Here is a 115343-nt window from a genome sequence, read left to right as displayed (position 1 = left end):
GGATGAGGAGCTCGACGTCCAGGGCGGCGTAGACCAGCCAGGACTCCGGCAGGGGCCGGATCGACCAGTCCGCGGCGGCGTGGTCCTTGGCCAGGCGCAGCCCCAGGGTCTCCTCGACCACCGCCCCCAGGCCGACGTGCTCACGACCCAGCAGGCGGGCGGCGAGCTCGGTGTCGAACAGGCGGCGCGGAGCCAGGCCGCGTTCGGCCAGGCAGGGCAGGTCCTGGTCCGCGGCGTGGAGGATCCACTCAGGCTCCTCCAGGACCTTGGCCAGGGGGTGCAGGTCCCCGGCGCCGAGAGGATCCACCAGGACCGTCCCGGTGCCCTCACGGCGCAGCTGGATGAGGTAGGCGTCCTGGCCGTAGCGGAAGCCCGAGGCCCGCTCGGCGTCCACGGCCACCGGACCGTGGCCGGCGGCCAGGTCCTGGCAGGCAGCACGCAGCGCCGTGGGGGAGTCCGTGACCGGTGGCAGGTCCTCGGCGGGCCTGAGGTAGGGGCGGGTGCGCTCGACGGGGATGGGGTGGGCTGTCGTCCCGGGGACCGGTGCGGGCGCCGGGACAGGGCTCACCGCAGGACCCCCATGAGGTCGGTGACCGGGGCGAGGAAGGAGGTGGACGTCGTCGTCTCGAGCGGTGCCAGGGTCAGGGGCTGGGCGAGCTGGGGCTCGTGCCCGCTGGCCAGGTGGATGAGCTCGTACCAGGCCTGCAGGTGGGGGGCCAGGTCGGGGGTGCGCGGGGACCAGGAGGCGCGCACCTCGATGTGCGTACAGGCGTCGGACAGGGACAGCCCCCCGAAGGTCTCCGACAGCGCCCGGGTGACGGTGCCCACCAGCGAGTGGTAGCCCGCACCGGTGTCGTCCAGGGAGTCGGTCAGCCAGGACCAGGCGACCGCCCCCAGGAAGGGGTCCGTGCCGCTCTCGTCGTCGATCTGGGCACGCACCTCCACCACGAGCCGGAAGTCCCCGTCCCAGGCGGGCTGGCCGTCGGGGTCGTGCAGCACCACGAGCCGACCGGAGGCCAGGGGGACGGAGGGCGTGGTCTCCTCCGTGCTCGCGCTCAGCGCCGCCGCCCAGGGGGCCAGCCGGGGGGCCGGCACCTCCTCAAGGACCAGGCCACGGGGCCGCGGGGCGTCGCGCAGGCTGAGGAGGGCCACCTCAAAACGCTCGGGGATGCTCTCTGAGCCCCGGTTATCCGCTGTGCTTGTCACGCCTCCACCGTACTGAGCACGGGACCCGCGGCGGGGTTCCCACGCCGGGGAGGGGTGTGGTACGCAGCGCCCTGCCCGCCGCCGGCTACCGCTGGCCAGCGGTCCTGCCCGCCACAGGGCCCGCGCGGGCCCGGCGGCGGGCAGGGCTGACCAGGGCCGGCCGCCGGGGGACCGGGCGGGTCCGGGGCTGGCGTCTAGCGGGTGGCGACCAGGGTCTGGCCGGGTGCCAGGGTCCCCGGCGCCCCCTGGGCGACGGGCAGCCAGGACAGGAGGACCTGGCGGGCGGCGGGGGCGGGGCGGGTGGCACCCGAGAGGTTGGCCACCACCACCACGTCCTCGTAGGTGACCGTGATCACGTCCAGGGCGTCCTCTACCCAGGGCCACTGCTGACGCCGCCCCCAGCCCAGGCGGCGGCGCAGGGACACCAGGCTGCGGTACCAGGCCAGGACGCGGGCGTGGTCAGAGGATCCCGTCGTGGAGGAAGACCCGCCCGTAGGCCTTGGTGAAGGCCCCCGGGGCGGCGAAGTCCTCGTAGTAGCCCTGCCTCTCCCCGGTCAGGCGCACGTGCAGGGCGTGGTGGACGTCGTCGGCCCACTGGGCGTCCATCCCCAGGCTCGGCACAGCGGCCGGGGCGGGGGCGTCGGTGGGGGTGATGACGCCGACGTCGTTGAGGTCGGACTCGGCCACCAGCCCCAGGGGCCGCCCCAGCTCGGCGCCCAGGGCGTGGACGGCGTCGGCCATCTCGGCCAGCACGTGGCGGGGGGAGTCGTCGTGGATGGCGTGGATGGCGTCCAGGCGCAGGGCGTCGACGTGGAAGTCCCGCAGCCAGCGCAGCGCGGAGTCAATGACGAAGGCCCGCACCTGGTCGCTGCCGGCCTGGTCGTAGTTGACGGCCTGGCCCCAGGGGGTGCGGTGGGCGTCGGTGAAGTAGGGGCCGAAGGCCCCCAGGTGGTTCCTGGCGGGTCCCAGGTGGTTGTAGACCACGTCCAGGCACACCCCGAGCCCGTGGGCGTGGGCGGCGTCCACCAGGCGAGCCAGCGCCTGCGGGCCGCCGTAGGCCTCGTGGACGGCCCACAGGTCCACCCCGTCGTAGCCCCAGCCGGCCCGGCCGGGGAAGCCCGCCAGGGGCATGAGCTCGACCATGTCCACCCCCAGCTCGGCCAGGTAGGGCAGGCGCTCGATGACGCCGTCGAGCGTGCCGGCGGGGGTGAAGGTGCCCACGTGGAGCTCGTAGACGACGCTTCCCACCAGCTCCCGGCCCGCCCAGCTGGAGTCGGTCCACAGGGTCCTGTCCCAGGCGGTGGTGTCGACCACCTGGGAGGGGCCGTCCACGCCCTCGGGCTGGAGGGCGCTGCGCGGGTCGGGCAGGGCCGGGCCGTGGTCGGGGCGCAGCAGGTAGCGGGTCCCGTCGTCCAGGTCGTAGGGGGCCACCCACCAGCCCGGGTGCGTGGGCGAGGCGAGCATGTCCACCTCCTGGGTGGTCTCCTGCCCGATCACCACCAGCCCCACCCGTCTGGCCGACGGCGCCCAGACGGGCACGCGGGGCCCCACCGGGAGCGCCGGGCTGGGGGCGGGGCCATCGCTCCCCCCGGCGTGGCGCTATTGGCACCGGGCGCAGTGCTGGCGGCACCCGGCGTGTCCCCGGGCGGTCACGACCGCCCCTTTGGACGGTCCCCGGGGCGCTCACGCACCAGGACGGCGACGGCGGCGTCCCCCACCACCGTGGCCAGCGGCTGGGACCCGCCCGCCACGCGGGTGGTGCCCAGGACGCTGGACCAGGTCCCCTCGGGCAGGACCACGGTGGCGTCGCGCCAGCCGCCCAGCCGCTCCAGGCGTCGGGGCAGCCGGGTGACAATGACCACCACCTCCGCCTGGCCGTCCACGGTCCGGGCGAAGGAGAAGGCGTGTGCCGTGGTGGAGGGCACCACCTGGTAGCCCGATCGGGGCCCCACGAAGGCCTCGGGACGCTCCCGGCGCAGGCGCGCCAGGCGGGCGGTGAGCCGCAGCTTGGCCTCGTCCAGGTCCTCCGGGGCGGCCCCGGAGTCCAGGCGCGCCAGGCGCTCGGCGAGCACCGTGTGGTCCACGGCCCGGCGGTTGTCGGGGTCCACCAGGCTGGTGCGGGTCACCTCGCTGCCCTGGTAGATGTCAGTGACCCCCAGCCAGGTCAGGGCCAGGGCCTTGGAGGCCAGGACGGTGGTGCGCACCGCGCGGGCGGTCAGGGAGGCGAAGGCGTCCATCTGCCTGGCGACCTCGGGGTCGGTCAGCAGGTGGGCCGCGTAGGCGCTCAGGGCCTCCTCCCGGGCGCTGGCCGGCTCCGCCCACGTGGTCCAGATCTTCTGCTCCCGGGCGGCCTTGACCAGGTAGGCGCTCAGGCGCTGGGGGGTCATGGGGTCCGCGGAGGCGGGCGCCCAGGTGCCCCACAGGGTCTGCCACAGCAGGTTCTCGGTGCGCCCGTCCAGGTCCACGGGACGCTGCGCGGCCGTCAGGGCCCGCAGGCGGTGGACCAGGTCGCTCCACTCGGTGGGGTAGGAGGCCAGCACGTTCAGGCGCGCGCGCACGTCCTCCCCCGCTTGGTGTCGTGCGTGGTGGAGGTCACCATGGTGTCGGGCCAGGAGACCTGGGTGCGGCGGGCCCAGGCGTGGGCGTCGTCGGGCGGCAGGGAGAAGCCAGCCGGGTTGCCGCCCACCTCGGTCAGGCTGGTCAGGTGCGTCCAGCGGTAGAAGGCGGTGTCCTCCACGCCCTTGGCGGTCACGGCGCCGCAGACCTGCTGGAAGCGCACCACCGCCTCGGCCCGCCTCGGGGAGTCGGCCAGCCCCTCGGATCCCACCGGCTCACCCAGGAAGAGGGCCACCACCAGGTCGAGGGTCTCGCCCTGGTCCGCGTCCAGGGCCCGGCGGGCCGCCTCGGCGTCGGCCCGCAGGTGGGCAGCCGCCTCGGGGGAGGGGGGCGTGCCCGGGACCACGTAGGCGCGGTAGCGGTCGGCGGCCACGAGGAGCTCGACGACGCAGTCGCGCAGGTCGCGCAGGGTGTGGTCGCGCAGGCGCACGTCGGCCTGCGTGAGCTGGCCCAGGATGCGGGCCAGGCAGTCCACCTCGGCCGACAGGGAGCCGTCAATGACCTCCCGCTTGGCCTGCTCCACCACCCGGGGGTAGTCCGCGGGGGCGTCCCCGGCGACCTCCTGCATGAGGGCACCGAGCTGGGCGGCCCCCGCCGGGTCCACCTGGAGCTGGTCGATCCTCCAGGCGGCGTCGTAGCCGGTGGTCCCCGCCACGGGCCAGTCGTCGGGCAGGGACTCGTCGGGGGCGAGGATCTTCTCGGCGACCACCCAGGCGCCGTCGGTGGCCTGGCTCAGGTGCGTCAGGTAGCCGCGGGGGTCGGCCAGGCCGTCGGGGTGGTCCACGCGCAGGGCGTCCACCACGCCCTCCTGCACCAGGATCCTGATGAGCCCGTGCGTGCCGGCGAAGACCTCCGGGTGCTCCACCCGTATCGCGGCCAGGGTGCCCACGTCGAAGAAGCGCCGGTAGTTGGTCTCCTTGTCACCGACCTTCCAGTAGGCCAGGCGGTAGTGCTGGCGGTCCACCAGCACGTGCAGGGGCAGGGACTCCGTGCCCGGGGCCACGGGGAAGGCGTGGTCGTGGTAGCGCAGGACCCACTGCTTACCGCGCCCGGGCTCGGTGGGCACCACCATCCTGGTCAGGGTGAGCTCCTCGTCGGCCAGGACCGAGCCGATGCGCCTGGCCAGGACCGGCATGAGGACGGGCTCGTTGCGCGGGACGTCGAACCAGTCGGCGTAGGGGGAGTCGGGCCCGTCACGCAGGAAGGACCACAGGGGCAGGTTGAACCAGCCGGGCGTGGGCACCGCCATGTGGTTGGGGACGATGTCCACCACCACGCCCATACCGGCCTCGTGGGCGGCCTCGGCCAGGGCCTGGAGCCCCTCGAAACCGCCCATGACGGGGCTGATGCGCCGGTGGTCCACGACGTCGTAGCCGTGCGTGGAGCCCGGCGCCGCGGCCAGGACGGGGGAGAGGTACAGGTCGGTGACCCCCAGGTCGCCCAGGTAGGGGATGAGCTCACGGGCCTGGGCGAAGGTGAGGTCCCCTCCCAGCTGGAGGCGGTAGGTGGTCACCGGCGTACGGTGCCCCTCCCGGGGGACGTGCCCCGACCAGGGGGCGTACCCCCCCAGGGCCTGGGACTGGCGGGCCCTCCCCGGGGCGCTCACTGCTCCTCCTGGCTGTGCAGGAACAGCAGGGAGCGGCCCTCCACCACCACCGTGTCCCCGCTCCGGAGGACCTGGCGCGGGTCGGCCTCACAGGGCGCGGTGTCCAGCGCCACCGCCCAGGAGGAGGGCATGGAGGCGGAGGGGATGGTGAACTCGATGTCCTCGGCGGCGGCGTTGATCAGCACCAGGAAGGAGTCGTCCACAATGCGCTCCCCGCGCGGGCCGGGCTCGGCGATGGCGTCACCGTTGAGGAAGACCGTCATGGCGCGGGCGTACCACATGGTCCAGTCCTCCTCGATCATGCGCTCGCCGGTGGGACGCAGCCACTCGATCTCGCCCAGGTCGGACTCCCCGCCGTGGCCGGCCTCGCCGCTGAAGAAGCGCCGCCGTCGCAGCACCGGGTGGTCGCGGCGCAGCCGGATCATGGTGCGGGTGAAGTCCAGGAGCTCCTGCTGCCACTCCTCCAGGTCCCAGTGGACCCAGGAGATCTCGTTGTCCTGGCAGTAGACGTTGTTGTTGCCGCCCTGGGTGCGCCCCAGCTCGTCACCGTGGGCGATCATGGGCACGCCCTGGCTGAACAGGATCGTGGCCAGGAAGTTGCGGATCTGGCGGTGGCGCAGGGTCAGGACGTCGGGGTCCTCGGTGGGGCCCTCCGCCCCGCAGTTCCAGGAGCGGTTGTTGGACTCCCCGTCCGCGCCGCCCTCCTTGTTGGCCTCGTTGTGCTTGTTGTCGTAGGACACCAGGTCGGCCATGGTGAAGCCGTCGTGGGCGGTGACGAAGTTGATGCTGGCCACCGGGGTACGGCCCGAGTACTGGTAGAGGTCGGAGGAGCCGGTGATACGGGAGGCGAACTCGCCCAGCGTCGAGGGCTCGCCGCGCCAGAAGTCCCGCACGGTGTCGCGGTACTTGCCGTTCCACTCGCTCCACAGGGCGGGGAAGCCGCCCACGTTGTAGCCGCCGTCGCCCACGTCCCAGGGCTCGGCAATGAGCTTGAGACGGCTGAGGACGGGGTCCTGGTGGATAATGTCGAAGAAGGCGCTGAGCTTGTCCACCTCGTGGAACTGGCGGGCCAGGGTGGAGGCCAGGTCGAAGCGGAAGCCGTCCACGTGCATCTCCGTGGCCCAGTAGCGCAGGGAGTCCATAATGAGCTGGAGGACCGCCGGGGAGCGCATGAGCAGGGAGTTGCCCGTGCCCGTGGTGTCGAAGTAGTGGGCCTGGTCCCCGTCCACGAGCCGGTAGTAGGAGGCGTTGTCAATGCCGCGGAAGGACAGGGTGGGGCCCATGTGGTTGCCCTCGGCGGTGTGGTTGTAGACCACGTCGAGGATGACCTCGATGCCCGCCTCGTGGAAGGCCTTGACCATGGACTTGAACTCCTGGACCTGCTGACCGTCCTGCCCGTAGGCGGCGTAGCGGTTCTGGGGGGCGAAGTAGCCGATGGTGTTGTAGCCCCAGTAGTTGGACAGGTCCTTGTCCTGCAGGTAGGCGTCGTTGACGAACTGGTGGACCGGCATGAGCTCGATGGCGGTGACGCCCAGGTCGGTCAGGTGCTGGATGACGGCGGGGTGGACCAGTCCCGCGTAGGTCCCCCGCAGCTCGGCGGGGACCTGGGGGTGGAGCATGGTCAGCCCCCGCACGTGGGCCTCGTAGATGACCGTCTCGTGGTAGGGGTGGCGCGGCGGCCGGTCGTGGCCCCAGTCGAAGAAGGGGCTGATGACCACGCTGCGGGGCATGTAGGGGGCGGAGTCCTCGGTGTTGCGGGTCCCGGGGTTGAGCACGTCGTAGGAGTACAGGGCGGGGGAGGGCTCCACCTGCCCGGAGATGGCCTTGGCGTAGGGGTCCAGGAGGAGCTTGGAGGGGTCGCAGCGGTGGCCGTGGTTGGGGTCGTAGGGGCCGGTGACCCGGTAGCCGTAGTGCTGCCCGGGGTGGACCGTGGGTAGGTAGGCGTGCCACACGTCCCCGTCCACCTCGGTCAGGGGGACGCGGGTCTCGGTGCCGTCCTCGTCGAAGAGGCACAGGTCCACGCCGGTGGCGACGGCGGAGTAGAGGGCGAAGTTCGTGCCCGCGCCGTCGTAGGTGGCCCCCAGGGGGTAGGAGTGCCCCGGCCAGGTCTGGGGGCGGGCCGGCTCGGGGGCGGGCGCCGGCTCGGTGACCTCCACGACGGCCTCAGGTGCCGGCTCAGGCTCCTCGGGCGCTGGCTCAGACTTTGAGGGCTCTGTGGGCTCCTCGGGCTCCGAGGGCTCTGCGGGGGCCGGCTCAGGCTCCGTAGGCGCTGGCTCGGGCTCTGTGGGGGCCGGCTCGGGCTCTGCGGGGGCCGGCTCGGGGGCGGGGACCTGGGGTGTCGTGGGCTGGGAGGATTCAGCCGTGGGCGCACAGGGCGGCTCAAGGGACGCCTGCTCGGTCTGGGCCGCCTGCTCGGTCTGGGCGGTCTCGTCCTCAGGCTCGGGGGCGTCCGGGGAGCTGGCCGCCTGCTCGGGCTCCGCGGGCACCTGCTCGGTCGGCTCGGCCTGGGCGGTCTCGGGCTCGGGGGCGGGCCCTGTCTTGGGTGCCGGCTCGGGGACGGCCTGGGGATCCTGGGTCGGTGCGGCCTCGTCCTCAGGGGCCGGAGCCGGTTCGGGGGCGGGCTGCGCGGCGGGGGACTCGGGCGCCGTGGGCGCCTGTGCGGGGGGTGCGGGTACTGGCGCCGGCGGCTTGGTGGTGGGGTCCGTGCTCGACGCTGCTGACTGGGAGGTCTCCATGCTCCAACTGTGCCATGACACACGGTCAACTTCCCGGAAAGACATGTGTATGAGCCAGGTCATAGTGTGGTTGTTTGCGGCTCGGGCGGGCGCTCTGCTACCTTTCTTCCCGCGCCGTCCTGGCAGCAGGGCTGCGTGGTAACGCGGATGTGGCTCAGTTGGTAGAGCATCACCTTGCCAAGGTGAGGGTCGCGGGTTCGAGTCCCGTCATCCGCTCGGGCGATTGGCGCAGCGGTAGCGCGCTTCCCTGACACGGAAGAGGTCACTGGTTCGATCCCAGTATCGCCCACCACCGGCCCCCGGGCCTTCCTGCTCCCGCTGCGCTGCTAGCTCCAGTACGCTGTCTCGGCGGGCGCCGTGGCCGCCACGCCCTGACCGCGTGCCGGTGGCAGGGCCGGGGCACGCCGCTGCTGCCACCTGACCACACCCTCCAGCACCAGCACCATGGCGAAGGTCCAGGCCAGGCCCAGGGACCACCCCGCCAGGACGTCGGTCATCCAGTGGTAGCCCAGGTAGACGCGGGACAGCCCCACCCCGGCCGCCACGAGGAGGGCGGTACCCAGGGCCACGGACTTGTACGCCTGGCAGGCCCCGGAGACCAGGACGAAGCCGGCCAGGACGCCCAGGAAGACCGTGGAGTTCAGTGAGTGCCCCGAGGGGAAGGAGAAGCTGGAGGCCGGCTTGCCCAGGAGCAGGGTGGTGCTGGGACGGCCGCGCTCCCAGGCGTCCTTGACCAGCACCGTGAGCGTGGAGGAGCCGATCATGGCCACCAGGAGCACCCCCGCGTGCTGCCGGTAGCCCCGCCAGGCCAGCAGGAGGGCCGTCAGGACCGTCAGGGCCGTCAGCCCCGGGGTGCTCGCCATGGTCGACAGGAAGGTGGCCACCGCGCTGACGGGGCGGGTGCGGGCGTGGACCGCCCAGCCGGTCACGGTCGGATCCAGGTTCGTCAGGCCCGTGCCCGTGACCACCCCCAGCGCCAGGACGCAGAAGACGATGACGGCCAGCGCCGCCCCGGTCAGCAGCGGCGCCCTGCCCGGCAGGGCGCCGGCGTGGTGGGCCAGCGTGTGGTGGCGCCTGGGTGACGCCCGGTGCTGCCAGGCCTCGTCAGGAACGGCGTCCTGAGGGGCGTGGACCGAGCCGGTAGGCGTCGTCGGGGCTGTCATGCCCGGCAGGCTAGGTGGTGAACCTCTCCCGCGCCTCCTCAGAGCCTGAGAGCTGTCTGTGAGCCTGGTGGACCGGTCCCCTCCCGGCCGGTCCCCTCCCGGTGGCGGGGTCATCCTCTGTCGGCCACGTAGGCGGGCAGCTCGCCCACGACCGGGGTGTCGCGCACGTGGAGCTCGGAGTAGACCGACCACAGCACGCTCACCAGCGGAACCGCCACGATCGCGCCCAGCAGCCCGGCCGAGAAGGTGCCCAGGGCCACCGCGACAATGACGACCACGGGGTGTATGGAGACCTGCTTGCCCATAATGAGGGGCTGGAGGATGTGGCCCTCGATCTGCCCGATCGCCGCCACGCCCACGCCCACCACGATCATGGTGACCACGCCCTTGGAGGCCAGGGCCACGATCATGGCGATGACCATGGCGCCGGGGGCGCCGATAATGGGGATGAACGCGCCGATAAAGACCAGCACGGCCAGGGGGGCGGCCAGGGGGATGCCCACGACCTGGAGGAATACCCCCGCCATGACGGCGTCGGTGAGGGCCACGATGACCGTGCCGCGGGCGTAGCCGGCGAACGTGTACCACCCGGCGCCCGCGGCGCGGTGGACCCTCTGACGGTAGCGGGCGGGCAGCTCGTTGAGGAACCAGCGCCACATCTTGCCCCCGGAGGCCAGGAAGAAGATAGTCACGAACAGCGCCAGGGCCAGGACCGTGAACACCTCCACCAGGGTGCCGGCGTTGGAGAGCACCTCGCCGGCCAGCGTGGGGGCGTTCTGCGTGACGTAGTCCTGGCCCTTGGTCATGAGGTCGTCGATCTCGCGCATGATCTCGGCCTGGGTGATGTGGACCGGCAGGGGGCCGTGCTCCAGGAAGTCCATAATGGTGTGGATGCCGTCGGTGAAGCGGACGGCCAGCGTGCTCCACTGGTTCGTCACCGAGGTCACCACGTAGGTCACCAGTCCCGCGACCACGCCCAGGGCCGTCAGCAGCGCCAGGAAGGTCGCCGGGAAGCGGGGCATGACCCGGGCGAAGAGGTTCACCAGCGGCTGGAGGATCGAGGTGATGATCAGGGCCAGGAACATGCCGATGAAGACCGGGACGACCTTGCTGGTCAGGAAGAAGACCAGGGAGATAATGATCCCGATCCCCAGCAGCAGCCAGGACCCCAGGCCCCCGCGCACCAGCCAGGAGGGCAGGGAGTCCATGGTCGTCGAGCGGGTGCGCACCACCGCGGGCAGGGTCGGGGCCGCGGGCGGCGCCACCTCGGCGGCGGGGGCAGGGGCGCGGGTCCCGGTCTCCTCCAGGCTCAGGCCCACCTCGCGGGCGTGCAGACGGGCCTGCTCGTTGCGCTCGATGGTGGCGTCCAGGACGTTGTGCCCCCGACGCCACAGGCGGGCCAGGTCCCCCAGCAGGCCCCTGGCGCGCCGTCGCGGCGGGGCGGCGCCCGGCGCGCGGTCGGCCCCGTGGGGCTGGGTAGGGCCGGAGGTGGTGGGGGTGTCCGACGCCGGGTCGGGGGAGCTAGTCGGCTCAGGCATGCGTGGTCCTTGCGGGTGGGTCGGGGACGGTCAGAGGCTCAGCCCGAGCAGGGTGGCGAGGTCGGCGGGGGAGGCGGCCAGCGCGGTGGCCCCGGCCAGCTCCTCGGCGTCCCCGTAGCCCCACAGGACGCCGATGCTGAGGATCCCCGCCTCACGGGCCCCCCGGACGTCGTGTCCGCGGTCACCCACGTGGACCACGTTCTGGCTGCGCACGCCGGCCAGGGCCAGGCGGGCCAGGGCGTCGCCGATGACCTCGGCCTTGCCGCCGTGCCTGTCGGCCGCGTCGGCCCCGGCGATGACGGTGAAGAAGGTGTCCAGGTCCCAGTGCCGGAGGATCTGCGCGGCCAGCACCTCGCGCTTGGATGTGGCCAGGGACACCGGGATCCCGGCCGTGGCCAGGGCCGCCAGCACCTCGGGCACGCCCGAGTACAGGGGCGCCTCGCACATGCGCTCGCGGTAGTGGCGCCGGTAGGTGGACACCGCCCCGGCGAGCTCCTGGCCGGTGAGCCCCGCGTTGGCCTGGAAGCCGTCCACCAGGGGCGGGCCGACGTAGGCCATGAGGTCCTGGCGGGAGGGGACCGGCAGGCCCAGCTCGCTCAGGGTGACCTCCAGGGCGTCCAGGATGACCGGGGCGGAGTCTGTGATCGTGCCGTCCAGGTCCAGGAGCACCGCGTCCGGCGGGCGGGGGATCGTGGTGGAGGGCTGTGGCATCGGAACCTCGCTGGTGGGCGGACAGGGCGCGGGCCAGGACACGGCCCACGCCCTTGAGAACGCCTCCCAGACTACTCGCGGCAGCTGGCGGCGACGCGCTAGGCTGGGCCCGTGAGTCTTCCCGCTCCGGGCCGCGCCGACGCCGCCCCGCACCTGCCCCGTTTCACCGCCCTGACCCCCGGCCGGGGCGGGCAGCCCCGTCTCCTGGTCGACGCCCCGGCCGGCCGGGCGGAGATCTACCTCCACGGCGCCCAGCTCACCAGCTGGGTCCCGCGTGCCGGCTCCGAGGTGCTCTTCACCTCCCGGCAGGCCGTGTACGACGGCGTGGCCAGCGTGCGCGGCGGCGTGCCCCTGTGCCTGCCCTGGTTCGGCCTCGGCCCCCGGGGCACGGACAGCCCCAAGCACGGCTGGGGGCGTCACGTCGACTGGGTCCTGCGCGAGGTCGAGCCCCATGGTGACGGCGTGGTCGCCCGCCTGGAGACCGAGCACGACGGCGTGGCCGCCCGCTACGAGGTCTGCGTGGGCGAGGCCCTCAGCCTGTCCCTGTCCCTGCGCGGCACGGGGGCCGAGCCCGTCCTGACCGAGATGGCGATCCACACCTACCTGCGCGTGGGGGACGTGACCGGGGTGGAGATCACAGGTCTGGAGGGGGCGCGCTACGAGGACGCCCTGGACGGGTTCGCCTGGCGCACCCAGGGCGACGGCCCGCTGACGGTCAACGGCCCGGTGGACCGGGTCTACCAGTGCCAGGGCCCGGTGGCGGTGAGCGACCCCGCGCTGGGGCGGCGCGTGGTCAGCCGGCCCCAGGGGGCGACCAACGTGGTGGTGTGGAACCCGTGGGCGGACCTGGCCCGCGACCTGGCGGACATGGCCGACGACGAGTTCGCCTCCATGGTCTGCGTGGAGACGGCCTCGGTACGCTCCCACGCGCGCACGCTGGCGCCCGGCGAGAGCTGGTCGGTGGGGGTGCGCTACACCGTCGAGCAGCTCTGACAACAGGTGTGACCTGTTGCACCCCGGCATGATTTGGTCCCACCGCCGGAGGGCGTGCTAACTTTCTCTGCGTCCCCGCCGGGGGTCCCCGGCGGACGGCTTCGTCATCAGGTCCGAGTGGCGGAATAGGTAGACGCGCTAGCTTGAGGTGCTAGTGCCTTATTAAACGGGCGTGGGGGTTCAAGTCCCCCCTCGGACACGGATCAGGGGTCCCGGGGCTTTGGCCTCGGGACCCCTGCGTGTACGCCCTGCCAGGGCCTCACTCCTTCTCCTGGGCGGCCCCGTCCCTCGGCTTGGTGGCCCCGTCCCCCGGCGCCTTTGGCGCGGCGCCCTCGGAGCGGGTCCGCGTGGCGTCCCGGTGGCGTCGGGCCCTCCTGGCGGCGGCCGGGTACCTGAGGCTGCGCTGGGGGAGCTCCTTGTCGCCGTCGGTCAGGAAGATCCCGATCCAGGCCGAGCGGGGGTCGGCGTCAATGAGGACGGCCTTGGCGAACAGGGTCAGGGGCACGGCCAGGACCGAGCCCAGGCCGCCGATGACAATGGTCCACAGCATGAGCGACAGGAACGTCGTGGTGGTGTTCAGGCCCACGGCGTCGCCGGTGAACTTGGGCTGGATGAGGCTCTGGATGACGAAGTTGAGCACGGAGTAGGCCACCACCACCCACACCGCGGTCCAGGGCCCGGAGTTCACCAGGCCCAGGACCGCGGGCGGGATGACGCCGATGACGAAGCCCAGGTTGGGGATGTAGTTGGTGATGAAGGAGAACACCCCCCAGGTCACCGCCATGGGCACGTCCAGGAGCATGAGGACGGTCGTGTCGAACACGGCCACGATGAGCCCGAAGATCGTGGAGACCGCCCAGTAGGAGCGCACCGCGGCGCTGAAGCGCGACAGGGAGTCGTACAGCCCGGGCTTGACCTGGGCCAGGGCCGCGGCCCGCGAGCTAATGGTCATGGTGTCGATGGTCAGGAAGAAGATGGACAGGAACAGCACCAGGAGCATTGAGCCCGTGTTGCTGACCTGCTCCAGGACCGACTGGGCGAGCGAGGCCACCTTGGAGGCGTCCACCACCTTGGAGAGCTGCTCGATCAGGGTCTCCTGGCTGACACCCATCGCCTCCAGGTGCTTCACCCCCTGGTCCCACAGGGACTGGAACTTGGCGGAGGAGTCGGGCAGGGCGTCCACGAACTGGGCGATCGCCACCCCCATGGCCACGAACAGGCTCAGGATGAACACCACGATCAGGGTCATTGTGGCGGTGGCTGCCAGGAGCTTGGGCACCTGGTGGCGCACCATCCAGGTGTGCAGGGGACGCACGGTAATGACCAGGGTCAGGGCGAAGAACGCCGGACCCACCATCGACCTGGCGAAGTAGACGCCCACGGCGGTGATACTCAGCGCAGCCAGGGTCAGGGCCAGGATCTCGCCCTCGGTGCGGTGATGATGTCGTGATGAGGAGGAGACGCTGGTCGTCGGGGTAGTCATGGGGTGATCCTTGCACGGATGGTGCCTGCGGGCCCAGACGACCGATCCGCCCCGGCCTGGCGCAGGTCGGGCGCGTGCCGGGGCGGGGGCGGGCCCGCGCCCGGGGTACCTCCGGCGGCGGGCCCGCTCCCGGGTGAGGTGGTGTCCTGTTCGTTATCACTAGCAGGCCGCCGGGTATAGGCTCCGGCCCATGCAGCCCTTTGAGATCACGGTCCCTGCCGCGCCCCGGGCCCCGGAGCTCCTCCTGAGCGTCCCCACGCACGCCGACGTGGACAGGATCGCCGAGATCTGCCAGGACCCGGCCATCCAGGAGTGGACCACCGTGCCCTCGCCCTACACGCGCGGCTCCGCGGTGTCCTTCGTGGAGCAGGTCGTGGCCCCGGGCTGGGAGAGCGGTGAGGAGCTCACCTGGGCGGTGCGCGAGCTGCCCGGGGGCTCCCGGGGCCAGGACGGGGTGCTGGTGGGCATGATCGGGATCTCTGCCCACCCGAGCGGTACGGGGGAGATCGGCTACTGGCTCGCGCCACGGGCCCGCGGGCGCGGCACCGTCACCCGGGCCGCCCGCGCGCTCATCGATGTGGTCCTCGAGGGGGGCGACGGCGCAGGGGCTCCCGGGGGCCCGCTCCCCCTCAGGGCGCTCCGGTGGCGTTGTGACATCCACGACGGTGTGCCCAACTGGGCCTCCTGGAGGGTGGCCTGGTCCCTCGGCTTCGTGCGCGAGGGGCGCGTGCGCCGCCTCCTGGCCAATGACGGCGCGTTGCACGACGGCTGGATCGGCACGCTCCTGCCGGACGACCCCCGCCAGCCGCGGGCGCCCTGGGACGGGCCGGTGGCGGGGCAGGACCCGCGTACCCCCCTGGTGCCCCACGACGGCGTCGGGCAGCGGGAGGGGGACGACCCCGAGGCCCTGGTACGCCGCTTCCACCACGTCTACGGCCTGCCCGTGCGCACCGACGGCCCCAGTCTGGAGCGTGAGAGCCTGCATATGCGCATGGGGCTGGTCGCCGAGGAGTTCGCCGAGCTGGTCGGCGCTGTCTACGGCGGGGCCGCCCGCGAGCAGGTCGAGTCCGGCTACCGGCGGGCCCTGGCCGCCGACGACGGTGCCCGGGACACGGTGGGAGCGGCCGACGCCCTGGCCGACCTGGTCTACGTCGTCTACGGCATGGCCCTGGAGACCGGTATCGACCTGGCCGCGGTCCTGGCCGAAGTGCAGCGCTCCAACATGTCCAAGCTCGGCGCCGACGGGCGTCCCGTCTACCGCCAGGACGGCAAGGTCCTCAAGGGGCCGGGCTACCTGCCGCCTGACGTCGCCGCCGTCCTGGCCCGCGGCGGCCTGGGTACCGCCACCGGCTGACGCCCGCCCCGCTCCCCGCCCGCTGACCTGCTCCCTGCCCGCCGGCTGGTCTCCGCCTGCCGGCCCGTACCCCGGGCGCCAGGCCGCGACCGCAGCGGGCGCGTAGCCGACGTCCACCCCGGCCCGTACCCCGGGCGCCGTGGCCCCCGGAGCCCGGCCCCGGACAGGCCGACCACTGGCTGCACGACCACGTTCTGTAGAGTTGCGGGCGTGTCCCAGACCCTCGTCAACCCCGCGCCTCCGCCTGCCCCGCAGGCCCCCGGGGCACGCCAGTGGGCCGCCCTGGCCGTCCTGACCCTGGCGGTCACCCTCCTGGCCATTGACTCCACCGTGCTGGCGCTGGCCATCCCCTCCCTGAGCGCCGACCTGGGCCCCACCGCCACCCAGCTGCTGTGGATCGGCGACGTCTACTCCTTCACCCTGGCCGGCCTGCTGGTGACCATGGGCAACCTCGCGGACCGCGTCGGGCGCCGGCGCCTCCTGCTCATTGGCACCACCGGCTTCGGGGTCTCCAGCGTCCTGGCCGCGCTCGCCCCCAGCGCCACGGCCCTCATTGCCGCCCGGGCCCTGCTCGGGATCAGCGGCGCGACGATCATGCCCTCCACCCTCTCCCTCATCCGCAACATCTTCCCCGGCCCCCGCCACCGCACCACCGCCATCGCCGTCTGGTCGGCGGGCAGCTCGGGCGGGACGGCCCTGGGTCCCCTGGTCGGGGGAGTGCTGCTGGAGCACTTCTGGTGGGGCAGCGTCTTCCTCATTAACGTGCCCGTCATGGCCGCCGTCGTGGTCACCGGCCTGTGGCTCCTGCCCGAGTCCCGCAACGACGACGGCGACCCGGTCGACGTGGTCTCCGCGGTGCTGTCCGTGGCCGCGATCGTCCCGGTGGTCTACGTCGTGAAGTCCTTCGCCCACGACGGTCCCACGCTCACCGCCGCGGTCGCCCTCGTGGCAGGGACCGTCGCGGGCAGGGCCTTCCTGCGCCGCCAGCGCCAGCTCACCACACCCCTGATCGACGTCGGGCTCTTCAGGCTCCCCGCCTTCACCTGGGCGGTGGTCGCCACCGTCATGGCGGTCTTCGCCCTGGCGGGACTGCTGTACTTCTTCTCCCAGTACCTCCAGCTGGTACGGGGCTACTCCACCCTCCAGGCCGGGCTCACCGAGCTGCCCACGTCCGTCTCCTCCATCGCGGTGGTGGCCGTGGTGGCCTGGCTGGTGCGGCGCCTCGGCCACGGGGGCGCCCTGGGCGGCGGGCTCGTGCTGTCGGCGGCCGGGCTGGTGGTCGTGGCCGTGGCGGAGTCCTGGGGCGGGATCGTCCTCATCTGCGTCGGACTGCTCATAATCGGCACGGGCGTGGGCCTGGCCTTCACGGTCTCCACCGGCGCGGTCCTGGGCTCCGTGCCCGCGAGCCGCGCCGGGGCGGCGTCGGCCATCTCCGAGACCGGGCTGGAGCTCGGGGTCGCCCTGGGGATCGCGGTCCTGGGGACGGTCCAGGACGTCGGCTACCGGCTTCTCCTCGGCGCCGTCCCAGGTGGTGTCCCCGGACCGGTCGCCGACGCGGCCCGTCAGTCACTGGCCACCCTGGCAGGAGCAGCGGACCCCTCTTACCCCGAGCAGGCGCAGCTGCTGGCCCAGGCGCGCACGGCCTTCACCCACGCCATGCAGGCCACCGCCCTCGTCGCCGCTGTCATCCTCCTGCTGGCAGGGTGCATGGCCGCCCGGCGCGTGCCGGCGGCCGGCGCCGAGACGGCCGGTCCGCCGGCCCGTACCCCGGGCGCCGCGGCGGGTCAGGGCGCTGAGGCGGCCGGCCCCGCTGGCAGGAGGTAGGTCCTCCTGCTGCCCCGGTGGCGTCGCAGGTCCGCAGGCCCGCCCCTGTCCGGCCGTGGCACCATGGGCCCATGACTGAGACGAGCCCGCTGCCGGACGCCGCCACCCCACCTGTCCTGCCCGAGGGAAGCCCCTTCGCCGCCCCCTGGGACCTGGACCTGGGGCTGCCGGACTTCACCGGGGTGCGCCACGAGGACATCGCCCCCGCCGTGCACGCGGGCATGGCCGCCCAGCGCGCGCAGTGGGAGGCGGTGGCCGCCGACCCCGCCCGGCCCACCCTGGCCAACACCGTCGAGCCCCTGGAGCGCTCCGGGGACCTGCTGGAGCGGGCCCTGACGGTCCTGTACTGCCTGACCTCTGCCACGTACTGCCCGGACCTGGACGCCCTGGAGGAGGAGCTCGCCCCAGCCCTGGCCGCCCACGCCGACGCCTACCGGCTGGACCAGCGGATCTACGCGCGCTTCAAGGCGCTGGACGAGGCCGTGGCCGCTGCGCGGCAGGCGGGTACCACCCCCGTGGACGCCGACGCCGCCCCCATCGGCCCCCAGGCCGCCCGCCTGGTGCACCTGGCCGTGGAGGAGTTCGAGCGCGGCGGCATCGCCCTGACCGGGGCGGACGCCGACCGCCTGCGCGAGCTCAACGCCGGCATTAGCCAGCTCATGAGCCGCTTCTCGGTGCTCGCCACCAGGGCCATGCACGCGGCGGGAACCGCGAACTTCACGGCCACCCCGGCGCTGGCCACCACCCGCCCCCACACCGCCCGCCTGGAGCTGCTGGCCCGTTCCACGAGCCGGGGCCTGGGCGGTGAGTACGACACCCGCGCCCTGGTCCTGGAGCTGGTCCGCCTACGTGCCCAGAGGGCCGCCCTGCTGGGCTTTGAGCACCACGCCGCCCTGGTGGCCGCCGGGTCCGCGGCCCGCACCACGCAGGCCGTGAGCACCATGCTGGGACGCCTGGCCCCGCCGGCCATGGCCAACGCCCGCCGTGACGCCGCCGTCCTGGCCGCGCGCATGGCCGCCGACCCGCTCACCCTGGCCGGGGAGGTCTTCGGCCCGGCCGACTGGCCCCTGTACGAGGCGGGGCTGCGCAGGGAGCAGTTCGGGGTGGACGACGCCACCCTGGCCCCCTACCTGGAGCTGTGGAACGTCGTCGAGAAGGGCGTCTTCTACGCCGCCAACCGTCTCTACGGCCTGACCTTCCACGAGAGGGCCGACCTGGCCGCCCACATGTACGACCCCAGCGTGCGGGTCTGGGAGGTGCGTGACGGTGCCGCGGCCGGTCCGGGGCAGGAGGCGCCGGTGCTGGGGCTGTTCGTCGGCGACTACTTCGCCCGTGAGGGCAAGTCCGGTGGCGCCTGGATGAACAGCCTGGTCAACCAGTCCCACCTGAGGGGGACCCGGCCAGTGGTCATCAACTGCGCCAACGTGCCGGTACCGCAGGAAGGCGGGCCGGCCCTCCTGACCTGGGACGAGGTCATTACCTGCTTCCACGAGTTCGGCCACGCCCTGCACGCCCTGCTGTCCGACACCTACTACCCCAGCGCCTCGGGGGCCAACGTGCCCAACGACGTGGTGGAGTTCCCCAGCCAGGTCAACGAGTCCTGGGCCCTGCACCCCCAGGTCCTGGCCAGCTACGCGGTGCACGTGGACACCGGTGAGCCCATGCCCGAGGAGCTCGCCACCCGCCTGCGCAGCCAGGGCAGCTTCGGACAGGGCTACGCCACCACCGAGTACCTGGGTGCGGCCCTCCTGGACCAGGCCTGGCACACCCTGGCCGCCGACCAGGTCCCCGACGACGTCGCCCAGGTGGAGGTCCTTGAGCGCCGGGCCCTGGAGGAGTCGGGCATCGAGGTGGACCTGGTGCCCCCGCGCTACCGCACCACCTACTTCTCCCACGTCTTCGCCGGGGGCTACGCCGCCGCCTACTACGCCTACATCTGGAGCGAGGTCATGGACGCCGACACCGTGGCCTGGTTCCGTGCCGACGGCCAGGGCGGGCGCGACGGCGACCTGGGCCTGAACCGGCAGGCCGGGGAGGCCTTCCGCCGTGAGTTCCTCTCCCGGGGCGACTCCCGGGACCCGCTGGTCTCCTACCGGGCCCTGACGGGACGCGACCCGGCTATTGAGCCGCTGCTGGCCCGCCGCGGCCTGGCCTGAGGCGCGGCGTCAGGGCCTGAGGCGTACCGGCTGCACCTCGGCACGACCATCCCGGGGCTGTACCGACCTCGGGGTGGGCGTGCCGAGGCAGTCCAGCCATTAGAGGGTGTCCTGCGTGCTGGAGCCGCCCAGGGGAGGCCTCCGGTGCGTAGGGTCCTGGGCTAAGCGCAAACAATGTTCTCAGCTGGTCCTGCGGGTCTCCTTGAAGGTGCCGGTCACGTCCTCGTCGAACTCCCAGGCGCACAGGTAGCGGTGGGTGTGGGAGGACTCCCAGGTCTCCCGGGTGGGGAAGACGGAGGAGACGCTGACGCCGTTCTTGTCGTAGTCCTTCATGGAGTACCCGGCGGCGGCCACCGTGCAGGTGTCCTGGGCGGTCTTGCTGGACGCGGTCTGGTCGTAGGTCCCGGACTCGTCCATCTCCCACGTCTTGAACACCTCCATGCGGTGAGGCTGGTCGCAGGGTACCTGGCTGGAGAAGGTCTCCGTGGTGGCCTCCGTCCAGCACGACCCCTCCTCGGCCTGGTAGAAGGCGTCAGGGTCCCCGCTCGCACCAGAGAGGTCCAGCATGGTCGGCGCGACGGGCATCGGGGGGCTGGTGGCGGTGGCCTGCCGGGTGGAGCACGAGGAGGTGCTGAGGCAGGCCGCGAGCACCAGGACCGAGACGAGCCGGAGGGCGACGCCTCCTGCGTCATTGCTGAGAAGGGCGGTCCTGGGTCGGGTGCTGGCGGTCGTCATGACAGGCTTTCTCTCAGGGGTTCACCCTTGGTGCTTGAAGGAGACAGAAGTCATTATAGGTGACATACGGAGACTCATCAAGAAATGAGGCTGTGCCAATAGGTAGGTTTCGGTCTTGTTAAAACAGGGTGAACAGGTTGTGTCATATTGGTTAGGGAGAGGTTATCGTCCTGTCAGGAACCATTGCCTGCTCCTGTTGGCCGGGGTAAGGCGGAGGCGCCCCCGCAGGGCATCGCCCTTGGCGGCCGACAGGAGGCGGCCCCGCGGGTGTGCTGCCGTGCGGGTGTGCGGCTCGTGCTGGTCGTGCGGGTGTGCGGCCCGCTCCCTGGCGTCCGACGTCGACCACCACGGCCCGCAGCCGTGCGGCCCCGCAGTAGCGGGCACGGAGCGCCCAGCTGGCGGGTCGTCCGCGTGTCAGTAGTGAGACTAAGGTCCCATTCTGGTGGTGTCTGGTAGGGGTGCGGCGTCGGACTAGCCTGGGGCCAGGACCGTCCCCGGCCCGTCGCAGTGCTGGGCCCGTGGCCACCCTGAGTCAGATCCCCACCACCCGAGAGGACAGCCATGGTTCGTGTCACCATCGTCGGCGGCGGCTACGGCGGCATTACCGTCGCCAAGGCCCTCGACCCCATTGCCGAGGTCACGCTCGTCGAGCAGAAGGACATGTTCGTCAACCACGCCGGGGCCCTGCGCGCCGCCGTCGACCGCGACTTCGCCGAGCGCATCTTCATCCCCTACGACAACCTCCTGGCCCGTGGCCGGGTGGTCCACGGCACCGTCCTGGGCGTCGAGGGGACCAGTGTCCAGGTCCCTGGCGTCGGCCGCCTGGAGGCCGACCAGCTCGTCCTGGCCACGGGCACCGCCTACCCCTTCCCGGCCAAGCACCTGGAGTCCTCGGCCGTGATCGCCAAGGCCCGTATTGAGCGCGCCCACGCCAACCTGGAGCACGCCGGGCGCGTCCTCATTGTGGGGGCCGGTGCCGTGGGCATTGAGCTCGCCGGGGAGATCACCTCCGCCTTCCCCCGTACCGAGGTGGTCCTCCTGGAGGCCTGTGAGCGCATCCTGCCCACCGGGGACTACGCCCCCGAGCTGCGTGACGCGATCGAGGCCCAGCTGGCCGAGCGCGGTGTGCAGGTCATAACCGGCGACCACCTGGCCTACCTGCCCCCGGTGGACGTGGGCGTCCTGTCGCCCTTCAGGGTCACCACCACCTCCGGGCGCCGCCTGGAGGCCGACGTGTGGTTCCGGGCCTACGGCTCGGCCGCGGCCACCGGCTACCTCGGTGAGGGCTACGACGAGATCCGCCACTACGACGGCACCATCCGCGTGGACGACCACCTGCGCGTGGTGGACCACCCCGGCGTCTGGGCCGTCGGCGACATTACGGACGTACGCGAGTCCAAGCGGGCCGACGCCGCCCGCGCCCACGCCGAGGTGGTGGCGGCCAATATCGCCCAGGTCGTCTCCGGGGCCGAGCCCACCCACACCTACACCCCCCGGCCCGAGCTGGTCGTCCTGCCCCTGGGCCCCGACGGCGGCGCCTCCCAGGTGCTGCGCGACGGCGTGCGCGTGGTGGTGGGCGCCGAGGAGACGACCCGTCTCAAGGGCCAGGACCTCTACCTGGGCTTCGTCAGGGAGCAGCTGGGGGCCGACAGGGTCTGAGCATCTGAGCATGGGCTCCGGCCCATCCGTTCCAATGAGCGCCGGTGCGTGCTGTCCTAGGCGGCGTTCCTCTACCCCGCGCTGCATCCGCGTGCGCGGCAGCGAGCCGCTGCGCACCGTGTGCACGTACCTCTCGCGCCTGGCGCGTGCGCGGCAGGCAGCCCCGCCCCGTGTCCCGGGGGCCCCGGCGGGCTGGCCGGTCCCGGGTGCGTGGCAGGTCACCAAAACCGGTAGGCTGTTACCCATGACGAACGACCCGCGGTCCGCGCTCAACCGACTCATTGCCGCCCTTGAGGCGCACCTGGACGCGGCCGTGACCGGGGACGACCGCTCCCCGGCCGTGGTCGCGGCTGAGAGCGCCCTCCAGGACGCCTTTATCGCCTACGACGACGTCCTGTTCACCGCCTATGGTATCGAACTTCCTTTCGACACCTTTGACGCTGATGAGGAGGACGACGACTACGACGACGATGACGACGACTATGACGAGGACGACGACTACGACGACGAGGACGGGGACTACGAGGAGGACGACGACTACGACGACGAGGATGATGGCGCCGAGGACGACGCCTCTCGTCGCTGAGGGCCGGGCCCCCAGGGCACTGCCGGTCCGCTCGCGGCGCGGCTGAGGATGGCCCGCAGGTAGCCGCCCCCTCGGCGTCCGCCACCACGGGTGGCGGGGCCTTGGCGCCCGACCGCCCCCCGGTGCGCCGCGCCTGACGTCGCGTCTCGGGCGCTGTCCCGCGGCCCCTCAGAGCGGCCCCTCAGAACCGCTCCGGGTAGCCCAGGGTCGGGGCGGTGATCTCGTTGAGGGCGTGACGGATCTGGACCGGCAGGGTGAGGTCCTCGACCGCCAGGGCGCCACGCAGCTGGGCGGGGGTGCGGGCCCCCAAGATGGTGGCCGACACCCCGGGGGCGTCACGTGCCCACGCCAGGGCCACCTCCACCGGCTTACGGTCCAGGCCCGCGGCCGCCGTCGCCACCGCCTCCACCACGCCCCGGGAGTCCTCGCCCAGGTAGGCGGAGACGTAGGAGCGCAGGTGGGGGGAGGCCGCACGGGAGTCCGGAGGTGTGGAGGCCCGGTACTTTCCGGTGAGTACCCCGCGCCCCAGCGGCGCGTAGCCGATCACCCCGAAGCCCAGGGTCTGGGCGGCCGGCACGAGCTCGCGCTCAATACCCCGGGTCAGCAGGGAGTGCTCGACCTCGACTGCGGCCATCCCCGGCCCCTGGAGGCCGTCCCGGAGCAGGTCGAAGGCGTGGACGCTGGCCCAGGCCGGGTGGTTGGACAGGCCCACGTAGCGGGTCCGCCCGGAGGCCACGGCCAGGCGCAGGGCGTGGGCGGTCTCCTCCAGGGGGGTCGTGCGGTCGGGCACCTGGACCAGCCAGAGGTCCAGGTGGTCCGTGCCCAGGCGGCTCAGGCTCGCGTCCAGCGTGTCCAGCAGGGTGCCTCGGGAGGCGTCGGCGGCGCTGGCCCGGGCCCCGGTGCGCCAGGTGCGGATACCGGCCTTGGAGATCAGGACCACGTCCTGGCGCTCCACGTGCTCGCGCAGGAGGGTCCCGATAGTGGTCTCCGACAGGCCCTCGCCGTAGGAGGCGGCCGTGTCCAGCAGGGTCCCCCCGGCGTCCAGGAAGACGTCGAGCTGGTCGGCAGCCTCCTGCTCGTCGGTGTCCCGCCCCCAGGTCATGGTCCCCAGCCCTATGGCGGACACCCGCAGCCCCGTGTGCCCAAGTCTCCTGTGCTCCATGATCCCACCGTAGAGGCTGGTCGCGGGCGTTGGGGCGCACCACGCGGGAGGCCGGCGCCGGCGCGGGCCCTAGCCGGGGGACCTCCCCGCGCCGTGGTCGGTCTCAGGCGTGCGCGGTCAGCAGGCGGGCGACGCCGTCGGCCGGGATCCGTGGTGGGGTGCCGCCAAAGAGCGGGCAGTGGGCCTGGAAGGCGCACCAGCCGCACAGGGGAGTGCGCCTGGGACGAAAGTCACCGGTGGATGCGCAGCGGGCGATCTCCGCCCACAGGCGCTCGACCCTCTCCTCGGTGGCCTGGAGCTCGCCCAGGCAGGGGTCGTGGGTCAGGGTGCGTCCGTCCCGGAGGTAGAGCAGCTGGAGGCGGGCTGGGGCGCGGCCACGCAGGCGCCACAGGACCAGCCCGTAGAAGCGCATCTGGAACAGCGCCTCGTCCTGGAAGCGCGGGGAGGGGGACTTGCCGGTCTTGTAGTCCACCACCCGCATGGCCCCGTCGGGGGCCACGTCCAGGCGGTCCACGAAGCCGCGCAGCAGGAGCCCGCTGCTGGTCTCGGTCTGGACGAGGAGCTCACGCTCGGCGGGGGCGAGCCGCCGGGGGTTCTCCATGCGGAAGTAGGTGCCAATGAGGGTACGGGCCTCCTCCAGCCAGGTCTCGACCTGCCCGGGATCCTTGAAGAGGCCCATGACCTCGGGGTTCTTGGCCTGGTGGGCATCCCACTGGCCGGGCAGCAGGTCCAGGGCGGCCTGGGGGCAGCGCTGCTCCGGGGGGAGGTCGTAGAGGCGTTCCAGGACGGCGTGGACCAGGGTGCCCTTGTGGGTGGCCAGGGAGCCGGGCTCGCTCAGGCCGTCCACGGTGCGCAGGCGGAAGAGCAGCGGGCACTGCATAAAGTCCTTGGCGCGCGAGGGGGACAGGGCGGAACGGCGCGGGCCCCTGCGCCGGTGGACCCCGCCGGGGCCCGTGGGGCGCGGGCGGTGGGTCGTCTCACCAGATGGCCCGGTGGTGCCGAGGGGTGCCGCAGGGGCGGCAGGCGGTCTGCCGGGTGCCCCGGACCCGCCCCGGGCGTCCAGATGGGGTGCGACGGCGGGTCGGCCACCGCCAGGGACGGAGCCGGTGGCGGCCTGCGGGGCGGGCGGGCGAGGATGAGGATCCATGCCCGGACGCTATCGCGTGGCACCGACACGTGTGGTGAGGTGGTCTTGGACGCCGTTGTCAGAGGCGCCACCATGATCTGAGAAACGCGCGGCCTTTTACCGTCCCGGTCGGGACCGCCCGTGCCCGGCGGGGTGGCCTGGACCCGCCCGCACCCGCTGCGCGGGCACGGACTTCTGACCTACTAGGCTCGGGCCCATGTCTTCTGTCTCCCCTGCGCGCAGCAGCGGCTGGGTCCTGGGGCGGATCGGCGGCACCCCTATCGTCGTGGCACCCACCTCAGCACTCCTGGGCCTCGTGCTCGCCGGGACCTGGTACCCGGTGGTCGACAGCGTCCTGGGTGACCTCGGTATCGCCACCGTCCTGGGCGTCGTCCTGGCGACGGTGGTCGGCGTCGCCCTGTCCGTGCTCCTCCACGAGCTCGCCCACGGCCTGACCGGGACGCTGCTGGGGCGCCGTCCCACACGCTACGAGCTCTACCTGTGGGGCGGCCGGACCAGTTTCGGGGCCGTGGGGCACTGGGCACCGTGGAAGGAGGTCCTGACCACGCTGGCCGGGCCGGCCACCAACGCCCTGCTCTGGCTGATGCTGGACCGGGTGTTCCTGCACCCCGTCGGTGCGGTCGGCTCCGAGACCCTCTTCGTGGTCGCCCTGGCCCTGGCCTGGGTGAACCTGGCCCTGGCCGTCTTCAATATCCTCCCCGCGCTCCCGCTCGACGGGGGGCACGCTCTTGCTGCCCTGGTCGCCCAGGTCACCGGACGGACGGCCCTGGGGCAGAAGGTCGCCGCCTGGGGAGGCGTCCTGGTCAGCGTGGGCGTCGTCTGGTACTGGATCCTGGAGCCCCTGCTCCTCAGAGGTGCCCGGCCCCAGGCCCTCAACCTCATGATCGTCGTCCTGGTCCTGTGGTCCATCCTGGGCTCCAGCTGGCGGGTGCTGGGCCTGGGGAGCGGCGCCCGGGCGGCAGCCAGGCTGGACCTGCGCCGCCTGTGCCGTCCCGTGGCGGTGGTCGCGGCCTCGGCCCCGGTAGCGGAGGTACGCCAGTGCCTCGCCTCGGGCATGGCGGTGGTCGTGGTGGTTGAGTCAGGACGCCTGCTGGGCACCATTGACGCCGCGGGCCTGGCGGAGACGGGGCTGGAGGACCCGGCCGGGGGAGGGGAGGCCCTGGCCTCCCAGATCTGCCGGGTGCTGCCCGCCGCGGCGGTGACGACGTCACTGGGCGGGGCCCAGGCCGCCCAGGCCCTCAGGGCGGCGCGCGCCGTCTCCCGCTGGCTGCTCCTGGTGGAGAACGGCAACCTGTGCGGGGCCGTCCCCACCGGGGCCCGCTGAGCTGGTGGCCCACCGCCCCGCTCGTGGTGGCCGCTCGCTGACGCCTCAGTCGGGGGTGCGTGACCCCGTCTCCAGGATCTACGTCTGCCCACGGCCATGCGGACAGGTGGCCTCAGCACACGAACCCTGGCTCCCTGCTCATCGCTGCCCGGAACCAGATTGTAGTGACCAGAACCACATACGGGGTCTTAGGAAAGGTTGCTCGTAATGGGGGGAGTCTCCGTGCCCGAGAAGAGCGCTTGTATTGTGGCGAGGGCGCGTGTACACTCGCCTGGCAGCGAGGCCGCCAACGCGGGCTCGCAGTTTGTTAAGTGTTGTTTGCGCCCTTTTCTGTGGGCATGTTTTCCGTCGCGTGTCGGCGGCTAACTGGTAATTAGGAAGGATCTTAAGATGACGACAGTCACTCGTCGAGTCAAGGAGGTCAAGCAGCCTCGCGGGGGGTACGTTAACCCGCGTACCATGGAGGTAACCTCCTTCGACGACGGCCAGCCCTCGCCACTTGATCACAGGGTTGAGAACATCTACTCCTCCCTGGTGGGGATGGCGGTAGACTACCTATCGCGCCTGGCCAACGGCTCGGAGCCGCGTGACGTCTTCAGGGTTCCGCTTCTAGGGGCTATTAACGTGGGTGCGGAGGCGTTCGCACAGGCCGGACGCAAGGTGGATGGCTTTGTCGCTGGCAAGGTGAACGCTTGGGCGGTAGCGTCAGCCTGCTGGCTCTCAGGGTTCGACGTCGCCTACCGGGCCGGGCCGATGTGGTACAGGCCGGACGCTGTTACGACGCCGGACAAGGTGACAACTGACCACATCCTGACCATGGTCGAGCGCTCTACCACCTTCTTCCGTCAGTACGGTCCGGTCGTCGCTGACGGGTTCACGTTCCCGGGAGGCTATACGGACCTGGTGACGGCCGGTGATGGGGACTTCCTCACAAGCGACACTATCTGGGATTTCAAAGTATCGGTCAAGGGGCCCACCAAGGACCATACGCTCCAGCTGCTCATGTACTGGCTCATGGGACTGCACTCGGGTGCCCCGGAGTTTGCGAGGGTTAAGAATCTGGGTGTCTTCAACCCCCGTTTGAACGCTGCGTACCGTATTGCGGTGTCTGAGATTCATGACGACGTGGTCCGTGAGGTTGAGAAAGACGTGATCGGGTACTAGATCAGGTTCCCCGGCGCCTGCGGCATCCCCTCACGGGTGCCGTCCATCTCCACCAGCGAGTCGGTCTCGGTGGGCTCCGGGGCCTCGTTGGTAGCCACCACGGGACCGTTGGCCACCGAGCTCGACGTCGTCACTGGCGTCCAGGGGCCCAATACGCGCGGCGGGTATGTAGGCGGTGCGCCCAGGGGCTGTACGTTCCCGTATCCGGGACGTTGTTCTGGCCGTGAATGTAGGCGGTGCGCCCGGGGGCTGTACCCGGTACGCGCGGTGGGCGAACGGGGCAGGGAGTCCAGGCCCTCCATGACCTGCCAGGGGCCCAGTACGCGCGGCGGGCACACGCCGGGCAGGCCGCGGTGTGGGAGGAGGTTCGTCCGTAGCCGGTACGCGCGGCGGGCGCACCGCGGTCCCGCCTAGACTGCCGGTGATGAGCCAGACCAGCACCAGCGCTCCCTCCGTCCCATCCGCCCCATCCGACGCCGTCCCCGCGCTCCCGCCCCGCCACCTCAGCCAGGCGGTCCTGGGGCAGGCGGGCCGGCGCGGCCCCCTGCGCTACGGCGAGCGCGTCCAGGTCACCGACACCAAGGGCCGTAAGAATACCTTCGTCCTGGACCCCCGTGGCTACTTCCAGTCCCAGCGCGGCAGCTTCTACCACCGTGACGTCGTCGGCCTGGACGAGGGCACGGTGCTGACCACCGACACCGGTCACGAGCTGCTCCTGCTGCGCCCCCTCCTGGCCGACTACGTCCTGTCCATGCCGCGAGGCGCCCAGGTGGTCTACGCCAAGGATGCCGGGCAGGTGGTCGCCATGGGTGACATCTTCCCCGGCGCCCGCGTCCTGGAGGCCGGGGTCGGCTCCGGGGCCCTGACCATGAGCCTGCTGGGCGCCGTCGGGCCGGAGGGCCACCTGGTCTCCGTGGAGCGCCGTGAGGACTTCGCCGCCATTGCCGCCTCCAACGTGGACGCCTGGTTCGGGGGCCACCACCCCGCCTGGGAGCTGCGCACCGGGGAGTTCGCGCTGGTGGCCGCCCGCATGGAGCCCGGCAGCATCGACCGGGTGGTCCTGGACATGCTCGCCCCCTGGGAGAACGTGCCCGCCTCCGCACGCGCCCTGGCCCCCGGGGGCGTGTTCCTGGCCTACGTGGCCACCGTCACCCAGCTCTCGCGCACCGTCGAGGCGCTGCGGCACAGCGGCCTGTTCACCGAGCCCGAGTCCTGGGAGTCCCTGGTGCGTACCTGGAACGTCGACGGCCTGGCCGTGCGCCCCGACCACCGCATGGTCGCCCACACCGGCTTCCTGGTCACCGCCCGCCGCCTGGCCGCCGGGTCCGGTCCTCTGACCCGGCGGCGCCCACCGGCCCGCGGCGCCTACGACGAGGCTGGCTACTGGGAGCCCCAGGACGTGGGGGAGCGCACCGCCACCGACAGGAAGGTCCGCCGTGTCCTGCGCGACTGCCGTGCCAGGCAGCCCGAGGACGCCACCCCCGTCCTGCCCGGCCTGCCTCCCCAGGGCGCTGAGGGGAACGTACCGGGCGCCGCGGAGGGCGTGCCGGCCCCGGCCCCGGAGGCGGCTGGAGGGGGCGCCGCCGGGGCGGGGACCCCACCCGGCCAGCCGGGCGGGCAGCCTATCGGTGGTACCGGTGACTGAGCCCCGGGGCCCCCACGGGCAGGGCCCCCACGGGCCGCTCACCCCCGCCCCCGGTGCCGCGGGACCGCCAGGGGCCGGACAGGCCGACGCCTCCGTGGGGCCCCCGCCCGCACCCAGGACGCCCTCACCGAGCTTTGCCAGCCACCAGCTGCGTGAGGCCCGGGCGCAGGCCGTGAGCCTGGCCGCCAAGAACGAGCGCCTCGCGGCCGCCCTGGCCACCGCCCGCGAGCGCCTGGCCGAGCTCGGGGCCCAGCTCGACGCCGTCACCTTCCCCCCGGTCACCCTGGGCCTGCTCACGGACGTCCCCGTAGCCCGCCGCAGCGGCCGGGAGGACCCCCAGGCCCGCCACGCCGGGGCCTCCCACGAGGTCGAGGTCCACCTCGGCGGCCGGACCATGCTCCTGGGCCTCCACCCGCGCCTGCACCCGGTCCTGGAGTCCGGGGGGCTGCGCGTGGGCCAGCAGGTGGCCGTCAACGACCAGATGCTCGTCGTGGACGTCCTGCCTGAGCCCGTGACCGGTGAGGCCGTCACCCTCGACGAGCGCCTGGACGCGCGCCACGTCCTGGTGACCACCGGCGGGGGAGCCACCCGCGTGCTGCGCCTGGCCGACGGCCTCGTAGACGCCCGCGCGGGCCAGGGCGGCGTGGTGGCCCCGGCTGCGGAAGGCGCGGCTGCGGAGGGCGGTGCGGTGGCCCCGGCTGCCCCCGGCGTGGACCCCCTGGCCCCGGGCACCACCCTGACCGCCGACCTGCGGGCCGGGGTCGCCACCGGGGCGGTGGCACGCACCAGCGTGGAGCAGCTCGTCGTCGCCGAGGCCCCTGACGTCTCCTGGGAGGACATCGGCGGCCTGGCCCCTCAGATCCGGGCCGTCCGTGACGCCCTGGAGCTGCCCTTCGCCCACCCCGGGCTCTACCGCTCCTACGGCCTGTCCGCCCCCAGGGGCCTGCTCCTGTACGGCCCGCCCGGCACCGGCAAGACCCTCATCGCCAAGGCCGTGGCCACCTCCCTGGCGCGCTCACTGGGTCGGGGGGCGCCGTCGGCCGCCTTCCTCAATATCAAGGGGCCTGAGCTGCTCAGCAAGTTCGTGGGGGAGACCGAGCGCCAGATCCGGGCCATCTTCACCCAGGCCCGCAGGGTCAGTGCCGAGGACCGTCCTGTCGTGGTCTTCTTCGACGAGATGGAGGCCCTGTTCCGTACCCGCGGCAGCGGCGTGTCCAGTGACGTGGAGACCACGGTCGTCCCCCAGGTGCTGGCCGAGATCGACGGCGTGGAGTCCCTGCGCAACGTGGTGGTCATTGGCGCCTCCAACCGTGAGGACATGATCGACCCCGCCGTCCTGCGCCCCGGCCGCCTGGACGTGCGGATCTACGTCGGCCGGCCCGACGCCGAGGCCGCCCTGGACATCCTGGCCAGGCACCTGACGGCCGACCTCCCCCTGGACCCGGCTGAGCTCGCCGCGGCCGACGGCGACCGGCAGGCCGCCGCGCAGGCCATGCGCACGGCCGTCGTGGCCGCCCTGTACGCCCGTACCCCGGACACGGCGGTCCTGGAGGCCAGCGACGCCGCCGGGGGCACGCAGGTCCTGCACCTGGCCGACATCGCCAGCGGCGCCATGCTGGCCGCCGTGGTGGCGCGGGCCAAGACCCTGGCCATCAAGGACGAGCTGGCCGGGGGGCCGGGGGGTCTGTCCACGCCCCGCCTGCTGGAGGCGCTCAGGCAGGAGACGGCCATGAGCGAGGAGCTCACCGGGGCCACGACGCCGGAGGGCTGGGCGCGTGTGGTCGGCCGCCGCGGCGCCCCGGTGAGCTCCGTACGCCGCCTGCGCCCCCGCCCCACGGGGGCCGCGGGTCCCGGCGTGCCCGCGCACCCGGCCCGGTGCGCGCCGTCAGCCGTCCCGGACCCCGTCCCTACGACGACAGGAGGCACCCCATGAGCCGTCCGCCCCAGGGGGTCCCCGGGCCCCGGGAGGCCGTCACCCGTCCCGTGGGGCTGGAGACCGAGTACGGGATCACCCAGCCCGGGAACGCCTACGCCAACTCCGTGGTCCTGGCCAGCCAGCTGGTCCGCGCCTACGCCCTCCGCTCCCGCCCCGGCCTGCCCGGGGCGCGTCCGGTGGCCTGGGACTACGAGGGGGAGGACCCTCTGGCCGACCAGCGTGGCGGACGGCTCGACCGTGCCAGCGCCCACCCCAGCCTCCTGACCGACGACCCCGACGTACCCGCGCCGGCCGGGGACGCCCCGCACGTCCCCGCCACCGGGGGCACCGGCCGGGGGGACCGCCCGGTCGGCACACCGGCGCACGCCCGGCAGGCCGGGGCGGAGCTGCCGGGCGCGCCGTGGGGGACCCGCCCCCGGCCCGGCGCCGCCGAGGCCGCCCTGCCGCGTGCCACCGCCGTGGTCCTGACCAGCGGGGCGCGCCTGTACGTGGACCACGCCCACCCCGAGTACTCCTCCCCGGAGGTCCTGACCCCCCGTGACGCCCTGGTCTGGGACCGTGCCGGGGAGGAGGTCGCCCGCCGGGCCATGACGGCCCTGGCCCGTGACGGCGGCCCGGAGGTGGTCCTGTACAAGAACAACGTGGACGGTAAGGGGGCGGCCTACGGTTCCCACGAGAACTACCTCCTGGAGCGCGCCGTCCCCTTCGCCCGCGTGGCCGCGGCCCTCGTCCCCTTCCTGGTGACCCGCCCCGTCATGGTGGGGGCCGGGCGCGTGGGGGTCGGGCAGCGCTCCGAGCGCCCCGGCTTCCAGGTCAGCCAGCGGGCCGACTACGTCGGCTGCGAGATCGGGCTGCAGACCACCTTCAACCGGCCCATTGTCAACACCCGTGACGAGCCCCACGCCGATGCCGCCCGGTTCCGGCGCCTCCACGTCATCAACGGTGACGCCAACCGCTTTGACGTGCCCATCTACCTCAAGGTCGCCTCCACGAGCCTGCTCCTGTGGTACCTGGAGCGGGCGCAGGCCCGCGGCGAGGGCCTGGGGGACCTGGCGGGGCTGCGCCTGAGAGGGGACCCGGTCGAGGAGCACTGGGCGGCGTCCCGCGACACCACCCTGACCTACTCCCTGGCCACCGCCCGCGGCCCCATGACCGCCCTGGACGTCCAACGGGCCTACCTGGAGGCCGTCACCGGCGCCCTGGAGGCCGACCACGGCGGTACCCGGGCTGACCAGGTCGGGCCCGAGACCGCCCGGGCCCTGGATGTGTGGGGCGAGGTCCTGGACGTCCTGGACGCCGTGGCCGCCGAGGGGGTGCGCGGGCAGGCGGGGGCCGCCGCCGCGCCCCTGGTGGAGTGGGTGGCCAAGATGCGCCTGTGCGAGGGCCTGCGCGCGCGCTCCGGCACCAGCTGGGAGGACCCGCGCCTGGCCGCCCTGGACATCCAGTGGGCGGACCTGCGTCGTGCCGGCGTGGTGGACCGGCTGGACGCCGCCGGGCACGTCCGGCGCCTGGCCGCCCCCCAGGAGGTCGCGGCCGCGGCCGACACGCCTCCCCGGGGCACGCGCGCCGTCGTGCGCGGACGCGCCGTGGCCACCGACCCGCGCGTCGTGGCCGCCTCCTGGACCGGTCTCGTGCTGGACGTGCCCGGGGTCGCCGACCTCCTGCGCGTCCCCCTGCCCGGTGGTGTCGCGCTCACCTCGGGGGAGGCCGAGCGGATCGCCGCTACGATTGGGGCCCTGGGCCCCCAGGGGGGACACTAGCGCCAGGCCCGGCGGGGGCAGCCCGACCGCCGGGGAGCGGCCCCCAGGCCCTGAGACGAGGAGACGACCATGGCCACCACCCAGCAGCAGGTCCAGCCCGTGCCCGGCCCGGAGGAGGGCCCGCAGGCGGGTGGCGCCGCCCAGACCCAGGTCAGCGGCGTGGACGACGTCCTTGACGAGATCGACGCCGTCCTGGAGGCCAATGCGGCCGCCTTCGTCCAGGGCTTCGTCCAGAAGGGCGGCCAGTGAGCACCGACACCGCGCAGCCGGCCGGCACCCCTCGGCCTGCCGGTACCGGCCCGCGCCCCAGCGCCCGACGCATTGTCGGCATTGAGACCGAGTACGGCATCACCTGCGCCTCCACCACCGGAGGGCCCCCGCCCCTGGACGCCGACCACGCGGCCCGGGAGCTGTTCGAGCCCCTCATCCAGGCGGGGCGCTCCTCCAACGTCTTCACCCCCGGTGGGGCCCGCCTCTACCTGGACGTCGGCAGCCACCCCGAGTTCGCCACCGCCGAGTGCGACCGTCTGGAGGACGTCCTGGCCCAGGACCGGGCCGGGGAGATCACCATGGCGGACCTGGCCGGGCAGGCCAACGCCCGCTTGGCCGCCGCCGGGGTCCCGGGTCGCATACACCTGTTCAAGAACAACCTCGACGCCCGGGGCGCGGGGTTCGGGTGCCACGAGAACTACCTGGTCCGGCGTCGGGGCGACTTCTGGAACGACGCCCGCACCCTGGTGCCCCACCTGGTCACCCGCCAGATCCTGGTGGGCTCCGGGCACGTCGTGCCCGCCGGCCCCCGCTGTCGGCCCCGCTACGTCTTCTCCCAGCGCGCCGACCAGATGCACGACGCCGTCTCCAGCGCCACCACCCGCTCCCGGCCCCTGATCAACACCCGTGACGAGCCCCACGCCGACGCCGGGCGCTACCGCCGTATGCACGTCATCGTGGGGGACTCCAACATCGCCCAGGGCGCCACGCTGCTCAAGGTCGCCGCCATGGACCTGCTCCTGGACTACCTGGAGGAGGGCGGGGACCTGGGGGACCTGGCCCTGGCCGAGCCCATGCGCGCCATCCGCGAGACCTGCCACGACCTGAGCGGCACCGTGGCCCTGGAACGCGCCGACGGCCGGACCATCACCCCCGTCGACCTCCAGGGCGAGCACCTGGAGCGGGTGCGCGCCCACGCCGCCAACCTGGATCTCACCGCCCTGCAGCACGCCGCCCTGGACCTGTGGGAGCGGGGCCTGGAGGCCCTGCGCGCCGGGGACGTGGGCGCCGTGGCCACCGAGCTGGACTGGGCCGCCAAGTACCGGCTCCTGGAGCGCTATGCCGAGCGGGCCGGGGCGGAGCTGGACGACCCCCGTCTGGCCCGCCTGGCCCTGGCCTACCACGACGTCTCGGCCGACGGGTTGCGGGCCCGGCTGGAGGCGGGCGGCCTGCTGCGCCGCTACGTCCCCGAGGAGGCTGCCCGCCGGGCCGTGACCACCCCGCCGGCCACCACCCGGGCCCACCTGCGCGGCCGGGTGGTGGCACGGGCCCGTGAGCTGCGCCGTGACCTGAGCGTGGACTGGGTCAACCTCAGGCTCGACGACGGGCGCACCCCCGCCATCGCCCTGCGTGACCCCTTTGCGAGCCACGACGAGCGGGTGGACTCGCTTATCGCGGCCATGGACGAGGCTGGTAGCCTCCCGGCAGGTCTGTGAGGGAGGATGATGGACAAGCGCACCAGCGGCACGCCGCAGGACGGTGGGACCGGTGACGACCTCCTGCCCTGGCTCCCCCTGTCCCGCCAGCAGGACCGGGGCCAGGACCAGGGGCACCGGCCTCCCCGGGGTGGGGGGGCCGTAGGGCCCCGCCTCCCGGCCCCCTCCTGGCCCTCCTTGAGCGGCTCCGCCCCCGCCAGCCCGGCTGGCCCCACCAGCCCGGGCGCGCCGCCCCCTCCCGGGCGCGCCCCGGCAGGGCCCCGGTCCGCCGGCGCACCGCCCACCGGCTCCCGGACGGCGCGCCCCCACCAGGACACCGGCCCGACCGCCCACGGCGCCACGCCCCCGGCCCGCCCCGGCAGGGCCCAGACCCCACCCGGCGGCGCGCGCCGCACCACAGCACCCCCTAGCAGCCCACGAGCCGGCCTGCCCAGCGTGACCGACGCCGACCCGAGCACCATCTGGGCCGCCGGCACCTACAGGGCTGGCAGCCGCAGCACCCGCGTCAGCAGCACAGAGCCCACGACCGGCGCCCACCGCACCGCGCCCCCGGCCCGCCCCGGCAGGGCCCAGACCCCGCCGACCGGGACCCCCGGCCCACCTGGTGGCACCGGCCCGCGCCGCACCGCTCCGGCAGCTCGCGCCGGGCGGGCTGACACCTCCACGACCGACACCCGCCACACTGCTAATACCCAGACCTCACCGACAGGTATTCAAAGAGTCGTCAGACCTGATACGCCACACACCGGTACGCACCGTACCGGAAGAGCAAGTACACCGCGCTCTGGTACTCAACGTACCACGAGGGCTGACACCTCGACCGGTACGCACCGCGCTACGGGCCCTGCCACCCGCCCTGCCAGGGCCGAGACCTCACCGACCGGTATCCGACGTACCGCGGGCCCCGCCACCCGCAGGAGCGGAGGGGTGGCGCCCGGGCGCCTGGCCGTCGGTGCGGGTGGTACCCGGCGCGGTGCCGGGGCGCCCGTGACGGCCTCGCCCGCCGCCAGGCCGTCCGCGGCCCGCTCCGGCTCCGAGCCCCCGACGGCGACCGGGGCGCAGCGCGCGATCGGGGCCACCCTGGGCCGTCCCCGGCCCCGGGGCCGGGTGGCCTGGGCCCTGGCCGTCGTCGTCGTCCTGGCCATCGTCGTGGTCCCGGTCTACCTGAGTCGCACGCTGACCGGCGGCCCGGCGCCGGGGGCCACCAACCTGTCCGCCCCGACGGCCACCGTACCGGCCGACGCCCCCCTCCAGGACGTCCTGGAGGTAGCCGGTCGGCTCGGCTCGACGCCCATTATCTCCCTCAAGGGGCAGCTGGAGCCCGCCGGGGGAGTCGTCACCGACAGGCTCATTACCGGCCAGGGCCGTACCGTCAACGCCGGGGACGCCGTCCTGCTGTCGGTGTCCACCTTCTCGGGCCGCGACGGCGCCAACACCACCGGGACCAGGTCAGGCCACCGCCTGCACGCCGGGCGCGTGGAGCCCACCACCCTCGGGGAGGTCCTCAGCGGCGCCGTCACCGGGCAGACCGAGGGCTCCCGGATCGTCGTACGGGCCCCGGTCAGCGGCAGCGACGGGCTCACCGAGGAGGTCACGGTGGTCGACGTCCTGCCGACCACCGCCACCGGCCAGGAGCTGGACGCCCCGGTGGGCACGCCGTCGGCCACCCTGGGCCAGGACGGCTGCATGGTGGTCTCGGCGGCGGGGCTGCCCACCCCCACCCGCTCCAGCGCCACCGTGGTCGTCCAGGGGGACGGCCCCCAGGTCACCGCCTCGGACACCATCGTGGCCCGCTACACCACCGTCGGCTGGGCGGACGACTCCGTCCTGTCCTCGACCTACGGCACCACCACCGTCCCGGGCACCATCAACATGGCCTCCACCATGGCGGGGATCGCCCAGCACCTGCTGGACATCCCGGTCGGCAGCCGCGTCATCCTCTCGCTGCCGGCCGACCAGGCCCGGGGCGACCAGCCCGTGGCGGTGGTCATCGACGTCCTGGCCGTCGCCGAGGGCGGCGAGGGCGCCACGGGCACCCCCCGGGGCTCCGCCACCCCCAGCGCCCCCGCTGAGGGGGCCACGCCCTCCACCCCTCCCACCCGCTGAGACCGGCAGGAGACCACCGATGAGCGTCGCGATCCGCATTATCCCTTGCCTGGACGTCAAGGACGGCCGGGTGGTCAAGGGCGTCAACTTCGCCGGCCTGCGTGACGCCGGGGACCCCGTCGAGCTCGCCCGCCGCTACGACGCCCAGGGCGCGGACGAGATCACCTTCCTGGACGTGTCCGCCTCGGCCGAGGGGCGAGCCACCATGGTGGACGTGGTCTCCGCCGCCGCCGACCAGGTCTTCGTGCCCCTGACCGTGGGCGGCGGCGTGCGCACCGTCCAGGACGTGGCCCGTCTCCTGGCCGCCGGGGCGGACAAGGTCGGGGTCAACACCGCCGCCGTCGCCCGCCCCGAGCTCCTGGGCGAGGTCGCCGACCGCTTCGGCAACCAGGTCATCGTCCTGTCGGTGGACGCCCGCCGCTGCCCACCCGGGGTGAGCACGCCGTCAGGCTACGAGGTCACCACCCACGGCGGGCGGCGCTCCACCGGGATCGACGCCGTCGGCTGGGCGGTGCGGGCCGTGGAGCTGGGGGCCGGCGAGATCCTGCTCAACTCCATGGACGCCGACGGGGTCACACGCGGCTTCGACCTGGAGATGCTCGACGCCGTGCGCCGCGCCGTGAGCGTGCCCCTCATCGCCTCCGGCGGGGCGGGACGCCCCGAGGACTTCGTGTCCGCCGCCGACCACGGGGCCGACGCCCTCCTGGCCGCCAGCGTCTTCCACTACGGGACCATGACGGTCGGGCGGGCCAAGGAGGCGCTGCGCGCCGCCGGGCACCCCGTACGCTGAGGCGGGGCCCTCCTGCGCGCCGACCTGGGCACGGCCCTGGGGCTGAACCCCTTCGCGCTCCTGGCGGACCTGTGGCTGGTCACGGTCCTGGTCCGCTACGCCTGGTGGCTGCGGGCCCGCCGCAGCGGCCGGCCCACGCGGCCGACGGTGCTCTCGCGCCCCGAGTGGGTCGTGGTGCTGGCGCTCGCGGCCGGGTTCTTCGTGGCGCGCAACCTGCCGGGGGCGTGGGTCTACCTGGGTCCCCTCCTCGGCCCCGCAGGCTGACTGCCGGCGCCCCGCGCTACCGGGGGCGCCCCGGCCGCGGTCACCGGGCGGGGTCAGCACGACGCGGTCACCGGGCGGGGTGGTCCGTGAGAGGATCCCGTGCGTGACCGAACCCGTCCTGCCCGCCTCCCTGGCGGCCCGTCTCAAACGGGACGCCTCCGGCCTGGTGTGCGCCGTCGTCCAGCAGTTCGACACCCGCGAGGTCCTCATGGTCGGGTGGATGGACGACGAGGCCCTGCGTCGCACCCTGACCCAGGGGAGGGTGACCTTCTGGTCCCGCTCCCGGGGGGAGTACTGGCGCAAGGGGGACACCTCCGGCCACCACCAGTACGTGAGGTCCGTGTCCCTGGACTGCGACGGCGACGCCCTCCTGGTCCAGGTCGACCAGGTCGGGGCCGCCTGCCACACGGGGACGCGCAGCTGCTTCCAGGCCGGCGGGGACCTGGGGGCCGTCGTCGGCTCCCGCCCCTGACCGGGGCCCGCCCCGCCCACCGCCCCGCTCGCGTGCTACCCCCGCGCGCCGGCCCTGGGCGTCACCGGCCGCCAGGGTCAGGCCGTTGCCAGCTACCGTCGGCGGGCACCTCACCGGACTCCGGGGCCCGGCACGACAGGGCGCACCACCACGTCCGGCCCGTAGCGCGGGTCCCGCCGCCAGGCCGACGCCACGCGGCGCTCCTGCGCCTCCCAGGCCGCCACGTCCCAGGTGTAGGGGTCCCGGGAGCGCAGGCGCCGGTGGCGCACGGCGTCCTCGGCCTCCACCAGGACCCGGATGACCTGGGCCCCCGCCAGCGGCTGCGCGCCGGCCGCCAGGGCGCCGCAGCCCTCCACCACGGCCGCCCCCGCCCTGCCCAGCGTGAGCCGTCGGGTCCCGCCGGGCTCCATACGCCCCCAGTCCCAGCTCCTCACGGTGGCGCGTCCCTGCCCGGCCAGCTCCCGCAGGGCCGCCGCGCACCGGCCCACCCCCTCCTCCAGGGCCTGCCAGCCGGGAACCAGCTCCTCCACCGCCAGGGACAGGCATCCGGGCAGGCCCGCCTCCAGGCGCCCGGCCAGGGTCGACTTCCCCGAGCCGGTGAGCCCGTCGATAAGGACCAGGACACGGCGACCAACGGACGTGTGCTCCGTCACGCGGGCGGTGAGGAGGGGCACGGCCGCGTCAGGGGTCACCGGCGACGGGCTCACCCGGCCAGCCTAGCGCCCGCCCCCTGCCTCCTCGCCCAGGGCACCACCCCGGGGTGCCCGGGGTGGACCGGGAGGCCCGGGGCGCCACCGGCGCGGGTACCGGGGTCGGACACGCCCGGCGGGGTGGACCTGATTTGCCTCACGGGCCACAGGGCGAGGACGATGGAGGCCCCCGTCCATCCCATCGGTGAGGAGGTGCGTGTGAAGGCGTTTCTACGTGCTGTCGAGGCCGCACGCCTCGCCGTGGCCGCCCGGGAGGAGCGCCTGCCGCTGGACCGGGTCCGTGAGATGGTGCGCACCGCCCCGGGGGCCCTGGACGCCGTGGCCGTCCTGTGCACGCAGGCGCGGGCGGTCTCCGTGATCGCCGAGGTCAGGCGCGCCACCGCCACCTTCTCCGACCTCTCCGGGGTCGGGGACCCCGGTGTCCTGGCGCGCTTCTACGAGGCCGGGGGGGCGGCCTGCGTCTCGGTGGTCACCGAGCCCCTGCGCAGCCACGGCTCCCTGGCGGACCTGGACGCCGTGCGCCGGGCGGTGGACGTCCCCGTCCTGGTCCACGACCTCATTGTCACCCCCTACCAGGTCCACGAGGCCCGGGCCCACGGCGCGGACCTGCTCATGCTCGACGCGCGCCTGGCCCCCCTGATCCTGGAGAGCCTGGTGGAGCGCACCCACTCCCTGGGCATGCTCGCCGTCGTCGAGGCCCACACGCGCGCCGAGGCCCTCACCGCCCTGCGGCTGGGGGCCCGGGCCGTCAGCGTGGACTCCCGCGACCCCAGGAACCGCAGGGCCGACCCGGGCCGCTTCGCCCAGGTCGCCGAGGTCGTCCCCGCCGCCACCATGCGTATCGCCCAGGGCGGCGTGCGCGGGGCCCACGACGTCATGGAGTACGCCCGCGCCGGCGCCGACGTGGTCCTGGTGGGGGAGGCGCTCATACGCTCCGCCGACCCCCAGCAGTTCGTCGCCGAGCTCGTGGCCGCCGGCAGCCACCCGGCCCTCCTGCCCGCCGCCCACCGAGAGGTTTCCTGAGTGCCTACCGTCGCCACCCTGATCACCGGCCTGGCCGCGACCCGTGCGGTCCCGCCCTGCTCCATCCCCAGCCCCTCACGCTCCGTGTGGCACCTGGGGCCCTTCCCGCTACGGGCCTACGCGCTGTGCATCCTCACCGGGGTCTTCGTGGCCGTGTGGTGGTCGGACCGCCGTTACCGGGCCCGGGGCGGGGGCAGGGACGTGGTGCTGGACGCCGCCCTGCTGGGGGTGCCGGCCGGGATCGTCTGCGCGCGCCTCTACCACGTCCTGACCTCGCCGGACGCCTACTTCGGACCGCACGGGGACCTGTCCCTCATCCCCCAGGTCTGGAACGGGGGCCTGGGCATCTGGGGCGGTGTCGCGGGGGGCACGGCCGCCGTGGCCTGGCTGCTGCGCCGCCGCGGCCTGCGCCTGGCCCCCTTCGTGGACGCCGTCGCCCCCGCCCTCCTGGTGGCCCAGGCCATCGGCCGGGTGGGCAACTGGTTCAACCAGGAGCTCTTCGGCGGCCCCACCACCCTGCCCTGGGGGCTGGAGATCGACGCCGCCCACACCCCCGTGGGGTACGCCCCTGGCACGCTCTTCCACCCGACCTTCCTCTACGAGGCCCTGTGGAACCTGGCTGGCGCGGCCTTCCTGGTGTGGCTGGGACGCCACCTGCTGGCACGTGACGGCGCCACCGGCGGCCGCCTGGCGTGGGCCTACCTCATGGTCTACACCTCGGGCCGGGGGTGGATCGAGTACCTGCGGGTCGACGAGGCCCAGCACGTCCTGGGGCTGCGCCTGAACGTGTGGACGTCCCTGCTTGTCTTCGTCCTGGGCCTGGTGGGCTACACCCTGTGCCAGCCCGTCGACGACGCCGTGGCCTGCCCCGACCGCGGCGCCCGGGGCGGACCCGGTGGGGAGGACCCGACCGCGACGCCGGGCCGAGAGGACCAGGGGGACCAGGACCAGGAGGAGGAGCCGGAGGGAGAGCCAGACGCACCCGGCCCCGTCGAGGAGCCGGACGCCCCCGGCCCCAGGTCGGCGCGGGCTCCTGGCCGAGGGCCCCGGGAGGAGGGGGACGGCGCCGCGGCCGGCTGACCCGCCCCTGCCCGTTAGGCCCGTCCGGGGTGTTACTGTCGCACGCCCGGGGCCCGTCGCCTACTATAGGCCCATGCACAGAGCAAAGATCGTATGCACCCTCGGACCGGCCACAAACTCCCCTGAGCAGGTGCAGGCTCTCGTGGACGCTGGCATGAACGTCGCCCGGATCAACCGCTCCCACGGGCGGGCGGAGGACCAGGAGGAGGTCATCGACCGGATCCGCTCGGCCGCCCAGGCCTCCGGCCGCGCCATCGCCGTCCTGGTCGACCTCCAGGGTCCCAAGATCCGCCTGGGGACCTTTGTCAACGACCAGAAGGTCATGCTGCACAAGGGCGACGAGTTCACCATCACCACCGACGACGTGCTGGGCACCGTCAAGCGCGTCTCCACCACCTTCAAGGGGCTGCCCGGGGACTGCCGTCCCGGTGACCGCCTCCTCATTGACGACGGCAACGTGGCGGTGCGCGTCGTGGCCGTCACCGACACCGACGTGGTCACCAAGGTCGAGGTCCCCGGCTACGTCTCCAACCACAAGGGCCTCAACCTGCCCGGGGTGGCGGTCTCCGTGCCGGCCCTCAGCGAGAAGGACCGCGGGGACCTGCGCTGGGCCATTAAGATCGGCGCCGACATCATCGCCCTGTCCTTCGTGCGCAGCGCCGACGACATCAAGGACGTCCACGACATCATGGACGAGTACGGGGTGCGTATCCCCGTGATCGCCAAGATCGAGAAGCCCCAGGCGGTGGACAACCTCTACGACATCGTCTCCGCCTTCGACGGCATTATGGTGGCCCGCGGCGACCTGGGCGTGGAGATGCCCCTGGAGTCCGTGCCCCTGGTCCAGAAGCGCGCCATCGAGCTGGCCCGCCGTCAGGCCAAGCCGGTCATCGTGGCCACCCAGGTCCTGGAGTCCATGATCCAGAACCCGCGCCCCACCCGCGCCGAGGCCTCCGACTGCGCCAACGCCATCCTCGACGGCGCCGACGCCGTCATGCTCTCCGGGGAGACCTCGGTGGGCGCCTATCCGATCGAGGCCGTGCGCACCATGGCCCGCATTATCGAGAACGTCGAGGAGCGCGGCGGCGAGCGCATCGCGCCGCTGGGCTCCTACCCCCAGACCCGCGCCGGGGTGCTCACCCGTGCCGCCGCCGAGATGGGCGAGCAGCTCGACGTGGACTACCTGGTGACCTTCACGCAGTCCGGCGACACGGCCCGCCGCCTGTCGCGCCTGCGCTCGGCCATCCCGCTGCTGGCCTTCACCCCCCTGACCTCGACCCGCAACCAGCTGGCCGTCTCCTGGGGCGTGTCCACCTACGAGGTGCCCGAGGTCACCAACACCGACGAGATGGTGGACCAGGTCGATGAGGTCCTCCAGACCAAGAACCTGGCCAACCTCGGGGACACGGTGGTGATCGTGGCCGGCATGCCCCCGGGCACCCCCGGGTCGACCAACTCCATCCGCATCCACACCGTGGGGGAGCGCAGCGACTACCGCTACGACTGAGCCCGACGGCGCCATCCGGCCCACGGTGTCCCCGCCACCACCCGTGGCGGGGACACCGTCGTGTCCGCCACGTGGGCGGCGCGGTGCCTCCGGTGGGACTCGAACCCACACTGCTCCGATTTTGAGTCGGATGCCTCTACCGATTGGGCTACGGAGGCTCTCAGCCACGTGATTCGCGTGACCTACACCGTCAACCGCCGCTCTAACCTGCGGGAACGGTATGTCACACGTACGTCATACCAGTTCCTGGCTCGCTCAGAGAGCGTGACGCCTACCAGCATACTAGTATCGCCGCGTGAGCACCGATTCCACCACCCGATCCCGCAGGGTCCTCGTCGCCGAGGACGAGACCCTCATCCGTCTTGACATCGTGGAGACCCTCACTGATGCCGGGTACGAGGTCGTCGCCGAGGCCGCCGACGGCGAGGAGGCCATCCGTCTCGCCGAGGAGCACCGGCCCGACATCTGCGTCATGGACGTCAAGATGCCCGTCACCGACGGCATCACGGCCGCCGAGCGCATTCTCGACAAGCACGACTGCGCGGTGGTCATGCTGACCGCCTTCAGCCAGACCGAGCTCGTCCAGCGTGCCAGCGAGGCCGGTGCCATGGCCTACGTGGTCAAGCCCTTCACCCCCGCCGACCTCATCCCGGCCCTGGAGATCGCCGTGAGCCGCCACGAGGAGATCTCCTCCCTGGAGTCCGAGGTCGCCGACCTCCAGGAGCGCTTCGAGACCCGCAAGCGCGTGGACCGGGCCAAGGGCCTGCTCATGGAGAAGATGGGGCTGAGCGAGCCCGACGCCTTCCGCTGGCTGCAGAAGACCTCCATGAACCGCCGCCTGACCATGCGCGAGGTCGCCGACGCCGTCATCGAGCAGGTCGGCTCCTCCAAGTCCTCCAAGTCCTCCTGAGGGGCCCTGCCTCAGGGGTGCGGTACGTACAGGCTGCGCAGGGTCCCGCGTGCCACCAGGTGCTCGGACACGTCGGTGACCCTGACCTCGTACACCGTCGTGCGGCGTCCCACGTGCAGCGGCTGCGTCACGGCCCTCACCGTGCCCTGGCTCACCGGGCGCAGGTGCGAGACCTGGAGCTCGGCCCCCACCGGCACCAGGCCCTCGGGTGCCGCCTCCCGCGCCGCCACCGAGGCCGCCGTCTCAATGAGGGCGGCGCTCGCGCCCCCGTGGAGGATCCCCACCACCTGCAGGGCCCTGTCCACCGGCATGGTGACCACGGTATGGTGAGCATCACGTCGGACGACCCTCATGCCCAGGGTCTCCATGAGCGTGGCGCGCTCGCGGTCCTCCCACCGCGCGGCCCCGGGCCCGGAGGGGACGGGGCGGCAGGGGCCGCCGGCGGAACCGGGGGGAAGGGCCTGACTCATACCCGTAGGCTGGCACGGTGAGTACCTCAACCGCCAGCACCGACCCCGCGCGGCTCCTCCTCGTCGACGGCCACTCCATGGCCTTCCGCGCCTTCTACGCCCTGCCGGTCGAGAACTTCACCACCTCCACCGGCCAGGCCACCAACGCCGTCCACGGCTTCACCTCCATGTTCCTGTCCCTGATCGACAGCGAGCGCCCCACGCACGTGGCCGTGGCCTTCGACCTGCCCGGAGGCACCTTCCGCACCCAGGACTACCCCCTCTACAAGGCCAACCGCGACGCGCCCCCCCAGCCCTTCGTCGGCCAGGTCGCCCTCATCCAGGACCTCCTGTCCGCCATGGGCGTGCGCTCCCTGACCAAGGAGAACGTCGAGGCCGACGACATCCTGGCCACCCTGGCCGCCCGCGCCCAGGAGGCGGGCATGGAGGTCCTCGTCTGCTCGGGGGACCGTGACTCCCTCCAGACCGTCACCGAGCGGTGCACCGTGCTCTACCCCGTCAGGGGCGTGTCCACCCTGCGCCGCATGACCCCCGCCGAGGTCGAGAGGCGCTACGGGGTGCCTCCGCAGCGCTACCCCCACCTGGCGGCCCTGGTGGGCGAGACCAGCGACAACCTCCCCGGGGTGCCCGGGGTGGGCCCCAAGACCGCCGCCAAGTGGCTCAGCCTCTACGACGGCCTCGACGGCGTCATCGCCCACGCCGACCAGATCCGGGGCAAGGCCGGCCAGTCCCTGCGCGACCACCTGGGGGACGTCGTGCGCAACCGCCGCCTCAACCGCCTCCTGACCGACGTCGACCTAGGCCTGGACGTGCGCCGGGACCTCAGGCTCGCGGGCGCCGACCGGGCCGCCCTGACCGGTGTCATGGAGTCCCTGGAGCTGCGTACCCTGGCCCAGCGGGCCGGACGGATCCTGACCTTCGCCGACTCCGCCGACCACGCGGGCCCCGCCCCGGGGGACCGCCTGGCGGGGCGCCTGGCCTCCCTGACCCCGGCCGTCCTGGGTGCCGACCTCGAGCCCGGGGCGGTGGGGCCCTGGCTCGCCGGGCACCTGGGGGGAGCGGACGGGCAGGCCGGGGTGCTGGGGGTCGTGGTCACCGGCAGCCTGCGCCCGGGCCAGGCCGACCCCGAGCTCCTGGCCCTGTCGGACGGCACGGCCGCCGTCGTCATCGACCTGACCCTGGTCTCCCCCCAGGACGAGACGGCGCTGGCGGCGCTGCTCACCGACGTCTCGCGCCCCAAGGTCGTCGCCGACGCCAAGGGCGCCTGGCACGCCCTGCGCGCACGGGGCCTGGGGCTGGACGGCGTCGTGGGGGACCCCTCCCTGGGGGCCTACCTGTGCCGTCCCGAGCAGCGCGCCTACGACATCGACTCCCTGGCGCAGCGCTGGCTCGGGGTCGACCTGGAGGCCCAGGGGCCCGCCCAGGTTCAGGGGGCCTTCGACCTGGAGTCCCTGGGCCAGGACGCCACGCCGACCGCCGCCCTGGCCGCGGCGCGCCGCGCGGCCCTCCTGCCCGCGCTGGAGGAGGCGCTCAGGGAGCGGATGGGCCAGCGCGGCGTCCTGGACCTCTACCAGGGCCTGGAGATGCCCGTGGCCAGCTGCCTGGCCCAGATGGAGGCCGACGGCATCGCCGTGGACGAGGCCGTGCTGGCCGAGCGCGAGACCGAGCTCGACGCCCGCGTCACCCACGCCGCCCAGGGGGCCTACGACGCCGCGGGCCACGAGCTCAACCTCTCCAGCCCCAGGCAGCTCCAGGCCGTCCTGTTCGACGAGCTGAGGATGCCCAGGACCCGGCGCACCAAGACCGGCTACACCACCGACGCCGCCGCCCTGGCCGACCTGTACGCCAGGACCTCCCACCCCTTCCTGGGCCACCTCCTGGAGCACCGCGACGCCATTAAGCTGCGCCAGACGGTCGAGGGCCTGCGCAAGGCCGTCCAGCCCGACGGGCGCGTCCACACCACCTTCCAGCAGACCGTGACCGCCACCGGGCGCCTGTCCTCCACCGACCCCAACCTGCAGAACATCCCCGCCCGCACGCCGGAGGGCATGCGCATCCGTGAGGCCTTCACCGTGGGCCGGGGCTACGAGTGCCTGGTGACCGCCGACTACTCCCAGATCGAGATGCGCATTATGGCCCACCTGTCGGGGGACGAGGCGCTCATTGAGGCCTTCCGCAGCGGGGAGGACCTGCACCGCTACGTGGCGGCCCTGGTCCACGACGTCCCCGTGTCCCAGGTCACGCCTGAGCAGCGCAGCCACGTCAAGGCCATGAGCTACGGCCTGGCCTACGGGCTGTCCACCTACGGGCTGGCCAAGCAGCTGGGCATTGACAACGCCGAGGCCGCGGCCCTGAAGGACGCCTACTTCGCCCGGTTCGGGCGGGTCCACGACTACCTGGAGGGCGTGGTGGAGCAGGCCCGGCGCGACGGCTACACCCAGACCATGTTCGGACGCCGCCGCTACCTGCCGGACCTGGCCAGCGACAGCCGCCAACGCCGGGAGATGGCCGAGCGGGCCGCCCTCAACGCCCCCATCCAGGGCAGCGCTGCCGACATCGTCAAGAAGGCGATGGTCGACGTGGCCGAGGAGCTGGGGGAGCAGGGCTGCTCCAGCCGCATCCTGCTGCAGATCCACGACGAGCTCCTGGTGGAGGTGGCCCCCGGGGAGACCGGGACGGTGGAGGAGGTCCTCAGGAGCCGCATGGGGGCCGCCGCCGAGCTCTCGGTACCCCTGGACGTCTCCCTGGGGCGTGGCCGGACCTGGCGCGACGCAGCACACTGACAGGTGTGCAAGGTGCGAGGTCACCCCCGTATGTGATGCATCACATATATGAGGACGGTATGGCGTCTTGATTCCTATGCGGTGAGAACGCACGAATCCCTGGTAGAGTCCGGGGCCATGCGCTCCAGGGCTGGTGACGCATCTTCTGCCGGAGGTGACGTCGTCGGCCCGACCGTGCCGCGGGCCAGTCCGGGCTGGGTCGCGGCGTCGGGGGACGCATGGTATCTGCTGACCCGACCAACCTGTCCGTTTCGGAGCAACCACTCAATGACCATCACCAACAGCCTCGCCCCGGTCGCCGTCAACGACATCGGCTCGACCGAGGAGATCCTCGCCGCCGTCGACGAGACCATCAAGTACTTCGATGACGGCGACATCGTCGAGGGCACTGTCGTCAAGGTCGACCGCGACGAGGTCCTCCTTGACATCGGCTACAAGACCGAGGGCGTCATCCTCGCTCGCGAGCTGTCCATCAAGCACGACGTCGACCCTGACGAGATCGTCTCGGTCGGCGACGAGATCGAGGCCCTGGTCCTCCAGAAGGAGGACAAGGAGGGCCGTCTGCTCCTGAGCAAGAAGCGTGCCCAGTACGAGCGTGCCTGGGGCACCATCGAACGGGTCAAGGAGGAGGACGGCGTCGTCACCGGCACCGTCATCGAGGTCGTCAAGGGTGGTCTCATCCTCGACATCGGCCTGCGCGGCTTCCTGCCCGCCTCCCTGGTCGAGATGCGCCGTGTCCGTGACCTCCAGCCCTACGTGGGTCGTGAGCTCGAGGCCAAGATCATCGAGCTGGACAAGAACCGCAACAACGTGGTCCTGTCCCGCCGTGCCTGGCTCGAGCAGACCCAGTCCGAGGTCCGCACCAACTTCCTCCAGACCCTCCAGAAGGGCCAGGTCCGTACCGGTGTGGTCTCCTCCATCGTCAACTTCGGTGCCTTCGTGGACCTCGGTGGTGTGGACGGCCTCGTCCACGTCTCCGAGCTGTCCTGGAAGCACATCGACCACCCCTCCGAGGTCGTCGAGGTCGGTCAGGAGGTCACCGTCGAGGTCCTCGAGGTCGACTTCGACCGCGAGCGCGTCTCCCTGTCGCTCAAGAAGACCCAGGAGGACCCCTGGCAGGCCTTCGCCCGCACCCACGCCATCGGCCAGGTCGTGCCCGGCAAGGTCACCAAGCTCGTCCCCTTCGGCGCCTTCGTGCGCGTGGAGGACGGCATCGAGGGCCTGGTCCACATCTCCGAGCTGGCCCAGCGCCACATCGAGGTGCCCGAGCAGGTCGCCAAGGTCGGTGACGAGGTCTTCGTCAAGGTCATTGACATCGACCTGGACCGCCGTCGTATCTCCCTGAGCCTCAAGCAGGCCAACGAGGGCGTGGACCCCAGCTCCGACGACTTCGACCCCAGCCTCTACGGCATGGCCGCGGAGTACGACGAGAACGGCAACTACAAGTACCCCGAGGGCTTCGACCCCGAGACCAACGAGTGGCTGGAGGGCTACGACGCCCAGCGCGAGGCCTGGGAGGCCGAGTACGCGGCCGCCCACGCCCGCTGGGAGGCCCACAAGGCCCAGGTCGCCAGGGCCATGGAGGAGGACACCGACTCCGGCGCCCCGGCGTCGGGCTCCACCTCCTACTCCTCGGCCCCCTCGGAGGCCACCGGTACGCTGGCCTCCGACGAGGCGCTGGCCGCCCTGCGCGAGAAGCTGACCGGCAACTGAGCCAGCTGGCCGGACCACGCTCACTGCCCGGCCCCCTTCCCGGGGGCCGGGCATATCCGTGTGCGTCAGGGCGCGCACGCCTATGATGCTGTCGTGGGCACCCGGGTAAAGCGGCTACGCAGATGGGCGGCGGTGACCGCCGGGGTCTGCCTGTGCCTGGCCTGCCTGCCGTGGCTCCTGGGCCTGCCCGTGGTGCTGGCCCCGGGCCCCTTCAGCCTGTGCCTGGTGATCTCCTCGGTGCTGCTGCTGGGCGTGGTCTGGTCCTGGCCCCCTGCTGACGACCAGGGGCAGGGGCAGGGCGCCGACGTCCTGGCCCTGCCCGTCAAGCTGGTCAACGGCGTGGTCGTGGTGGCCTCCCTCGTCCTGGTGGGTATGGGCTACGTGGGCGGTCTCGGCCTGCTGGAGAGCAAGGAGTACGTCGACAAGGAGGGGGTCACCTGGTACCCCGAGACCAACCCGGTGGCCTCAGACTCCGACCTCTTGTTCCACAGGGGCGTGGGCCCCTTCCTCGCGGAGCGCCGGGCCCAGAGGAACGAGCTCATCAGCAGGTACATCGCGTGCGTCCAGAAGGCCCGGTGGGACAATGAGAACGTGTCCGCAACCTGTGGGCGCACCCCCGCGGACCTGCCCTCCACCTGGTCGCCCACGACCGCTCCCCCTCCCCTCCCGACGGGCTCTGTCCCCATGGCGCCCGCGACGCGGCCGCCCGGGCCCACGGCTACCCCGACACCCGGGCCCACGGCCACACCCGGGCCGACCCTGGGCGTCAACGACCCGAGGGGCTGCCCGCGCCTGGACCAGGAGGACGCGGACCAGGCCGTGGCCGCCCGGGGGGCGAGGCAGACCCGGGTCCTGGAGGGCCACGGCATGGTGTGCGCCTACCGGCTGCGCAACGGCCGGTGGGAGGCCCAGAGCCGGGTGGCCCTGCGCGGTGACCCGTACGCCTACGTGGCCCTGAACGGGGTCCTGGTGGCGGGGACGGGCTCGGCCACCGGGGGAGAGATCTACGTCTCCACCGACGACGGGACCACCTGGAGCAAGGTGACCGTCCCCGCGGCACTGGGCGACGACCCGGCCGGGCACTTCCTGCAGGACGCCCGGGGGGACTCCCACCGCATCGAGGTGCAGGTGGGCTACCCCTCCTGGGCGACGGCGGGGGAGAGCACCTGGATCGTCTCCACCGACGGCGGACTGACCTGGTCGCCCATGTAACGGTCGCCCACCGCGAGAACGGTACTTATTCGTCGCGAGAACGGTACTTATTGTTCGTGAGAACGGTACTTATTGCTCGTGAGAACGGTACTTGTTGCCCGTGAGAACGGCAGGCGGGCCGTGTGCGCCCGGAAGGCGGGCCGGACCCGGGGCTCACGTGCTCCCCGGCTCCCGTACGGCGGTCACGCTGACTACTGTGCCGTGGCATGCGCTCCCCGGGCTCCCGCGGCGTGGGGCACAATGGCGGGCATGACCGCTTCTGTGAGCTCCCCGGTCCTTATCACCGGCTTCGGCCCCTTTGGCCCCCACGCCGTCAACCCCTCCCAGGAGGTGGTCCGGGCGCTGCAGGCCGCGCCGGGTGACGACGTGGCGGCCGAGGTGCTGCCCGTCAGCTTCACCGGGGCCCCGGCGAAGCTGGGTGAGCTCGCCCGCGTGCACCGCCCCCGGGCCGTGCTGAGCCTGGGACTGGCCGGGGACGCCCAGGTGCTGCGGGTGGAGTGCGTGGCGGCCAACGAGCAGGAGGGCGTGGACGAGGACGGTCGGCCCTCACAGCAGGGCGTGGTCGAGGCAGGGGGACCGGAGGGACTGCTCGCCACGGTCGACACCGCCGCGCTGGTGGACGTCCTGACCCAGGCCGGCCTGGAGGCTAAGGAGTCCTGGGACGCAGGCACCTACGTGTGCAACACGACCTTCTACGCGGGGGTGCGCACGGGCCTGCCCGCCGGGTTCCTCCACGTCCCGCCGGACGTGGACGTCGCCGTCCTGGCGCAGGCGCTGCTGGCCTGGGCGGCAGGCTACCGGCGGTGAGCGCGCCCGGCACGGGTGCGGCCCCTGGCGGTGCGGGGCCGGGCGGGGCGGCCCCCACCGGGGCGGGGTCGGCCGGGTCCGGCGGGTACTCGGGCCCGGCGGGTGCCCGGGCCCTGTACGTGGGGCTGACCGGCGGGATCGGCTCGGGCAAGTCCACTGCCGCCGCCGTCCTGGCCGACCTGGGGGCCACCGTCGTGGACGCCGACGTGCTGGCCCGTGAGGTGGTGGCCCCCGGCACGCCGGGCCTGGCGGCGGTCGCGGCGGCCTTCGGGGACGTCCTGCGGGCGGACGGGTCGCTGGACCGGGCCGCCCTGGGGGCCCGCGTCTTCAGGGACCCCGGGGAGCGGGCACGTCTTGAGGGCATTGTCCTGCCCCTCGTCGCCGCCCGGGCGCAGCGGCGCCTGGCCGCGGTCCCGGCCGGGCGCGTGGCCGTCTACGACATGCCACTCCTGGTCGAGCAGCGGGCGGCGTCGCGCTTTGACTACGTCGTGGTGGTGCAGGCCCCGTGCGAGGTGCGCCTGGCCCGTCTGGAGGGCCGGGGCCTGGGCCGGGAGGAGGCCCTGGCCCGCCTGGCCAGCCAGGCCAGTGACGAGCAGCGTCGCGCGGTGGCCGACGTCGTGCTTGACAACAGCGGGACGCGCGAGGAGCTGCGTGCCGCGATTGAGCGCCTCTGGGCGGACGTCCTGGTGCCCGCGGCTACGGAAATGGCCGCTGACCAGGGCAGACGTGCCTGACCTCATAGACGCTCCCGGGAACTAAGGTTAGTCTCACCTGTGTGTCCGCGCCGATGCGGACACCATAACCCCGACACCCCAAGGAGACCCTTATGGCAGCACGTCGCTCACGCGCCCTGGCGCTCGCCCTGGGAGCAGCCCTGGTGCTCCCCGTCGGCACGGCTGCGACGCCCCTCCTCGCCCCGGCCTCTGTGGCCGCTGAGGCCTCCGACGCCCACTCCCTGGACTGGGTCAAGGCCCACGCCACACCGCAGACGGTGACTTATAACACAAAATATGGTGAGCAGCAGGCCACCGTCTGGGTGGCCACCCTGAGCTACGACTCCCTGAGCCAGGCCCGCGAGATCATGCTCTACGGCGAGGTCGCCATGCCGATCTCCTCCCAGGACGTCGGCGTGGAGGAGTTCGACGGCCGGTACTACCTGCCCTTTGAGACCAATAGCGTGAGGCACAACGAGTACGTCAGATCCCGTCTGCTGTGGTCCGAGGAGGACCCCAAGGGCACCTACGACAAGACCGTCTTCTCCAGCGACGGCCCCCTCAGGGGCGTACGCGGCACGAGCGTGACCCTCACGCTCGGCGGGGTGGAGAGCACGGTGAGCGTCCCCCAGGAGACCGCCGTGACGGACACCCACGAGCTGGAGGAGGCCATTACGGAGCACTGGTCGACCTACTCCGCGGCCGTGGACGCCGGCATGCTCCTTGAGGAGACCACCAAGCAGACCTACCTCAGCCAGGACACCGCCGCCCGGGCCCTGGTGATCAGGGCCCGGGCCGGAGGCGCCGACGCCCCCACCAACGCCGACATCCAGGCGGCCCGGACCAGCCTCAACACCGCCTTCGACGCCCTGACCCCGGCCCCCTACGACCGCACCTCCCTGACCACGTCCCTGACCGGCGCGACTACCCTGCTGGAGGCCAACGGCAAGGACGGCAGGCGCCTGACCCGTGCCAGCTACGACACCCTGGTGGCGGCCGTGGCCACCGGCCAGAAGCTCCTGGCCACCCCCGACGCCGTGACCCTCAAGGCACCCAGGGAGGGCGAGCTCGTCACCCACCGCGACTTTGACAACGCCGTCGCCGCCCTGGACGCTGCCGTCGCCGCGGCCACCACCGAGGACTACACCCCGGTGGACACCACCGCCCTGGACGCCCGGTACGACGCCGCCATCGCCCGCGTGCCCGCCGAGGGCAAGGGCTTCACCCCCGGGACGCGCGCCGCCCTCATGTCCGAGATCGCGACCGCCGCCACCCTGCGCGACCAGGCCGCCTACGCCACCGCGGACCAGGTCTCCCAGGAGGTCACGGCCCTTGAGGACGTCATGGACGCCCTCGTCGAGGAGCCGCTGGGGGAGGCCTTCACCCTCACGGTGCGCTACCAGCACCCCATGGAGGGCGCCCCCTCCGACCTCATCCACGAGTACTTCAACGACGCCGCCGGCAACCCCGTGGAGGAGCAGGTCCCGGTCCACCGCGGCCAGGAGATGCGCTACCCGTTGACCGACGAGACGCTCATTAAGCGCTTCGAGGGCTACACCCCGCGCTCCTTCCACCTCAACTCCGACGACGGGACGCTGGGGCTGGTCCAGGTACTCACTGACTCCAAGGGGGTCAGGACGGTGGCCTTCCGCGCCGACACCACCAGCCCCGCAGGAGGCGGATCCCTGGACATCCGCTACGTGGCAGGGCAGGACACTCGGGTCGCGCCCAGCCCGACCCCCGGGCCTGAGACCCCGGCGGATCCCGGGACCGACCAGGCGGCGGCACCGGCGGTAGACCCGGCGGTAGGGCCCTCAGCCGGGGCGGCCGCCCAGGCCGCCGCGCAGCAGGGAGGCAGGCCCGGCTCGGGCCTGGCACGTACCGGTGTCTCCCTGGCGGCACTGGGTCTGGCCGGGGTCCTGACCGGCGGGGGCGTGCTCCTGCGACGTCGTCGCTGAGCGCCTGGTGGGGGCCGTGCCGGGGTCCTGGTGCGGCCCCCACCAGGGGCGTGGTCCCGGAGGACGGCGGTAGAATTAAGGACGACCTGTAGTCCAAGGAGGGATATCGTGCGTACTTCCCGGGTGACTCGCAGAGGGCTCCTGGCGCTCGCCGCCGCGGGTGGGCTGGCCCTGGCAGCAGGGTGCAAGCCGCTGTCGCTCAAGTGGAGGGGGTCCGAGTCCAAGAAGCCGGTGCTGTACCTGTACCCGCAGCAGGAGACGGCCCTTGAGGTGTCCCTGGCGTGGGACGGGGAGCTGACCTACGCCTACCCCGAGCCGGTACGCACCAGGGGCCTGGCGACCTGGTCGGTGACGGCCTCCTCCGACGGGACCCTGAGGGACTCGGCGGGGCGGACGTACCCCTCACTGTTCTGGGAGGGAACGTCGTCCCCTGCCTTTACCCAGGCTGAGGGATTTGTGGTGGAGCCCGGTGGTGAGACCGTCTTCCTGGAGGAGAAGCTTGCTCTTCTGGGGCTGAGCGAGCGCGAGTCAGCTGACTTCATTACGTACTGGGGGCCGCGTATGAGAACCCGTGGTCGGTGCCTGGTCACCTTCGCCACGGACCAGTACGCGCGGCGCGCTCGGTACACCTTTGTGGGTGACGGCGCGGCAATGGTGCCGGACACCTTTGTCCGTGTCTACGTCGTTATTGGCGCGGTACCCCGGGAGGACGTCCCTGAGCAGGTTCTCATCCCGGCCCCGACGAGGCACGGTTTCACTGCCGTGGAGTGGGGCGGCACCGAGCAGTAGGGTGGCGGGCGGTCGGTTCTGTCGCAATCTGAGGATCAGAGCCGACCCCACCCCGCCCAGCACTTTGTACACCCAATGTCCACGCAGGTCAGGGGCCTGGGCCTTGGCGTGGCTGAGGGTGGCCCTCGTTCTGATCCTCAGATTGCGACACGCGCACGAAACCGGGCCAGTAGACAGGTGGCAGACCACCCAGAGGGCGGTGTGCGGGGACGTTTTGTGCGGGGCGGGACATTTTGTGTGCAGGGTGACGTTTTGCGCAGAAGGTAACGAATCCGGGTCACTTTCTGCGCAATCGGTTACCCTCTGCGCAAAATGTCACCCTGGACGCCGCACCGGCCCGCTCCACCAGGAGACAGGCGATTGTAAAAAGAACGTGCAACTCCCCCAGCCGAGCAGCGGACGTCCCGCCTCCTGGAACGTGTCCTGTGAGCCCGCGTCCCAAACGCCCCTCACCTGGCATCGGGCGGTGCGTCCGGGACGCCTAGTCTGAGCCTGTCCTGTGAGAACGCTGTGAACGTGCCCGTTCTCACGACGAACAAGTACCGTTCTCACGACGAACAAGTACCGTTCTCACGACGAACAAGTACCGTTCTCGCGGTGGGCGGGTGGGAGGACGGGCGGGGGCACGTCGGGGCTGGCGGGTAGGGTGCGGGGTATGCGCCCCGTCACCGACCTCCAGCGTGCCGCCAGGCCCTTTGAGGTCATCAGCCCCTACTCACCCAGCGGCGACCAGCCCGCCGCCATCGCCGCCCTCACCCAGCGCCTTGAGGCCGGGGAGAAGGACGTCGTGCTCCTGGGGGCCACCGGCACCGGCAAGTCCGCCACCACCGCCTGGCTGGTCGAGGCCGTCCAGCGCCCCACCCTCATCCTGGAGCCCAACAAGACCCTGGCCGCCCAGATGGCCGCCGAGTTCCGCGAGCTGCTGCCCAACAACGCGGTGGAGTACTTCGTCTCCTACTACGACTACTACCAGCCCGAGGCCTACGTCCCCCAGACGGACACCTTCATCGAGAAGGACTCCTCCATCAACGACGAGGTCGAGCGCCTGCGGCACTCCGCCACCAACTCCCTGCTCACCCGCCGCGACGTGGTGGTGGTCTCCTCGGTGTCCTGCATCTACGGACTGGGCACGCCCCAGGAGTACGTGGACCGCATGACGCCCCTGGAGGTGGGGCAGGTCATTGACCGCGACGAGCTCCTGCGCCGCTTCGTGACCATGCAGTACACGCGCAACGACATCGACTTCACCCGCGGCACCTTCCGCGTGCGCGGGGACACCGTGGAGATCATCCCCGTGTACGAGGAGCTCGCCATCCGCATTGAGTTCTTCGGCGACGAGATCGAGTCCCTGGCCACCCTGCACCCCGTGACCGGTCAGGTCATCGCCCCCACCGAGCAGGTCTTCGTCTTCCCGGCCTCCCACTACGTGGCCGGCCCCGAGCGCATGAGCAGGGCCATCGAGGGCATTGAGGACGAGCTGGCCGAGCGCCTGAGTGCCCTGGAACGCGGCGGCAGGCTCCTGGAGGCCCAGCGCCTGCGCATGCGCACCACCTACGACCTGGAGATGATGCGCCAGATCGGCACCTGCTCCGGTATCGAGAACTACTCCCTGCACATTGACGGCCGCTCCCCGGGCACGCCCCCCAACACCCTCCTGGACTACTTCCCCGAGGACTTCCTCCTGGTCATTGACGAGTCCCACGTGACCGTCCCCCAGGTCGGGGCCATGCACGAGGGGGACGCCTCACGCAAGCGCACCCTGGTGGACCACGGGTTCCGCCTGCCCAGCGCCCTGGACAACCGGCCGCTGACCTTCGCCGAGTTCGAGGAGCGCGTGGGCCAGACCGTCTACCTGTCGGCCACCCCCGGCGACTACGAGCTGGGACGCAGCGACGGCGTCGTCGAGCAGATCATCCGACCCACCGGCCTGGTGGACCCCAAGGTCGTGGTCAAGCCCACCCAGGGCCAGATCGACGACCTCCTGGAGGAGGTGCGCGTCCGGGTGGAGCGGGACGAGCGGGTCCTGGTGACCACCCTGACCAAGCGCATGGCCGAGGACCTGACCACCTACCTGGCCGAGAGGGGGGTGCGCGTGGAGTACCTCCACTCCGACGTCGACACCCTGCGGCGCGTGGAGCTCCTGCGTGAGCTGCGCCTGGGGCGCTTCGACGTCCTGGTGGGCATTAACCTGCTGCGTGAGGGCCTGGACCTGCCCGAGGTCTCCCTGGTCTCCATCCTGGACGCCGACAAGGAGGGCTTCCTGCGCTCGGCGCGCTCCCTGATCCAGACCATTGGGCGGGCCGCCCGCAACGTCTCCGGCGAGGTGCACATGTACGCCGACACCCTCACCCCCGCCATGGCCGAGGCCATTGAGGAGACCGAGAGGCGTCGCACCAGGCAGCTGGCCTACAACGCCGCCCACGGCATCGACCCCCAGCCGCTGCGCAAGAAGATCGCCGACGTCACCGACATGCTCGCCCGCGAGGACGTGGACACCGACGAGCTCCTGGCCGGGGGCTACCGCGGCCATGAGGAGCGGGCGGTCGTGGGGCGCCGCAGGCGTGCCGCCGAGGCCACCGTGCGCGAGAAGCTGGCCGGCGCGGCCGCGGGGGACCTGGCCGGGCTCGTCGAGGAGCTCACCGCCCAGATGCACGCCGCGGCCGAGGACCTCCAGTTCGAGCTGGCCGCCCGCCTGCGCGACGAGATCCGCGACCTGAAGAAGGAGCTGCGTGCCATGCGGGAGACGGGCTGAGCCAGGGGGGCGGCCGTGCCAGAATGTGCCCATGGCACAGGTACGAGCAGCGACGTCCTCACTCTCCGGCTTCCCCGAGTGGCTCCCCGCGGGCCACGTGGTGGAGCGCCTCTTCCTGGACACCCTGCGCCACACCTTCGAGCTCCACGGCTTCTGCGGCATTGAGACCCGCGCCGTGGAGCCCCTGAGCGAGCTGACCAGGAAGGGGGAGACCTCCAAGGAGGTCTACCTCCTCTCCCGGCTCCAGGCCGACCCCGCCGAGGTGGCCGACCCGCGCAAGCAGCTGGGCCTGCACTTCGACCTCACCGTCCCCTTCGCCCGCTACGTGGTGGACAACGCCGGGTCCCTGCACTTCCCCTTCAAGCGCTACCAGATCCAGAAGGTCTGGCGCGGCGAGAGGCCCCAGGAGGGGCGCTACCGGGAGTTCATCCAGGCCGATATCGACGTCGTCGGCGACGGCTCCCTGCCCCTGCACCACGACGTGGAGGTGGCCCTGGTCATGCACGAGGCCCTGTCCGCCCTGCCCGTCCCGCCGGTGAGCGTCCACGTCTCCAACCGCAAGGTGGCCCAGGGCTTCTACACCTCGGTGGGTATCCGGGACGACCAGCTCATTGAGGTCCTGCGCGTGGTGGACAAGATCGACAAGATCGGCGCCCGGAACGTCTCCGAGGAGCTGGTGGGCCAGGTCGGTACCACGCCCGGCCAGGCGCAGGCCGCCCTGCGTCTGGCCGCCGTCACCGGCGCCGACCCGGACGCCGTGGGCGCCGCCGTCGTCGCGGCCCTCGAGGGTGGTGAGCCCACCGCGCTGCTGACCGAGGGCCTGGAGGAGCTGGGCGCCCTGCTGCGCGCCGCCCAGCGGCGTCGGCCCGGGGCGCTGGTGGCCGACCTCAGGATCGCCCGCGGCCTGGACTACTACACCGGGACCGTCTACGAGTCCTTTATGGCTGGCCACGAGGACCTGGGCTCGGTGTGCTCCGGCGGCCGCTACGACAACCTGGCCTCGGGCCGCAAGCGCGTCTTCCCCGGGGTGGGCATCTCCGTGGGCGTCTCCCGGCTGCTGTCGCGCGTCGTCGCCGAGGGGCTGGTCGAGGTCACCCGGGCGGTGCCCACGACGGTCCTGGTGGCCGTCATGGACGAGGAGCACCGCCCCGCCTCCGAGGCGGTCGCGGCCGCCCTGCGCGCACGGGGCATTGCCGCCGACCTCTCCCCGACGGCGGCCAAGCTCGGCAGGCAGATCAAGGCCGCCGACCAGCGCGGCATCCCCTTCGTCTGGTTCCCGGGAACCGGCCGGGCCGACGGCGCGGCCCCGGCCACCGACTCGGTCAAGGACATCCGCTCCGGGGAGCAGGTACAGGCCGACCCCGCCACCTGGGTCCCCTCCGACCCCGCGGACCTGGCCCCGCGCCTGGTCCCGGGTGCGGGGGTGCCGGCTCCGGACAAGACCCCGTGAGAACGGTACTTGTTTGCCGCGAGAACGGTACTTATTGCTCGTGAGAACGGTACTTGTTCGTGCCGAGAACGGTACTTGTTTGCCGTGAGAACGGTACTTGTTCAGGAGGCCGATTGGACCCGCCCTGAACGGTGCGGCCACTCAGGTCTGGCGACCGCCTGACAGGACTCCGGGCGTGAGCAGCCCGGGTGACGGCCCCGCCTCCACGGTGATGGTCGCCTGACGCCTCCTCCAGGTGTCGCTACCAGCTGGGCGGCACGGCCTGCTGGCCCTGCCCGCCGGGGCCGTGCCACGGTGGGCATGACGTACGGGGCCGGGGCTAAAGCCCCCGTACCCGTTAGGACCGGACGCCCAAGGCCGGGGGATTGTGGGGGCCAGCCCTCACAATCGCTTGGTTGCGGGGCCCGTCGTGGATCGTCCAGGGGATCGTGGGGGCCGGGCACCCGTGGGGCCTAGGTCCTCCTGGCTTGGTCGGCCTGGTCGAGGGGCTCGGCACCCGTGGGGCCCAGAGCGGGTCACTGTTGCGGGCCAGGAAGTCCTGTGAGCCCGCTGTGAGCGGCCCCGTTCTCACGACGAACAAGTACCGTTCTCACGACGAACAAGTACCGTTCTCACGGGGAATAAGTACCGTTCTCGCGTTAGGGGCGGGCGCCGACCGTCTCCACGGCCTCGGCCAGGGCCGCCCCCAGGCCGTCGTAGGCGTTAATGACGGCGTCCACCCCACAACGGCGCATCTCGGCGGCCTCGTCGTCCCACCGGGCCACCGCAATGACCCGCCCCTCGAAGGAGGACCGCTCCAGCCACTCCAGGACGTGGAGGTTGGCTCCCGGCTCGGGCATGGCCAGGACGGCCTTGGTGGCGTGGACGGCGTCGAGACGCTCCCAGAAGTCCTGGTCGGTGGCGTCGGCCTCCATGACGCGCAGTCCGGCCCGGCCCAGGCGCTCCACCTTGGAGGCGTCGTTGTCAATACCCAGCACGCCGCTCTCCCCGTCGGCCACCAGCCGGGCGTAGGTGGCCCGCCCCACCCGTCCCATACCGAAGACCACGGTCTGCACCCCGGCCAGGTCCACCGGCTGCTCCTCGGGGTGGAGGGTGTGGTCGCAGCGGTGGGGGATGCGGGCGGTCAGGGCGCGCACGAGCCGGGCGGGGCCGCGGTTGGCCACCGAGGAGACCACGAAGCTCAGCGCCAGGGCCAGGCAGGCCGCGGCCTGCCACTGCTCGCCCAGGTCCCCGTGCCTCACGGCCACCGCCACCACAATGAGCGCGAACTCGCTGTAGGCCGTCATCGCCAGCCCCACCAGCACGCAGGTGCGCCGACGCATCCCCAGCACGCGGACCACGACCGTGTAGGTCAGGGCGCGCAGCGGCAGCAGCCCGAGCAGCGCGAGCGCCACGGCCACCGCCCCGGCCCCCGGGGACCCGTCCAGGCCGATGGACACGAAGAAGCTCACCAGGAGAAGCTCCTTAATGGTGAACAGGCTCGCCGAGAGCTCCCTGGCGGCGGGGTGGGAGGCCAGCAGCGCCCCCATGAGCAGGGCCCCCAGGTCGCCGTCGAGTCCCAGGAGGGTGAACAGGAGGTAGCCGGGCAACAGGGCCATGGCAATACCGAACAGGGTGCGCATCTCCCCGTGGCTCACGCGGTCCAGGACGCGGCCCAGCACCCTGGAGGCCGGCCACAGCAGCACCAGGGCGGCCGCCCACGGGCTGGGGGTGAGACCGGCGGCCAGGGTCATGTAGGCCACGGCGAGCACGTCCTGGACGACCAGCACGCCAATGGCGATCCGCCCGTAGAGCGCCCTGGTGTCGTCACGCTCCTCCAGGAGCTTGACCACCACGACGGTGGAGGAGAAGGACAGGGCCAGCCCCAGGCAGGCCACCCCGGTGGGGGTGACGGCGTCCGCGGTCAGGCCGCAGGCCACGAGGCCGCCCACGAGTGCCGTGGACGCCAGGTCCAGGACGAGCGTGGTGGCCACCGCCGTGCCAATGACCTCCCGACGGGCCAGGACCCGCAGGTCGAGCTTGAGCCCGATAGTGAACAGCAGCACCGCCACACCCAGGTCGCCCAGGACCTCCACGTAGCCCAGGTGCTCCACATCACAGGCTCCCAGGACGAAGCCCGCGGCCAGGAAGCCCACCAGGGGAGGCAGACGCAGGAGCGTGGCGGCGAAGCCCAGCAGGACGACCGCGGTCAGGTAGACGGCAGGGGTCAGTGCAGGGCTCACGGCAAGCTGGTCCTCATCGATCGAAGCGGTCGGCCACCGTATTCATACCACGAGGTCAGGGCCTCCCGCGCACCGGGCGCCCTCGCGGCCGGCCGCGTACCCGGCTGACGGGCGGCCAGGGCCCCGTGCGCGCCGGGCACCCCCCGGTACTCGATCGGCTCGACGACCACGGGCCAGGGCCCCGTGCGCGCCGGGCACCCCGGGGCGCTGGTCCCCGCCGGGCACGTCCCCACCGACGTACCGGGGCCACGGTCGCACCACGGTGGTGTCACGACGGAGCCACTCAACTTGCATATGGTGTCACAGTGGTGTCATTATGGTGTCATGGATATGAACCTGTACACGGAGACCCTTGCCAAGGCCCTCCAGGACGCCGCCAGCCTGGGGGACCAGACCACCCAGGAGGTCTCCCGGAGGCTCGTGGTGGCCATTGAGCCCTCCCTGCGCCTGACAGCCCTCCAGATGCTCACCGAGGTCGCCGAGGAGGTCAGCGCCGAGCTCGACTCCACCCGTGTCAGCGTGGTCATGAACGGGCCCGCCCCGCACCTGCAGGTCATTGAGCTGCCCCCGCCGCCGCCCTCCGCCCCCGTCCCGGGCGACCAGGCCCCCGGCGAGGAGCCCCAGGGCGACCAGCCCACGCCGCCCCAGGACGACGAGGCCGAGGTCCGCACCACCCTGCGCCTGCCCGCCGCCCTCAAGCGCAAGGTCGAGGCCGCCGCCCAGGCCCAGGGCCGCTCCGTCAACGCCTGGCTGGTGGAGGCCGTCAGGGAGGTCCTGTCCTGGGACGACGAGGACGGCGGCTACGAGGGCCAGGAGGGCTCCCACTGGGGCCCGTCCTCCCGCCCGCCCCGGGCCGCCCGCACCTCCGCCCCCACCCTCAACGGCTGGTTCGCCTGACGGCCCGCGGCCGCACCTCTAGAGTTAAGGAAAGACCTCATGCCAATCTGGACCTTCGACGTCACCGGGCCGCAGGCGCCGGTACTCGCCCTGGACCTGTCCTCCCTGAGCGTGGTGACCTTCCCCGGCGCCGGCGGCTCCATCACCGTGGAGGCCACCGAGGAGCAGGCCCGTATCCTGGCCGTGGAGGCCGACGGACAGCGGGTCACGGTCAGCCAGACCGCCACGACGGGACGGGACCGCCTGGCCGGGCTGCTGCCCTGGACCGACTGGTTCGGGCGCATCCGCGTGACCGTCCCCCAGGGGGCGTGCCTGGAGGGGCGCCTGAGCGCCGGGGGGATCAACGCCATGCAGCCCTGGGAGAGCGTGCGCCTGACCACCATGGCCGGCTCCATTAAGGTCGGCCCCTGCCAGAACGCGGACCTGCGGGCCGAGGCCGGCTCCATCCGCGTGGCCTCCGTCAACGACGGCCGTTTCACCACCCAGGCCGGGTCGGTGGTCCTGTCCATGACCACCGGGGACGTCATGGCCAGCACCGAGGCCGGGTCGGTGAAGGTGGAGCGGGCGACCTCCGGGCACCTGGACCTGCGCTCCTCCCTGGGGTCGATCAAGGTCGGCGTCCCCGCCAGCACCGCCGTCCACCTGGACTGCAGCTCCCGGCTGGGCAGCGTCACCACGGACCTGAGCCCCTGCGCCCAGCCGCCCCAGGAGCGCCAGCAGCTGTTCCTGAACGCCCGCACCGAGTTCGGCACGGTCAGGATCCGCAGGGCCTAGCCCCTTCCTCCACGCGCACGACGGCGGCCCGACCTCTTTCCAGAGGCCGGGCCGCCGTCCCGTTGCGGGCCCGGACGTCCTCTTACTAACAGGACCGTCTCAGTAGGAGCGACCGTCCCGGTCCTCCCGGCGCGGGCCGCGGCGGTCCTGCCACTGGCTGTCGCGTCCGCCGCGGAAGCCGCCCCGATCGCCGTCGCGCCCGCCGCGGAAGCTGCGCTCACCGCGGTCCTCACGCCCGCGGAAGCCGCGGTCCCCGCGGTCGCCGTCACGCTCGAAACGACGCCCACCACGGTCGTCGTAGTCCCGGCGCGGGCCGCGGCGGTCCCACTGGCCGTCACGCCCACCACGGAAGCCGCCCCGGTCGCCGTCGCGCCCGCCGCGGAAGCCGCGCTCACCACGGTCCTCACGCCCACGGAAGCCGCGGTCCCCGCGGTCACCGTCACGCTCGAAACGACGCCCACCACGGTCGTCGTAGTCCCGGCGCGGGCCGCGGCGGTCCCACTGGCCGTCACGCCCACCACGGTCGTCGCGCGAACCGCCCCAGCCGTGGCCGGGCCCGTCGTCCAGACGCATGCGCAGCTCCCGGCCGGCAAAGGTCGCGTGCCTGAGGGACTCCAGCTGGCTCTCGCTCAGCGGGGCGTAGACGGTCACCAGGGAGAAGGACTGGAGGATGTCGATCTTACCGATCTCGGAACCGGGGATACCGGCCTCGTTGGCGATCGCGCCCACGATCGCGCCGGGCATGACACGGTCACGGTGACCGACCTCGACGCGGTAGACGGTCCCCGGGCCGTCGTGCTGCTGACGGCGCCCGCCCCGGTTGCCACCACGCTCCTGGCGGCCCCGCCGGGCGCCGTCCCGGCCGCCCTCGAAGGAGGCCGACACGAAGCTGCCCTCGTCGTCCACGGTGACCTCACGGCGCTCGCGGCCCCGGGAGGACTCGCCCTCACGCCGCTGCGGACCCTCGTCGCCCACGGCCAGCGCCAGCAGGGTGGCGGCCAGGTCCCCGACGCTCACGTCCAGCTCCCTGGCCTTGTCGTCCACCAGGGAGGTGTACATCCCCAGCCGACCGCGCTCGTAGCGCGAGGCGGCCCGCTCCAGGAGCTGGGTGGCGCGGTGCGAGGAGACGTCGGCGGGGGAGGGCAGGGTGATCTCCTCCAGGCGGGTGCCGGTCAGGCGCTCGATCTGGCGGAGCTTGGACTTCTCCTTGGGGGTCAGGAAGGTCACGGCCTCCCCGTGGCGCCCGGCGCGCCCGGTACGCCCGATGCGGTGCACGTAGGCCTCGGCCTCGCGGGGGACGTCGAAGTTGACCACCAGGCCGATACGGTCCACGTCCAGGCCGCGGGCGGCCACGTCGGTGGCCACCAGCACGTCCAGGGTGCCGGCGCGCAGGCGCTCGACCAGGCGCTCACGCTCACGCTGGGGGACGTCCCCGGAGATGGCGGCGGCCTGGATGCCCCGGCCGGCCAGCTCGAGGGCCACGTCCTCGGCCGTGGACTTGGTGCGCACGAACACGATGGCGGCCTGGGCCTCGGTGACGGCCAGGACCCGGGAGACCGCACCGATCTTGTGGCGGAAGGGCACCACGGCGTAGGTCTGGTGGACGGTGTCCACCGTGGAGGCCTGGGGGGAGACCTCGATCTGGACCGGCTCAGTCAGGTGCTGACGGGCGACGGCCTGGATCGCGGGCGGCATGGTGGCGGAGAACAGGGCCGTGCGACGCTCCTCAGGCAGGGAGGAGGCAATGGTCTCCACGTCCTCGGCGAAGCCCATGCGCAGCATCTCGTCGGCCTCGTCCAGCACGAAGTAGCGCACCGAGTCCAGGCTCAGGGCACCCTTGTCAATGAGGTCGATAATGCGGCCGGGGGTGCCCACCACCACCTGGGCCCCGTCGCGCAGCGCACCGATCTGCGGGCCGTAGGGGGCGCCGCCGTAGACGGCGACGACCTCCAGGCCGCGGGAGCGGTGGGCCATGTCGGTAATGGCGTCGGCGCTCTGGAGGGCGAGCTCGCGGGTGGGGGCCAGGACCAGGGCCTGGACGACGCCCTCGCGGGCGTCCACGGCGTCGAGCAGCGGCAGGCCGAAGGCGGCGGTCTTACCGGTACCGGTCTGGGCCACGCCCACCACGTCGCGCCCGGCCAGGAGGACCGGGATGGCCTCCTTCTGGATCGCGGTGGGGGTCACGAAGCCCATGTCGGTCACGGCCTTGAGCAGGTCCGCGGGCAGGCCGAGGTCGGCGAAGGTGGTCTCGGCCTCACCGGGCTCATCCTCGGCCTCGTCCCCGGAGTCCAGGAAGGGGGCGTGGCCGTCGACGTCGTCCTCGACGGTCTGGGTGTCGCCCTCGTCGGCGTCGTCCCCGGCGTCGTCCTCCGGGTCGGCCTCGGGCACGTCGCGCTCGACGTCGTCGTCCTCGTCCTCGTGCTCCACGTCCTCGGGGTCCTCGGGGGAGTCGGAGGAGGCGGGGGAGGCGAAGTCCTCGGGGGAGCCGGGCGAGGAGTGGGGGACGGCCAGGGGCTCGGCCCGCTCAGTCTGCTCGGTCTGCTCCTCGGCGGCAGGGGGCTCCTGGCCCGCGGTCTCGGCGTTGAAGAGAGCGTCCAGGCTCAGGGGCGCGGACGCATTGGTGTCATTGCTCATGGAGTTATCCCAGATCTGGCCCCTGAAGTACCTGTGGGGCCGACGCGGAGTGTGGGGGAGGGCAGGTTGCGCTCCACTCTTGCCGCACCACCCACCACACTCGCCACGCACCGGCTCCCAGGTGCCCTGGGACTGGTGGCTGACAGGCTGTACGCACAGACTTACGGGAGTACTGCCCGGGAAGTTCCTGGCAGCCCCGAACGGGGTCGGATACGGTTCGCTCCTGCCCATGAGGCTAGCCGATGCCGACACCCGCCGGACCCCCGCGCGCACCACATCACACGGTGAGGTGTCTCTCGACCCGCAGCAGCTCGCGGCGGGTGGGCAGCGGTCCCAGCGTGGGCGGCCGCGCGGGCCTCCATGTCCGCGCCCAGCAGGTAGCGCTGGGCGGCCCCCAGCGTGGGCGGCCGTGCGACGGGCCCCTGTCTTGTACGGGTCGGGGAGGCGGCCCCAGGGGGCGATGGTGTGGGGGACGACCCCGGGCGCCACGCAGGCGGCCCCCAGGGGGCGTGGGAGGCCGTGTGCCCGTTATTGTGAGCGGTCCGGACCCGTTCTGGCGCGGCGAAGGTGCGCTCGGGTCGGTAAAGTCGGTACAGTGGGCAGGTGTGTACCTCTCCGGGCCAACGTGGTCACGAGGAACGTGCACCTTCTACCCACACCCCGCTTCCCCTCGTCCAAAGGCTGTCGATGACCCCCTACCGCCCTCGTCATGCTGCCAGTCGAGCGCCGCGCCCCGTGCGGCGCACCGCTGTGGTGACCGCGGTGACGACAGTGCTCCTGCCTGCCGCCGCGTGGGCGGTGCCCGGCACCGTCATGGTCGTCAGCGACTCCTGGGACACCCCCGTCAGGACCTCCGGGGCCGACGGCATACAGGACATAGCGAGCCGGTGCGTGCCGAACCTGACCGTCCTCCAGCCCGACGCCACCCGGGCCGCTGACGAGGTGATCCCCACCTACGACCCCGCCGGGTCGCTCTGGCTGCGCACGGGCGGGTGGTGCGACTCCCACGGCGCCACCCTCAGGGCGCCGTCGGTCACCCTCAACGTCATTGACCCCGCCACGGGGGCGGTGACCCCCTACCCCCTGGGCTGGAGCATGCGTCTGCGTGCCAATGGCAGCCGCTACGGGAGCCTGACCCTGAGCCGCCTGCTGGACGGCAGCCACCTGGCCGACCCCGCCACCGGACTGTTCTCCCTGACCCTGACCAGCGGGACGACGAGCGTGACCAGCAACGTCTTCCGGGTCAGGGGGACCCAGCAGGCCGCGGAGCCCGAGCCCGACCCCGCCCCCAGCTGCCCCGACCCCCTCACCACCCTGGTCCTGGGGCCTGACGCCGTCCCCGGTGGCGAGCCGCGCTACCTCTCGGCGAGGCGGGTGTGGCTGCGTGCCACCGGCCTGTGCGTGGACGGCGTGACAGTGGACGGGACCGTGGAGATCAGCGTGGAGGTGCGGCGTACCGACCGCCCCACCGAGTCGCGCACCCTCCTGTACGACGTCCCGGTACACCAGGGTAGCTTTACCGTCCCTTTGGACCTGAGCGAGGCCATTCCCGACGGCCCCGACTCGGTGGGCACCTACCAGCTCGACGTCATGGTCAGGGGACGGCACGCCGCGAACGTGAGCAGCCTGAGCATTGTGCCCGCCCCCACGCCCAGCCCGGCTCCCACGCCCTCCCCCTCACCCTCACCGGCCCCGAGCGTGACGCCCACGCCCAGCCCGGCCCCCGGCGACCACCCGGCCGACCCCTCCACCCCGCCCCCGACGGCGCCCCCCGGCGAGACGGCCCAGCCCACCCAGGAGCCCACCCAGGCACCTGCCCCCGTGGCGCCCACTCAGGCACCCGTCCCGGAGCCGACCGGGCCGGGCGCGGCCGTCCCGCCGGAGCCGGCCCCCACGGAGCCCGCGCAGCCCCAGCCCGCCCCGGACCAGGGGGCCACGCCCGCCCCACCGGACCAGGACGACGCCGGCATCCAGTCCATCCAGCCCCACGCGCCCTCGCCGTCCCAGCCCCCCGAGCTGGCTACGCCCCCGGAGCCTGAACCGGACCCCGCCCCCCGGGACGGGCGGGACGAGGACGCGGACGCCGTCGACCTGTCCCTGGACGACGACGTCCTGTCCCCGCTCCTGGACCGCCTGACCCAGGAGCCCGAGGTGGCCCCCGAGCAGGAGCGCCTGGTCCGTCCCGACGTCGTGCCCCAGTCCCCGGTCACCGACGCCGGGGACCTGGACTCCTCCAACGCGGGATCCCTGTCCGGGGGGCGCCACGGCGACACCGTCACCCTGACCCTGCCCCGCTCCAAGGCGAAGGAGGGCGACTGGGTGGCGGTCTTCACCTTCCCCGGGTCGGTGAGCGCGGGCTGGATCCAGGTCGACTCCACCAACTCCGTCACCGTGGACATCTCCTCCCTGCCTGAGGGCACCTACCAGCTCGCCGTCGCCGACCGGAACAACGAGCTGCTCGGCTGGGCCCAGCTGGAGGTGAGCAGCGTCGCCAGCCAGCCCCTGACCGGAGGGGCCTCCCTGCGCACCGTGCGCCCCGACACCACCCAGAGGCAGATCCTCAGGCCGGCGGACTGGATGCTGGTGGCCGCCGGGGGCGTCCTGGCCCTGGGCACGGTGTCCTTCACCGTCATGGCCCACGAACGCCCCAGGCGGGGGAGGCGCCAGTGAGACTGTCGGCACTTCTGCGGCGCGCCACCGGACCGGTCCTCCTGGTCGCCCTCACGGTGCCCGTCCCGGTTCCCGCGACCCCGGCCGAGGGACTGGTTGTCGTGGCGCCCCCCGCGGAGACCTCCACGACCGGGACCGCCTCGACGGTGAGCCCCTCGACGGTGGCCACCGGCGGGACCCTGTCCTACACCCTCTCCGGCTTCCCCCGCGGCGCCACCGTCCAGGTCCTCATTGACGACGGCACCCTGGCCCCCGCGGACGACGCCGCCCACGGGGTCGTCATGGAGGTGACCGTCTCCGCCTCAGGGACCTCCTCAGGGGCCTTCGAGCTGCCCGCCTACGTCAGCGAGGGACAGCACTGGCTGCGCTTCCGCGTGTCGGCGGGCCAGGACGTGCCCGCCTCGCCGGTCCGGACCCTGGACTACACCAACAGGTCGCCCCTGTTCACCGTGGGCGCGGTCACCGTGATCGGGGGCGCCAACCCGGTGGCCTCCTCCACCCCGACGCCTACCTCGACGCCTCGGGCCAGCACCTCGCCCACGGGCACCTCCGTGGGCGCGACCACGGCCCCGCCCAGCAGCTCGGGCGACTTCCCGGTGGTGGGGGCCTCGGTCCTCATTGTGGCCGTGGCCCTGGCGACGACGGGGGTCGGGGTGTCCATCCACCGCCGTCGGCTGGTGGCCACGGCGCGGGTGGCCTCCTCCAGCCAGCTGGAGGCCACCCCGAGCTGAGCGGGCACCCGGCGGGCCGACGGCGGCCTCGGACGTAGGATGGCCGACGGCGCCCGCCCGTCTCGCGGTGCGCCCCGAGCGGGCACCGGGCCGGTGCCCCCGTACCGGGAAGGAACCCAGCACCGTGCTGCGAACCCACACCGCAGGCTCCCTGCGCACCTCCGACATCGGCCGCATCGTCACCCTCACCGGGTGGGTGGACCGCCGTCGTGACCACGGGGGGGTGGCCTTTATCGACCTGCGTGACGCCTCCGGCATCGCCCAGGTGGTCATCCGTGAGGAGGTCGCCCACGACCTGCGGGCCGAGTACGTCCTGGCGGTCACGGGCGAGGTGGCCAGGCGCCCCGAGGGCAACGCCAACCCCAACCTGCCCACGGGCGAGGTCGAGGTCGTGGTGAGTGACGTCGAGATCCTCAACCCCGCGGCCCCGCTGCCCTTCCAGGTCTCCGACCACGCCGAGGACGTCGGCCAGGTGGGGGAGGAGGCCCGCCTGCGCTACCGCTACCTGGACCTGCGCCGCAGCCCCATGCAGCACGCCATGCGCCTGCGCGCGGCGGCCAACCAGGCCGCGCGCCGGGTCCTGGACGCCCACGGCTTCGTGGAGGTCGAGACCCCGACCCTGACCCGCTCCACCCCCGAGGGGGCCCGTGACTTCCTGGTCCCCGCGCGCCTGGTGCCGGGGTCCTGGTACGCCCTGCCCCAGAGCCCCCAGCTGTTCAAGCAGCTGCTCATGGTGGCCGGCATGGAGCGCTACTACCAGATCGCCCGCTGCTACCGCGACGAGGGCTTCCGCGCCGACCGCCAGCCCGAGTTCACCCAGCTGGACGTGGAGATGAGCTTCGTGGAGCAGGACGACGTCATCGCCGTGGCCGAGGAGGTGCTGCACGAGGTCTGGGCCCTGACCGGCTACGAGCTGCCCACCCCCATTGCGCGCATGACCTACCGCGACGCCATGGAGCGGTACGGCACGGACAAGCCCGACCTGCGCTTCGGGTGCGAGCTGGTGGACCTGACCGACTACTTCAGGTCCACCACCTTCCGCGTCTTCCAGGCCCCCTACGTGGGCGCCGTGGTCATGCCCGGCGGGGCCTCGCAGTCGCGCCGGACCCTCGACGCCTGGCAGGAGTGGGCCAGGCAGCGCGGTGCCAGGGGCCTGGCCTACGTCACCGTCGCCCAGGACGGGACGCTGGGCGGCCCGGTGGCCAAGAACATTACCGACGCCGAGCGCACCGGCCTGGCGGCGGCCGCCGGGGCGGAGCCGGGGGACTGCATCTTCTTCGCCGCGGGCGACGTGGACGCCTCCCGGGCGCTGCTGGGCGCCGCCCGCCTGGAGATCGGCAGGCGCTGCGGGCTCATTGACGACGACGTGTGGTCCTTCGTGTGGGTGGTGGACGCGCCCCTGTTCAAGCCGTCGGCCGAGGCCCGTGCCGAGGGCGACGTGGCCCTGGGCAGGTCGGCCTGGACGGCCGTGCACCACGCCTTCACCTCGCCCAAGCCCGAGTGCCTGAAGACCTTTGACACCGACCCGGGCAGCGCCCTGGCCTACGCCTACGACATTGTGTGCAACGGCAACGAGATCGGCGGCGGCTCCATCCGTATCCACCGGGCCGACGTCCAGGAGCGGGTCTTCAAGGTCATGGGCATCGGCCAGGACGAGGCCCGTGAGAAGTTCGGCTTCCTGCTGGAGGCCTTCAAGTTCGGTGCCCCGCCCCACGGGGGCATCGCCTTCGGCTGGGACCGCATTGTCTCCCTGCTCACCCACTCGGCCTCTATCCGCGACGTCATCGCCTTCCCCAAGTCCGGGGGCGGCTACGACCCGCTGACCGAGGCGCCCGCCCCGATCACCGCCCTCCAGCGTAAGGAGGCCGGGGTCGACGTCGTGCCCGAGGTCACCAGGGACACGGCCTCGGCGAAGGCCTGAGGCGCCTGCTGCCCCCGGACGCGGGCAGGCGCTGGAGCGGGCACCGCGGGTACACGGACGGCCCGGGACGTAGTCCCGGGCCGCCCGTCGCGTCGTCTCAGACGGCGTGGTTGCAGGTGGGGCAGGTGCAGTCGGGGCAGGTGCACGAGGAGCAGGAGTCCGAGCAGTGCTCGCAGCTGCAGGTGTTGTGGTTGCAGGTGGGGCAGGTGCAGTCCTCGCACTCGCACAGGGCGCAGTAGTCCGAGCAGTCCGGGCAGGAACAGGTGGTGCACTCGTCGTAGTGGCCGTTGTCCTCGTGGTGGAGGTGGCCGTCGTGCAGGTAGTCCACGTGGTTGCCGTGGATAATGGCGTGGTGGCCGCAGTCCGGGCCGTGGGTGTGGTGGTGGGCCTCGGCGGGGCGGTGCTCAATGGTGGCAGTCATGGTCGTGCTCCTGGGTGTGTCCGAGCGCGTCAAGGAGGATTGACGCGACGTGGTCGTCAACAAGGCGGTACGTGGTGCGCCGTCCGTCGCGCTCAGCCTGGACGAGGTGCCCCTCGCGCAGCAGGCGCAGGTGGTGCGAGACCAGCGGCTGGGACAGGCCGAGCATGGTGGTGAGCTCGGTGACGTCCGCGGGCGAGCGGGTCAGGCGGTGGACGATGGACGCCCGGGTCGGGTGCGCCAGGGTCCTGAACAGCGCGACGACGCGCGCTATGTCCTGGGGACCGGCCGTCCTTCCTTGCATAAAGGCAACTTTATATCAAGGCTTCTTGATGAGTCAAGGCGGTCCCGGCCCCCCTCGGGCGGTCTTGGTCACGCCCGCCCGCGCCGGTAGCCCACCAGCGCCACCGTCAGGGCCGCTGGCCACAGCAGCATGGGGGCGTAAGCCAGGGCCAGGACCCAGGTCTGGCCCGGGCTCATGCCCTGGGCGGGGGTCCAGCCCGGCGGGTCGCTCAGGGCCGCCCTGGCAAAGCGGAACGCGACCGAGTAGACGACGAGGTAGAGCAGGGCGTCGCCGCCCCCTCCCAGCACCAGGGGCAGGCGGCGGGGGATCCTCCTGCCGCCCAGGCCGGGCACCCAGCGGGGGACCACCTCCCCCCACGGCCGGCACAGCCCCACGCACGCCACGGCGGCGCCGACCTGGACGACCTCCAGGGCGAGGACGTAGACGGTCCCGCCCGCGCTGTCCCGATAGCGGTAGGCGTCCCTGAAGCCCACGTCCGCCCCGGCCATCATGGCCACCCGCCAGCACGCCGAGGGCAGGGCGCACCCCAGGCAGGCCCAGCAGGCGGCCCTGGCCCAGGGCGGGCGGGGGAGCGCCCCAGTAAATAGATTACTGATTCTAAAACCCATGGCCACACGCTACCGCTAGGCTTCCACCATGGCAAGACCGGCACGGTTCAGCACGGACGGTCTCCTCGACGCCGCCGCCCAGGCGCTCCTGGAGCACGGGCACAATGTCACGGTGATGCAGGTCGCCCGGACCGCCGGGGCGCCCACGGGGTCGATCTACTACCGCTTTACCTCCCGTGAGGAGCTGCTCATCAGGCTGTGGCTGCGCTGCGTGCGCCGCTTCCACGCGGGCTTCCTTAAGGCCTGCCGCTCAGAGCCCGCCGCCGACGCCGTCGTGTCCGCCGCCGTCCACATCCCCCGCTTCTGCCGGGAGAACCCCGTCGACGCCTACGGCATGACCCTCTACCACCGCGCCGAGCTGCTGAGGGACGCCCCGGTGGGCCTGCGCCAGGATGTCGCCACCCTCAATGACGAGGTCGATGCCGCGACCCGGGATCTGGCGCGCCGCCGCTACGGGGCCCTCGACCCCCGCCGGGAGGCGCTGCTGTACACGGCCACACGGGTGTGCCCCTACGGCATGGTGCGTCCCTACGTCGGCGGCCAGGTCCCCGACTGGCTCGACGAGGCCGTCGCGTCCGCCGCGGGCGCCGTCGCCGCGCTCGGGGACTGAGGCGGCCCCCGCCAGTGCGTCGGACCGACGGACGCAGGGCGTCAGGGCACAATACGAGCATGTCACGCTACATCGAGATCCATCCCCTCAACCCCCAGGCCCGCCTCGTCAGCAAGGTGGTAGACACCCTGCGTGACGGCGGGCTCATCGCCTACCCCACAGACTCTGGCTACGCCCTGGCCTGCGCTCCGGCGAACAAGGAGGGGCTGGACCGGATCCGGGCCATCCGCCAGCTCGACAGCAAGCACAACTTCACCTTCGTCTGCGCCAGCTTCGCCCAGGCCGGCTCCCTGGCCATCGTGGGCAACAACGCCTTCCGCCTCATTAAGCGCCTGACGCCGGGCCCCTACACCTTCATCCTCAAGGGCACCAAGGAGGTGCCCCGTATGACCCTCAACCCCAAGCGGCACACCCTGGGCCTGCGGATCCCCGACCACGCCATCACCCAGGCCCTGGTGACCGAGTTCGGCGCCCCGGTGCTGTCCTCGACCTTTATCCGCCCGGGCAACACCGAGCCCGAGTCCAGCGGGTGGGAGATCGAGGAGGCGCTGGGACACCTCATTGACGTGGTCATCGAGGGGCCCGTCGGCTCCACCGAGCCCACCACCGTCATCGACCTCACCGAGGACGCCCCCGAGATCCTGCGGGCCGGGGCGGGGGACACCTCCGTCATCTGAGCGGCCCACGCCGTCCCGTCCCGGCCCGAGCGGGACGGGACGGACCGGCCCCCGACGCCGCCCGGGGCCTTCGCCGTCTGCCCGGGTGGGGGCTATTCCCGGATCCCGTACCTCTCGTAGAGACTGGTCAGGCGCGCCGGCGCCCACCAGTTCCAGTGGCCCAGCAGGGTCATGGTCGCCGGGACCAGGAGCATGCGCACCACCGTGGCATCCAGGGCCACAATGACGGCCATGGCGACCCCCAGCTCCTTAATGACCAGCATGTCGCCGGTGACAAAGCCCAGGAACACCGTCACCATAATGAGGGCCGCGCTGGTGACGACCCGTCCCGAGCGCTGGAGGCCCTTCTCCACGGCGGCGTCGTTGCCCTCGCCCTCGTCCCAGTACTCCTTGACCCGGGCCAGCAGGAAGACCTCGTAGTCCATGGCCAGGCCGAAGCCCACCCCCAGGGCGGTGACCAGGACGTAGGTCTCCACCCCGCCCATCGGCGTGAAGCCCAGGAGCCGGGCCCCGTGCCCGCCCTGGAAGATCCACGCCAGCACCCCCAGGGAGGCGGCCAGGGACAGGGCGTTGACCACCAGGGCCTTGAGGGGGACCAGCACCGAGCCGGTCATGAGGAACAGCAGGACGAAGGTGGACACCACGATCAGGCCCAGCGCCCAGGGCAGCCCTGAGAAGATCGTCTCGCGGAAGTCCAGCTGGGTGGCCGCCTGGCCGGTCACCCACGTCTGGTAGGGGGGGGTCAGGGCCCGCAGGGCGCTGACCGCCGCCTCCGCCGTCCGGGAGGAGGGATCCCCCTCCAGATCCAGGTAGACCACCGTGTATTGCCCGGCCGTGGCCGAGCGCAGCACCGAGGTCACCCCGGGGGCGGTGGCGACCTCGGTGTTGATAAAGGTGGTGACCGACTCGCCCGTGCCCGCCATAATGAGGGTCGCGTCCTGCTGGGCGGCCGAGGGGTAGTTCCTCGACAGCTCCTCAAGGTACTCACGCTGGCTGGAGTCCTCGGGCAGGAGCTCGGTGGTGGAGGACAGCAGGTGGAGCCCGCCCAGGGGCAGGCACAGGACCACCAGGAAGGTCAGGCACCCGGCCAGGACGTACCACGGGCGGGCGTGGACCCGCCGTGCCAGGGCCGCGAAGACGCCGTCGTGGCTGGTGACGTCACCGAGCCGACGCTGGAGGGCGCCCAGCCCCGGGACGCGCTGGAGGACCGAGGGGCCCACCATCCGGCGGCCGAAGATGACCAGGACGGCGGGCACCAGGGTCAGGGCCGCCGCCACGGACAGCAGGACCACCGCCAGGCCGGCCAGGCCGATGTTGTACAGGATCGAGGTCCCCATGACCAGCAGCCCCAGCATGGAGACGGCCACGGTCAGGGCGGAGAAGAGGACGGTGCGCCCGGCGGTCCGCAGGGTCGTGGTCATGCAGTCCACAATGACCGGGTCGCGTCGCCCCGCCCGCTGCCTGCGCCCCTGGCCCCTGGGCGCCATCTGGGACTCCGCGTGGGCCCGGGCCAGCTCCTCCCGGTAGCGGGAGGTAATGAGCAGGCCGTAGTCGATGGACAGCCCCAGGCCGATGACGCTGACGATATTGACCACGAAGGACTGCAGGTCCGTCCCCAGGCTGAGCGCCCACAGGACCCCCAGGGTCGAGGCGATCGAGGCCAGGGCCCCGATCAGGGGCATCCCCGCCGCCAGGAAGCCGCCGAAGACCAGCACCATGACCAGCAGGGCCAGCGGCAGGGAGACGGCCTCGCCGTGCAGGAGGTCACGCTCCACCTGGTCGTTGACGGCGGCGTCCGTCAGCCGGTGGTCCGAGACAATGCCCGCTGCCCGCGCGTCCACGTCGGTGAGGCTGTCGGGTACCTGGGCCAGGCGGGCCTCCACCCGGGAGACGAGGGCGTCACGCTGCTTGATGTAGCCCTGGTAGCCCCGGTCCTTCCTGGACAGCACGGTGGAGCCGTTGGGGTCCACGGTCACGATCATGAGGAAGCCGTCCAGGTCCTTGGCGGCCAGCACCTGGGCGGCCGCCTCCGACAGGCCCCCGGGGACCACGAAGGGATCCAGGACGTTCCCGTCACCGACCATGGTGCGCAGGTCCTTGTGGGCGTCGGCCAGGGCGGCGCTCACCGCCTCCCGCTGGGCGGGGGTGGAGATGTCCACCCCGGTAATGAGCAGGTTCACCGTCGTGCCGTCACCCGACAGGGTGTCCAGGACCTGCTGCCCCTGGGCGCTCTGTGTGCCCTCCACGGCGGCGTCGCCGGGGCTCAGGCGCTCGAACAGGTTCCTGCCGCCCAGCCCCGTGCCGGCTAGAAGGAGGCACACCAGGGCGACGGCGGCCCAGGCCCCCACCACGATCCAGGCGTCCTTAATGACATGTCGAGCGAGCCACTGCAGCATGCAGCCATTGTCCCACGTGTGTCGCACTGCTCCTTACCGCGGCCTTATCCCGGGGACGGAGGGGGCGGCGCCGGTGTCGCCGCCTCGCGCTAGGGTCGGGCCATGGACCTGTTTGACGCCGTCGGGACGGACGAGGCCGGCCTGCCCGTGGACACCCACGCCCCGCTGGCCGTGCGCATGAGGCCGCGCAGCCTGGAGGAGGTCCTGGGGCAGGACCACCTGCTGGCCCCCGGCTCCCCGCTGCGCCGCCTGGTGGAGGCCCCCGTCCTCAGCGGCCGGGGCGGGGCCGGGGTGTCCTCGGTGGTCCTGTGGGGGCCTCCCGGCACCGGGAAGACCACGCTGGCCTACCTGGTGGCGCGTGGCAGCGGCCGACGCTTCGTGGAGCTCTCGGCCGTGACCGCGGGCGTCAAGGACGTGCGCGCCGTCGTCGGCGACGCCAGGCACCGTCTGGCCGCCGGCGGCCAGGAGACGGTCCTGTTCATTGACGAGGTCCACCGCTTCTCCCGCTCCCAGCAGGACGCCCTGCTGCCCAGCGTGGAGAACCGCTGGGTCACGCTCATCGCGGCCACCACCGAGAACCCCGCCTTCTCCGTGGTCTCCCCCCTGCTGAGCCGCTCCCTGCTGCTGACCCTCCACCCGCTCGGGCCCGACGACGTCGCCCGGCTCCTGGAGCGCGCGGTGGCCGACGAGCGGGGCCTGGGCGGCTCGGTGGCCTTAAGCGACCAGGCCCGTGACCAGGTGGTGCGCCTGGCCGGGTCGGACGCCCGCAAGGCGCTGACCGTCCTGGAGGCCGCCGCCGCCAGCGTGCTGGAGGCCCGCGCCGGGGCACCCGGCAGGGCCGCGGGACCGGGGGAGGACGGGCCCGGGGCCCAGGAGGGCGCGCAGGCGGGCGTCATCACGGTGCAGGACGTCGAGGCCGCCGTGGACGTGGCCGCCGTGCGCTACGACCGTGCCGGTGACCAGCACTATGACGTGGCCAGCGCCTTTATCAAGTCCATGCGGGGCTCCGACCCCGACGCCACCCTGCACTACCTGGCCCGCATGGTCGCCGCGGGGGAGGACCCGCGCTTTATCGCCCGACGCATTGTCATCCAGGCCGCCGAGGACGTGGGACTGGCCGACCCCACCGTGCTGGCCACCGCCGTCGCCGCCCAGCAGGCCGTGGCCCTGATCGGTATGCCCGAGTCCCAGCTGGTCCTGGCCGAGGCCGCCCTGGCCGTGGCCACCGCCCCCAAGTCCAACGCGGTGACCACGGGCATACTGGAGGCCCTGGCGGACGTGCGGGCCGGCAGGGGCGGGACGGTGCCCGCGCACCTGCGTGACGCCCACTACGCCGGGGCCCAGGAGATAGGGCACGGGACGGGGTACCGCTACGCCCACGACTACCCCCACCACGTGGCGCCCCAGCGCTACCTGCCCGAGGACCTGGCCGGTACCGAGTACTACCACCCCACCACCAACGGCTTTGAGGACCGCCTCACACGCCGGGTCGCCAGCGTGCGCGCCATCCTCCGCTCGGGCTAGAGTGCTCGGGTTACCCGGGCCCAGTCCGCCCGGGTGCTCCTGGGGTCCCGGCCCGTTCGCGGCTGACCCCGCGCCGGCAGACGCCGGCGCGCGAGCACCCTCCGACAGGAAAGAGAACCATGAGCTCCTCCCGCTCCCGCCGTCAGGTGCGCCTCTCCCGCGCCCTGGGCATCCCGCTGACCCCCAAGGCCGTGAAGTACTTCGAGCGCCGCCCCTACGGCCCCGGTGAGCACGGCCGGGCCCGCCGCCGGGCCGAGTCCGACTACGCCGTCCGCCTCAAGGAGAAGCAGCGTCTGCGCGCCCAGTACGGCATCCGCGAGGCCCAGCTCCAGCGCGTCTTCAAGGAGGCCCGTCGGGAGAAGGGGCTGACCGGTGAGTCCCTGGTCGAGCTGCTGGAGATGCGCCTGGACGCCCTGGTCCTGCGCTCCGGGTTCGCCCGCACCATCGCCCAGGCCCGCCAGGACGTGGTCCACCGCCACATTATGGTGGACGGCAAGGTCGTGGACCGCCCCTCCTTCCGGGTGCGCCCCGGCCAGACCATCCAGGTCCGCCCCCGCTCCCAGGTCATGGTCCCCTTCCAGGTGGCTGCCGCCGGCGCCCACCGTGACGTCCTGCCTCCGGTGCCGGACTACCTCACGGTCGAGCTGGAGAAGCTCTCCGCCACCCTGGTGCGCCGCCCCAGGCGCGAGGAGGTCCCCGTGATCTGCGACGTGCAGATGGTCGTCGAGTACTACTCCCGCTGAGCGCCTCGTGCCCAGCGCCCGGAGCGCCCCGGACCTCTGTCGGTTCGGGGCGCCCGGCGTTCCGGGGTACGCTCACCCCGGCCTGATCAACCAGTCACCACCGCACCCGGCCCCGGACCGGGTCCCCACCCACGAACAGGACGAGCATGCGAACCTCCGAGATCCGCTCACGCTGGCTGGACTACTTCGCCGCGCACGACCACGAGGTGCGGCCCTCGGTCTCGCTCATCTCCCCCGAGCCCTCGATCCTCTTCACGGTCGCCGGCATGGTGCCCTTTATCCCCTACATCCTGGGGGCCGAGCCCGCCCCCTGGCCCCGGGCCGCCAGCGTGCAGAAGTGCATCCGCACCAACGACATCGACAATGTGGGGAAGACCACCCGGCACGGCACGTTCTTCCAGATGAACGGCAACTTCTCCTTCGGGGACTACTTCAAGGAGGGGGCGATCGACTACGCCTGGGACCTGCTGACCGGCAGCCGGGACGAGGGCGGGTACGGCCTGGACGGGGACCGGCTGTGGATGACGATCTGGGAGGAGGACCAGGTCTCCTACGACCACTGGACCCGGGTGGTCGGCGTGCCGGCCGAGCACGTCCAGAAGCTGCCCTTCGCCGAGATCTCCTGGTCCACCGGCCAGCCCGGCCCGGCCGGGGCCTGCTGCGAGATCCACTACGACCGCGGGCCCGCCTACGGCCCCGACGGCGGCCCCGCCGCCGACGCCCAGGGCGACCGCTTCCTGGAGATATGGAACCTCGTCTTCGACGAGTTCGTGCGCGGTGAGGGCCGGGGCCACGACTTCGAGCTCGTGGGCAGGCTCGACCGGACCGCCGTCGACACCGGCGCGGGCCTGGAGCGCCTCGCCTTCGTCATGCAGGACAAGCCCAATATGTACGAGATTGACGAGGTCTACCCCGTCATCGCCGCCGCCCAGGCCATGAGCGGGCGGACCTACGGCCTCGGGGCCGGCCCCGAGGCCGGCGACGCCTACCTGGACGACGTGCGCATGCGCGTGGTCGCCGACCACGTGCGCTCCGCCCTCATGCTCATTTCCGACGGCGTGCGCCCCGGCAACGACGGGCGCGGCTACGTGCTGCGCCGCCTCATCCGCCGCGCCGTGCGCTCCATGCGCCTGCTGGGCGTGGAGGAGGCCGCCCTGCCCACCCTGCTGACGGCCTCCAGGGACGCCATGAAGGCCTCCTACCCCGAGCTGGAGGAGAACTGGTCGGCCATCTCCGACGTCGCCTTCGGCGAGGAGGAGGCCTTCCGACGCACCCTGGCCGCGGGCACCACCATCCTGGACACGGCCGTGGCCCGGGCCAAGGAGGAGGGCGCTGGCAGGCCCCTGCTGTCAGGGCGCTCCGCCTTCGAGCTGCACGACACCTACGGCTTCCCCATCGACCTGACCCTGGAGATGGCCGCCGAGCAGGGCGTGGCCGTGGACGAGGCCGCCTTCCGCACGCTCATGGACGAGCAGAGGGAGCGGGCCCGCGCCGACGCCCGGGCCAAGAAGGCCGGTCACGCCGACATCCGCGTCTTCCAGGACCTGGTCAAGGAGCTCGACGGGGGCTCGGTCTTCCTGGGCTACACCGACTCCAGCGCCGAGGCCACCGTCGCGGGCCTCCTGGTGGACGGCGTCCCCCAGCCCGCCGCCACCGCCCCCGCCCACGTCGAGGTCGTCCTGGACCGCACCCCCTTCTGGGCCGAGATGGGCGGCCAGCTCGCCGACCAGGGCGTCATCCGCCTGGCCGAGGGGGGCACGGTCGAGGTCGACGACGTCCAGGCCCCCGTCAAGGGCCTGACCGTCCACCGCGGGCGCCTCACCGAGGGCACCCTCACCGTGGGGGAGCGCGCCTGGGCGCAGATCGACACCGCCCGCCGCCTGGCGATCGCCCGCGCCCACACCTCCACCCACATGGTCCACAAGGCCCTCCACGAGGTCGTCTCCTCCACCGCCACCCAGGCCGGGTCGGAGAACTCCCCCTCCCGCCTGCGCTTCGACTTCCGCCACGGCTCCGCCCTGGCCGCCGACCAGGTCGAGGGCATTGAGGAGCTGGTCAACGCCAAGCTCGCCGAGGACCTGCCGGTCACCGACGAGGTCATGGACATCGACGCCGCCCGCGCCACCGGCGCCATGGCCCTGTTCGGTGAGAAGTACGGCAGGCGGGTCCGGGTGGTCTCCATCGGGGGGGACTGGTCCAAGGAGCTGTGCGCCGGCACCCACGTGCCCACCACCGGCCGTATCGGGCGTGTCACCGTGGTGGGGGAGTCCTCCATCGGCTCGGGCGTGCGGCGCATTGACGCCCTGGTCGGGGACGGCGCCTACGGCTTCCAGGCCAGGGAGCACGCCCTGGTCTCCCAGCTCTCCGCCCTGGTGGGGGGGCGCGCCGAGGAGCTGCCGGACCGCGTGGCCGCGCTCATGGGCCGCCTGAAGGAGGCCGAGAAGAAGCTCGCGGCCGCCGAGCAGGCCGCCCTGGCCGCCCGGGCCGACGAGGTCGTGGCCGCCGCCCGCGATGTGGGCGGGGTGCGCCTGGCCTCCCTGGCGGTCGGCCAGGTCGGCTCCGCCGACGCCCTGCGCTCCCTGGCCCTGGACGCCCGCGGCCGCATGGGCAGCTCCGAGCCCGCCGTCGTGGTGGTGGCCGGCCTGGCCGGCGGGCGGCCGCTGGTGGTGGTCGCCACCAACCAGGCGGCCCGGGACCAGGGGCAGCGGGCCGGGGCGCTGGTGCGGGTGGCCGCCAGGGTCCTGGGCGGTGGCGGCGGCGGCAAGGACGACGTCGCCCAGGGCGGCGGCCAGGACGCCGGGGCGCTGGACGCGGCCCTGGAGGCGGTGGCCCACGAGCTCGGGGCCTGAGGGGCCGGTATGCGCAGGGGGGTCAGGATCGCCTTCGACGTGGGCAGGGTACGCATTGGCGTGGCACGCTGCGACGCCGAGGCGATACTGGCCGTGCCCGTCCTGACCCTCAGGCGCGACCGCTACGGCGCGGACCTGGAGGAGGCGGCGGACATCGTCGCCCAGTACGCCGCCGTCGAGGTGGTCGTGGGCCTGCCCGTGAGCCTGCGGGGACGCAGCACCTCCTCCACCAAGGACGCCAGGCGCTGGGCGCGTAGACTAGCTGGTCTCATCCCCCCCGTTCCCGTACGGCTGGTAGACGAGCGGCTCTCGACCGTCACCGCCCACCAGGTCCTGCACGAGTCGGGTCGTCACGAGAGGAGCTTCCGCCAGGTCGTCGACCAGGCGGCCGCTGTCGTCATCCTGAACCAGGCCCTTGAGGCTGAGAGAAACACAGGCGCACCCACCGGTGAGCTTGTCCCGCCGACCCCGGGAGTCAGACCGTGAGCAACGACGATTTCTTCAACGAGATCGTGAACCCGCATGGCCAGGACGTGAAGCGACGGCGACGGAGCCGCGCAGAACGCCGTCGTGATCAACATCACGAGGAGGTCTCCGGTCGTCGCGCCTCCGGGAGGTCCTCCGCCCCGGCGGGGGACCGCCACCAGCGGCGTACCCACCACACCGACGAGCCCTCCACCCCGGTGGGGGAGCAGCGCCCGCCGCGCACCCCCGCCAGCCCGGCCCCTGCCCCGGCGGGGGACCGGCCCGCCACCGGCCGGCGGGCCCGGCGTCTTCAGGAGCGTCAGGAGCAGGAGGCCGCCACCGGCCAGGAGACCACCGGCACCCCCGCCTCGGGCCTGCCCCCGGCGGGGGACCGGCCCGCTACCAGCCGGCGGGCCCGGCGTCTTCAGGAGCGTCAGGAGGCCGAGGCCGCCACCGGCCGGGAGGTCGCCGAGGACCCCGCCTCGGACCTGTTCGCCTCCGAGCCGCCGCCCCGCCCCAGGACGCGGGTCGAGGGGGCCCGCACGCGCCGCCTGCGGGAGCAGCGCCAGGCCCAGGAGCGGGCCCGGCGCAAGAAGCGCCTGCGCCGTCGCCTGGTCAGCGTCATGGTGCTGGTCCTCGTCCTGAGCGTGGTCAGCGTGGCCGGGTACCAGGCCTTCAACTTCCTGCACGACACCATCCCCCAGGAGGACATGAGCGACTACGAGGGCGCGGGCGACAGCGCCGACAAGGTGGTCGTCACCCTCCCCGCCGGGGCCGGGGGCAGCCAGATCGGCAGTATCCTCAAGGAGGCCGGGGTGGTCGCCTCGGTCGGCGCCTTCGTCAAGGCCTACAACGCCAACTCCAACGCCTCCGGGATCCAGTCGGGCACCTACACGCTCAGGAGGGGCATGTCCGCGGCCTACGCGGTGGCGAGCCTGCTCGACCCCGCCTCGCGCAAGGACCACACCCTGACCGTCACCGAGGGGGCCACCAAGCGCCAGGTCAAGGAGAGCCTCATGCGGGTGGGCGGCTTCACCGACGCCCAGGTGGAGGAGGCCTTCGCCGACACCGCGGCCATTGGCCTGCCTGCCGTGGCGGGCGGCAACGTGGAGGGCTGGCTGGCCCCCTCCACCTACGACGTCACCGCGGACGCCACCGCCACCGAGCTGGTCAAGTCCATGGTCTCCACCACGGTGTCACGCCTCAACGCCCTCCACGTCCCGGCGGAGTCCTACCAGACGGTGCTCACCAAGGCCTCCATCGTGGAGCGGGAGGTCTCCTCCTCCGACTACTACAGCCAGGTCGCCCGGGTGATCGAGAACCGCCTGGCCGACACCGGGGGGGAGACCATGGGCAAGCTGCAGATGGACTCCACCACCCTGTACGGGCTGGGACGCACCGGGGGCATCCCCACCAAGGCGGAGATCGAGGACCCCTCCAACGCCTACAACACCCACGTGTACGCCGGCCTGCCCCCCAGCCCGATCGGCAGCCCCGGGGAGAAGGCCATTAGCGCGGTCCTCAACCCGCAGGAGGGCCCCTGGCTGTACTTCGTGACCGTGGACCTGGGCACCGGCAAGACCCTGTTCGCCGCGACCTACGACGAGCAGGTCGCCAACAGCAAGAAGCTCGACGAGTACTGCGAGGCCCACAAGGACATGTGCGGCAGCGGCCAGGGCACACCGCCCCCCAGCCAGGACTCCGACGGTGACGGCTGAGGCCCGCCGGGGGCAGGAGGCGGCCGGGGCGTCGGCCGACCGCACCGGGCACCGGGCCGCCGTCATCGGCTCCCCGGTGGCCCACTCCCTGTCACCGGTCCTGCACCGCGCCGCCTACGCCGACCTGGGCCTGAGCACCTGGTCCTACACGGCCCGCCTCCTCGCCCCCGACCAGCTGGCCGACCTGCTGGCCCAGGTCGCGGCCCCCGCCCGGGGCGGGCCGGTGTGGGAGGGCCTGTCGGTCACCATGCCCCACAAGCAGGCGGTCACGGGCCTGCTGGACGCGGTGGATCCGCTGGCCCGGGCCGTGGGGGCGGTCAACACGGTGGTGGCCCAGCGCCACGGGGGCGGACGGGCCCTCCTGACGGGGGTGAACACCGACGTCGCCGGGATCGTCGGGGCCCTGCGGGAGGTCCTGGCCCACCAGGGGACCGCCCCCGGCCCGCGGGCCGTGGTCCTGGGCTCGGGGGCCACCGCCTCCTCCACCCTGGCCGCGCTGACCGAGCTGGGGGCCACGAACGTCCTGGTGGCGGCACGCCGTCACGCCGGCCCCGGGCGCGCCGCGGCGGCCGCCCACCGCATGGGCCTGGGGATCCGCACCCTCACCTGGTCCCCGGGGGAGCCGGCCTCCGACGCCGCGGTGGCCCACGAGCTGGCGGCGGCCGACCTGGTGGTCTCCACCCTGCCCGCCCACGCCGCCGACACCCTGGGTGCCCCCCTGGCGCGGGCCCTGGGCGGCAGACCGCGTCCAGGGGCCCTGCTCGACGTGGTCTACGCCCCCTGGCCCACGGCCCTGGCCGCCACCTGGCAGGCCGGGGGTGGGGTCGTGGCCCCGGGCTGGCTCATGCTCCTGCACCAGGCCGCGCCCCAGGTCCAGCTCATGACCGGACGGACCCCCCGGCTGGGGCCCATGCGCGCCGCGCTGCTCCACGCCCTGGGGGAGGGCCGGGGTGCCGAGGTGGCCGCCGACGTGGCCGGGCCGGACGCCTAGGCCGTGACGGGCACCCCGGGTATGGGATGATCGTCCCATGCTGCGATGGATGACTGCCGGGGAGTCCCACGGCCAGGCCCTGACCGCCGTCATGGAGGGACTGCCCGCGGGCGTGTCGCTCACCACCGAGACGGTGCGCACCGCCCTGGCCCGACGGCGCCTGGGGCACGGCCGGGGGGCCCGCCAGGGCTTTGAGCGCGACGAGCTGACCATCCTGTCCGGCCTGCGTCACGGGCGCACCATCGGCAGCCCCCTGGCCATGGTCATTGGCAACTCCGAGTGGCCCAAGTGGGTGGACGTCATGAGCGTGGACCCGGTGGACCCCGCGGTCCTGGCCCGCGACGCCGGCAGGGGGGAGGCGCGCGAGGTCGCCCGCAACCGGCCCCTGACCAGGCCCCGCCCCGGGCACGCCGACCTCGCCGGCGTCCTGAAGTACGACCTGCCCGACGCCCGTGAGGTCCTGGAGCGGGCCTCCGCCCGGGAGACCGCCGCCCGGGTGGCCCTGGGCGCCGTCGCCGAGGCCCTGCTGGACCAGGTCGCCGGGATCGCCCTGGTCTCCCACGTGGTCCAGGTCGGCACCGTCACCCTCCCGCCGCACGTCCCGGCCCCCGTGCCCGCCGACACCGACAGGCTCGACGCCGACCCGGTACGCTGCACCGACCCCGCCACCAGCGCCGCCATGGTCGCCCAGATCGACGCCGCCAGGAAGGACGGGGACACCCTGGGCGGCGTCGTGGAGGTCATCGCCACCGGCGTCCCGGTGGGCCTGGGCACCTACGCCTCCGCCGACCGGCGCCTGGACGCCCGCCTGGCCGCCGCCCTCATGGGCGTCCAGGCCGTCAAGGGCGTGGAGATCGGCGACGGCTTCGCGCAGGCGGGGCTGCGCGGCAGCGTCGCCCACGACGAGATCCTCCACCTGGGTCCCGGCACCGTGCAGCGGGCCGCCAACCACGCGGGCGGCATCGAGGGCGGCATGTCCAACGGCGCCGACGTGCGCGTGCGGGTGGCCTACAAGCCCATCTCCACCGTGCCCCGCGCCCTGCGCACCGTGGACCTGGCCACCGGCCGGCCGGCCACCGCGGTCCACCAGCGCTCCGACACCACCGCCGTCGTCCCCGGGTCGGTGATCGTGCAGGCCATGACCGCCCTGGTCCTGGCCGACGCCCTCATGGACAAGACCGGCGGGGACAGCCTGGGCGAGGCCCGCCGCAACCTGCGCTCCTACCTGGAGCACTGCGCCCGGCGCACCAGCTGGGACGCCTGAGCCGCCCCCCGCCGGGTCCCACCGCTAAGGAGCACCATGAGCCGCTACCCCTACCGCAAGCCCCGCGTGAGCGTCGCCGCCGAGCACCTGCCGCTGGTCCTGGTGGGCCTGCCCGGGGCCGGGAAGACCACGGTGGCACGCCTCCTGGCCACGGCCCTGGGGGTGCAGGTCACTGACACCGACGCCGAGATCCGGCGCCGGGCGCGCCTGACGATCCCCCAGATCTTTGACGCCGAGGGGGAGGAGGGCTTCAGGGACCGCGAGGAGCAGGCCATGCGTGCCGTCCTGACCTCCCCTCAGCACGCCCAGGGCGTGCTGGCGCTGGGGGGCGGCGCCGTCCTGCGCCCGGCCAACCGGGCCCTGCTGGCCGGGCGCACGGTCGTCTACCTCCTGGCCGCGCCCGCCACCGCCGCCCGCCACGTGGGTGACGGTAGCGGCCGGCCTCTCATGGCGGGCCGCTGCGCCGGGGCCGACTCCGACACCGCCGAGGCCGCCAGCCAGGGGGCGCAGGACACCGCCGCCGGGGTCCTGGCGCGCATGGAGACCCTCTACCGGCAGCGCGCCCCCCTGTACGCCGCCGTGGCCACCCACACGGTCCCCACCGACGGCCTGAGCCCCGAGCAGGTCGCCGCCCTGGTCCTGGTCACCCTGGGGGCCGAGCCCGGGCGGGCGGCCAGCGCCCTGGCCGTGGCCACGGGCCGCACGCGGCCCTCGCCCGCCGGGCCCGGGACCCTCCGGCCCCCGTCGGGTGCGCCGGCCACCCCGTCCCCGGTCACGTCCCCGCCTGCCCGTCCGGCTGCTCGCCCGTCCGCCTTGTCCCCGGTCGCCCGGCCGGCTGCCCGACCGCCCACCAGCCCGGCCGCCCGGCCAGCCGCCGTGCCGCCCGCCGGGCCCGGGACCGACCGCGTCCCCACCCTGGATGACCACCCCCGGGAGCTCGACCGGCTGCGGGGCGGGCAGACCGTGCGCCTCCCGGTCGGGGGGGCCCGGCCCTACGAGGTCCTCATTGGCCGCGACCTGGGCGCCCAGGTCACCTGCGCGGTCACGCGCGCCCGGGGGGGCGGGGCCGGGGGCGTGGCCGTCGTCCACCCCCCGGTGCTGCGTGGGGCCGCCGAGCACCACGAGGCCCTCCTGGAGGGGCTCGGGCTGCGCGCCACCCGCATTGAGGTCCCCGCCGGGGAGGCCTGCAAGACCGTGGGCGTCCTGGAGGAGGTCTGGGAGGCCCTGGGCCGCTTCCGCATGGGGCGCGACGGCTGCGTCGTCGGCCTGGGCGGGGGGGCGACCACGGACCTGGCGGGCCTGGCCGCGGCCACCTGGCTGCGGGGCGTGCCCGTGGTCCAGGTGCCCACCACCCTGCTGGCCATGGTCGACGCCGCCGTCGGGGGCAAGACCGGTATCGACACCGCCGCGGGCAAGAACCTCGTGGGGGCCTTCCACCCGCCCGCCGGCGTGGTGTGCGACCTGGCCACCCTGGACACCCTGCCCCTGCCCGAGCTGCGCGCCGGGGCGGGGGAGGTCGTCAAGTGCGGCCTCATAGCCGACCCCGTCGTCCTGGAGCAGGTCCTGGCCGACCCCGACGTCCTGGCCGCGGGCTCGCCGGCCCTGGCCGAGCTCGTGGCCCGGGCGGTGGCCGTCAAGGCGGCCGTGGTGGGCCGGGACCTGACCGAGTCCGGGCTGCGGGAGATCCTCAACTACGGGCACACCTACGCCCACGCCGTGGAGAAGGTCACCGGCTACCGGTGGCGCCACGGTGAGGCCGTGGCCGTGGGCTGCGTCTACGCCGCCGAGGTCTCCCACCGCCTGGGCCGCCTGGACGCCGCCGCCCTGGACCTGCACCGCCGGGCCATGGTGGCCGTGGGCCTGCCGGTGTCCTTCCCGCAGGGGGCCGGGTGCTGGGAGGAGCTCCACGCCGCCATGATGAGCGATAAGAAGGTCCGCTCCGGGCGTCTGCGCCTGGTCCTGCTTGACGCCGTGGCCCGCCCCGTGCGCCTGGACGCCCCCGGGGAGGAGCTGCTGCGGGCCGCCCACGAGGCCGTGAGCAGGCCGTGAGCGACCCGACCGGCGACCTTACCGCCCCGACCGGCGCCAGGAGGGGCGGGGGGAGGGGAGGCGCCGGGGACCGGGAGGCGCCCCAGGACGTGCCCGGAGAGGCGCCCGGGGAGGCGCCCCAGGACGTGCCCCGGGGCTCCGGGATCCGGGGCGCGCTCGTCCTCATTGGGCCGCCGGGGGCCGGGTGCCGGTCCGTGGCCGCCGAGCTCGTCGCGCCCGGGGCCCGCTGCCGCGACCTGGAGGCCGTCACCGCCGCCAGGCTCGCGGTGGACCCCGCCCTGGCCCACGTGGTCGTGGCCGAGGAGGTCTACCGGCAGGCCGAGGCCCGGGCCGCCGTCGAGCTCCTGGAGGGCGCGCGCCCCGGTGACGCCCTGGCCCTGGGCTCAGGCTGCCTGACCAGCCCCGCGGTGCTCCGGGCGCTCGACGCCCTGCGCGCCCGGGGCGGGACGGTGGTCGCCCTGACCGCGCAGGCGCGGTCCCTGGCACGCCGTAACGGCCTCGACGCCCCGCGCTCGGTGGCCCTGGGGCCGGTGCATAGGACCTTCGTCACCCTCCTGCGTCAGCGCGAGGCCTTGTGCCGCGACCTGGCCGATGCCATGGTGGACACCACCGGGCTGTCGGCCAGCCGCACCGCCCAGCTGGTCCGCGAGAAGGTCGTCCTAAGGAGGCAGCCCTGATGTACGTCCCCCGCCACTTCGAGCTCCCCGAGGACTACGCCCGCACCCTCCTGGAGCACCCGCGCGCCGGTAACCTCGTGACCGTCCACGACTTCGGCCCGGAGGCCACCTTCGTGCCCTTCTACCTGGACAAGGAGCGCGGGCGCCTGGTCACCCACCTGGTGCGCAACAACCCCCAGGCGCGCACGCCCGTCACCGCCCCGGGCCTGGTCATCCTCGACGAGGCCGACGCCTACGTCTCCCCGCACTGGTACGCCACCAACAAGGTCAAGCCCAACGTCCCCACCTGGGACTACATCACCCTGCACGTCAGCGGGGCCGTCAACGTCGACGCCAGCCCCCAGGCGGCCCTCCAGGCGGCCAGCGCCCTGACCCACCACATGGGTGACGGGGACTGCCTGGAGCCGGTGGGGCAGGACAAGCTCGAGCGCATGGCCCGGGCCATTGTGGTGGTGTCCGTGGACACGGAGCGGGTGCGGGGCAAGGCCAAGATGAGCCAGAACCGCCACCCCGACGACATCCGCAGCCTCATCGCCGCCCTGGAGGAGCAGGGCCAGGACGTGCTGGTGGACTACCTGCGCACCGTCTCCCTGCCCTACGCCGAGGAGCGCCTGGCCACCATCACCGCCCTGCGCGGGGCGCGCGCCGCCCGCGAGGTAATGAGCGCCCGCCACCCCTGCGCGGGGATGTGAGGTGGGAGCACACTCACCCCTGGCCCACCCGGGCCCCGGGCCCGGGCGCGGTAGGATCAGCGCGTCCCAGACGCAACGCGACAGTGAGGAAACCGCTCGTGGCAACGACGAACGACCTGAGGAACGGCCTGGTTCTCAACCTTGAGGGCCAGTTGTGGCAGGTGGTTGAGTTCCAGCACGTCAAGCCGGGTAAGGGCCCCGCCTTCGTGCGCACCAAGATCAAGAACGTCCTGAGCGGCAAGACCGTGGACAGGACCTTCAACGCCGGCCTCAAGGTCGAGACCGCCACCGTGGACCGCCGTGACATGCAGTACCTGTACAAGGACGGCAACGACTACGTGTTCATGGACGTCAAGTCCTACGACCAGATCTACGTCCCCGGTGACACCGTGGGCGACGCCGCCCGCTTCCTGCTGGAGAACCAGGACGTCATCGTGGCCTTCCACGACGAGACCGTCCTGTTCGTGGAGCTGCCGGCCGCCGTCGTGCTGACCGTCTCCCACACCGAGCCGGGCCTCCAGGGCGACCGCTCCAACGCCGGTACCAAGCCCGCCACCCTGGAGACCGGCGCCGAGATCCAGGTCCCCCTGTTCCTCAACACCGGGGACCGGGTCAAGGTCGACACCCGCTCCGGCTCCTACATCTCCCGCGTCACGGACTAATGCCCTCCCAGCAGCCCACCGGCCCCGCGCGGGCTGGCACCCGTCCCGTCAAGCACCCGGTCACGGCCCGGACCAAGGCCCGGCGCCGTGCCGTCGAGGTCCTCTTCGAGGCCGACCAGCGGGGACTGCTGGCGGGCGGCCAGGCCGAGGACCTGTCCGGGGAGCCCGGGCAGGAGGCCGACGCGGGCCCGGCCGGGCGCCTGCGCGCCCTGGCCGCCGAGCGCGCCGTCTTCTCCGCCAACCACACCCAGGCCCCCGCCTACACCCGGCAGATCCTCGCCGGCGTGGCCGACCACCTGGTGGACGTGGACGAGACCATCGAGACCTACGCCCAGGGCTGGGTCCTGGAGCGCATGCCGGCCGTGGACCGGGCCATCGCCCGGGTCGCCACCTGGGAGATCGTCTACAACGACGACGTGGACGTCCCGGTGGCCGTGGACGAGGCCCTGACCCTGGCCAGGATGCTCTCCACCGACGACTCCCCGCGCTTCCTGGCCGGGCTGCTGGGGCGTATCGGCGACCTGGCCGACACCCTGCGCTAAGGGCGCCGGCCACACGGGTCGCCAGCCCCGCGGGAGGGGAATAACGGCGGTGCGTCCCCTTGTTGCCACCCCAGGACCTTGTTCGTTCAGCCCCCGACAGGAGCCCGCATGAGCCTGCCCCAGCACGAGTCCCCATCACCCCTGGTCGCGGTGACCGGCGCCACGGGGAAGGTCGGTGGTGCGGTCGCCGAGCAGCTGCGGGCCAAGGGACCGGCCCCCCGGCTCGTGGTGCGTGACGCCTCCCGCGCCCCGGGGTGGGCCGAGGACGTCGCCGTGGCGACCTACGGTGACTACCAGGCCGCCACCGCCGCCCTGGCAGGCGTCGACGTCCTCCTCATGGTCTCGGCCTCCGAGTCCGCCGACCGCCTGACCCAGCACCGGACCTTCATTGACGCCGCCGCGGCCGCCGGGGTGCGTCACGTCGTCTACACGAGCTTCCTTGGTGCCGCGCCGGACGCCGTCTTCACCCTGGCGCGCACCCACTGGGCCACCGAGGAGCACCTGCGCGCCTCGGGAGTGGGCTTCACCCTCCTGCGCGACTCCTTCTACGCCGACTTCCTCCCCGAGCTCGCCGTCGACGGGGTCATCGCCGGGCCCGCGGGGCAGGGGCGCGTGGGCGCGGTGGCACGGGCCGACGTCGCCCGGGCCGCCACCGCCGTCATCGGCGACCTCGTCGCCGGGGACCGCCGGCACGACGGCGCCGTCTACGAGCTCACCGGCCCCGAGGCCCTCACCCTGGCCGAGGCCGCCGCCGTCATCACCAGGGCCACCGGCCGGCCCACCGTCTACCGTGAGCAGACCCTTGAGGAGGCCTACGCCTCCCGCTCGGTCTACGGCGCCCCCGACTGGGAGGTCGACGCCTGGGTGTCCACCTACACCGCCATCGCCTCCGGTGCCCTCGACCGCGTGACGGACGACGTCGAGCGCCTCACCGGGCGCCGGCCGCTCAGCCTGGCGCAGCTGCTCGCCGGCCACCACTGACCCGGGGCGGCGTACGGGCCGGCCGGTCAGCGTCTAGGCTGTCCCCGTAGCCCCCGTCCTGCCGCCTAAGGGCGGCGTACGTCCCCAAGGAGCTGAAGCATGGGACAGTCCCCGTCACCGTACGAGCCCGGCGCCTACGGAACCGCGTCCCGCTCTCCCGCCGCCAGCCCGTACAACGCCGTCGAGCCCTACACGGGCACGCCACCTGCCTACGCCGCCCCCGGCTCACCGTCTCCCGGCACGGCCTATCACCTACCGACGCCGCCTGCCTACGGGCGGCCCGGTCCCTACGGCCCCGGCGGGGTCCCCTACGTGCAGCCGTACGTGCTCGTGGCCCCGCCCAGCCCCGAGGAGGTCGCCGAGAGGGGCAGACGGACCACCCGCGGGCTGGGGCTGGGGGCGGTGGTCACCGGGACCGTCTCCGTCGTGATCCAGGATCTGACCGTGCTGGGCATGGTCCTCATGGCCGTTACCGGCGGCTCCGGGTCGAGAGGCGCCACGTTCGCCACCGGGATGTTTATTGTCCTGAGCATCCTTGTCGTGCCCCCGGCGGTCTTCCTGGCCTGGGCCGTCTCCTTCGGCCTGGCCCTGACGGCGTGCGTGAGGGCCGCCGGCGCGGGGCGGCAGCCCGCGCACTGGGCCGGTGCAGGAGGCCTCATGGGCGGCCTTCTGACCGTCTCCGTCCTCCAGGGCGTACCGGCGGTCATGATTATCTTCACCATCGGGCTCTACGAGGACAGCCGCTCCTCGGGGGACGCCATGCTGGCCGCGACAGCCGTCGCCGGGATCGTGCTCCTGGTCGTGCACATTGTCCTGATCGCCAGGATCCGCGCCCTGGGCACCGGGACCGGGCCCCAGGTCCCCTACGCCTGAGCGCCCGGGGGCACGGCGGTCCTGGACCCAGGGACGCGCGTACGACCTACTGAGCGCCCGCGCGGCCCAGGGGCGGCCCGTAGCCCACCAGGTGGCGCCGGCGCGGGGCCGAGGCGGCCGCGCCGGCGCCACCGGCACCGCCCCCGCCGCTCCGGCGCGCGCAGCGGACCAGGTCGCGGTAGCCTGACCCCTGGCACACGCCCTTTAAGTCCGTCCTGAGAGGCGGGGAAGGAGGCCAGGGATGGCCGAGCTGTCAGACGTCGGGAGCGCACCGCCGGAGGGCAAGAGGATCCTGGGGGAGCCGGAGGTCGCCCGCTCCCTGCTGCGGATCGCCCACGAGGTCATTGAGCGCAACCGGGGTGTCAGCGACCTGGTCATTATGGGGATCCCCAGCGGCGGCGTGCCCCTGGCCCAGCGCCTGGCACGCGCCCTGGCCACCGCCAGCCAGGCCGCGGCGTCGGGCGCCACCGCCGCCCCGGCCGCCCCGGCCGTGCCCGTGGGCACCCTGGACATCACCATGTTCCGCGACGACCTGGGACGCCACCCCATCCGCGTGCCCCGGCCCACCTGGGTGCCCGAGGGCGGTATCGACGGGCGGACCGTCATCCTGGTCGACGACGTCCTGTACTCCGGGCGCACCATCCGCGCCGCCCTGGACGCCCTGGGCTCGATCGGGCGGGCCCGCGCCGTCCAGCTCGCCGTCCTGGTGGACCGCGGCCACCGGGAGCTGCCCATCCGCGCCGACTACGTGGGTAAGAACCTGCCGACGTCGCGCTCCGAGAAGGTCGTCGTCGCCCTGACCGAGCTCGGGGCCCCGGCCGACTCGGTCACCATCCTGCCCGCCACCGACCCCCGGGAGGCCACCCGATGAGGCACCTGCTCAGCGCCAGGGACCTGACCCACGACGAGGCCGTCATGGTCCTGGACACCGCCGAGGCCATGGCCGCCACCCAGCGCCACGCCGTCAAGAAGCTGCCCACCCTGCGCGGCAGGACGGTGGTCAACCTCTTCTTCGAGGACTCCACCCGCACCCGCCTGTCCTTCGAGGCGGCCGCCAAGCGCCTGAGCGCCGACGTCATGAACTTCTCCGCCAAGGGCTCGAGCGTCTCCAAGGGGGAGTCCCTGAAGGACACCGCCCAGACGATTATGGCCATGGGGGCCGACGCCGTCGTCATCCGCCACCGCGCCTGCGGGGCCGCCCACCTGCTGGCCCACGCCGGGTGGATCAACGTCCCCGTCCTCAACGCCGGGGACGGCACCCACCAGCACCCCACCCAGGCGCTCCTGGACGCCATGACCCTGCGCCGCTGGTACGTCCCCGGCACCGGGGCGGGCGACGGCAGCCCCGCCCCCCAGGGGCGGGACCTGGCCGGGGCCGAGGTCGTCATCGTCGGTGACGTGCTGCACTCGCGCGTGGCCCGCTCCAACGTGGACCTGCTGACCACCCTGGGCGCCCGGGTCACCCTGGTGGCCCCGCCCACCCTCCTGCCGGTGGGCATGGAGAACTGGACCTGCTCGGTCTCCTACGACCTGGACGCCACCATCCAGGCCGTCCGGCCCGACGCCGTCATGATGCTGCGCGTCCAGCGTGAGCGCATGAGCGCGGCGGGCGGGGGGTTCTTCCCCAGCCCCGACGAGTACTCGCGCGCCTACGGCCTGGACCTCACCCGGCGCCGGGCCATGCCCGACCACGCCATTGTCATGCACCCCGGGCCCATGAACCGCGGCCTGGAGATCACCGCCGAGGCCGCCGACGACCCGCGCTCGCGCGTCATCGAGCAGGTCGGCAACGGCGTGTCGGTGCGTATGGCCGCCCTCTACCTCCTCCTGGCTGACGAAGGGAACCAGCTGTGACCGCCCACCTCCTGACCGGGGTCCGCCCCTACGGCGAGGACCCCGCCGACGTCCTGACCGCCGACGGCCGTATTGCGGCGATCGGCCCCGACGCCGCCGCCCAGGCGCCCGCGGGCACGGTGCGCCACGACCTGGACGGCCTGGTGGCCCTGCCCGGCCTGGTGGACATCCACACCCACCTGCGCCAGCCCGGGGGGGAGTCGGCCGAGACCGTCTTCACCGGCACCCGGGCCGCCGCCGTGGGCGGCTACACGGCCGTGTTCGCCATGGCCAATACCACCCCGGTGCAGGACAGCGCCGGGGTGGTCGAGCAGGTGCTGCGCCTGGGGCGGGAGGCCGGCTGGGTGGACGTCCACCCCGTGGGCGCCGTGAGCGCGGGCCTGGAGGGACGCCACCTGTCCGACATGGGCGCCATGGCCCATAGCGCCGCCCGCGTGCGGGTCTTCTCCGACGACGGCAGGTGCGTGGCCGACCCCGTCCTCATGCGTCGCGCCCTGGAGTACGTCAAGGCCTTCGACGGCGTCATCGCCCAGCACGCCCAGGACCCGCGCCTGACCGAGGGCTCCCAGATGCACGAGGGGGCGGTCTCCGCCGAGCTGGGCCTGCGCGGCTGGCCGGCCGTGGCCGAGGAGTCCGTCATCGCCCGCGACGTGCTCCTGGCCGGGCACGTGGGGAGCCGCCTGCACGTGTGCCACCTGTCCACCGCTGGCAGCGTGGACATTATCCGCTGGGCCAAGGCCCGCGGCATTGACGTCACCGCCGAGGTCACCCCCCACCACCTGCTGCTGACCGACGAGCTGGCCCGCTCCTACTCGCCCCTGTACAAGGTCAACCCGCCGCTGCGCACGGCCGCCGACGTCGAGGCGGTGCGCGCCGCCCTGGCCGATGGCACCATCGACGTGGTGGGCACCGACCACGCCCCCCACCCCCTGGAGTCCAAGGACTGCGAGTGGGCGGCGGGCGCCTTCGGCATGACCGGCCTGGAGACGGCCCTGAGCGTGCTCATTGAGACCATGGTGGCCCCCGGGCGCATGACCTGGCGCGACCTGGCCCGGGTCATGTCCTCGGCCCCTGCCCGCATCGGCCGCCTGACCGACCAGGGCCAGGGGCTCGAGGTGGGGGCGCCGGCCAATATCACGCTGGTGGACCCCGGTGTGCGCCGCACCGTGGACCCGCGCGCCCAGTGGACCCGCTCGGCCAACACCCCCTACGCGGGCATGGAGCTGCCCGGGCAGGTGGTGGCCACCTTCCTGCACGGCCGCCCCACCGTCCTGGCGGGCGAGCCGGTGGCGCGGGAGGAGGCGTGAGCCGCCGCGGCCCGGCCCTGCTGGTCCTGGAGGACGGCTACGTACTGGTCGGCAGCGCCTACGGCGCCACGGGCCGCACCATTGGCGAGGTCGTGTTCAACACCGGCATGACCGGCTACCAGGAGACCCTCACCGACCCCTCCTACCACCGCCAGATCGTGGTCATGACCGCCCCCCACATCGGCAACACCGGGGTCAATGACGAGGACCCCGAGTCCGGCCGCGTCTGGGTGGCCGGCTTCGTGGTGCGCGACCCCGCCCGCCGGGCCTCGAGCTGGCGCGCCCGCCGCGATCTGGAGGACGAGCTGGACGCCCAGGGCGTGGTGGGCCTGTGCGAGGTGGACACCCGGGCCCTGACCCGCCACCTGCGCGAGCGCGGCGCCATGCGCGCCGGGATCTTCTCCGGGGCGGCCCTGCCCGCCGGGGCCGCTGACCCCGGCGGCCCCTCGCGGGCGGCCCTGGACGTGTGCCTGGACCTGGTGCGTTCCGCCCCGCCCATGACCGGGGCGGCCCTGGCCGCCGAGGTCTCCACGCCCCGGGCCTACGTCGTGGAGCCCTCCGGCGCCTTCGCCGGCCGGGAGCCGGTGGCCACCGTGGCGGCCATTGACCTGGGGGTCAAGAACCGCACCCCCTGGCAGATGGCCGAGCGCGGCGTGCGCGTCCACGTCCTGCCCCAGTCCTCCACCCTGGCCGACGTCCTGGCCGTGGACCCCGACGGGGTCTTCTTCTCCAACGGCCCCGGGGACCCCGGGGCGGCGGTGGACGAGGTCGAGCTGCTGCGCGGGGTCCTGGACGAGCGCATTCCCTTCTTCGGGATCTGCCTGGGCAACCAGCTCCTGGGGCGGGCCCTGGGGTACGGGACCTACAAGCTGGCCTACGGCCACCGCGGCGTCAACCAGCCGGTCCTCGACCGGGCCACCGGGCGGGTGGAGATCACCGCCCATAACCACGGCTTCGCGGTGGACGCCCCGGTGGACGCCCCCTCGGTGGCGCCCTACGACCACGGACGCTACGGGCGCGTCGAGGTCAGCCACGTCGGCCTCAACGACGGCGTCGTGGAGGGGCTGCGCGCCCTGGACCTGCCGGCCTTCTCCGTGCAGTACCACCCCGAGGCCGCCGCGGGCCCCCACGACGCCGAGCACCTGTTCGACCGGTTCGTCGCCCTCATGCGCGCCCACCCCCGGCCCCGGGCCGGGCGCGCGGGCGGCGCCACCCCGACCGGCCCCGCCCCGGCCACGCCGACCGCCCCCGGCGGCACCGCTGGTGCCTCCGCCCCGGCCACGCCCGGCCCCGCCACCCCCACTGGCCCCGCCGGCGCCCCTGGTACCACCGACCCCGAGGAGAGCTGACATGCCCCGCCGCCCCGACATCTCCTCGGTCCTGGTCATCGGCTCCGGGCCCATTGTCATCGGCCAGGCCTGCGAGTTCGACTACTCCGGCACCCAGGCCTGCCGCGTCCTGCGGGCCGAGGGCATCCGGGTGATCCTGGTCAACTCCAACCCGGCCACCATTATGACCGACCCCGACGTGGCCGACGCCACCTACGTGGAGCCCATCACCCCCCAGACCGTCACCGCCATTATCGCCAAGGAGCGCCCCGACGCCCTGCTGCCCACCCTGGGCGGGCAGACCGCCCTCAACACGGCCGTGGCCCTGGCCGAGTCCGGGGTCCTGGAGCGCTACGGCGTGGAGCTCATTGGAGCCTCGGCGGCGGCCATTAACGCCGGGGAGGACCGGGAGGAGTTCAAGGCCGTCGTCGAGCGCTGCGGGGCCCAGGTGGCCCGGTCCGTCATCGCCCGCACCATGGAGCAGTGCCGCCAGGGGGTGAGGGAGCTGGGCGGCTACCCGGTGGTGGTGCGCCCCTCCTTCACCATGGGGGGCCTGGGCAGCGGCATCGCCTACAACGAGGCCGACCTGGAGCGCATCGCCGGCCAGGGCCTGGCCGACTCGCGCACCACCGAGGTGCTCCTGGAGGAGTCCATCCTGGGCTGGAAGGAGTACGAGCTGGAGCTCATGCGCGACACCGCCGACAACGTGGTGGTGGTGTGCTCCATAGAGAACGTGGACCCCGTGGGCGTGCACACCGGGGACTCCGTCACCGTGGCCCCCGCCCTGACCCTGACCGACCGGGAGCTCCAGCGCCTGCGCGACATCGGCATCGCCGTCATACGCGAGGTCGGGGTGGACACCGGCGGCTGCAACATCCAGTTCGCCGTGGACCCGGCCAGCGGCCGCGTCGTGGTCATCGAGATGAACCCCCGGGTCTCGCGCTCCTCGGCCCTGGCCTCCAAGGCCACCGGCTTCCCCATCGCCAAGATCGCCGCCCGCCTGGCCGTGGGCTACACCCTGGACGAGATCCCCAACGACATCACCGGCTCCACCCCGGCCTCCTTCGAGCCCACCCTGGACTACGTGGTGGTCAAGGTCCCCCGCTTCGCCTTCGAGAAGTTCCGCGGGGCCGACCCCACCCTGACCACCACCATGAAGTCCGTGGGCGAGGCCATGGCCATCGGCCGCTCCTTCACCGAGGCCCTCCAGAAGGCCATGCGCTCCATTGACAAGAAGGGCTCCGTCCTCTCCTGGTCCGGCCCCGCCCCCACACCCCAGGAGACCGCCGACCTGGTCAGGCGCGCGGCCACGCCCACCGAGCACCGCCTCCTGGAGGTCCAGCGGGCCCTGCGCGGGGGGGCCGGTGTGGCCGAGCTGGCCCGGGCCACCGGCATCGACCCCTGGTTCCTGGACCAGATGCTCCTGCTCCAGGAGGTCGCCGAGGACGTCGCCGCCGCCCCCGCCCTGACCCCCCAGGTGCTGGCCCGGGCCAAGCGACACGGCTTCTCCGACGCCCAGGTCGCCGAGCTGCGGGGCATAGGGGAGGACACGGTCCGTGAGGTCCGCCACGCCTTCGGCCTGCGCCCGGTCTACAAGACCGTGGACACCTGCGCGGCGGAGTTCGCCGCCCGCACCCCCTACCACTACTCCAGCTACGACACCGAGACCGAGGTCGCCCCGCGCGAGCGGGAGGCCGTCATTATCCTGGGGTCCGGCCCCAACCGCATCGGCCAGGGCATCGAGTTCGACTACTCCTGCGTCCACGCCACCATGGCCCTGGCGCACCGCTACGAGACCGTCATGGTCAACTGCAACCCCGAGACCGTCTCCACCGACTACGACGTCTCCGACCGGCTCTACTTCGAGCCGCTGACCTTCGAGGACGTCATGGAGGTCTACGAGGCCGAGCTGGCCGCGGGACCCGTGGCCGGCATGGTGGTCCAGCTCGGCGGGCAGACCCCCCTGTCCCTGGCCGCACGCCTCCAGGCCGCGGGCGTACCCGTCCTGGGCACCAGCCCGCAGGCCATTGACGCCGCGGAGGACCGCCAGCTCTTCGGCGTGGTCCTGGAGCGCGCCGGCCTGCCCGCCCCCGCCCACGGCACCGCCCGCAGCGACGAGCAGACCCTGGCGGTGGCCCGCTCCATCGGCTTCCCGGTCCTGGTACGCCCCAGCTACGTGCTGGGCGGGCGCGGCATGGAGATCGTCTACGACGTGACGGGCCTGACGGACTACCTGCACCGCGCCGCCGCCGAGCCCGGGGGCGCCTACGGCACCGGCCCGCTGCTCATTGACCGCTTCCTGGACGACGCCGTCGAGATCGACGTCGACGCCCTCTACGACGGCACCGAGCTGTTCCTGGGCGGGGTCATGGAGCACATTGAGGAGGCCGGCATCCACTCCGGGGACTCCGCCTGCGTCCTGCCCCCCATGAGCCTGTCGGACACCGAGATCGCCCGGATCCGCCGCTCCACGCAGGCCATTGCCGCCGGGGTGGGGGTACGCGGGCTGATCAACATCCAGTTCGCCCTCATGAGCGACACCCTCTACGTCATCGAGGCCAACCCCCGGGCCAGCCGCACGGTGCCCTTCGTCTCCAAGGCCACCGGGGTCCAGCTGGCCAAGGCCGCCGCCCTGCTCATGGCCGGCTCCTCGATCGCCTCACTGAGGGCAGACGGCCTCCTGCCCGCCGACGACGCCGCCGCCTCCGACCCCCTCGACCCCATCGCGGTCAAGGAGGCGGTGCTGCCCTTCAAGCGCTTCCGCACCCCCGACGGCCGGGTGGTCGACACCCTCCTGGGCCCGGAGATGCGCTCCACCGGCGAGGTCATGGGCTACGACGTGGACTTCCCCCGGGCCTTCGCCAAGTCCCAGTCAGGGGCCTACGGCGGCCTGCCTAGTGAGGGCACGGTCTTCGTCTCCGTGGCCGACCGGGACAAGCGGGCGGTCATCCTGCCGGTGGCCCGCCTGGCCGAGCTGGGGTTCACCGTCCTGGCCACCACCGGCACCGCCCAGGTGCTGCGACGCAACGGCATCCCCGCCACCGTGGTACGCAAGCTCAGCGAGGGCGTGGGCCCCCACGGGGAGCAGACGATCGTGGGACTCATCGAGTCCGGGGCCGTGGACATGGTGGTCAACACCCCCAAGGGGCAGGGACCGCGCTCGGACGGCTACTCCATCCGCGCCGCCACCACCGGTGCCGACAAGCCGATTATCACCACCGTCCAGGAGCTCCAGGCCGCCGTCCAGGCCATTGAGGTACGCCTGCGGCCCAGCGAGTACTGGAACACCGTCCGCAGCCTCCAGGAGCACGACGCCGCCCGCGCCGCCCGACGCGCAGGACACCAGCAGGAGGAATGGCTATGACACACCACACGCCCGTGCCGGGGCGGCCCCCACGCCCCTTCGGGGCCCGCCTGGAGGCCGCCATGGACACCCACGGACCCCTGTGCGTGGGCATCGACCCCCACCCCTCCCTCCTGGCCGACTGGGGCCTGCCGGACACGCCCGCCGGCCTGCGGGACTTCGCCCTGCGCACCATCGAGGCGGTAGGCGGGCACGTGGCCGCGCTCAAGCCCCAGTCCGCCTTCTTCGAGCGCCACGGGGCCGCCGGCATAGCGGTCCTGGAGGAGGTCCTGGCCGCCGCGCGCCAGACCGGCACCCTGTGCGTCCTGGACGTCAAGCGCGGGGACATCGGCTCCACCATGACCGGCTACGCCCAGGCCTACCTGGCCGACGACGCCCCCCTGGCGGCCGACGCCGTCACCCTCTCGCCCTACCTGGGCCTGGGCTCCCTGGCCCCCGCCCTGGAGGCGGCGGAGCGCACCGGCCGGGGCGCCTTCGTCCTGGCCCTGACCTCCAACCCCGAGGGTGCCGGCGTCCAGCACGCCCGCGACGCCTCCGGGCAGGCGGTGGCCGCGGCCGTGGCCACCGGGGTGGCCCGGGCCAACGCCGCCGCGGTAGCCGCCGGGACACTGGGCAGCGTGGGACTGGTGGTCGGCGCCACCGTGGGCGACGCCGTCACGCGCCTGGGGATCGACCTGGCCGCCGTGGGCGGGCCGCTGCTGGCCCCGGGCGTGGGCGCCCAGGGGGCCGGCGCCACCGAGCTGGAGGCCGTCTTCGGGGCGGCCCGCCGCCACGTCCTGGCCTCGACATCCCGCGCCGTGCTGAGCGCCGGCCCCCACCCGGGGGCCATACGCGCCGAGGCCACCCGGCAGGCCGCCCGGGTGGGCGCCGTCCTGCGGCCCTGAGCCGGGCCGCGCGGCCCGGCGCCCCCGACACGCTGGCCCGGCGCCCTTAGCCCCGGCGTCCTCGGCGCCCCGGGTGGAGCGCCTCACCACCTGTCCCGAAAACACGCCCTCGAGATGCGGTGCCCCTCACATGGCCGTAACCTAACATCGTATCGGCCCACCGTACCCAATGAGAAGGAGCAGGTCATGGCATTACCCACATTGACACCTGAGCAACGGACCGACGCCTTAGCCAAGGCGGCCGCGGCACGCGCACGCAGGGCGGAGGTGAAAGCGGCGCTCAAGGGGGGCTCAATGAGGCTCTCCGCCTTTCTGGAGCAGGCCGACCAGGAGGAGGTCCTGGGCAAGATGAAGGCCCTCGCCCTCCTCCAGTCCCTGCCACGTGTGGGCGCCACCACGGCCCGTACCATTATGGAGGAGGTCGGGATCTCCGAGTCCCGGCGTGTGCGCGGCTTAGGCGCCCACCAGCGTGCCGAGCTCGTCCGCCGCTTCGGCTAGGAGCCGCAGCCGAGCCTGCCGTGCCGGGGGCGTCCCAGCCCCCGGCACGGTCGCGCTCGCGGGCCCGGTAGCTGGGCCATGATGGTCCCATGAGCGACGTCCCCTCCCCGTCCCGTCTCACCGTCATCGCCGGCCCCACCGCGGTGGGCAAGGGCACCCTCGTGGCCGAGCTGCGGCGCCGGCACCCGGATCTGTTCGTCTCGGTCTCGGCCACCACCCGCGCCCCCCGCCCCGGTGAGGTTGACGGCGTCGACTACCACTTCGTCTCCGAGGAGGAGTTCGACCGCCTGGTCGCGGACGGGCAGATGCTGGAGTGGGCCGTGGTCCACGGCGCCCACCGCTACGGCACGCCGCGCCGCCCGGTCCAGCAGCGCCTGGACGCCGGCCGGCCCGCCCTGCTGGAGATCGACCTGGACGGGGCGCGGCAGGTACGCCGCCGCATGCCCGGTGCCCGGCTGGTCTTCATCGCCCCTCCCAGCTGGGAGGAGCTGGTCTCCCGCCTGGTCGGGCGGGGCACCGAGTCCCCGCAGGAGCAGGGGCGCCGCCTGGCCACCGCGCGCACCGAGCTGGCCGCTGAGGGGGAGTTCGACCAGGTGGTGGTCAATGACACCGTGTCGCGTGCCACCGACGAGCTGGAGCGTATCCTGGGCCTGGCGGACTAGACTGTCCCGACGCAGCGTCTGCCGACACGCTCGGCCCACACCCGGAAGGAACGCACATGCTCGGTACCTCTCCCCAGCCCGAGGGTATTACCAACCCACCCATTGACGACCTCCTGGAGAAGGTCGACTCCAAGTACGGGCTCGTGGTGGAGGCCGCCAAGCGCGCACGGCAGATCAACTCCTACACCCAGCAGCTCAACGACAACCAGTTCGACTTCTACGGCCCCCTCGTGGACGCCGACATCGAGGACAAGCCCCTGAGCGTCGCCCTGCGGGAGATCGCCGCGGACAAGCTCCAGGTCATTACCGGGGACGCCGCCCGGGCCCGTCGCGCCGAGCTGGAGGCCGCGCGCAGGGCCGCCGAGGAGGACGACGCGTTCCCCGAGATCACGATCTCCATGGACTCCGGCGGCTCCCTGGACGGGGGCGTGGACGGGGGGACCGTCAACCCCGATGACGTCCGGTTCTGAGCCGCGCTCCCGGGGCCCGGAGGCGGGTGCCGGCCAGGGACGGGGGCGGCACGTGGTCCTGGGCGTGTCCGGCTCGATCGCGGCCTACAAGGCCCCGGCCCTGGTGCGCCTGCTGCGCCGGGCCGGCCACGAGGTCAGGGTCGTCCCCACCGCGGCGGCCCTGAGGTTCATCGGGGCCCCCGCCCTGGCGGCCGTGAGCGCCCACCCGGTGTCCACCGGCCTCTTCGACGACCCCCAGGCCGTGGAGCACGTGGCGGTCGGCCAGTGGGCCGAGCTGGTCCTGGTCGCCCCGGCCAGCGCCGACCTCCTGGCCCGCCTGGCGGCGGGGCGGGCCGACGACCTGCTCACCGCCACCGTCCTGACCACGACCGCCCCGGTGGTCCTGGCCCCGGCCATGCACACCCAGATGTGGCTCAACCCGGCCACCGTGGACAACGTCGCCACCCTGCGCCGTCGCGGCCTGCGGGTCATTGACCCCGCCAGCGGGCCCCTGACCGGCGCCGACTCCGGCGTGGGGCGCCTGCCCGAGCCCGAGGACGTCGTGGCCCAGGCCCTCGACCTCCTCGGGGGGCCGGCCGGGAGTGACGCCGACGCCGAGGGGGAGGGGACCTCCGGGGGCGCCACGTCGTCGTCTCCGCGGGAGGCACGCGCGAGCCCCTGGACCCGGTGCGCTTCCTGGGCAACCGCTCCAGCGGGCGCCAGGGGGTGGCCCTGGCCGCCGCCGCAGCCCGCGCAGGGGCCCGGGTCACCCTGGTGGCCGCCTACGTGGGCCAGGATGTCCTGGCCGACCTGCCCGCGCAGGTCGGCGTCCGGCAGGTGGGTACCGCCGTGGAGATGGAGGCGGCGGTCCGCCAGGCCGCCGCGCAGGCCGACGCCGTGGTCATGGCCGCCGCCGTGGCCGACTACCGGCCCGCCCGGGCCCAGGCGACCAAGATCAAGAAGCACGCCCTGCCCCGCGGCGACGTCCCGGAGGGCGGCGGGGAGCGCCCGGCCGAGGAGCCCCCGCCGGTGATCACCCTGGTGGAGAACCCCGACGTCCTGGCCGGGCTCGTGCAGGACCCGCCCCGGGCGGGGCTGGTCGTCATGGGCTTCGCCGCCGAGACCGGTGACGAGGACGGCGACGTCCTGGCCCACGGGGCGGCCAAGGCCCGGCGCAAGGGGGCCCACCTGCTGGCGGTCAACGCGGTGGGGGAGAACCTCGGCTTCGGGGACGTCCCCAACGCCGTCGTGGTCCTGGACGCCCAGGGCCACGAGGTCGCCCGCGCCCGGGGCAGCAAGCAGCAGGTGGCGCAGGCGCTGGTCGGCCTCCTGGCCCGCTACCTGCCCGGGCGCTCCTAAAAGGGGCCCGCGCCCCGTCCTCCTCCCGGCCCCTCGCGCCCGGGGTCTTACCGGCGGCGGTGCCCCCGGCTAGACTGCGTGCGTGAACTCCAGCCTGCGCCTTTTTACCTCTGAGTCCGTCACCGAGGGGCACCCCGACAAGGTCTGTGACCGTGTCTCGGACGCCATCCTCGATGCCATCCTCACGCAGGACCCCCAGGCTCACGTCGCCGTGGAGACCCTGGTGACCACCGGGCTGGTGCACGTGGCCGGGGAGGTGACCACCGAGGCCTACGTGGAGATCCCCGACATTGTCCGCAGCGAGATCGTGCGCATCGGGTACGACTCCTCGGACGTGTGCTTCGACGGTCGCAGCTGCGGGGTGTCGGTGTCCATCGGCCAGCAGTCCCCGGACATTGCCGCGGGCGTGGACAAGGCCCTCCAGGTGCGCGAGGGCGGCACCGCCGACCCGCTGGACCGTCAGGGGGCCGGGGACCAGGGGCTCATGTTCGGCTACGCCTGCACCGACACCCCCGAGCTCATGCCCCTGCCCATCCACCTGGCCCACCGCCTGGCCGAGCGCCTGGCCCAGGTCCGCAGGCGCGGCGTCGTGCCCGGCCTGCGTCCTGACGGCAAGACCCAGGTGACCGTCGGCTACGACGGGGACCGGCCCGTGAGCCTGGCCACGGTGGTGGTCTCCACCCAGCACGACCCCGACCGCTCCCAGGACTGGCTGCGCGCGGCCCTCACCCAGGAGGTCATCCGCCCCGTCCTGGAGGCCCAGGCCCGTGCGGGCACGGAGCTGGCCTGGGACGAGGGGGACGTCCTGGTCAACCCCTCGGGCCAGTTCGTCATCGGGGGGCCGGCCGGGGACGCGGGCCTGACCGGACGCAAGATCATTGTGGACACCTACGGGGGCATGGCCCGCCACGGCGGGGGGGCGTTCTCCGGCAAGGACCCCTCCAAGGTGGACCGCTCGGGGGCCTACGCCATGCGCTGGGTGGCCAAGAACGTCGTCGCCGCCGGCCTGGCCCGGCGCTGCGAGGTCCAGGTGGCCTACGCCATTGGCTCCTCCCGCCCGGTGGGCCTGTACGTGGAGACCTTCGGGACGCACACGGTGCCGGTGGAGCGCATCCAGGCGGCTATCGAGGAGGTCTTCGACCTGCGTCCGGCGGCCATCGTCCGTGACCTGGACCTGCTGCGCCCCGTCTACCGGTCCACCAGCGCCTACGGGCACTTCGGCCGCCCCGGCTTCACCTGGGAGGCCACGGACCGGGCCCGGGCCCTGGCCGACGCCGTCTGAGACCCCGTGGTGGTGCCCCGGTGAGCAGCGAGGTCGCGCAGCAGGGCGTGCTCCTGGCGGCCCCCGCGCCCGCCCGCCGCCCCGTGGCCCTGGCCGGGGTGTCCCACCCGGTGGCCCGCGTCCTGCTGGACTCCCCGGTGCCCCACCTGGACCGCACCTTCGACTACCTGGTCCCCACCGGCCTGGACGCCGCCGCCCAGGTCGGCACCCGCGTGGTGGTGCGCCTGGGGGGCCAGGAGATCCACGGCTGGGTGTGGGAGCGGGGGGACACCACCACCCACGCGGGCAGGCTCGCCCCCCTGCGGCGGGTGGTCTCCGACCTGCCGGTCCTGACCCGGGCCACCCGGACCCTGGTGGAGGCGGTGGCCGAGCGTGCCGCCGGGACCCGGGCCGACGTCGTGCGCCTGGCCGTCCCCGCCCGCCACGCCGACGCCGAGGCCACCGAGCGCGCCGCCGACCCTCCCGCGCTACCTGACTGGGGCCTGCCCGCCCCCAGCCCCACGGGCTGGCGGGCCTACGACGGCGGCCCCGGCTTCCTGGCCGCCCTGGCCGCCGGGGGCGCCCCGCGCGCCGTGGCCTGCGTGCTGCCCGGCGGGCCCCAGGTGGATCCCTGGGAGGAGCTGCTGGCCCAGGCGGCCCGTACGACGCTGGCCTCGGGCCGGGGCGTCCTGGTCCTGGTGCCCACCACCGCCCAGGCCGAGGCCCTCGCGGCGCGCCTGGGCCAGGAGCTCCCCCGCGAGGGGGTGGCGGTCCTCAGCGCCGAGCACGGGGCGCGCCGACGCTACCGCACCTTCGTGCGGATCCTGCTGGGGCGTGCGCGCGTCGTGGTGGGGACGCGCGCGGCCGCCTTCGCACCGGTGGCGGACCTGGGCCTGGCCGTGGTCTGGGACGACGGCGACGACCGCCTGGACGAGCCCAGGGCCCCCTACACCCACGCGCGTACCGTCGTGGCCCTGCGCGCGGGCGCTGAGCGCTGCGGCCTGCTCCTGGCCGGCTACTCCCGCAGCGTGGAGGCCCAGTCCTACGTGGAGGCGGGCTGGGCGCGCGAGGTCGCGGCCCCCCGGGCCCTGGTACGCCGCGCCGTGGCCCGGGTCCAGGTGCCCGGGCCCGAGCTGGAGGCCGAGGGGGCCTCCGGGGCCGCCCGCGTCCCCTCCCTGGCCCACCGCGCCCTGCGTGAGGCCCTGCGCGGCGGGCCGGTCCTGGTCCAGGTGCCCCGCGGCGGCTACGTCCCGGTGGTGGCCTGTGCCGCCTGCCGGGCCGCCGCCCGCTGCGCCCTGTGCTCCGGGCCCCTGGGGATGGACCGGGACGGGACCACCACCTGCCGGTGGTGCGCCCGGCGCACCCGGGACTGGTCCTGCCCCGCCTGCGGGGCCACCGGCCTGCGTATGGTGGGCGTGGGCAGCGCCCGTACGGGCGAGGAGCTGGGCCGGGCCTTCCCCGGGGTGCCCGTGCTGGTCTCCGGCGCCCGGGAGGACCACGGGGTGGTGGCGACCGTGGACGACGAGCCGCGCCTGGTGGTGGCCACGCCGGGGGCGGAGCCGTCGGCCCCCGGCGGCTACGGCGCGGTCCTGCTGCTGGACGCCGCCACCCTGTCCGCGCGCCCCGAGCTGGGTGCGACCAGCGAGGCCCTGCGCCTGTGGAGCAACGCCGTCGCCCTGGCCCGTCCCGGGGCGAGGGTCATCCTGCTGGGCGGGCCCGAGCCCGGGGCGGCCCAGGCGCTCCTGCGGTGGGACCAGGCCGGTTACGCCCGTCGTGAGCTGGCCGAGCGCGCCGGGCTGCACCTGCCCCCGGCGTGGAGGGCCGCCCGCCTCGACGGGCCCCGGCGCTCCGTGGAGCGGCTCCTGGCCGCGGGGGCGGCCCAGGGCTTTGAGGTCCTGGGGCCGGTGCCCGCTCCCGGGGGCGGGGGAGAGCCGTCCCGGGGCGAGCAGCTGCGCGCCCTGCTGCGCGCCCCCCGCTCCCGGGGCCGGGACCTGGCCGGGATGCTGCGTCTGCGCCTGCGTGAGGCCTCCGTCCACCGCGAGGAGCCGGTACGCTGCGAGCTCGACCCGACCCTGCTGTGGTAGACCGAGAACTGACCGATTCTGAGCGGAAACGGAGCTAACAGGTCTCTATTCGACAATCTTCCGCTGGGAGAGATACGATCGTGACACGATCCCCTGTCGAGCATGAAGGCGAAGGAGCCCCCATGAAACGACCATCTCTCCACGTCCGAGGTCGAGGCCCGCGAGCCCTGGCACTCCTGGGAGCCCTCGTCCTGGGCCTACCCCTGGGCGCGCGCGCCGCCGCGGAGCCGGCCACCGCCCTGACCGGTACCGTCGACCTGTCCGTCCCCGGCCTGACGGCCACCCTGGCGACGGACTTCCCCCAGGTCACCGGCTACGAGGTCGGCGGGAGCCACCTGGGCGGGCGCGTCTCGACGGTCACCAGCGTCCTGGTCGACGACACCGCCCACCAGGTCACCGACGTCAAGGCCTACCGCACGACGCCGACCGCGGTGCGCTACGACGTCACCCTGGACGGAGGAGTCGACCTCACCGCGGAGATCTCGGTGGACACCGTCACCTCGCAGGCCGACGGAACCGCCGGGGCCATCCGGCCGACCCTGACCTTCCGGATCACCAGCCTCACCGGGGGCCACACGGTGGAGATCCCCGGGCAGTCCCTGGTGTCGGTCTCCTCCGACGACGCCGGCGCCGCCTTTGCCGCCGCCACCACGGGCGTGGCCCGGGGCGCCACCGCCGACAACCCCCGGGCCGGGGTCCAGGACGCCTACGGCACCGTGACCGCTGACACCCCCACGGACGCCTCCGCCGTCGGGTCGGCCTACCTCCTGGTCAACACCGCCGAGGTCGCCGTCGGCATGGAGACCAACGCGACCCCCGACCAGCCCAGCGGGGCCACCAGCATGAACAACAGCCGGTGGACCCGCCAGGTGGTGGGGACTGGCGACGACGGCACCGGCCGGGCCCTGACCGTCCAGGCCGGGCAGTGGACCTACCGCTCCACGGCCGCCACCGACGCCGTCGGCGACGAGCCCAGGCCCTACGCCACCTTCGTGTTCACCTCCGACGCCAACCGCTCGGGCAGCGTGGACTGGCAGGACGGCGCCGTCGCCTACGCGGACATCGCCGAGAGCGTGAACGGTGCCGCGGACAACCACAAGTGGGTCGTCACCCACATCCCCTTCAACTTCGCCTCCCAGGCCACCCACCCCTTCCTGCGTACCGCCGACGACGTCAGGCGCGTCTGCCTGGCCACCGACGGCCTGGGCCAGCGCGTCATGCTCAAGGGATACGCCTCCGAGGGCCACGACTCGGCCCACCCGGACTACGGCAACAACATTAACGAGCGCGCTGGCGGGGAGAGGGACATGAAGACCCTCTTCGATACCACCCGGGACTGCAACTCCATCTACGGGGTCCACGTCAATACCACCGAGGCCTACCCCGACGCCGAGCAGTTCGGCTCCCTGGCCTTCACCGGCTCCAAGGGCTGGGACTGGCTGGGCCCCTCCTACTACATTAACCAGCGCGACGACCTGGGCAGCGGCAAGGTGACCCAGCGCTTCCAGGAGCTGCGTGACCAGTTCCCCCTGGCCCAGTACCCCAGCTTCCGCTGGATCTACATTGACGTCTACTACAGCTCCGGGTGGCTGGCCGACCGCCTGGGCCGCGACCTCAACCAGCAGGGCTGGGAGGTCGGCAGCGAGTGGGCGGACAAGTTCGAGCGCTTCTCCACCTGGTCCCACTGGTCCAACGACGAGCGCTACGGCGGCTCCAAGCTCAAGGGCCTGAACTCCGAGATCATCCGCTTTATCGACAACGCCAACAAGGACAACTGGAACCCCAACGTGGCCCTGGGCTACCCCCAGATCGTGGAGTTCGAGGGGTGGACGGGACACCAGGACCAGAAGGCCTTCTACGCCAACGTCTGGGGCAACAACCTGCCGGTGAAGTTCCTCCAGGCCAGCCGCATTATGAGCCAGTCCTCCACCCCGGGGGAGAGGGGCACCACCTACACCTACACCCTGGCCAACGGCGCGGTCGCCTCGGGTACGACGTCGTACACCAACCTGACCAACGGTGACGCCGCCGCCTCCACCATTGCCGCGGACATGGCCGCGACACGCTCGATCACCTACGACGGCGCCCAGGTCCTGTCCGGCTCCTCCTACCTGCTGCCCTGGGCGGACAACGGCAGCTCCCAGGGCAGCCCCCGCCTGTACTACTACAACCCCGCGGGCGGGGAGTCCACCTGGACCCTGACCAACAGCTACAAGGACCAGACCTCCCTGGCCCTGTACCGCCTGACCGACTCCGGCAGGGTCAAGGTCGCCGACCTGCCCGTCACCAACGGCACCGTGACCATCCCCGCCTCGGCCTACGACGGTATCGAGGCCGGGCAGTACGCCTCCACGGCCTTCGTCCTCTACCCCGCCTCCACCCCCGCCACCACGCCCCAGCCCAGCTGGGGGGCCGGGACGGTCCTGTCCGACCCCGGCTTCAACGCCGGCCTGGACGCCTACACCACCACCGGCGCGGTGAGCGCCACCAAGGACGCCCAGGGCGACCCCGTGGCCGCCATTGACGCCGGCGCGGGCTCCCTGGGCCAGCAGGTGACCCTGGACAAGGGCACCTACGAGGCCAGCGCCTGGACGGAGGTCGGACACGGTACCGCCAGCCGGGACGTGTCCGTCTCCGTCAGCGGCCAGGGCGTGGCGGGCACCGGCAACCAGCCCGGTGCCGACACCTCCTCCGCCACCCCCACCAGCCCGGTGACCACCGTGTTCGAGGACTTCGAGCACGTCACCGAGGGCTGGGGGCCCTTCGTCAAGGGCAACGCCGGGGGCTCGACCGACCCGCGCACCGTCCTGGCCCCGCTCAACGCCCCCTACACCCAGAGGGGCTGGACGGCGCCCAACGGCAGGGTCAAGGTCACTGACGACGTGGTCGCCGGGCACTGGAGCCTCAAGGCCCACTCGGAGAACCAGGGCCTGGTCTACCGCACCGTCCCCCAGACCGTGCCGCTCCAGGCCGGGCACCGCTACCGCGTCTCCTTCGACTACGAGAGCACGGACGCGGGCGCCTACAGCTGGGTGACCGGGTACACCACCCTGGGTGCGACCGAGCCGGTGGACACCTACCTGGACACCACCGACATCCCGCAGCAGACCACCCCCACCCACTTCACCGAGGAGCTCACGGCGGGCGCCTGCGGGGAGTACTTCGTGGGCCTGTACAAGAACCAGGGGGGCGGCGAGCAGGTCGACTTCTCACTGGACAACTTCCGGGTCGAGGACCTGGGGGTCGCACAGACCCAGCCCTCCTGCATGACCCCGCAGCTGAGCGTGGAGGGCGCCCTGGTCACCGGCCAGGCCGGGACCGTCCGCTCCACCGTCAGCAACGCCGAGAGCGGCACCGTCACCAACGTGACGGCCACCCTCACCGCCCCCGAGGGCTGGAGCGTGGAGCCCCTGGGCTCCACTAGCGCCGCCAGCCTCGCCCCCGGTGAGACCCTGTCGCCCGCCTGGCGCGTGACCGCCCCGCACTCGGCTGCGGGCACCGCCGCGCGCCTGACCGAGACCGTGACCTACGAGCTGGACGGCGCCCAGCGCCAGGCCACCGCCAGCACCGAGGTGACCCCCCTGGGCGGGCTGAAGGCCGACGCCGTCAACTACCTCTCGGACCTGCCCATTAACCCGGACTACAACGGCAACGGCTGGGGCCCGGTGGAGCGCGACCAGGAGAACGGTGAGCAGGGGCAGGGCGACGGGACCCCCCTGACCATCGGCGGGGTGAGGTACAGCAAGGGCCTGGGGGCCCACGCCCTCTCCGACGTCGGCTTCGACCTGGGCGGCCAGTGCCACAGCTTCAGCGCCGTCGTCGGGGTGGACTCCACCCAGTCGTCGCGCGGCAGTGTGACCTTCACCGTGTGGGGGACCGCTGACGGCGAGAACTGGAGCCGGGTGGTTCCCCAGACCGCGGTCCTGCGCGGGGGCCAGGCCGGTCAGCAGGTCAGCGGCGACGTCACCGGGATGCGGACCATCCGCCTGGTCGTCGGCGACGGCGGGGACGGCAACGGCAACGACCACGCCGACTGGGCCGACGCCAGGGTGGCCTGCGGCACCGCCACCCTGGACGGGGGCGGCTCGGGGGGATCAGGGGGCACCACCCCGCCCGGTGACGGGCTGAGCCCCTACACGGGCCCCCTGACGGTCAGCGCGCCGGAGGCCTACGCCAGCAACCCGGTCAGCAACATGATCGACGGGAACCCGGCCACCTTCTACGACAAGGACTGGGTCAACCCGACCCCGCACCCCTCCGAGGTCCTCATGTCCCTCTACCAGGGGGACGACCCCACGGCCGTGGAGCCCACCAGCGTCTCCGGGCTGTCGGTCACCGGCCGGGCCTCCCAGTCCAACGGGCGCGTCCGGGACTACCAGGTCTACGTGGGCCAGGACGCCGCGAACGTCAACCAGCTGGTGGCCTCCGGCACCCTGAGGGACACCGGGGACGAGCAGCGGATCGTCTTCCCGACCCCGGCCAGCGCCAAGCTCGTCAGGCTCGTGGTCACCTCCACCTACAAGACCAAGCCCACCGAGCCCGACGGCCTGCTGACGATCGCCGAGATCGCCCCGCTGACCGGTACGGCCACCCCCGCGCCCACCCCGCCGGACCCCTCGACACCCTCGGATCCGCCCGCGCAGCCCGACCCCAACGGCGTGGTCACCGACACCGCCGCGCCGGGCCTGGTGGGCCAGGACTACCTGGGGGTGAGGACGGCCAGCGACGCCGGTGCGGTCACCGGGACCGTGACCACCCGGATCTCCACGACCTCGGCGGCCAACTGGGTGGCGGCCGACCAGAAGCACGGCACCTACTTCCAGCGGGTGCCGGTGCGCTTCACGGTGGGCCAGGACCGCACCGCGGTGACCCTGAGCGTCACCGCTGGTGACGGCTCCGCCCCGGTCCTGGTGGACAACCTGCGCCTGGTCAGGGTGGAACGGGTCGCCGACAACGACCTGCTCGGCGTGGACTGCACAGCCAGCCCGGTGCCCCAGGCCTGCACCTCGGCCACCGCCAACGCGCGGCTGGGCCTGTCCACCCCCGCCCGGCCGGGCGGTGACACCCCGGAGCCCGGGCCCACGCCGTCCCCCGAGCCGACGTCAGGGCCGACGCCCGGGCCCAGCCCGACGCCGGCGCCCACCACTGAGCCGACCCCGGAGCCCGGGCCCACGCCGTCCCCCGAGCCGACGCCCGGCCCAACTCCTGGTCCCACGCCCGGGCCCACTCCTGGGCCAACTCCTGGTCCCACGCCCGGCCCGAACCCGGAGAATCCCACCAAGCCCATCTTCGTGGCCACCGTGGAGGCGGCCGCCAAGGGCACCGTGTTCCTGGGCGACTGGGACGGCGACGGGGTGAGGTCCTGGGCCGTCCGCGTGGGCACCCGCGTGGTGTTCTACAACGACAACACGGCCCTGGCCGCGCCGGTGGCCTCGGTGTCCATCGGGCGTGCCAGCGACGAGATCTACGTCGGTGACTGGGACGGCGACGGGAAGGACACGGTGGCGCTGCGCCGTGGCTCCGCCGTCTACTACCAGACCAGCGTGGAGTCCTCGGCGACGACCACCGGCACGGTCCCGCGCGGTGCGACCCTCAACGTGGTCAGGCAGGATGGTAAGGACGTGCTCGTCCCCCAGACCTGAGGCCCCTCCCGGTCCTGTCCCGCAGGCCTGGCGTCGTCATCTGGCGGCCCGAGCGCCCCTGTCCCGCAGGCGGCCGTCGAGCCACACGGACTGAGGCCCTTGTCCACCCGGTCCCGTCACGCGCCCTCGTGGTGCGTGGCGGGACCGGGTGCGTGCTTAGCGGCCGCACCTGCTCGGGGACGGCCCGGGCCGGGGGATTGGGCCCCGGGTCGGGCTGGCCGGTGGTGACCGCTGAGACGGTCCGGCCTGCGGGGCCGACAGTGGCAGGCTGGTGCGCTGAGGCCAGTGCGCTGAGGGCCAACCTGGCCAGGCCCGCGCGGCCTCGGTGGCAGGGGGCTGGTCGGTGCACCGGGAACCGGTGCGTTGCCGGGGGTTGTCGGGCACAATAGGCCCATGAGCCCTACCACGGATACACGGGTGAGTGCCGTCGTCCTGGACTACGGCAACGTCCTGGTGGCCTGGGAGGCCATGGCGGCCGTGGCCGGGCGGGTGAGCCAGGCCGACTGGGACGAGTTCTGCCAGGGCGCGGACTTTGACGCCCTCAATGCCCGTAGCGACCTGGGTGAGCCGTTTGAGGACATTCTCGCGGACCTGGCGGCCACCCACCCCCGGCGTCCCGACTGGGTGGAGATCCTGTCCACCTACCGGGCGAACTTCCCTGACTCCCTGACCGGTCCCGTACCCGGGACCCTGGGCGTCGTGGACGACCTCCTGGCCGCCGGGGTCCCCCTGTACCTGCTGAGCAACTTCGACGCCCCCACCTTCCCGGCCGCCCGCGCCATGGTGCCCCAGCTGGAGCGCTTTCGCGGCCTGATGGTCTCCGGGCAGGAGCGCCAGGTCAAGCCCTCACCGGTGATCTTCCGCCGGCTCCTGGAGCGCTACGGCCTCATAGCCGCCTTCACCCTCTTCGTGGACGACTCACCGGCCAATATCAGGGGCGCCCGGGCGGTGGGGCTCCGGACTCACCACTTCACCGGCGCCGGCCGCCTGCGGGCCGACCTCATTGAGCGCGGCCTCCTCCCGCGCCCCTGACCCACCTCCCTCTCGCGAGAACGGTACTTATTCGCCGTGAGAACGGTACTTGTTCCTCGTGAGAACGGTACTTGTTCCTCGTGAGAACGGGCGAGTCGCGGAACGGTCACGTGGTGCGACCTCTGGACTGCACGAGTTCTTGTAGGAGGCTCCGTCGGGGCCTACGGAATCACGCAGGTATCTCAGGGGCAGGTGGGGAGCCGACACAAGAACCTGTGCGATCTGCAAGAACTCGTGCAAAACTGTCGGTCCGCAGACCTGCTTTTGACGCAGTCTGAGGCTCAGGGCCGGGGCCGTCCTCGGCCGCATCGGGGCCCGACGCAGCGCGATCTCCGCCGGGGCCGTCCTTGGCCGCGCCGAGGTCATGCCCCTGACCTGCGTGGGCATTCATTGCTACAAAAGGTAGGGCGGAGTGGGTCCGACCTTAAGCCAGGCTGCGTCAAAGCAGGATCCCGAGATCGTCAGGCGACCCGCGAGCAATCGGAAGATCGCATGGATTCCCATGCCTGTCGGAGACGTCACAGACCCCGGCGAGCCCTCTGGGCAACCCCGTCCTCACGGCAGGCGACCCTGCGACAGGGGGCGTCTACACCCGGGCCACCGGAGCGGCCCCCGTTCTCACGAGGAACAAGTACCGTTCTCACGAGCAACAAGTACCGTTCTCACGGCGAATAAGTACCGTTCTCGCGAGGGGAGCGCGAGGGGAGCGCGAGGGGCGAGGGGGCGCGGCGGGGGTGACGTCGTGCTGTCCTGCCGGTCCCCGTAGACTGACGGGTATGCGTGTGCTCTTCGCCGGGACCCCTGAGGTCGCCCTACCCGCCCTGACGGCCCTCATGGACAGCCCGGAGCACGAGGTGGTAGGGGTCCTGACCCGGGCCGACGCGCGCCGGGGCCGGGGCCGGGGCCTCCACCCCTCACCCGTGGCCGCCCTGGCCCGCCCGGCCGGGCTCGAGGTACGCACCCCCGCCACCCTGCGCCAGGTGGAGGTCCAGGACTGGATCCGCTCCCTGGAGGCCGACGTCGCCGTCGTCGTGGCCTACGGGCGGATCGTGCCCGTCAGCCTGCTGGAGGTGCCTGTCCACGGCTGGCTCAACCTGCACTTCTCCCTCCTGCCCGCCTGGCGCGGGGCCGCCCCCGTCCAGCGGGCCCTTATCGCGGGCGACGACGTCACCGGGGCCTGCGTGTTCAAGCTTGAGGAGGGCCTGGACACCGGTCCCGTCTACGCGCGCCTGACCGAGGCCGTCCGCTCCACCGACACCAGCGGTGACCTCCTGGAGCGCCTGGCCGCCGCCGGTGCGGGTCTGCTCCTGACCACCCTGGGGACCGTCGCCGACGGCAGCGTGCGTCCCGAGACCCAGGACGACGCCGCGGCCACCCTCGCCCCGCTGCTCACCACCGCCGACGGCCTGCTGCGGTGGCAGGACCCGGCCCTCGCGCTGGAACGGCGGGTCCGGGGCGTCACCCCCTCCCCGGGGGCGCACACCACCTGGCGCGGCGTCCGCCTGCGCCTAGGCCCCTTGGCCCTGGTCCCCGAGGTCACCGACCTGGCCCCCGGCGAGCTGCGCCCCTCCCGCCACGAGGTCCTGGTGGGGACCGGCTCGCACGCCCTGCGCCTGGGGCAGGTCGCCCCGGCCGGACGCTCCTGGATGGCGGCCGACGCCTGGGCCCGGGGCGCGCGCCCCGGGCCGGGAGAGCGGCTGGGCCAGGATGACGCCACCACCGGGGAGGAGCGCTCATGACCGGCAGCCACGGCTGGCAGGGCCGGGACCGGGACGACGGCCGGGACCGGGGCCGCTACGACGGCGGCAGCCGGGACGGGGACCGCCCCGGTGGCGACGGTCGTAGCCAGCTGGGCCATGGAGGCCGGGGCCGGGACCGGGATGAGGGCCGGGACCGCGGTGAGAGCCGTCGGGACAGTGGCCGCCAGGACCAGGGAGGCTACGACGACAGGGACCGGGGCCGCGGCCGATACGACGGTGGCGGCCGCAGCCAGGACCGCTATAACGGGGAACGCTGGGACCAGGGTCGGGGTCGCCCCGGCCACTACGACGGCACAGGTCATGGTGACGGCCACTGGGCCCGCGGCCGGGACCAGGACGATGACCGGGGCCGGAATCGCTACGACGGCGGCAGCCGGGACGGGGATCGCCCCGGTGGCGACGGTCGTAGCCAGCTGGGCCACTGGGGCCGCGGCCAGGGCCGGTATGACGGCCGGGACCGCGGCCGTACCTCGTCGGGGCGTGCCCCGGGGCGCCCCGGTGAGCCCGACACCCCCCGGATCCTGGCCCTCAGGGCCCTGGAGCGGGTCCGTCAGGACGACGCCTACGCCAACCTGGTCCTGCCGCCCATGCTGGACCAGGCGCGGGCGGGTCGGCGTGACGCCGCCTTCACCACCTCCCTGACCTACGGCACGCTGCGCCTCCAGGGCCGCTACGACGCCGTGATCGCCATGTGCTCGAACCGGCCCCTGGACCAGGTCGACGCCCTGGTCCTGGACGTGCTGCGCCTGGGGGTCCACCAGCTCCTGGGCATGCGCGTGCCCACCCACGCCGCGGTGAGCACCACCGTGGACCTGGCCTCCTACGCCGCCGGCCGGGGCGCCGCCACCTTCGTCAACGCCGTCCTGCGGAGGGTGGCCCAGGGTGACCTGGAGTCGTGGCTGGAGCGGGTGGCCTCCGCCGCCCCCGACGAGGTGAGCGCCCTGGCCCGGACCCACTCCCACCCGGCCTGGGTGGTCAGGGCCATGCGCCAGGCCCTCCTGGGCAACGGGCGGGACGTCGGTGAGCTCCAGGCCCTCCTGGAGGCCGACAACACCGAGCCCGAGGTGGCCCTGTGCGCCCGTCCGGGCCTGGTCACCCCCGAGGAGCTGGCCTCCGCCGCCTGGGACGCCAGCCACCAGGAGCCCCGGCGGGGGGAGCGCAGCCCCTGCGCCGTCGTCCTGGCAGGGGGGGACCCGGTGCGTATCGCCGCGGTGCGCGACTCACGTGCGGGCGTGGAGGACGAGGGCAG

Annotated in this window: 85 protein-coding genes, 4 tRNA genes and 3 pseudogenes (2 of these 92 cut by a window edge); 69 read left to right on the top strand and 23 right to left on the bottom strand. The window is 73.2% G+C overall.

Annotation, left to right across the window (positions count from 1 at the left end):
• The 6 genes and pseudogenes from C3V41_RS03965 to glgX form a co-directional block, all read right to left on the bottom strand.
• Positions 1-568 carry the start of an HRDC domain-containing protein gene (locus tag C3V41_RS03965; protein WP_106109193.1) on the bottom strand. Its footprint begins 725 nt before the window's first position, so the window shows 568 of its 1293 coding nt (coding positions 1-568); its start codon is at positions 566-568; its stop codon lies beyond the left edge, outside the window.
• The gene (locus C3V41_RS03960; protein ID WP_254423717.1) at positions 565-1152 is read right to left on the bottom strand and encodes a DUF3000 domain-containing protein; all 588 of its coding nucleotides are present in this window, start codon (positions 1150-1152) and stop codon (positions 565-567) included. Before C3V41_RS03960 ends, C3V41_RS03965 begins: the two co-directional genes overlap by 4 nt.
• A 248-nt stretch (positions 1153-1400) precedes the next feature.
• The gene (locus C3V41_RS14490) at positions 1401-1631 is read right to left on the bottom strand and encodes a hypothetical protein (protein WP_106109191.1); all 231 of its coding nucleotides are present in this window, start codon (positions 1629-1631) and stop codon (positions 1401-1403) included.
• A gap of 34 nt (positions 1632-1665) precedes the next feature.
• Positions 1666-2745 (bottom strand): alpha-amylase family glycosyl hydrolase, encoded by a 1080-nt coding sequence (locus tag C3V41_RS03950; protein WP_106110652.1) that lies wholly within the window; start codon positions 2743-2745, stop codon positions 1666-1668.
• Positions 2746-2855: 110 nt separating this feature from the next.
• Positions 2856-5428: pseudogene (treY, locus tag C3V41_RS03945) on the bottom strand (malto-oligosyltrehalose synthase).
• On the bottom strand, positions 5425-8163 hold the full coding sequence (gene glgX, locus C3V41_RS03940; protein ID WP_302475979.1) for a glycogen debranching protein GlgX: 2739 nt from the start codon (positions 8161-8163) through the stop codon (positions 5425-5427). Before glgX ends, treY begins: the two are co-directional and overlap by 4 nt.
• Before the next feature lie 143 nt (positions 8164-8306).
• On the opposite strand from glgX, the gene C3V41_RS03935 reads away from it, so the two are divergent.
• Together C3V41_RS03935 and C3V41_RS03930 are read left to right on the top strand one after the other, a co-directional pair.
• Positions 8307-8379: transfer RNA gene (locus tag C3V41_RS03935), tRNA-Gly, on the top strand.
• 1 nt (position 8380) lies between these two features.
• Positions 8381-8455 (top strand) — tRNA-Val (locus C3V41_RS03930).
• A 34-nt stretch (positions 8456-8489) separates the two neighbouring features.
• Here the strand turns inward: C3V41_RS03930 and C3V41_RS03925 are convergent.
• The 3 genes from C3V41_RS03925 to C3V41_RS03915 all read right to left on the bottom strand — a co-directional run bounded on the left by C3V41_RS03925 (position 8490) and on the right by C3V41_RS03915 (position 11575).
• Entirely contained in the window at positions 8490-9326 is an 837-nt protein-coding gene (locus C3V41_RS03925) for a phosphatase PAP2 family protein (protein WP_165271572.1), read from the bottom strand.
• Positions 9327-9436: 110 nt separating this feature from the next.
• Positions 9437-10864: an AI-2E family transporter gene (locus tag C3V41_RS03920; protein ID WP_106109189.1), complete on the bottom strand. Its 1428-nt coding sequence runs from the start codon at positions 10862-10864 to the stop codon at positions 9437-9439.
• Positions 10865-10894: 30 nt separating this feature from the next.
• Positions 10895-11575, bottom strand: coding sequence for an HAD hydrolase-like protein (locus C3V41_RS03915; RefSeq protein ID WP_106109188.1), 681 nt, complete (start codon positions 11573-11575; stop codon positions 10895-10897).
• Between the two features lie 111 nt (positions 11576-11686).
• Here C3V41_RS03915 and C3V41_RS03910 point away from each other — a divergent pair, with 111 nt between their 5' ends.
• Together C3V41_RS03910 and C3V41_RS03905 are read left to right on the top strand one after the other, a co-directional pair.
• Positions 11687-12568: a D-hexose-6-phosphate mutarotase gene (locus tag C3V41_RS03910; protein WP_106109187.1), complete on the top strand. Its 882-nt coding sequence runs from the start codon at positions 11687-11689 to the stop codon at positions 12566-12568.
• Positions 12569-12679: 111 nt separating this feature from the next.
• A tRNA-Leu gene (locus tag C3V41_RS03905) sits at positions 12680-12767 on the top strand.
• 60 nt (positions 12768-12827) lie between these two features.
• Here C3V41_RS03905 and C3V41_RS03900 read toward each other — a convergent pair.
• Positions 12828-14051 carry an AI-2E family transporter gene (locus C3V41_RS03900; protein ID WP_106109186.1) on the bottom strand — a complete coding sequence of 408 codons (1224 nt, stop codon included), beginning with the start codon at positions 14049-14051 and terminating at the stop codon, positions 12828-12830.
• A 190-nt stretch (positions 14052-14241) separates the two neighbouring features.
• Between C3V41_RS03900 and C3V41_RS03895 the strand changes: the two genes are divergently transcribed.
• The 3 genes from C3V41_RS03895 to C3V41_RS03885 all read left to right on the top strand — a co-directional run bounded on the left by C3V41_RS03895 (position 14242) and on the right by C3V41_RS03885 (position 19385).
• Positions 14242-15405 (top strand): bifunctional GNAT family N-acetyltransferase/nucleoside triphosphate pyrophosphohydrolase family protein, encoded by a 1164-nt coding sequence (locus tag C3V41_RS03895; RefSeq protein ID WP_106109185.1) that lies wholly within the window; start codon positions 14242-14244, stop codon positions 15403-15405.
• A 210-nt stretch (positions 15406-15615) separates the two neighbouring features.
• Positions 15616-17229 carry an MFS transporter gene (locus C3V41_RS03890; RefSeq protein WP_106109184.1) on the top strand — a complete coding sequence of 538 codons (1614 nt, stop codon included), beginning with the start codon at positions 15616-15618 and terminating at the stop codon, positions 17227-17229.
• Between the two features lie 71 nt (positions 17230-17300).
• Positions 17301-19385, top strand: a complete 2085-nt coding sequence (locus C3V41_RS03885; protein WP_106109183.1) for a M3 family metallopeptidase — start codon at positions 17301-17303, stop codon at positions 19383-19385.
• A 180-nt stretch (positions 19386-19565) separates the two neighbouring features.
• On the opposite strand, the gene C3V41_RS03880 is transcribed toward C3V41_RS03885, so the two are convergent.
• Complete coding sequence (locus tag C3V41_RS03880; RefSeq protein WP_106109182.1) at positions 19566-20120, bottom strand: septum formation family protein; 555 nt, start codon at positions 20118-20120, stop codon at positions 19566-19568.
• 561 nt (positions 20121-20681) lie between these two features.
• On the opposite strand from C3V41_RS03880, the gene C3V41_RS03875 reads away from it, so the two are divergent.
• Both C3V41_RS03875 and C3V41_RS03870 read left to right on the top strand, forming a co-directional pair.
• Complete coding sequence (locus C3V41_RS03875; protein WP_106109181.1) at positions 20682-21779, top strand: NAD(P)/FAD-dependent oxidoreductase; 1098 nt, start codon at positions 20682-20684, stop codon at positions 21777-21779.
• A 244-nt stretch (positions 21780-22023) separates the two neighbouring features.
• Positions 22024-22365: a DNA primase gene (locus C3V41_RS03870; RefSeq protein WP_106109180.1), complete on the top strand. Its 342-nt coding sequence runs from the start codon at positions 22024-22026 to the stop codon at positions 22363-22365.
• 181 nt (positions 22366-22546) lie between these two features.
• Here C3V41_RS03870 and C3V41_RS03865 read toward each other — a convergent pair whose 3' ends face one another.
• Together C3V41_RS03865 and C3V41_RS03860 are read right to left on the bottom strand one after the other, a co-directional pair.
• Entirely contained in the window at positions 22547-23527 is a 981-nt protein-coding gene (locus C3V41_RS03865; RefSeq protein ID WP_106109179.1) for an aldo/keto reductase, read from the bottom strand.
• A gap of 103 nt (positions 23528-23630) precedes the next feature.
• A complete protein-coding gene (locus tag C3V41_RS03860) occupies positions 23631-24674 on the bottom strand; it encodes a RecB family exonuclease (protein WP_174714753.1) in 1044 nt (347 codons plus the stop codon).
• Positions 24675-24870: 196 nt separating this feature from the next.
• Between C3V41_RS03860 and C3V41_RS03855 the strand changes: the two genes are divergently transcribed.
• On the top strand, positions 24871-25998 hold the full coding sequence (locus C3V41_RS03855; RefSeq protein WP_106109178.1) for a site-2 protease family protein: 1128 nt from the start codon (positions 24871-24873) through the stop codon (positions 25996-25998).
• Between the two features lie 390 nt (positions 25999-26388).
• Entirely contained in the window at positions 26389-27162 is a 774-nt protein-coding gene (locus tag C3V41_RS03850) for a hypothetical protein (protein ID WP_106109177.1), read from the top strand.
• On the opposite strand, the gene C3V41_RS13050 is transcribed toward C3V41_RS03850, so the two are convergent.
• Positions 27159-27296, bottom strand: coding sequence for a hypothetical protein (locus C3V41_RS13050; RefSeq protein WP_165271571.1), 138 nt, complete (start codon positions 27294-27296; stop codon positions 27159-27161). The two genes, C3V41_RS03850 and C3V41_RS13050, sit on opposite strands and share 4 nt — an antisense overlap.
• A 290-nt stretch (positions 27297-27586) precedes the next feature.
• Here C3V41_RS13050 and C3V41_RS03845 point away from each other — a divergent pair, with 290 nt between their 5' ends.
• The 8 genes from C3V41_RS03845 to hisI all read left to right on the top strand — a co-directional run bounded on the left by C3V41_RS03845 (position 27587) and on the right by hisI (position 37841).
• Positions 27587-28807: a tRNA (adenine-N1)-methyltransferase gene (locus C3V41_RS03845; protein ID WP_106109176.1), complete on the top strand. Its 1221-nt coding sequence runs from the start codon at positions 27587-27589 to the stop codon at positions 28805-28807.
• Positions 28808-28901: 94 nt separating this feature from the next.
• Positions 28902-30740, top strand: a complete 1839-nt coding sequence (gene arc, locus C3V41_RS03840; protein ID WP_106110649.1) for a proteasome ATPase — start codon at positions 28902-28904, stop codon at positions 30738-30740.
• Positions 30737-32503, top strand: coding sequence for a proteasome accessory factor PafA2 family protein (locus C3V41_RS03835; protein ID WP_106109175.1), 1767 nt, complete (start codon positions 30737-30739; stop codon positions 32501-32503). Before arc ends, C3V41_RS03835 begins: the two co-directional genes overlap by 4 nt.
• Positions 32504-32572: 69 nt before the next feature.
• A complete protein-coding gene (locus C3V41_RS03830) occupies positions 32573-32752 on the top strand; it encodes a ubiquitin-like protein Pup (RefSeq protein WP_106109174.1) in 180 nt (59 codons plus the stop codon).
• A complete protein-coding gene (gene pafA, locus C3V41_RS03825; RefSeq protein ID WP_106109173.1) occupies positions 32749-34209 on the top strand; it encodes a Pup--protein ligase in 1461 nt (486 codons plus the stop codon). Before C3V41_RS03830 ends, pafA begins: the two co-directional genes overlap by 4 nt.
• 927 nt (positions 34210-35136) lie before the next feature.
• On the top strand, positions 35137-36315 hold the full coding sequence (locus C3V41_RS03820) for a hypothetical protein (RefSeq protein WP_106109172.1): 1179 nt from the start codon (positions 35137-35139) through the stop codon (positions 36313-36315).
• 19 nt (positions 36316-36334) lie between these two features.
• Positions 36335-37105, top strand: coding sequence for an imidazole glycerol phosphate synthase subunit HisF (hisF, locus tag C3V41_RS03815; protein ID WP_106109171.1), 771 nt, complete (start codon positions 36335-36337; stop codon positions 37103-37105).
• A gap of 367 nt (positions 37106-37472) precedes the next feature.
• On the top strand, positions 37473-37841 hold the full coding sequence (hisI, locus tag C3V41_RS03810) for a phosphoribosyl-AMP cyclohydrolase (RefSeq protein ID WP_106109170.1): 369 nt from the start codon (positions 37473-37475) through the stop codon (positions 37839-37841).
• A gap of 110 nt (positions 37842-37951) precedes the next feature.
• Here the strand turns inward: hisI and C3V41_RS13045 are convergent, their stop codons facing one another.
• The gene (locus C3V41_RS13045; RefSeq protein ID WP_165271570.1) at positions 37952-38548 is read right to left on the bottom strand and encodes a hypothetical protein; all 597 of its coding nucleotides are present in this window, start codon (positions 38546-38548) and stop codon (positions 37952-37954) included.
• Between the two features lie 201 nt (positions 38549-38749).
• Between C3V41_RS13045 and C3V41_RS03800 the strand changes: the two genes are divergently transcribed.
• The 3 genes from C3V41_RS03800 to pyk all read left to right on the top strand — a co-directional run bounded on the left by C3V41_RS03800 (position 38750) and on the right by pyk (position 42161).
• Positions 38750-39574: an indole-3-glycerol phosphate synthase TrpC gene (locus tag C3V41_RS03800; protein WP_254423670.1), complete on the top strand. Its 825-nt coding sequence runs from the start codon at positions 38750-38752 to the stop codon at positions 39572-39574.
• Positions 39575-40654, top strand: a complete 1080-nt coding sequence (gene lgt, locus C3V41_RS03795) for a prolipoprotein diacylglyceryl transferase (protein ID WP_441299715.1) — start codon at positions 39575-39577, stop codon at positions 40652-40654. It begins immediately after the preceding gene.
• 73 nt (positions 40655-40727) lie between these two features.
• Positions 40728-42161, top strand: coding sequence for a pyruvate kinase (gene pyk, locus C3V41_RS03790; RefSeq protein ID WP_106109168.1), 1434 nt, complete (start codon positions 40728-40730; stop codon positions 42159-42161).
• Between the two features lie 84 nt (positions 42162-42245).
• Here pyk and C3V41_RS03785 read toward each other — a convergent pair.
• Positions 42246-42319 (bottom strand) — tRNA-Leu (locus C3V41_RS03785).
• A 137-nt stretch (positions 42320-42456) separates the two neighbouring features.
• On the opposite strand from C3V41_RS03785, the gene C3V41_RS03780 reads away from it, so the two are divergent.
• Entirely contained in the window at positions 42457-43071 is a 615-nt protein-coding gene (locus C3V41_RS03780; protein WP_106109167.1) for an ANTAR domain-containing response regulator, read from the top strand.
• An 11-nt stretch (positions 43072-43082) separates the two neighbouring features.
• On the opposite strand, the gene C3V41_RS03775 is transcribed toward C3V41_RS03780, so the two are convergent.
• Positions 43083-43541: a thioesterase, FlK family gene (locus C3V41_RS03775; RefSeq protein ID WP_106109166.1), complete on the bottom strand. Its 459-nt coding sequence runs from the start codon at positions 43539-43541 to the stop codon at positions 43083-43085.
• 77 nt (positions 43542-43618) lie between these two features.
• Here C3V41_RS03775 and polA point away from each other — a divergent pair, with 77 nt between their 5' ends.
• The 9 genes from polA to hisS all read left to right on the top strand — a co-directional run bounded on the left by polA (position 43619) and on the right by hisS (position 57718).
• Positions 43619-46324: a DNA polymerase I gene (gene polA / locus C3V41_RS03770; protein ID WP_254423715.1), complete on the top strand. Its 2706-nt coding sequence runs from the start codon at positions 43619-43621 to the stop codon at positions 46322-46324.
• Between the two features lie 267 nt (positions 46325-46591).
• On the top strand, positions 46592-48037 hold the full coding sequence (gene rpsA / locus C3V41_RS03765; protein WP_106109164.1) for a 30S ribosomal protein S1: 1446 nt from the start codon (positions 46592-46594) through the stop codon (positions 48035-48037).
• A 93-nt stretch (positions 48038-48130) separates the two neighbouring features.
• Complete coding sequence (locus tag C3V41_RS13040) at positions 48131-49249, top strand: hypothetical protein (RefSeq protein WP_165271551.1); 1119 nt, start codon at positions 48131-48133, stop codon at positions 49247-49249.
• A 249-nt stretch (positions 49250-49498) separates the two neighbouring features.
• Positions 49499-50056 carry a pyroglutamyl-peptidase I family protein gene (locus C3V41_RS03750; protein WP_106109161.1) on the top strand — a complete coding sequence of 186 codons (558 nt, stop codon included), beginning with the start codon at positions 49499-49501 and terminating at the stop codon, positions 50054-50056.
• The gene (gene coaE / locus C3V41_RS03745) at positions 50053-50790 is read left to right on the top strand and encodes a dephospho-CoA kinase (RefSeq protein ID WP_368033283.1); all 738 of its coding nucleotides are present in this window, start codon (positions 50053-50055) and stop codon (positions 50788-50790) included. Before C3V41_RS03750 ends, coaE begins: the two co-directional genes overlap by 4 nt.
• A 92-nt stretch (positions 50791-50882) precedes the next feature.
• Positions 50883-52727 (top strand): hypothetical protein, encoded by a 1845-nt coding sequence (locus C3V41_RS03740; protein ID WP_106109160.1) that lies wholly within the window; start codon positions 50883-50885, stop codon positions 52725-52727.
• 123 nt (positions 52728-52850) lie between these two features.
• Positions 52851-53516: a transcriptional initiation protein Tat gene (locus C3V41_RS03735; RefSeq protein WP_254423669.1), complete on the top strand. Its 666-nt coding sequence runs from the start codon at positions 52851-52853 to the stop codon at positions 53514-53516.
• A gap of 655 nt (positions 53517-54171) precedes the next feature.
• Complete coding sequence (uvrB, locus tag C3V41_RS03730; protein WP_106109159.1) at positions 54172-56268, top strand: excinuclease ABC subunit UvrB; 2097 nt, start codon at positions 54172-54174, stop codon at positions 56266-56268.
• A 31-nt stretch (positions 56269-56299) separates the two neighbouring features.
• Positions 56300-57718 (top strand): histidine--tRNA ligase, encoded by a 1419-nt coding sequence (gene hisS, locus C3V41_RS03725; RefSeq protein ID WP_106109158.1) that lies wholly within the window; start codon positions 56300-56302, stop codon positions 57716-57718.
• A gap of 638 nt (positions 57719-58356) precedes the next feature.
• Here the strand turns inward: hisS and C3V41_RS03720 are convergent.
• Complete coding sequence (locus C3V41_RS03720; RefSeq protein ID WP_254423668.1) at positions 58357-59940, bottom strand: cation:proton antiporter family protein; 1584 nt, start codon at positions 59938-59940, stop codon at positions 58357-58359.
• A gap of 324 nt (positions 59941-60264) precedes the next feature.
• Here C3V41_RS03720 and C3V41_RS03715 point away from each other — a divergent pair, with 324 nt between their 5' ends.
• Entirely contained in the window at positions 60265-60837 is a 573-nt protein-coding gene (locus C3V41_RS03715; RefSeq protein ID WP_129591471.1) for a toxin-antitoxin system HicB family antitoxin, read from the top strand.
• A 39-nt stretch (positions 60838-60876) separates the two neighbouring features.
• Positions 60877-61611 carry a DUF4097 family beta strand repeat-containing protein gene (locus C3V41_RS03710; protein ID WP_106109156.1) on the top strand — a complete coding sequence of 245 codons (735 nt, stop codon included), beginning with the start codon at positions 60877-60879 and terminating at the stop codon, positions 61609-61611.
• A gap of 99 nt (positions 61612-61710) precedes the next feature.
• Here the strand turns inward: C3V41_RS03710 and C3V41_RS03705 are convergent, their stop codons facing one another.
• Positions 61711-64245 (bottom strand): DEAD/DEAH box helicase, encoded by a 2535-nt coding sequence (locus tag C3V41_RS03705; RefSeq protein ID WP_106109155.1) that lies wholly within the window; start codon positions 64243-64245, stop codon positions 61711-61713.
• Positions 64246-65007: 762 nt separating this feature from the next.
• Between C3V41_RS03705 and C3V41_RS13545 the strand changes: the two genes are divergently transcribed.
• The 3 genes from C3V41_RS13545 to aspS all read left to right on the top strand — a co-directional run bounded on the left by C3V41_RS13545 (position 65008) and on the right by aspS (position 69567).
• Positions 65008-66915: a hypothetical protein gene (locus C3V41_RS13545; protein WP_254423667.1), complete on the top strand. Its 1908-nt coding sequence runs from the start codon at positions 65008-65010 to the stop codon at positions 66913-66915.
• Positions 66912-67646: a DNA-directed RNA polymerase II gene (locus C3V41_RS03695; protein WP_106109154.1), complete on the top strand. Its 735-nt coding sequence runs from the start codon at positions 66912-66914 to the stop codon at positions 67644-67646. Before C3V41_RS13545 ends, C3V41_RS03695 begins: the two co-directional genes overlap by 4 nt.
• 124 nt (positions 67647-67770) lie before the next feature.
• Positions 67771-69567, top strand: a complete 1797-nt coding sequence (aspS, locus tag C3V41_RS03690; RefSeq protein ID WP_106109153.1) for an aspartate--tRNA ligase — start codon at positions 67771-67773, stop codon at positions 69565-69567.
• Positions 69568-69664: 97 nt separating this feature from the next.
• Here aspS and C3V41_RS03685 read toward each other — a convergent pair whose 3' ends face one another.
• The 3 genes from C3V41_RS03685 to C3V41_RS03675 form a co-directional block, all read right to left on the bottom strand.
• Positions 69665-69988, bottom strand: a complete 324-nt coding sequence (locus C3V41_RS03685; protein ID WP_106109152.1) for a hypothetical protein — start codon at positions 69986-69988, stop codon at positions 69665-69667.
• Positions 69972-70289, bottom strand: coding sequence for an ArsR/SmtB family transcription factor (locus C3V41_RS03680; protein ID WP_106109151.1), 318 nt, complete (start codon positions 70287-70289; stop codon positions 69972-69974). Before C3V41_RS03680 ends, C3V41_RS03685 begins: the two co-directional genes overlap by 17 nt.
• A 68-nt stretch (positions 70290-70357) precedes the next feature.
• On the bottom strand, positions 70358-70897 hold the full coding sequence (locus C3V41_RS03675; protein WP_254423666.1) for a hypothetical protein: 540 nt from the start codon (positions 70895-70897) through the stop codon (positions 70358-70360).
• Between the two features lie 28 nt (positions 70898-70925).
• Here C3V41_RS03675 and C3V41_RS03670 point away from each other — a divergent pair, with 28 nt between their 5' ends.
• The gene (locus C3V41_RS03670) at positions 70926-71507 is read left to right on the top strand and encodes a TetR/AcrR family transcriptional regulator (protein WP_106109150.1); all 582 of its coding nucleotides are present in this window, start codon (positions 70926-70928) and stop codon (positions 71505-71507) included.
• A gap of 59 nt (positions 71508-71566) precedes the next feature.
• Complete coding sequence (locus tag C3V41_RS03665) at positions 71567-72184, top strand: L-threonylcarbamoyladenylate synthase (RefSeq protein WP_106109149.1); 618 nt, start codon at positions 71567-71569, stop codon at positions 72182-72184.
• A gap of 92 nt (positions 72185-72276) precedes the next feature.
• Here C3V41_RS03665 and C3V41_RS03660 read toward each other — a convergent pair whose 3' ends face one another.
• On the bottom strand, positions 72277-74580 hold the full coding sequence (locus C3V41_RS03660; protein ID WP_106109148.1) for an MMPL family transporter: 2304 nt from the start codon (positions 74578-74580) through the stop codon (positions 72277-72279).
• 102 nt (positions 74581-74682) lie between these two features.
• Between C3V41_RS03660 and C3V41_RS03655 the strand changes: the two genes are divergently transcribed.
• The 30 genes and pseudogenes from C3V41_RS03655 to C3V41_RS03510 all read left to right on the top strand — a co-directional run.
• Positions 74683-76104 carry a replication-associated recombination protein A gene (locus C3V41_RS03655; protein ID WP_106109147.1) on the top strand — a complete coding sequence of 474 codons (1422 nt, stop codon included), beginning with the start codon at positions 74683-74685 and terminating at the stop codon, positions 76102-76104.
• A gap of 119 nt (positions 76105-76223) precedes the next feature.
• Positions 76224-76847 (top strand): 30S ribosomal protein S4, encoded by a 624-nt coding sequence (rpsD, locus tag C3V41_RS03650; protein ID WP_106109146.1) that lies wholly within the window; start codon positions 76224-76226, stop codon positions 76845-76847.
• Between the two features lie 146 nt (positions 76848-76993).
• Positions 76994-79696, top strand: a complete 2703-nt coding sequence (gene alaS, locus C3V41_RS03645) for an alanine--tRNA ligase (RefSeq protein ID WP_106109145.1) — start codon at positions 76994-76996, stop codon at positions 79694-79696.
• Between the two features lie 9 nt (positions 79697-79705).
• Positions 79706-80182, top strand: a complete 477-nt coding sequence (ruvX, locus tag C3V41_RS03640; RefSeq protein ID WP_106109144.1) for a Holliday junction resolvase RuvX — start codon at positions 79706-79708, stop codon at positions 80180-80182.
• A complete protein-coding gene (gene mltG, locus C3V41_RS13540; protein ID WP_254423665.1) occupies positions 80179-81879 on the top strand; it encodes an endolytic transglycosylase MltG in 1701 nt (566 codons plus the stop codon). The genes ruvX and mltG overlap by 4 nt, the downstream gene beginning before the upstream one ends.
• Positions 81869-82870: a shikimate dehydrogenase gene (locus C3V41_RS03630; RefSeq protein ID WP_106109143.1), complete on the top strand. Its 1002-nt coding sequence runs from the start codon at positions 81869-81871 to the stop codon at positions 82868-82870. The genes mltG and C3V41_RS03630 overlap by 11 nt, the downstream gene beginning before the upstream one ends.
• Positions 82871-82907: 37 nt before the next feature.
• Entirely contained in the window at positions 82908-84134 is a 1227-nt protein-coding gene (aroC, locus tag C3V41_RS03625; protein WP_106109142.1) for a chorismate synthase, read from the top strand.
• 36 nt (positions 84135-84170) lie between these two features.
• Complete coding sequence (gene aroB, locus C3V41_RS03620) at positions 84171-86183, top strand: 3-dehydroquinate synthase (RefSeq protein WP_106109141.1); 2013 nt, start codon at positions 84171-84173, stop codon at positions 86181-86183.
• The gene (locus C3V41_RS03615; protein WP_254423664.1) at positions 86180-86860 is read left to right on the top strand and encodes a shikimate kinase; all 681 of its coding nucleotides are present in this window, start codon (positions 86180-86182) and stop codon (positions 86858-86860) included. The genes aroB and C3V41_RS03615 overlap by 4 nt, the downstream gene beginning before the upstream one ends.
• Complete coding sequence (locus tag C3V41_RS03610; protein WP_106109140.1) at positions 86860-87552, top strand: FMN-binding negative transcriptional regulator; 693 nt, start codon at positions 86860-86862, stop codon at positions 87550-87552. Before C3V41_RS03615 ends, C3V41_RS03610 begins: the two co-directional genes overlap by 1 nt.
• A 98-nt stretch (positions 87553-87650) precedes the next feature.
• Positions 87651-88214, top strand: coding sequence for an elongation factor P (efp, locus tag C3V41_RS03605; protein ID WP_106109139.1), 564 nt, complete (start codon positions 87651-87653; stop codon positions 88212-88214).
• Positions 88214-88756 (top strand): transcription antitermination factor NusB, encoded by a 543-nt coding sequence (nusB, locus tag C3V41_RS03600; protein ID WP_106109138.1) that lies wholly within the window; start codon positions 88214-88216, stop codon positions 88754-88756. Before efp ends, nusB begins: the two co-directional genes overlap by 1 nt.
• Before the next feature lie 108 nt (positions 88757-88864).
• A complete protein-coding gene (locus tag C3V41_RS03595; RefSeq protein WP_106109137.1) occupies positions 88865-89737 on the top strand; it encodes an SDR family oxidoreductase in 873 nt (290 codons plus the stop codon).
• A gap of 99 nt (positions 89738-89836) precedes the next feature.
• Positions 89837-90610, top strand: a complete 774-nt coding sequence (locus C3V41_RS03590) for a hypothetical protein (RefSeq protein WP_106109136.1) — start codon at positions 89837-89839, stop codon at positions 90608-90610.
• 241 nt (positions 90611-90851) lie between these two features.
• Positions 90852-91481, top strand: coding sequence for a bifunctional pyr operon transcriptional regulator/uracil phosphoribosyltransferase PyrR (gene pyrR / locus C3V41_RS03585; RefSeq protein WP_106109135.1), 630 nt, complete (start codon positions 90852-90854; stop codon positions 91479-91481).
• Entirely contained in the window at positions 91478-92464 is a 987-nt protein-coding gene (locus C3V41_RS03580) for an aspartate carbamoyltransferase catalytic subunit (RefSeq protein WP_106109134.1), read from the top strand. Before pyrR ends, C3V41_RS03580 begins: the two co-directional genes overlap by 4 nt.
• On the top strand, positions 92461-93771 hold the full coding sequence (locus C3V41_RS03575; RefSeq protein ID WP_106109133.1) for a dihydroorotase: 1311 nt from the start codon (positions 92461-92463) through the stop codon (positions 93769-93771). The genes C3V41_RS03580 and C3V41_RS03575 overlap by 4 nt, the downstream gene beginning before the upstream one ends.
• A pseudogene (gene carA / locus C3V41_RS03570) lies at positions 93768-94949 on the top strand (glutamine-hydrolyzing carbamoyl-phosphate synthase small subunit); the annotation flags it as partial. The gene C3V41_RS03575 and the pseudogene carA, both read left to right, overlap by 4 nt.
• 172 nt (positions 94950-95121) lie before the next feature.
• Positions 95122-98463: a carbamoyl-phosphate synthase large subunit gene (carB, locus tag C3V41_RS03565; protein WP_106109131.1), complete on the top strand. Its 3342-nt coding sequence runs from the start codon at positions 95122-95124 to the stop codon at positions 98461-98463.
• Positions 98460-99347, top strand: coding sequence for an orotidine-5'-phosphate decarboxylase (gene pyrF, locus C3V41_RS03560; RefSeq protein WP_106109130.1), 888 nt, complete (start codon positions 98460-98462; stop codon positions 99345-99347). The genes carB and pyrF overlap by 4 nt, the downstream gene beginning before the upstream one ends.
• A 186-nt stretch (positions 99348-99533) precedes the next feature.
• Entirely contained in the window at positions 99534-99845 is a 312-nt protein-coding gene (gene mihF / locus C3V41_RS03555; RefSeq protein ID WP_106109129.1) for an integration host factor, actinobacterial type, read from the top strand.
• Between the two features lie 89 nt (positions 99846-99934).
• Complete coding sequence (gmk, locus tag C3V41_RS03550) at positions 99935-100507, top strand: guanylate kinase (protein WP_106109128.1); 573 nt, start codon at positions 99935-99937, stop codon at positions 100505-100507.
• 56 nt (positions 100508-100563) lie between these two features.
• Positions 100564-100977, top strand: a complete 414-nt coding sequence (gene rpoZ, locus C3V41_RS03545) for a DNA-directed RNA polymerase subunit omega (protein WP_106109127.1) — start codon at positions 100564-100566, stop codon at positions 100975-100977.
• Positions 100961-102315 (top strand): annotated as a pseudogene (coaBC, locus tag C3V41_RS03540) (bifunctional phosphopantothenoylcysteine decarboxylase/phosphopantothenate--cysteine ligase CoaBC). The gene rpoZ and the pseudogene coaBC overlap by 17 nt, the downstream one beginning before the upstream one ends.
• Positions 102316-102397: 82 nt before the next feature.
• The gene (metK, locus tag C3V41_RS03535; RefSeq protein ID WP_106109126.1) at positions 102398-103597 is read left to right on the top strand and encodes a methionine adenosyltransferase; all 1200 of its coding nucleotides are present in this window, start codon (positions 102398-102400) and stop codon (positions 103595-103597) included.
• Between the two features lie 20 nt (positions 103598-103617).
• Positions 103618-105660: a primosomal protein N' gene (locus tag C3V41_RS03530; protein ID WP_254423663.1), complete on the top strand. Its 2043-nt coding sequence runs from the start codon at positions 103618-103620 to the stop codon at positions 105658-105660.
• 122 nt (positions 105661-105782) lie between these two features.
• Entirely contained in the window at positions 105783-111302 is a 5520-nt protein-coding gene (locus tag C3V41_RS03525) for an endo-alpha-N-acetylgalactosaminidase family protein (RefSeq protein WP_106109125.1), read from the top strand.
• Positions 111303-111695: 393 nt separating this feature from the next.
• Positions 111696-112334 carry an HAD family hydrolase gene (locus tag C3V41_RS03520; protein WP_106109124.1) on the top strand — a complete coding sequence of 213 codons (639 nt, stop codon included), beginning with the start codon at positions 111696-111698 and terminating at the stop codon, positions 112332-112334.
• 776 nt (positions 112335-113110) lie between these two features.
• Positions 113111-114073 (top strand): methionyl-tRNA formyltransferase, encoded by a 963-nt coding sequence (gene fmt / locus C3V41_RS03515; protein WP_106109123.1) that lies wholly within the window; start codon positions 113111-113113, stop codon positions 114071-114073.
• 542 nt (positions 114074-114615) lie between these two features.
• Positions 114616-115343, top strand: partial view of an RsmB/NOP family class I SAM-dependent RNA methyltransferase gene (locus C3V41_RS03510; protein ID WP_106110640.1) — the 5' portion only. It continues 652 nt past the right edge of the window; only the first 728 of its 1380 coding nucleotides appear in the window; it begins with the start codon at positions 114616-114618; its stop codon lies beyond the right edge, outside the window.

Source organism: Actinomyces sp. oral taxon 897 (genome assembly GCF_002999235.1).
Classification (GTDB): Bacteria; Actinomycetota; Actinomycetes; order Actinomycetales; family Actinomycetaceae; genus Actinomyces.
This window is presented reverse-complemented; position numbering and strand designations above follow the sequence as displayed.

What these genes read in the sequence shown, in the direction of transcription:
- glgX (WP_302475979.1), bottom strand. Translation starts at nt 8,163, where the DNA reads ATGGAGACCTCCCAGTCAGCAGCGTCGAGCACGGACCCCACCACCAAG.
- C3V41_RS03925 (WP_165271572.1), bottom strand. Translation starts at nt 9,326, where the DNA reads ATGACAGCCCCGACGACGCCTACCGGCTCGGTCCACGCCCCTCAGGAC.
- C3V41_RS03920 (WP_106109189.1), bottom strand. Translation starts at nt 10,864, where the DNA reads ATGCCTGAGCCGACTAGCTCCCCCGACCCGGCGTCGGACACCCCCACC.
- C3V41_RS03915 (WP_106109188.1), bottom strand. Translation starts at nt 11,575, where the DNA reads ATGCCACAGCCCTCCACCACGATCCCCCGCCCGCCGGACGCGGTGCTC.
- C3V41_RS03900 (WP_106109186.1), bottom strand. Translation starts at nt 14,051, where the DNA reads ATGACTACCCCGACGACCAGCGTCTCCTCCTCATCACGACATCATCAC.
- C3V41_RS03895 (WP_106109185.1), top strand. Translation starts at nt 14,242, where the DNA reads ATGCAGCCCTTTGAGATCACGGTCCCTGCCGCGCCCCGGGCCCCGGAG.
- C3V41_RS03885 (WP_106109183.1), top strand. Translation starts at nt 17,301, where the DNA reads ATGACTGAGACGAGCCCGCTGCCGGACGCCGCCACCCCACCTGTCCTG.
- C3V41_RS03880 (WP_106109182.1), bottom strand. Translation starts at nt 20,120, where the DNA reads ATGACGACCGCCAGCACCCGACCCAGGACCGCCCTTCTCAGCAATGAC.
- C3V41_RS03875 (WP_106109181.1), top strand. Translation starts at nt 20,682, where the DNA reads ATGGTTCGTGTCACCATCGTCGGCGGCGGCTACGGCGGCATTACCGTC.
- C3V41_RS03870 (WP_106109180.1), top strand. Translation starts at nt 22,024, where the DNA reads ATGACGAACGACCCGCGGTCCGCGCTCAACCGACTCATTGCCGCCCTT.
- C3V41_RS03865 (WP_106109179.1), bottom strand. Translation starts at nt 23,527, where the DNA reads ATGGAGCACAGGAGACTTGGGCACACGGGGCTGCGGGTGTCCGCCATA.
- C3V41_RS03860 (WP_174714753.1), bottom strand. Translation starts at nt 24,674, where the DNA reads ATGGATCCTCATCCTCGCCCGCCCGCCCCGCAGGCCGCCACCGGCTCC.
- C3V41_RS03855 (WP_106109178.1), top strand. Translation starts at nt 24,871, where the DNA reads ATGTCTTCTGTCTCCCCTGCGCGCAGCAGCGGCTGGGTCCTGGGGCGG.
- C3V41_RS03850 (WP_106109177.1), top strand. Translation starts at nt 26,389, where the DNA reads ATGACGACAGTCACTCGTCGAGTCAAGGAGGTCAAGCAGCCTCGCGGG.
- C3V41_RS03845 (WP_106109176.1), top strand. Translation starts at nt 27,587, where the DNA reads ATGAGCCAGACCAGCACCAGCGCTCCCTCCGTCCCATCCGCCCCATCC.
- C3V41_RS03835 (WP_106109175.1), top strand. Translation starts at nt 30,737, where the DNA reads ATGAGCCGTCCGCCCCAGGGGGTCCCCGGGCCCCGGGAGGCCGTCACC.
- C3V41_RS03830 (WP_106109174.1), top strand. Translation starts at nt 32,573, where the DNA reads ATGGCCACCACCCAGCAGCAGGTCCAGCCCGTGCCCGGCCCGGAGGAG.
- hisF (WP_106109171.1), top strand. Translation starts at nt 36,335, where the DNA reads ATGAGCGTCGCGATCCGCATTATCCCTTGCCTGGACGTCAAGGACGGC.
- pyk (WP_106109168.1), top strand. Translation starts at nt 40,728, where the DNA reads ATGCACAGAGCAAAGATCGTATGCACCCTCGGACCGGCCACAAACTCC.
- C3V41_RS03775 (WP_106109166.1), bottom strand. Translation starts at nt 43,541, where the DNA reads ATGAGTCAGGCCCTTCCCCCCGGTTCCGCCGGCGGCCCCTGCCGCCCC.
- polA (WP_254423715.1), top strand. Translation starts at nt 43,619, where the DNA reads ATGGCCTTCCGCGCCTTCTACGCCCTGCCGGTCGAGAACTTCACCACC.
- rpsA (WP_106109164.1), top strand. Translation starts at nt 46,592, where the DNA reads ATGACCATCACCAACAGCCTCGCCCCGGTCGCCGTCAACGACATCGGC.
- C3V41_RS03750 (WP_106109161.1), top strand. Translation starts at nt 49,499, where the DNA reads ATGACCGCTTCTGTGAGCTCCCCGGTCCTTATCACCGGCTTCGGCCCC.
- C3V41_RS03740 (WP_106109160.1), top strand. Translation starts at nt 50,883, where the DNA reads ATGGCAGCACGTCGCTCACGCGCCCTGGCGCTCGCCCTGGGAGCAGCC.
- uvrB (WP_106109159.1), top strand. Translation starts at nt 54,172, where the DNA reads ATGCGCCCCGTCACCGACCTCCAGCGTGCCGCCAGGCCCTTTGAGGTC.
- hisS (WP_106109158.1), top strand. Translation starts at nt 56,300, where the DNA reads ATGGCACAGGTACGAGCAGCGACGTCCTCACTCTCCGGCTTCCCCGAG.
- C3V41_RS03715 (WP_129591471.1), top strand. Translation starts at nt 60,265, where the DNA reads ATGGATATGAACCTGTACACGGAGACCCTTGCCAAGGCCCTCCAGGAC.
- C3V41_RS03710 (WP_106109156.1), top strand. Translation starts at nt 60,877, where the DNA reads ATGCCAATCTGGACCTTCGACGTCACCGGGCCGCAGGCGCCGGTACTC.
- C3V41_RS03705 (WP_106109155.1), bottom strand. Translation starts at nt 64,245, where the DNA reads ATGAGCAATGACACCAATGCGTCCGCGCCCCTGAGCCTGGACGCTCTC.
- C3V41_RS03685 (WP_106109152.1), bottom strand. Translation starts at nt 69,988, where the DNA reads ATGACTGCCACCATTGAGCACCGCCCCGCCGAGGCCCACCACCACACC.
- C3V41_RS03680 (WP_106109151.1), bottom strand. Translation starts at nt 70,289, where the DNA reads ATGCAAGGAAGGACGGCCGGTCCCCAGGACATAGCGCGCGTCGTCGCG.
- C3V41_RS03675 (WP_254423666.1), bottom strand. Translation starts at nt 70,897, where the DNA reads ATGGGTTTTAGAATCAGTAATCTATTTACTGGGGCGCTCCCCCGCCCG.
- C3V41_RS03670 (WP_106109150.1), top strand. Translation starts at nt 70,926, where the DNA reads ATGGCAAGACCGGCACGGTTCAGCACGGACGGTCTCCTCGACGCCGCC.
- C3V41_RS03665 (WP_106109149.1), top strand. Translation starts at nt 71,567, where the DNA reads ATGTCACGCTACATCGAGATCCATCCCCTCAACCCCCAGGCCCGCCTC.
- C3V41_RS03660 (WP_106109148.1), bottom strand. Translation starts at nt 74,580, where the DNA reads ATGCTGCAGTGGCTCGCTCGACATGTCATTAAGGACGCCTGGATCGTG.
- C3V41_RS03655 (WP_106109147.1), top strand. Translation starts at nt 74,683, where the DNA reads ATGGACCTGTTTGACGCCGTCGGGACGGACGAGGCCGGCCTGCCCGTG.
- rpsD (WP_106109146.1), top strand. Translation starts at nt 76,224, where the DNA reads ATGAGCTCCTCCCGCTCCCGCCGTCAGGTGCGCCTCTCCCGCGCCCTG.
- alaS (WP_106109145.1), top strand. Translation starts at nt 76,994, where the DNA reads ATGCGAACCTCCGAGATCCGCTCACGCTGGCTGGACTACTTCGCCGCG.
- ruvX (WP_106109144.1), top strand. Translation starts at nt 79,706, where the DNA reads ATGCGCAGGGGGGTCAGGATCGCCTTCGACGTGGGCAGGGTACGCATT.
- aroC (WP_106109142.1), top strand. Translation starts at nt 82,908, where the DNA reads ATGCTGCGATGGATGACTGCCGGGGAGTCCCACGGCCAGGCCCTGACC.
- aroB (WP_106109141.1), top strand. Translation starts at nt 84,171, where the DNA reads ATGAGCCGCTACCCCTACCGCAAGCCCCGCGTGAGCGTCGCCGCCGAG.
- C3V41_RS03610 (WP_106109140.1), top strand. Translation starts at nt 86,860, where the DNA reads ATGTACGTCCCCCGCCACTTCGAGCTCCCCGAGGACTACGCCCGCACC.
- nusB (WP_106109138.1), top strand. Translation starts at nt 88,214, where the DNA reads ATGCCCTCCCAGCAGCCCACCGGCCCCGCGCGGGCTGGCACCCGTCCC.
- C3V41_RS03595 (WP_106109137.1), top strand. Translation starts at nt 88,865, where the DNA reads ATGAGCCTGCCCCAGCACGAGTCCCCATCACCCCTGGTCGCGGTGACC.
- C3V41_RS03590 (WP_106109136.1), top strand. Translation starts at nt 89,837, where the DNA reads ATGGGACAGTCCCCGTCACCGTACGAGCCCGGCGCCTACGGAACCGCG.
- pyrR (WP_106109135.1), top strand. Translation starts at nt 90,852, where the DNA reads ATGGCCGAGCTGTCAGACGTCGGGAGCGCACCGCCGGAGGGCAAGAGG.
- C3V41_RS03580 (WP_106109134.1), top strand. Translation starts at nt 91,478, where the DNA reads ATGAGGCACCTGCTCAGCGCCAGGGACCTGACCCACGACGAGGCCGTC.
- carB (WP_106109131.1), top strand. Translation starts at nt 95,122, where the DNA reads ATGCCCCGCCGCCCCGACATCTCCTCGGTCCTGGTCATCGGCTCCGGG.
- pyrF (WP_106109130.1), top strand. Translation starts at nt 98,460, where the DNA reads ATGACACACCACACGCCCGTGCCGGGGCGGCCCCCACGCCCCTTCGGG.
- mihF (WP_106109129.1), top strand. Translation starts at nt 99,534, where the DNA reads ATGGCATTACCCACATTGACACCTGAGCAACGGACCGACGCCTTAGCC.
- gmk (WP_106109128.1), top strand. Translation starts at nt 99,935, where the DNA reads ATGAGCGACGTCCCCTCCCCGTCCCGTCTCACCGTCATCGCCGGCCCC.
- rpoZ (WP_106109127.1), top strand. Translation starts at nt 100,564, where the DNA reads ATGCTCGGTACCTCTCCCCAGCCCGAGGGTATTACCAACCCACCCATT.
- C3V41_RS03525 (WP_106109125.1), top strand. Translation starts at nt 105,783, where the DNA reads ATGAAACGACCATCTCTCCACGTCCGAGGTCGAGGCCCGCGAGCCCTG.
- C3V41_RS03520 (WP_106109124.1), top strand. Translation starts at nt 111,696, where the DNA reads ATGAGCCCTACCACGGATACACGGGTGAGTGCCGTCGTCCTGGACTAC.
- fmt (WP_106109123.1), top strand. Translation starts at nt 113,111, where the DNA reads ATGCGTGTGCTCTTCGCCGGGACCCCTGAGGTCGCCCTACCCGCCCTG.